Genomic DNA, 115,343 nt, shown 5'->3' with positions numbered 1-115,343 from the left:
TTCTACGACGCGGCGGTTTCCCTTGTAGTTGCTGTATTCGCCTTCCAACTTGTACTTGCCGGAATTGTATTCGTTACATCCACGCTGAGCGACCCTCACCTTGCGGTCTGCCACGGCAATATCCACGGTACAACCCTCTTCGGAATAAGTCAAGCGGGCATGGCCATTGGCTTCGCGAAGTTCCAGGTTGCTCGCTTCAAGTTCTGCACGATTGCCAAAGGGACCGTTCTGAATGACAAACGAAAAATAGCGGGGGTTCGTCGGAGACTTCTTGAGGAACACGCTACCGGTAGAAGATGCATATTCACCGCTCAAGTCCATGGATGCCTGTTGGAACCGGGCAAGGTCGGCGCGCTTGACCCAAACTTCACCCAGCTTGCACTGGATAGGAACAAAGCGGGGCGGTTCCTTGGGTTCAACCTTTTCCCAAATCGTAACGCGACGCTTTTTCACCTTGATTTTGGGGCGTCCTTTTTTGTCTTTTTTGACATTACCCTTGCGGTCTGTAATTTGAATCGTATCCCTAACGACCATGACTTTTTTTACAGAATCCATGGGAGGCGGAAGTTCCCTGATCTGGTCAGTGAATACAAGTGAACCAGCGGGAGTATTTTCATCGATACCGGTTGCGGTTTTCTTATAAACTGTTAAAGTTTCCTGAGCAAACGAAAGCGAGCAACAGACAGATACTAAAAACGCAAAAAAATGGATTTTCTTCAAAACAAAACCTCTTTGTGGGAGTAAAGTTAACTTTTTATATGAAAAAAGGGTTAAAAAATGATTAGGGAAAGAAATTTTTACTAAAATTACTCTCGTGGAATATATAAAGGAGTTCCTTTTATGAAGAAGATGTTTATCGCCTCTTGCATTATGGCAGCAGCCGTATTTGCTGCTCCGGCAGCAAAGGCCCCTGCAGCAGCCCCCGCCGCTGCAGCCCCGGCTAAAACTGCAGAACCTGCAGCCGCTCCGGCAAAGACCGAAGCTAAGGCCGAACAGCCGAAGGCTGAAGCTAAGGCTGAACCTGCTCCGGCTAAGGCCGAAGCCAAGGCAGAACAGCCGAAGGCTGAAGCCAAGGCAGAACCCGCTCCGGCTAAGACCGAAGCCAAGGCAGAACAGCCGAAGGCTGAAGCTAAGGCTGAACCCGCTCCGGCTAAGACCGAAGCTAAGCCCGCTGAAGCAAAGCCTGCTGAAGCCGCTGCCGCTCCTGCCGAAGAAAAGAAGGAAGAAGCTGCTGCACCCGCCGCTGAAGAAGTAAAGACTGCCGAAGCCGCTCCTGCCGAAGAGAAGAAGGAAGAAGCCAAGGCCGAAGAAGTGGAGAAGGCTGAAGAAGCTGCTCCTGCAGCCGAAGTCGCGGCCGCTGAACCGGAAAAGAAGCCGGCCAAGAAGAAAAAGCGCAAAAAGAAAAAAATGATCGAAAACGCCGTGATGACAGTTAACCAGATTAACTTCGACATCAACGCTGACTTCGAACTCGAAGCCGGCAAGGTTCTTTGGTCTAGCGAAGACGACGAATTGGGCGACAACTTCGAAACCTGGAATGGTGAAGCAAACTTCGCCGTTCTCGCCGAAGCCAATGACTTCAAGGGCAAGATCGGTATCGCCTTCTATCCAGGCGACCTCCAGCCTGCTGACGACAACAACGTCGACAAGAAGGTGAAGAAAGCTCAGCTCCGCGAAGGTTCTCGCGAATACGTCAACGACTACTTCTCTCTGGACGAAGCATGGGCCATGCAGGAAACTGACCTGTTCTCCTTCAAGGTCGGTCGTTGGGACAACACTGACAAGAGCGGAGACTACTTCGGTGGTTACATCGATGGTTACAAAGCCGGCTTCCTTTCTACTCAGGATCCGGAAAACCAGTTGCAGTTCGGTTTCACCCCGACTGACAACATGTCCGCCTACATTTCTTTCATCAGCAAGTCCGAAAACCTGGATAAGGGTGACGTTCGTGCCGTGTTTAACTTCCACGGTCTCGATGGCCTCGGCAACCTGAAGGTTCAGCTCGGCTACCGCAGCAACGTATTCGATGTCGTTTACGATGCCGGCAGCAAGATCAAAAAGGTTAATGCCGCTACCAACGACACCACGGTCATTGAACAGCACCTCAAGCACAACGCTTCTCTGAAGGCAAACCTCCCCATCGTTGCCAACAGACTTGACATCTTCGCCGAAGCCGCCCTCATGGACCTCTCCGACGACCTGGTGGTTCCTGTGACCGGCGGTATTGCAATCTACACGCCTGTTGTAGATCGTATTCTCATCGAAGCTGAATACGTTGGCGACCGTCACGAACACAAGGACTTCTACGGCATCAAGAATCCGAAGCACGTGAAGGATGTTTTGGGCGCCCTCTACCTGGAAAAGGCATTCACCAGCCGTTTCAGCCTGTCTGCCGGTTTCCACAACTACGGTTGCACCAAGGACTACATGATCTCGGGTAACCTGGTTGGCCGTATTAATTAAGATTATTCTTAATCAGAATATTAAAGAAAAATCCCGCGGAAGTTCCGCGGGATTTTTCATTTCCGATTTAAATTGGAATATTACAAGCCTTTGCGTTCCAAGTCAAGCAAAAGAGACTGCAAGGAATCTTCTACGCTAGTGCGGAAATCGGCCGAACCGAGACTGCAGGACGCAACCACTTCGGTTCCCTTGGTGATACGAATAACAGCAAAACCACCTTCGGTAGTAAAAGAAACACCAAGGCCCCTATTTAAGGCTTTTTCCAAAAGATCGCGCATAAAAATCTCCTTTTTAATGCAAGGGTAATGAATACCCTTAAATTAGGCTTTTTCTAGCAAAAAAACAAGAAGTTTTTTCATTTATTTAGGAAAAAAGGGAAATTTTGGGTATATATTAGTGGTATGTTTGATTTCCATCTCCATTTGGTCAGGCTACCCCAGCCCGCAACGCTCGCCAGGGTCCTTCTCAAGAAGGGATTGCGCTATAATGCCATCGCCTGCGAACCCTGGGAATGGGAAATTCTGCAGAAGATGGAAACCTCCCTTTTTGAAAGTTCTACCCGCAATTACGGAGTCCACCCCATGGCTGCCGCTAACGTGACGGAAGCCGACTGGGAACGTTTGGAATCACTCTTAAGCAACTACCCGGAGGCTGGAGTCGGCGAATGCGGTCTCGACAAACGTTACGATGGATACTCCGAGGGCGGACTTCAAGAACAAGCTTTTAAACGCCAAGTAAGCCTTGCGCGCGACCTCCATCGCGACTTGCATATTCATTGCGTAGGAGACTACGGACGCATTCTGCGAATTCTAAAAGAATGCGACTATCCCGGCAAACCCAAACGCGGTCACGCCCCTGCCCACATCGTATTCCACCGATTCGGCGGCGACAATTCCATCGTACAGGCAGCCCAGAAGATGAATCCCATTTTCTCGCTGCACCTCGATTCATTCCACAAGAAATCGACCCTTGCAGCCATTCCGCAGATTCCTGCGGAACAGATTCGTTTCGAAACCGATGCCGACGAAACTTTTGCCGCCGCAAACATGCTCAAGAACGAATCTGCAGACAGAATCGCAGAAGTGCTCATCGAGCATTTAAAAGAAACAGAACACTTAATTCGTCCGTGAAGCGGTCACCACTGAATCCGCTTTAATTACCGCAAAGGCCCGGAATTCCTTAAGGGCTTTTTCGGCTAGTTCTACAGCATTTCCCTTACCGAGTTCCATCACCACCTGCAAAGGCGGCCCGCTTATTATTCGCATGGGGAACTGGGTATTGGCATACATTTCACTGATAATGCGCGGATCCGACGGCGGGAATTCAGCGAACGTAGCCGCAAGCATTCCCTTGCGCTGCACCAGTCCCTGAATGCGCAAGCGACCCGCCAAAAGACCGATCTCTGTCACCACCAGGAGCATCTTCGCCGCTTCGGGCACAGGGCCAAAACGGTCCGCCAATTCCTGGGCGATTGTTTCGATTTCATCGGTACGAGTCACACGGGCTATACGCTGGTACATCGAAATTCGAGTGAGGCCGTCCTGAATATAGTCTTCCGGCAGGTAAGCATCCACGCCGATTTCCACTCGGGTCTGTATCGGCTTTTCGGCAGTACCGCCACGCAACATTTCCACCGCTTCACGCACCAGGCGCACATAAGTTTCAAAGCCGACTTCGGCGATAAAGCCATGCTGTTCCTGGCCGAGCAAGTTACCGGCACCACGAATTTCCAAGTCACGCATCGCCAGCTGATAGCCGCTTCCCAAATCGGTAAATTGTTCCAGAGCCTTTAGGCGGCGCATGGATTCTGGCGAAATTTCGTTCTTCGACGGAATCACCAGAAGCGCTTTCGCCAAGACGCTACTGCGGCCCACGCGACCGCGCATCTGGTAAAGCTGACTAATGCCAAAGTGATGCGCATTCACGATGATGATCGTATTCGCATTGGGCACATCCAAACCGGATTCAATAATACTGGTGCTTACCAGAATATCGAACTTTCGAGAAAGGAAAGCCTCCATGGCATTTTCAAGTTCACGGTCGTTCATCTGGCCATGAGCCACGCCCACGGTCGCATCGGGAACCATAGTCTGAATTTCGCCGGCCAAGGTATCAATGCTTTGGACACGGTCGTTCACCACAAACACCTGGCCACCGCGGGCAAGTTCGTCTTCTATCGCCTGCTTAATGACCAGGTCGTCACGCTTCATAAGTTTGGTTTCTACAGGCAAGCGATTCACCGGCGGCGTGTTAATCAAAGAAATATCGCGCACGCCCGTCATGCTCAAATGCAGCGAGCGCGGAATCGGCGTGGCACTCATGCTCAAGGTATCAACTGCAAGACGAATTTCTCGCAGTTTTTCCTTTTGCTTCACACCGAATTTCTGTTCTTCATCGATAATCAGAAGACCCAAGTCCTTAAACTTGTTCTGTTCCGAAAGCAGGCTGTGCGTGCCAATCAGAATATCGATCTTGCCTTCGCTCACCTGCTTGAAGATTTCCTTCTTTTCCTTGGCAGTCTTGTAACGGTTGACAAGCGCGATATTCACACCAAAGCCTGCAAAACGATCCATGAAGTTTTCGTAATGCTGGGCAGCGAGAATCGTGGTCGGCACTAAAAGCACCACCTGCTTTTTGCTCACCACGCACTTGAATGCCGCACGCATAGCAACTTCGGTCTTTCCGAAGCCCACGTCGCCACAGATCAGACGGTCCATGGGGCGACGACTTTCCATGTCGCGTTTGATATCTTCGGTAGCCTTCACCTGGTCAGGTGTCGGATCGTATTCAAAAGCGTCTTCAAATTCTTTCTGCAACTTGCCATCGGGCGGGAACTCAAAGCCATCGACCAGTTCACGCTTAGCGTAAAGTTCCACCAGCTCGCGGGCAATCTGGATGACCTTCTTCTTGACTCGTTCCTTGAGATTTTCCCAAGCCTTGCCTCCCAAACGGTCCAGTTTCGGAGTAGTCTCTTGCACATCAAGGCGCTCAATCTTCTGAAGGTCCGCCACCGGGAACTTGAGTCGGTCACCGCCCGCGTATTCCAGCAAGGCGCAGTCCACCATACCGCCGTTCACGTTCACGCGGACAAGCCCTAAGTACTTGCCGACACCATGGTCTTCGTGAGAAACGAAATCGCCGCGGTTCAAGGATTCAATCAGGAGTGCGCCCGACACGGAGCCCGCAATTTTACGCTTACGGGTCTTGTTGGAATGGCGATTGAAAATGCGGGTTTCGGTAAGGAAGGCCACATTGTCTTCTTCCAGCCAAAAACCTTCGGACATGTTACCGATAATATAATCTTCTACCGGGAGATCTTCGAGCAGTAGCTTAATGCGGTTCAATGCACCCGCAGTAGGGGCTACCACATAAACAGTTCCACCCTGCGCCGCAAATTCCTCAATTTCTTTAGCGACCGCATCGGTTCCACTCGATGAGAACGCCTGCGGCTTGCAATGGAGTTCATGCCAGCGACCATCATCGACCTTGACGCGGGTCAGGTCCATCGAGGCGCGAACTACGAAATTCCGCGAAAGTTCGCCCATCTTGAACCAAGTGCGAACAGGCTCTACCACGTCACGGTCTACCGCCCGGATTTCTTGGAAAGCCCTTTCATAATTCACGTACAGCTTCGAAGCTGTTTCCGAAAGGCCAGACAAATCTTCAAACACAAGCGAAGCATTAGGCAAATAGTCCAATAGACTATAGTTCAGCTGCTGGTAGCGGCCACGATGCCACCAAAGTCCCGAAAGGTCGCCGTTGAACTTGGCCGCTTCGCGTTCAGGAACCGTAAATTCACCCATGGGGAACAGCTGCACCGTCTTCATCTGTTCTACGGAGCGTTGCGTGAAAATATCGAAGCTACGAATCGATTCGATTTCGTCGCCAAAGAACTCAATACGAATCGGATGCGGGTACAGAAGGCAGTTGACATCTACAATACAGCCGCGAATGGAGTACTCCCCCACACCCGAAACCACAGGCTGCTCTATAAAGCCATGATCCATAAACCAAGGGCGCAAAGAGGCCGGTTCCAGGACATCGCCCACCTTGAGGGTTTTGCATTCCTTCAGCACGGATTGCGGTGCCGGAAGCCGCATCAGCAGGGCGTCCAGCGGACACACAGTCACAAAGGGGATATCAGACTCTATATCCCTGAAAAACTTGAGGCGTTCTTCGAGAACCCCTTCAAAAGGAATCTTCTTTTCGTATGGCTTTAAACCTATCGAAGGGAAAAACCGGACGAAGTTTTCGCCTAGCAGCCCTTCCAGATTTTCGACCCAGGATTCCGCACTCTTGTAATCCCGCGTAACAACTAGAATCGGGCCCGGCTTCTTTAAAAAGCGCGACGCCACCATCATGGAGGCCGCAGAAACCGTCGCCCCATTCACATGAATGGCGCCAGACTCGACCTTGTTAAAAAGGTTCAGCGACTCGGAATGCGAAAATGTAAGAAACTCTGAAAGTGACTCAACCATCAAGGCAAAGATAGCAATCAGTCAGAACAATCGTCAGCAAAATTCGAGAAAAGGGACCAATAAGAATTTTCACACCGATAGCAGGCGTCGCCTGCAACCTTATAGTAAGTGGTATCGTACTGACATAGCCCTAGTTCACGAGCGGCAGGAAGCGTAAGCTGCCAAGACCAGGTAGCAATTTTTTTCTTGTTGTCTATTGAATTTGCAGAATGCTTTATGCACATATAATATTCCCTTTCAGATTCATCATACTGAATCTCGCCAAGGTTATCATCTGTGCATGGCCCATAGACATAGCCCATATTTACATACTGCCATTCCAAATCGCCATTGCACATATACACCGTCGAATCGATTGTGATTGTATCCCACATTCTAGATTTATCGCACTTTGGCAAATGCTCCGTAGCGTATTCCCAACTCCAGCTTTCAAAAGCAGAACCACATCTATAGAATTCACCCGAATAGGTTCTTACCGAGTCAAAGAGATCCTTCGTACAAAAGCCCATCGCCTGTTCTTGATCATTGCCGAGATACCATTCAAGCGACGAATGGCACATCCACTTTTTCCCATTGAACTCAACTACCTTATAGACGCTATCCTCTACACATTCGCCATATACATCCTCAATCAGCGTATATCTCCATCCGGTGGAATCGCAGGTATAGGAAACATTTTCGTCAGTCTTGGCAACCTTGCCGTAGAACTTTTCGCGACAATATCCAAGTACCGAAGCCGGGAACTTGAGTTCTACCCAGCCACTGTCGAGGCAAACATAACGAGTTGAATTCAAAACGTACTCGTTGTACAGTTCCGCCTTCGTACACTTTTCACCGGCATCTCGAATAGTTGCCACCTGCCATTTCTGGTTACGGCAAACCAACAAGCCTCCGTTCATTAAGTAGAAATCCTTCTCTTCAGAAGCGAGACACTCGCCGCTTCCAGTTTCTTCCCATTGCTGGTCATAGGTATCGCAATAATACGAGCGTTCCTTTTCGATTACGTATACATTCGGCATGCTCACCAAATCATTGTCGCAAATCGGGAGTTCCACCATTTTTTCGACAATCGTACGGGGCTTGACACAACGTACAGAATAGAAAGCATTGTCAACCACATCCTGCACTTTGTAGGAGATATGCCCGGCGCTATCCTTGGTAAAGACAATCGCGCGGTCGTCATTAGCCAAGTACCTTACCGTACTCTTCAGGCCATCACATTCCAACGTATCCCGCTTACTGCAGGTTCCGGCAAATACAGGTTCAAAACCCACATCGCTTTCGTACAATTCTTTCCACAAGCCAATCGAAGGCAGCCTGTAATTTTCGGGGCATGCGGCCACGGGGCTACTTTCCTTGTTGTTCAGATAAAGTCTACCGTACTTGTTGCAATTGATTTCATCATATTCGTAGCAAGCGCTCTTTACCTTGAACGGTTCTTCAGAACGCAGATTTTCGTTCATCCAGATAGCTGGACCTACACGGAGCGTGTTGTATATGATACCATCTTTTGCATAAACCGTATCCTCCTTTTGGCCAGCAAACTTCTGCACATCTATAAGATCGGCATCCGTCACGCTTTCAGCCTTATAGGAGCTAGAAGACGTTCCACTTTTGCTGTTGCTGCAATCCGGCTTACTATCCGAACTCGATATTTCTTCGGGATTATCCGAAGAAGACGTTGTACTACAGGCGCTGAACAGGCTTGCAATCAAGGCAAACGTAAACAAAGACCACTTAACACTCTTCATATCCTAATCCTCCTTGATGCAACGCACTGCCGTTTTGGTCATCCTGGCATCTTTACCTTGTCCAGTCCCCCCACCAGTCTTAAATGACACCTTTCCCCATGCTTCATAGGATCCATCCGCACGCCAATACACGGCGGCGTCATCTATACCTGTGTTGCCGTCATGCTTTGTCACTGGGTCTTGACCATTCTGCAAGAAGAAATATTCATAGCCAGTCGGAAGCATGGCAAATCCGTAAATATCTTCTGTCGGATTCCAAAAAATGCTTCCACCGACTTTTCTCTTATAGGCGGTATCCAGAGCATACACGTAATCGATCATGGCACCCCAAGCGGCGGTATCGGGCAACGACCAGCCTGTCGGACAAGCGATCTTAGCTGCGCTGAATCCGTACAAGCGACCAGCCGTTCCGCAAGACGACGTACCATTAACGCAATCCGAAGAATCCGCTGTGACGTAATTCAAGTTATCGAGCATCCATGTCACACCATTAATCTTCTGAATCCTATACGTGTTGTTATCTCTCGGATCCTTATAGGTTTCAGTTACGCCCTCCCACCGTTCATCGGAACAGACGCTGTAATTAATGCCATTGAACATCTTGTGACCTTCACGGGCAACAGTACATTCACCCATGAATTCACGATACCCCACCACAGTCCAACGATTTCCTTCAAATGTAGACTTGCAGAGGTAACGATCATTCTTATATGTAATCGTATCGCCCAACTTCTTGTTGCTGCAGTAACCACGAAGGGAATCGATTGCAGACAGCTTATGCCAGCCCGCACCGAGGGCAACAGAATCGCAGACATATTCAGCACCATTGAAAACGACCTGTTTTTCCCGATTTTTATAGTTACAACTGCCAAAGACAGTCACTATCGAAGTGACCTTTGTCCATGTGTAGTTATGGCAAGCATAGTAGATTCCGTTTGCATCGGTCTTGTAAACGGTTGAATCCTTATAGGTGCAGTCCCCGAGAGATGCAACCGGATTAGACGTTTTCGACCAGTCACTTGACGTACAGATATAGTTGATTCCATCAGCAATCACCGTCGTACCAAGAGTCTTTCCACTGCACACGCCATATTCCTTGTCAAAGTCCGTAAGCGTCACCCAAGACGTGAACTTGCAAACGTATTCCTTTTCGTCGTAAGTCTTGGTCTTGCCCCATACAAGGGAATCGCATTTGCCAAGATATTCGGCAGCCTTCACGTAGGTCCATTTTCCGCTTGTACAGGTATAGGCGGCACCATCAAAGGTCTTGGAAGCCCCTTCCAAGGCCGCGGTACAAATGCCGAACTTGACTTCATAAGAATCCAGTTCGCGCCAACCATCTGCATCGCAGTAGTAATGCTTACCCTTGACCGTCACCGAGTCAATTTTGTTCTTGTTTTTGTCCCAGCAGACTCCAATCTTGTCTTCGAGACTGGTCGTTGAATGCCAGGAAGAATCATAGCAGTAGTAGGTGTAACCATTCAATTCCACCATCTTGTACTTGTTAGACGCATTACATTCGCCTCCAATATCGCCAATTTTTGCACTACGCCAACCGGTAGAATCGCAGTAATAGATCGTTTCCGATTCAGTCGTATCGAGGATCCCCATCTTCTTTGTATCGCAGAGTCCCAGTTCCGCTTCGAGGGCCGAAAGCTTATTCCATACAGAATCTCGGCAAATGTACTTGTCCGAACCATACGCACGGATTTCACCACTGCGCTTGGACGTACATTCACCGCCCAGGTAATCATCCTTTGTCGCATAGCGCCAGGTGGTGCTGTCGCAAATGTATCCGTATCCGTCAGAGGAATCGATCACGCCCTGCTTCTTGGGCGAGCAAATACCGACATCCTGTTCCAAGCTAGAGAAGGCATCCCAGCTATCGCCGCGGCAGACATAGGATTTTTTCTTGAACTTGAATTCGTCATACATCTTGGAGCTGTCGCACTCGCCGGCAAAATCGCTCAGAACCGATTCACGCCAGCCAAGTGAATCGCAAGTGTAATAGTTGTAAAGCGAGTCATACCCAAAATATGCATCTTCCTTCATATAAAGGGTCGAATCGATAGTGCCATAAAGGTCGGGTTTGCAATAGCCCAACTTTTTCTCGGTCGACGTCAGTTCACGCCAAGCGCCGTCTTCGCAAGCATAGTAAACGCCATTGAACAAGTAAGTGGTATGTTCGTTACTACTTGTACACTTGTCCTTGGAATCCGAAATATCGGCAAGATTCCATTCGTTATACTTACATATGTACATGGAATCGTGGTAGACACCGTACGTGCCATCTTCTACATGGCTGCAATTGTTCGTAAAGTCATCCACCCAGCGCGTACCGATGCAGCGGTAGTCCGACTTCTTGCTCATGACATAGAAAGTCCTCAACGTTCTTTGACTAATGGTATCACAAGTCGGAAGGTCGTCCACCGTCGGAACGATATAGGAATACTTCAGGCAACGGAGCTGGTAAAAATCACCCAAGCCCGCCGGCTTAAACGAAACGGAACGGCCTTTAACAACGGCCACCACACTGTCGCCCGCCAAATAATAACCAGCATCATCCTTATCTGAACAGACAAGGCCATTGAAACTATCAAAACAATAGCCACCCCTCGGAAATCCGAAAATGGAATCCAATTCGCTATATTTGCCAAGGTAGCGCATGGTTCCCGACCAGTCATCTTGGCTCGGAACAGAAAAACCGCTGGGGCACTTGGGTGCGCCAGGACTGTACAGGCGGCCATAGGTATAGCAATTTTCGGGATTGTCATCGTAACACATGGAATTGCCCGAATAACCGATTTCGGTGGAATTATCTTCCAGCCAGATATAAATCCCGAACTGGACCGTATTCATGTACGAACCGATGCTGGAATTGTAAATTCTGTCCCTAATGACCGTAGAACCAGACACCTTGCTGTCAACTTCAATTTCCTTTGCAGGGTCTTCGTCCAATTCAGGATCGTCAGTCGTACTGGAATTGCCGGAATCACCACAGGCACAAATCAAAATGCCCGTACAAGCAAGTACAAAAAGACTCTTAGCATTTTGAAAAACTCTCATGTTATCCTCTTCAGTTTGTAAACAGAAAGTAGCAAAAAGGAATTATTCTGTCAAAGAAAGTTCACATTCCCAAAGGTTTCCGGGCAGCCCGGCCGCGCGAATCTTTGAAAAAGGGCGATATATTTGTATATTTGGGTTAAACAAGCACGGGGGTGCTCTGGTTTGCCTCGCCTAACGCTATTTGCGTTAAGCTCGCCCTACGGGCCTTGCGCTCACTTCGTGAGCTTAAGGGCCTAAATGCTCGCTAGCTCGCATTTAGTCGACGAGTCTCAACCAGAGCACCCCCGGTGCGAAGCACACGGGGGTGCTCTGGTTTCGACAGGGTTACCGAAGTGTTAGTTGCAAGCCGAGGTCTCAGACGAGGGCACTCGTAAAAAAGTCTGAAAAAAAATAAGTGCTGACGAAAACTACGCACTCGCTGCCTAATTAACGGCAACGCCGGGCCTCATTCCGCTCCCATCGGGGTGAAAGTCCGGACGCAATATGGGATAGGATTCTTGCATGCCTGGGGCTAGAGTCCGAGATTCACTAGGCTGGTCAAAGTCCGCGCCGACCTTCTTGGGCGTAGATTAGACGAGACCTTAAATACGAAGGGAAAGCTTGTAGGAACGTGCATGGACGTGATTTTGGACAGGGGTTCGACTCCCCTCACCTCCAGAACAAAAGAAAGACTCACGATAAGTGAGCCTTTCTTTTTTATACGGGTTTATGGAATGGATTAGTCGAATTCACCATTAGTGAACTCAGGAGCATCCGGACTCCCTTGCAAAAGAGATGTTTGGACCATGTATTCGAGCACATCCATTTTCGGAGTGACATATTCCTTTTTCTTTTCCATATTTTTCCTTTATTCTTCTTCAAGACCAATAAAATCCTGATTAACGTTATCAGATGCTTTAGGACTACCTTGAAGCAGATCCATATGATGGTTCATTACAATCAACTCCATCGAAGGTGCCTTATAGGCCTTTTTGGGGTTGATATCAAAGGAATTGTCTTTTGCAATATTCATTGTTTCTCCTATTTCCTTATAACTTTTTTACCATAATAAGCTTTGTGTACATTGGGCTTGCCATTCAGCTTGCGGCCCTTGATGTCATAGCTGGGCAACATCCTGAATTCGCCTGTACTCGTATTGAAGCGTCCAATAACGGTGGTATTCTCGCCGACTTCGTCATCGTCTTCAACGATATCGATTTCGTCAGGATTATCTATCGGGGCAATGTACTCGTATGCGTGTGAGAAGCCATTCAGGCTCGGCCTTCCGCTAGCCTGCTTCGGCTCAGGCTTCAACAAGTATGCTCGCAGAGGTTTAACGCTCACATTCGCACCAGCTTTCACAAACTGATTGTCCTTAAATCCATAGACAAGAGGATTTCCTTCGGGCCATTCCTGATAAGAAAGCGTTCCAATGAATTTCCAGTTACAGTCTTCGGCCATCGCGATGGGTTCAACAGTCTTTCTCAGTGTCACGCCACCACGGACAACCATTTTGGGAACGTCCATCACAACCAAGTAAGGCGTATTCGCATTGACATCAATATCGCGACCAATAGAATCCAATGTCCAGAATCGTTTCATACGGACAACCCAAGTTCCATCATCTTTCTGCTTGAAGCCGTTAAAGCGAAGCACCTTCTGAACGCCCGTTAGGCTATCAGCCTTAAATTCGGCCGGGAAAACTATCGTAGAGTAAATTCCCGTCGTGAATTCACGAGCGAAATAAACCGAATCCACATCAATATCTTCAAGTATGTTCAGAGAAGCACCCTTGTCTCCATCAGTAACCATAGCCAGCTTATGAATCTTTTCAGACTCTGTCCAAAGATGGGCGTCATCGAAAACAACCGCAACAGAGCCTCCTTCAGAAACAGGCTTTTCCATCTCGACTGTCAAATCAAGACCGGCCGCATTATCAGTTTCTCCAGACTCAAAATCAACCAGCAGATATGCCGTATTGGTATAGGTACCAATATCTACAGGTTTGCCATCTGCAGAGCCTTCGTAAGTGTAGAAAGCTTTTCCAACAAGAACCATATGGGCGGAAAGAGAAAGTTTATCACCTTTGCGAGTCGCAACGGTTCCTGACACTTTTATCGAGCCCAAATTTGCACTATTTGCGCTAGTAATGTTAAGCTTGCCGTGAATATTGTGACTATAATTTTCATCCTTGCCGCCATCATCATACACCTTGAACGAGGTCACGTTTTCTGGCACACAGACGTCAGTCGTTCCACTTGTCGGTACCTTCACATAGAGATCATTGATCGCAGAGAACTTCGGTGTAACAGTCACAGAATTTGCCGGCATCGAGAACGTGATTACCTTTTCTGCAACATTGGAATACCAATGGATATCCTTGTCCAAGGCAATTGCATTTCCATCTTCATCCTCGACAGAGACGCCATCGAACAAATAGCCATCTTCAGCGGATGCTGTTAAAGAGACTATTTCTCCTGGAGAAGCAAAATTCTTATCGCTAGTCATAATACCGCCCGTGACCTCAGCAACATCGATTGTCAAACGAACAAGCGATACTGTCAAGTCAAGACCGTCCTTTACAGTACTTACATCGGAATAGAAGAACAAGGTCAAATTACGACCCGAACTCCGAACCGTTTCAACACTTGCTGTTCCTGTAATCTGATTACGCACAATATTGGCATTTTTATCGGCACCATCATATACGCTCAAATAATCATAAATTTTCGTCTCAGAATACGGATTCTCGGTAACCAATTTTCCACTCAGTTCAAGGACATAGCCCTCGGGCGCTGTCAGCACGAGAGTTCCGCTGCAATTAAGGCTGTAATCATTGTCCTTACCACCGTCATCATACACCTTGAACGACTTCACATTTGCTGGAATTTCGGCGTTAATCTTTCCCGTTGCTGGCATATTGATATAGAGGCCATCAGTACCCATTGCGGTCAAGTTTTTCGTAAAGCTCGGTGTAACGATTACGGAGCTTCCCGGCATAGTGAAGTTAGCCCTGGCTCCCGAATACCAGCCACCATTGACACTAATTTTGTTATTGGAGGCATCCCTAACATCAATATCCCTGATTAAATAGCCTGTCGTATAGAGCCAGGAAAGATTGACAATAGAATCCTTGGCAGCCTTGGTTTTGTCACTCGAAACACGACCATTTGCGGCATCAGCAATTGCTATACCATAGGTTGTCAATTCAACAGACACCTTCAAGTTTAGGCCTGAATAAGTTGTCGAACCATCCGACTTGAAACGGAATGTCAGACTTTCACCAGAACTTGTTATAGTGTTGATAGCATATGTCGAGCCATTTGTCGTACTTGTTCCACCAAACAATTTGGTTGCACTTGTATTTTTTCCATCATAAATGTAGAGAGAGTCACTCCCCTTTTGCAATACAATGGAGCCCGTCACGACAAGATGGTGTCCTCTAGGAGCGTTAAGAGTCAAAACGTCATTACTAGAGTTTTCATATTTACCACTCTTACCACCATTATCGTACAAATTAAACGATTTAATATCGGAAGGAATACTTACATTCGCATTGACATTCCTTGGCATATCGAGATGGATTCCGCCTTCAGCAGTCAAATTAGTTGTCCATGTAGGATAAACATTTACATTACTTGCAGGCATTGTGAATACAGCTTGATCAAAAGAATGCATCAGAGCAACAACTCCAAGACCACTAGCATTGACGTAAGTGGCTTCACTCAACCTATATCCCGAAACCGGAGTTCCATTTAGAGAAACTTTCGCTCCATTCGTAGCCTTTTCCACATCGCTAGAGAGCGTACCACCAGTAGCCTGATTAAGCGTAATAGAATAATCAATCTTTTCAAGCGTAACGGTCAGATCCAAACCTGCATAATGTTGAGTTCCATCCGACTTAAAGCGCAAAGTCATATGACGGCCAGAGCTCGTAATGGCGCTAATATTTGTAGTATAAGTCGGATTATTGCTATTTGCAGAACCGGTTATTGTAAGCAAACTCTGCGCTTTGGTATTTTCTCCATCATAGACATACAGGTATTCGTAGCCATTTTCCATAATCGCCGAGCCTGTTAGTTTCAAGCGATATCCATTAGGAGCCGCAAGAGTCAAGGTATCATTACTATTAGCCTCATAAACACCATTCTTGCCGCCATTATCATAGACCTTGAAAGATTTAACACCCTCAGTAAAACTTGCGTCAAAATTCTTATTCTTCCGCATATCAAGGTGTAGGCCACCTGCGGCGGTAAGATCATTCGTAAATGTCGGAGTTATAACCAAATCCTTTGCCGGCATGACTAATTCAGAAACGCTAAACGAATACTGCGAGACTTTAACGGTATTGCCAGACAAATCTTTGGCAACAACATCTTTCAGCAAATACCCGCTATTAGGCGCTGCAATTAAAGATACTGTATCGCCAGCATGAAGTTTTGATGTTTTTGTAGCCATCATGCTTCCATTTGTAGCGTTCTTTATCTGAATGGCATAGTCAAGCATGATGACTTTCGCTGTCAAATCAAGACCATCAGAATTTCCGCTCGAATTTGAATTAAACACAAGCGTCATTGTATTACCGGTACTACGAAGTGTTCCAACAGAAAGCCATGAAACATTACTATGAGCACCACAGTTCTGACTAGACCAAGATATTCCCAATCTGCAGGACCAGCTACTGCTGGTTGCGCTACATCCGTATTTTTCATTCAAAAGCTTCGATGCAGAAGTCGATGAACCATCATATACACTCAGGTTATCCCCTTCATCACATGTATTGGCATACCAATGACTCGAGTGTTCACATACAGCAACATCATAACCCGTTGCCCAAGTAATGCAATTCCATTTTTCTTCTGTTTTTTTGATATTTGTATTTATGCTTCCAGTCAGTTCAATAATACTTCCTACAGGAGCTTTCAATACAAGCGTGTCCGCATTATTATTGCTGTAAGCACCATTCTTACCGCCATCATCATATATTTTGAATGATGTTGTTCCAGACGGTATATTGACCGTAGCCTTTTTCGACAAAACCATATTCACATATTGATTACCGTCATCATCAGCATCCAACTCATTTGTGTTGATTTTACGTAACACAACGGTCAAATCAAGGCCGCCTGCAGTTCCGTTAGCTCCCGACTTAAAGTTCAGAGTCATTTTATTGTTGCTGCTCATGATTTTTCCAATAGAATACCATGCAGAATTAACATAGTCATGTGCGTCGCATCGCAATTTAAAGTTATAATCTACGTTGCAGCGCCACGATGCAGTTGTATTGACACATCCGTATTTTCCCTGCATAAGCGGAGTGGCAGAAACACTTGAACCATCATATACATTCAAGTTATCCTCAACATCACATGTATTTGTATACCAATGGTTATAGGAACCACATACAGCAACATCATAACCCGACTGCCATTCAAGGCAGTCCGAAGAATTTTCAACCTGGTTTGTGATATTCGTCTTTATAGATCCAGTAAGTTCAAAAATATACCCCGAAGGAGCAGTCAAAGCAAGTGTTCCATTATTATTATTGCTATAATTTCCATCTTTACCGCCATCGTCATAAATTTTGAACGACTTGACCGCTGCAGGAATAGTTATCGATTGTGTTCCAGATGCAGGAATGTTAATAGCCAGCATTTTTTCAGCAGTCGGTTTATTGGTAAATTTTGGAGTCACCGAGACATCACTATTCGGCATGGTGAAAGTTATTGTCGCCGACGTATTGCTTGAATACCATGGATAATCCAAGCTATAGCTAATCTTTTTATTTTCAGCATCTCGTATGTCAACAGACTCAAAATAAAATTCACTATCCATTGTTGCCGTCAAGGTAACTGTAGAACCCGGAGTAGCAACATTCGAGGAAGGCTGAATCATTCCACCCGAAGCGGTATTCACAGAAACAGTCTTTTTAGGAACAACAGTTACAGTCAAATCCAAACCAGAACTACTCCCGCTTGCATCAGAATGGAATGTAAGCCACATTGATTCTGCATTCAATTTTCCGCTTACATATCGACCTTTATCCAAAAGGATTCTTCCATCTGCATAATCCTTGACCGTCAAATAATCATTGAAATCATACATGCTTATAGAACCTTCCAACTGCAGGAAATAGCCACTTGGAGGTGTCAGACGCAAGGAATGCTCATAGTTATTGCTGTAATTACCATTCTTGCCTCCATCGTCATAAACCTTGAACGATTGTACGCCAGAAGGAATCGAGAAAGCCTCATTTACGCTTGTCGGCATATTAATGTAAAGATTTCCTGCAACATTCCAGTCCTTCGTGAAATGAGGTGTGACTGTGACTGGGCCTGCAGGCATAATAAATTTCACGGAAGGATTTGCAAAATTACCCCCACTAGTGATTTTTACCGTATCACCTTCATCATCCACAATATCAATGTCACTCAGCAGATATCCAGCCGATAAATTCGTCACATTCAACAGAACTTCAGAACCGATCTTTGCAGTGGTTTTGCCACCAGCTACAGTTACCACGCCACCTTCTGCATTAAAAATCGTAATGTTATACTCGTCGTTAACAACCTCCACATTCAAATCAAGACCAGAATATGCGCCAGAGGCATCAGACTCAAAATAGAGCGTCATATACCGACCAAGACTAACCATTTTTCCAATATTGAGAGAAGTGCCGCTTGATGTACTGCGTTTTTTGCCCAAAAGATTGCTAGAATTAATTGTGGAGCCTGAATAGACTTCTAAAGTATCTCCAGAAAAAGCAGTTGTCACGCTGCCCGTCAATTTTAATACATGGTTTTGAGGAGCTATAAGAACGAGTGTATCCCTATTATTATAGCTGTATGCACCAGATTTACCACCTTCATCATATATTTTGAAAGATGAAACATTAGCAGGAACAATGAGTGTTGCCTTGTGCTGATAGACCATATTCACGAAATTTGTGGTTCCATCATTTGCCAAATCCAAATTAAGTTTAACAAGAGTCACTGTCAAATCCAAACCAGATGAATTATATGAGCCATCGGAAACAAACTTAAGGGCCATTCGTCTAGCTTTACTATAAAATTTGCAAGTTGATTTACCCGATTTTGTCCCTAACAAGCTATCTGCATTAGAAGTACTTGAACCATTATATATCTGCAAATAATCGGAGCTGTTATTAGTATTGATATTTCCCGTCAAAAGCAGAATATAACCATCAGGAACAGTCAAATAAAGTGTTCCATTCGCATTGTTGCTATAGCTACCGCTCTTGCCTCCGTCGTCATACACCTTGAACGACTTGACGCTAGCCGGGATGCTCGCAGAGACAGTTCCCGTCTTGGGCATGTCGATGTAAAGGCCGCCATCGGCACTCAAATCATTAGTAAATACAGGCGTAACAGTCACATTACCATATGGCATGGTAAAAGTAGATGTATTATTATACCATTTTACGCTTGTTACATCCACAGTCTCGTTTTCAGAAGAAACAACGTTAATATCCTTTAAAAGATAGGAACTGTTCGAAGGGGTCGCTGTCACGGAAACAGTATTGCCCACCTTTGCTGAAGTCGCTCCCGAAACACTTCCACCCGAAGCTGTTTTATAAGTAATGGTATAAGTATCCTTCGCAAATACCGGCTTAATCGTCACGTTTTCACCCGGCATTGTGAACGTCCATGTATTGCCGGAACCCTTTGTTAATGGAATATTCGTTCCAGATGCAGTCGTAACAGTAAGACTTTTCAGTAAATAGTTTGTATTTGGAGTAGCCGTAATCGTTACCGAGGAACTCACATTCGCAGAAGAAACAACCGTTACCGAACCATTCGAATAAGAAGCCTTAGAAATGGAGAAGGTTTGCGGAATAAGCGATGCAGTAAGATTCAAACCAGAATATGTATTAGTATTGTCTGAATGAAACCAAAGAGTCATGACATTTCCAGAACTCGTAACAGTCCCTATATTTTCATCTACGCCACTTGTTGTACTGTACTTATACCCTAAAAGATTCGCGTCGGTCAAAGTGGACCCATTATAGATTTTCAAATAATCCCAAACTTGCGATCCATTTTCCGTATTCACTGTTCCTATAAGTTTTATTTTAAAACCAGCCGGAGCCTTCAAAGTTAAATATGCATCGCAATTATTCGTATAATTTTCAGACGATCCGCCATTGTCATAAATTTTAAAAGAACTTATGCTGCTTGGAATATTCAATGTTGCCGTTCTGCACAACATATCGACAGAAGAAAGATTGTTTAAATCAGTATAAGTCGGCGAAACCGTAACATTGCTCGAAGGCATCGTAAACTGCAGAGAATCTCCACCATAGCCGTCACCGACCATCTTTGCCTCCTTAAAAGGCAACAAATTTCCACTAGCATCCTTCACCTTGAGTGACGTCAAGAAAGAACCTGTACCTAAAGGTCTATCATAGAGAGAAACTTTTGCACCTGCAGCAAAAGCACTATAATCATCATAACCAACGCGTACGCTATTAATAAGATATGGATCCCAAATATGCATTGATGACGAAGATAAATTTACTGAATAAAGCGAAACCACAGAAACTTTAAGAACAAATCCGCTATTCGTGATACTTCCATCTGAAGCAAATTGAATAGCCATGCCCGTTCCTGTAGTATAAAGCGGATCAAAAGTACCCGGGGAGCGCGTTTCGAGCATACTCTCAAGATAATAACCAGTCAAATCTGTGTGCATATATTTTGAATTGAGGATTCGCAGTGTATCGCGATTATTCTCAATATCCATATAATTGTATGTTTCGACCTTAAGAGCTTTACCGTTAGGAGCTGTAATAGACAAATAACCACGACAGTTATTGCTATAATTTCCACTTACGCCACCATCATCATAAACATAGAAGTAAGTCACTTTATCATCAACGTAAACCGATAAGCTACCCGAGCAAGGAACATTGACTCCAGCTCCATTCGTCGAAACAATATCAGCCCACGCCGACTGACTCATCAATACGGCGAACAAAACGAACAAAAACACATGAAAACCCTTTTTCATGCTAAGCCTTCTTTATTTTTATGTGTGGAGTGTCTTTTTATTGCGATTTTTGCATAAAATGAGCCAGTTCTCTCCTGTAACTCAGAGACAACTAACCGCCAAAAAAGTGTGACAAAAATCACAAACATGCGGCGAAAGTTACAAAAATCTGTTCTTTTTGTCAATTTAAACACACAAATTACAAACAACGAAATACAAAAGTCATTTATAGACAATAAGATACGTTATTTGTAAAAAATATTTTATCAGCAAAATATTAAACAAAATCGCCTTTTCCCCACAAAAAAGACCCCTTGAACGCATCAAGGAGCCTCTAATTTTTTTTATTAGACAACTTAATTAGTCAAATTCGGTATTCGACACATCGCCCGCATCCGGTTGACTTGCCTGCAAAAGAACAATTTGTGCATTAAGATTATGTATAGTCATCTTCGGGGCGGTGTATTCTTTTTTCTTTTCCATATACGAAATAATAGAAAAATCCAGCCCTTTTGGACTGGATTCCTTTAAAAAGACATGTTTTACAAACCTTATTTCGCAAGACGACTTTGCTGAAGGGCTTCCAACTTAGCCTGAGCTTGGGCAATCTGTTCTTCAGAAAGCCCCATTTCACGCAAAACGGTCACCGTATCAGCTTCTGTTTCCTGGCGAGCCACGGCAACCTTTCGTTGTGCATCAGCAGCTTCTTGCTGTGCAGCAGCAACCTTTTGTTCCGCTGCAACAACTTTTTGTTCCGCAGCAGCAAGTTTCTGGCGGAAAACATCACCGGCGCTCACAAAGCCGTATTTCTGTCCAACACTTTTGAAAGCCATTTCCAACTCCTTCAAAAAATCTTCGTCGACGTACTCTCGTAAATATACATTAATTTTTCCAGAAGCAAAGAACCTTCGTTCTTCGACAATTTCTGGAAAGATTCCTTGAACAGCAACAATTTCAAACGCAGATTTTCCTTGTTGAACGCGTACTTCATTGCGGTAACGCCCATACCCGTCGCGACATCTTCGCAAGCAAGGCAATCACTGTCAGGAACGTCTGCCATGTTCACGAACGAGCACGCAAATGGAAGCACGCGGCCATGGAAGAATTCAGGGTAACCATCTTCAAGGTTCTTGAGCGGATTCCAATTTTCACGTCCGTTATAGAAGATAATCGCCATCGTCGGGAGGCCGTCAAAAACGCGATTTTCCTGATGAATTTTCATCACAGAGCGCACATAGCGCGCAATCTGGTTAATCGTATCAGGATCGCGCCCCGACTTATGTTCCACCATAATCCCCACCAATACGGGTGCACCAGTCAACACGTTGACGCGGAACGCCAAATCTGCATCTCCTGTTTCATCAACCTCGGAATACGAATCCGGAATGCGCTCCAGTGTATCAAGATTCACGGACGACAGAAACTCGCCCACATCACGATCCACCTTGCCTGCGAACCCCAGCAAAAGCCTAAGGCGATTGACATCAGCGAACAGCCAACGGAAAAAAGGATCATGTGCACGGCAAAAATTATTCTTCTTTTTGGTCATATTTTTTCCTTTAAATAGAGTGTAGTCTTTTATGGAACCCTAAACTTTTTCGGAAGGCTCCATTATATAACACGCTATTTTTGGAAAAAAGGTTCAAAACCACCCCATTCTCTTGTCCTCAATTGTAAAATAATGAAATTTTGTGCAGTGAACCTATTGACAATTGCCCAATTGTGCATTATATTTGTGTATGTAATTTATTAAAGCGAGGTTTATACATGGAAAACAACAGCAAACGCAAGGAGCTAACCACCCGTCAAGAAGAGATCCTGGAATACATCAAGAAGTATTCCAAGGAAAACCGCATGCCGCCTACGGTTCGCGAAATCGGCAACCATTTCGAGATTTCTTCGACAAACGGCGTCCGTTCCATCCTCGCCGCCCTCATCAAGAAGGGCTACATCAACCGCTCCCCCAGACTTAGCCGCGGTATCGAAGTCGTCGACAGCGGCAATAACGAAGGTGCCGAAGCACCGACCAATACTATTGAAATTCCTATCGTGGGCCGCGTCGCTGCCGGTACGCCGATTCTTGCCGTGCAGAACCTCGAAGGCACGGTCACAATTGACCGAGATTTTCTCGCTTGCCGTTCTGACGTCTTCGCGCTCCGCGTCAAGGGCGACTCCATGATCAACGCCGGCATTCTCGACGGCGACCTCATTTTCGCCCGCCAGCAAAAGACGGCCGACCGCGGCGAAATCATCGTGGCCCAGGTCGACAACGAAGCGACCGTCAAGTATTACCACCCCGCCGCAGACCATATCGAACTGCGTCCGGCCAACCCGCGCTACCGCCCGATCATCGTCAAGAAGGACAAGCACTTCTCCATCGCCGGCAAGCTCATCGGCGTCATGCGCAAGGTGAACTAGCCGTAGCAAGCCCGCTCGCCGGGTTCGAAAAACTCGCTTATAAAAGAAATCCGCCCTCGGTCGAACCGGGAGCGGATTTTTAATTTCTGACTTTGTCCGAAAAGGATTAATCTTCCATTTCGGCGAGATCTTCTTCAGCTTCCTTCAAGTCGTCTGCGTCCGGTCCGATAATATCGTCATCTTCTTCATCCAGGGAGTCGCCGTCCATGGCACCGAGCTGGTATTCCACCTTGCGGGCTTCCTTGGACTGACCGAGCTTGAGGATAGCGGCACATTCTTCGCAGAAGCCGAGGTGCTTGTCGACCCAGAATTCCGGAGACACGAGGTTGCGGTTGCAACGCGTGCACATCTGCGTGGCAGCTTCGCGTTCGAACATCTTGTTCTGTTCTTCGAGTTCCTTGAGAATACGTTCCGTCAGTTCTTCCTGCGTTTCTTCGGCAAGGGACGACTTGTGGCGGATCGCAGAGGTCGGCTTCATGTCAAGGTTCTTGACATCGCTGGACATTTTCTTCTTGTTGGAACGGTCTTCGGATTCGTCGACCTTCACGAACATGATGGTCTTGGAAAGGCGCTTGACACCCTGGAGAAGCACTGCGTAGGCGTAGTCCGGAGCATTCTTGGACTTCTTTTCGACAACCGGAGTTTCAACAGGCTGTTCGACGTTTTCGATAACTTCGACCGGCTTGGTGTTCTTTGCCTTGACAGCCTTCGGAGCCTTGTCAGCCTTGACATCGGGTTTCACTTCGGGCTTTTCGACCTGCTTGGGCTGAACCTTGGCAGGCTTTGCTGCCTTAACCGGAGCGGGCTTCGGAGCGACCTTCTTGGCCGGGGCCTTTGCAGGAGCGGCCTTAGCTGCAGTCTTCTTAGAGTCCTTCGCCTTCGGAGCGGGTTTAGCCGGAGCAGCCTTCTTGGCCGGAGCCTTCGGAGCCGGTTTTGCCGGAGCGGCCTTCTTGGCAGGAGCCTTTGCAGGCTTTGCCGGAGCGGCCTTCTTGGCCGGGGCCTTCGGAGCCGGTTTTGCCGGAGCAGCCTTCTTGGCCGGAGCCTTTGCAGGCTTGGCCGGAGCAGCCTTTTTCACTACTTTAGCAGGGGCCTTGGCGGGCTTTGCCGGAGCGGCCTTCTTGGCAGGCTTTGCTGCGGGTTTCTTTGCCGGAGCCTTGGACGATACTTTCTTAGAACTCATAGATTACTTCTTTTCCACGATAGTGATGTTAATAATTTTATCATTGGGTTCAATACGGCAAACGACATCTTCGCCTTCGAGAACCTTACCGAACACCGTGTGCTTGCCATCTAGATGGTGCTGCGGCGTCTGCGTGATAAAGAACTGCGAACCGTTCGTATTCGGGCCTCGGTTGGCCATCGAGATAACGCCGGCTTCGTGCTTCAAAGAGCTGATTTCGTCATCGATGGTATAGCCGGGACCGCCCGTGCCATTGCCGTCGGGGTCGCCACCCTGAATCATGAAGCCAGGAATAACACGATGAAAAGTCAAACCGTTGTAAAAGCCCTTGTTCGCGAGCTCCACAAAATTCGCAACCGTGTTGGGAGCGGACTTGAAATCAAGCGCCAATACAATTTTGCCTTCATGAGTTTCAATTGTTGCTTCAATAGACTTAATACCGGAGTAATCCTTGTTGAACACTTTTCCTTCGGCAAATCCAAAACTGAAGAAGCCAAGTACAAGAGCAGAAACAAGGGCAACAAAAACTAGAGGTCTTTTCATATCAACCATGATTGATGGTGCACATCTTTGATTTATATTGTTAATATAGCTTTTTTTGTCAAAGTCCATTGCGCATTTTCTATATTTAGCCCGAAAAATAGCAGGATTCACCCGGTAATTTCACCAGATAATCTTATCGTAATTATGCCGCAAAACGACAACATTAGAAATTTCAGCATTATCGCCCATATCGACCACGGTAAATCGACTCTTGCCGACCGCATGATTGAACTGACCAAGACCGTTTCGAAGAACGAAATGACGAACCAGCTCTTGGACGACATGGACCTTGAACGCGAACGCGGCATTACCATCAAGGCGCACGCCATTCGCATGGTGTACGAAAAAGATGGCAAGGAATACATTCTGAACATGATCGATACACCGGGGCATGTGGACTTCACCTACGAAGTCAGCCGCTCGCTCGCCGCCTGCGAAGGTGCCATTCTGGTGGTGGACGCAAGCCAGGGTATCGAAGCCCAGACGCTTTCGAACCTCTATCTCGCTCTCGAAAACGACCTGGAAATTATCCCGGTGCTCAACAAGGTGGACCTGCCGGGCGCACAGCCAGACCATGTGGCTCAGCTCGTAGGCGACTTGCTCGGTTACGACCCCGACAAAATTCCGCGCATTTCTGCAAAGACCGGCCTAAACGTGGACCAGGTTCTCGACAAAATTGTCGACGAAATCCCGGCCCCCAAAGGCGATACGGGCAATCCGCTCAAGGCTTTGATTTTTGACTCCGTGTACGATTCCTACCGCGGCGTGATCAACTACATTCGCATTGTGGAAGGCACACTGAAGGCGGGCATGAAAATCCGCATGATGAAGACCGGCGGCGAATACATGGTGACCGAAGTCGGAACCTTCAGTATGCACCGCGACCCGCGACCCGAACTTTCGGAAGGCATGGTGGGCTATGTGCTCGCAAACGTGAAAACCATTAGCGACGTGAAAATCGGCGACACGCTCACCGATTCGGCGAACCCTGCTGCAGAACCGCTTCCGGGCTACAAGGACATTCTGCCGATGATCTATTCCGGCATCTACCCCATCAACCCGGAAGACTACAAGGACTTGCGCGAAGCTTTGGAAAAACTCCGCCTGAACGACTCCGCCATCAGCTGGGAACCGGAAACCTCCGAAGCACTCGGCTTCGGTTTCCGCACAGGGTTCCTTGGACTGTTGCATATGGAAATCGTGCAGGAGCGCCTGGACCGCGAATTCAACGTGGACATCATCACGACGGTGCCGAACGTGGAATACCACGTATACATGAGCGACGGCACGATGGTGAAGATCGAAAGCCCCTCCAAGCTCCCGGACGCGAGCCGCTACGACCACATCGAAGAACCCTACGTGAAGGCGCAAATATTCACGCCCAAGGAATTCGTGGGAGCGCTCATGACGCTTTGCGAAGAGAAGCGCGGCGAATTCGAAACGATGGAATACCTCGACGAAGAAAAGGTGATCCTCAAGTATAACCTGCCTCTCGCCGAAATCATGTTTGACTTCTACGACCGCCTCAAGTCCGTAAGCCGCGGCTATGCAGGCCTCGACTATGCCCCGAGCGAATACAGACGCAACAACTTGGTGAAGCTTGACATCCTCTTGAACGGCGACCCGGTGGACGCCTTCTCGGTGATTATCCACAAAGACAAGGCACACACTTACGCCAACGCCATCTGCGTGAAGCTTAAGGACCTTATTCCACGCCAGCAGTTCGACGTGGCTATTCAAGGTGCCATTGGCGGCAAGATCATTAGCCGTTCGACCGTGAAGGCCGTACGTAAGGACGTGCTTGCCAAGTGCTACGGCGGCGACATTACCCGTAAGCGCAAGCTCCTTGAAAAGCAGAAGGAAGGTAAGAAGCGCATGAAGAGCATCGGCTCGGTGGAAGTGCCGCAGAAGGCGTTCCTCGCCGTGCTTTCGCTCTCCGACAACTCCACCAACAACGGAGATTAATTTGTTCTTGTCAGGACTTTCCAGAAAGGTTAAAAGGCTTCAGCGAAAGAATTCGCAGAGTCATGTCTTTCTGTTGTTCCTGTTCTTGCTGATTGTAGTTGGAGTCTCTTTTGTCGCTCGCATTTACGCCATTGCGCCCGTCAAGATTATGGATGCGTCGATGACACCCAAGTTCAAGGAGCAGTCCATTCACTGGATGTGCAAACTCCCCCAGTGCCTAACACAAGTCAAGGATCAAGACATCGTATGGCTTACGCTCAAAAGCGGCGAGACCATGGTGCGCAAGGTTCTTGCCATGCCGGGCGATTCCATCGAAATCACCGACAAAGGTCATGTGCGTACTCCGCACCGCAATTTCAAATGGAAAGGTGAAGACGCATTTATCCAGAGCAAGACCATTTACGTCCCCAAGGCCGGCGACACGCTTTATTTTGACAAATTGAACGAAGTGGAGCAAGACTATATTCTGGCTTACCTGCATACCCATGGCGAAAAGATTGCCATCAAGTCGACGCTCTGGCAGGGCGACCGCGAAATCAACATTGACCGCGTGGGTGCGACCAAGATTGCAAACCGTCAGGTGAGCCTTAAAGAAGTTGACTTCTTGCCGTGGCAGGACCGCTACCTGATTGAGCTTCAGATTCGCCAAGCCGAACCGGGCAACGCTCCCATCAAAATCAAGCGTGAACTATTCCGCTTAAAGCCAGCCAAACTTGAACTCTCTCCCCCGCACACGTCTTCTGCAGATTCTACCGCGGGCGATTCCGTCAAAGTCGCACACTTTGATTCCAACAAAGTAGTAAAGGCCGACACGATTATCGCCCCTGCAAAACCGGCACCTGCAAAAGAAGAACCGGAACAATTCCTGGACGAACCATTGAACATGATTGTCATCGAAGAAGACTGCTATTACATGACATGCATCAAGGGCTCCAGCTGCCCCGATTCCCGCGAGCTCGGCTTCTTTACGCATAACGACTTTATCGGGCGCTACCTAGAATGGCCTGACCGAATCAAAGTCAAAGTCATCTACCCCATTCAGCGTTACGCAAATCGCGCTTTGGACTATGCCCTTTCACTTTTAGCTCCGGAAGAAGAAGATTAGCCACACGGATTTGATTTTGCTAACGCAAAATTATATATGATTCCCAATCCGTGTGGGCAATTAAAATACTTCCATACAGTATAAAAAGGTCGCGATATTATCGCGACCTTTTGAATTTCTATTACCGATCGATTAGTCCAGCGAGTGAACCAGGAGACCGTCGCGGAGCTTCGGTTCAAACCAGGTGCTCTTCGGCGGCATGATTTCGCCAGCGTCGGCGATGTTCATCAGCTGATCCAGAGTCGTCGGATACATAGCGAAGGCGCAGGCGCATTCACCGCTATCCACACGCTTCACGAGTTCGCCGAGACCGCGGATGCCACCGACAAAGTCGATGCGCTTTGACGTACGCGGGTCGTCGATATCGAAGAGCGGCTTCAAGATAAGCTTCTGGAGAAGAGCCACGTCGAGGCTGTCGACCGGGCCGAGGTTCTTGAGGTATTCAGCCTTGAACGTGCAGGCATACCACTTGCCACCCATATAGAAGTTCACCTGATTCTGTTTTGCCGGACTCTGCATCTTGTCGAGGGCAACGATATCGAACACCTTCTTCATTTCGTCCATGAGCTGTTCCGGAGTGCGACCGTTCAAGTCCTTGAGTACGCGGTTGTAGTCGAGGATCTTGAGCTGGGTGCTCGGGAAGAGGATGGCGAGGAAACGGTTGTATTCTTCGTCACCGGTGTTGTTCGGGTTCTGTTCGGCGCGGTAGCTGGCGGCACGAGCACCGGCGGCGCTCCTGTGGTGACCGTCGGCAATGTAGCTCACCGGAACGGCTTCGAAGGACTTGCGGATGGCTTCGATTTCGGCGTCATCGTCGATAATCCACACGGTATGACCAAAGCCGTCGCCCTTGCTCACAAAGTCATACACGGGCTTGCGCTTGGTCACGGCACCGAACACGTCGAACTGACCCTGGTCACGGTAAGTCAGGAACACCGGACCGGTGTTGGCGTTGGTGGCGAGCACATGGCGGAGTCTGTCTTCTTCCTTGTCGGCGCGAGTCAATTCGTGCTTCTTGATAATGCCGTTAAAATAGTCGGCAGCGGGAACGCAGCAGACGAGGCCGTACTGTTCGCGACCGTTCATCGTCTGGCGGTAAACATAGAGGCAAGGCTTCTTGTCGTAAGCGATCACACCGTCGGCAATCATCTTGTCCAGGTTTTCGCGAGCATGCGCATAGACCTTCGGGTCGTAGGCATCCACGGAATCAGGGAGTTCCAGTTCCGCACGAGTCACGCGCAGGTAGGAATGCGGGAGCCCTTCGGCCATGGCCTTTGCTTCGGCGCGGTTCATCACGTCGTATGGGAGGGCGGAAATCGTTTCGGCTTCGGCCGGATTCACCGGGCGCAGCGCCTTGAACGGATAAATGTGCATCATAGGGTGTTTTCCTTTGTGTGCTGCTTTAATTAAAGCTTCGTCTTCAGCAATCAAGCTCTGGATGTAGCTTGTCTTTGCATCCAGCCACTTTTTCTTGCGATAATTTACAATAAAATAGGCCAGGAAAAAGAAGATTGCACCGCCAATGGCAGCCACAATCGTAATTCCGACCATAAATGCCGCCAAATGCCCTGCGGCATCGTGCCACAAGTGCGAAATCACGGAAATGCAGTTCTTGAACGAAAGGCCTTCGAATTCCGAAAGGAAGTCGAAATTGATCTTTTCGGGGTTTAAAATTTTGCATCCGATAGCGTAACCCGTGGGGTAAAAGAATCCGAACTGGGTAAGAGGGTTAGCTACGAAAGAAGCAACAATCCCAGGCACCTTCGGAAGCCTGAACAAGGCACAAAAGGCCACCGTGAGGATAATCGCTATGCCGATAGTGGGCCAAATTCCAATAAACACGCCGGCGGCAACTGACCACGCCACCTTCAGGGCGTCCTGGCGCTTGGGGAACATGCGGTTATAATAAATACGACTCAGTCTCTTGTACTTGGACTCGGACTTGTCGATACGCTTATGCTTAAAATGAATCATTGCGAGCCAAATATAGTAAAGTTTAATTAATTTTTCTATATTCCTATATTCCTGTCCAAATAGAAACCCGAAATAACACGACGTGAAAGAAAACCTTGAAAAGCGCCTCAAGCGGCAAATCATCGGAAAGCCGCACCGTTTTTTGGCTATTGCCCCCCTCGGTTTCGAGGCTACGCTCGCTTACGAGCTGTCGCTATTCGGGCTTGAGTTTCTGGACGACGAATGTGCGCCGCACGTGACCGGCGACGGGAAAGTCGAATTTTCCGCCAAAATTACCGAGGCTTGGAAGGCTGTCGCCTACAGCCGCGTCGCAAACCGCGTACTCATCCATCTTGCCGACTTCAAGGCGGAAAATTTCCGCGAACTCGAAAAGAAAGCCGCCGAAATCCCTTGGGAACTGTTCCTAGACGAAAAACGAATCAACATACATGTATCCTGCAAACATTCGCGCCTGTACCACAGCGACGCCATTGCAGAACGTCTGCAGAATGTCATTGAAGAGGTTCTTCCCCTCGACCACTTATTGCGCAGCGGTTCGCATCATTTGTATGTAAACTTCCTTGACGATCGCTGCACCATTTGGCTGGACCTTGCCGGCGAGGAACTTTACAAGCGCGGCCACGAACGATTCGTAAATGACGCCCCACTCAAAGAAACCATTGCCGCCGCCATGATTCTCGAGGCAACCCAATGCCTACCGTCGGAATCCTTCTGTCTACTAGACCTTATGGCAGGCAGCGGCACCTTCAGTCTAGAAGCAGCCTACATGGCAAACAGCCTCATTCCAGGTAAATGCCGAGATTTCGCCCTGAAGCACCAGCCCGCCTTCAAAGAGGCGACGTGGAATTTTATCATAAAGTCGAAACAAGAACGTAGAAACGTCTTTAAAATCATTACAAGCGACATTTTACCCAAGGCTGTCGAAATCATTCAGCACAATGTAGCCAGCACACCTCTTGCAAGCATCGATCAAGTTCCAGTTACGCCGCAAGTCAAGGATTTCTTCTGCTACACGGCCCATGAAATCGCCGAAGCCTGCCCAGACGAAACAGTCCCGATAATTGTACTGAATCCGCCCTACGGTAAACGCCTTGACTTTGACGCTCCCAAGCTTTACACACGCATCGGGCGCCGACTCGCCGAACTCGCCCGCGCCCTCAAGCAGCTAGGCAAGCCCCTTACCGTCGCAATCCTTGCACCTAAAGACGACAGCCGCCCTGGCACGCATTACACCTGCACCGCAAACCTGCTGCATGAATGCCCCGACTTATCGCCCAGCCGCAACGTAAAAGCCAAGTGCATTGCCACAAGCCACGGCGGCTTCAGCCTGAACACATTCATCGCAAGCCTCTAGAGATTTTCTCTCAACAAAAAATCCCGCTCATCGAGCGGGATTTTTCAATCATAAATTTTGAAAGAAGCAAGCAGAGCAAGGCCGCAGGACCGAAGCTGTACAAATCGTACAGCGAGAGTCCGAGAACGAAGCTATGCGACGCTTACTTCAAAATTTTACTTTCTCTTGCGGCGTTTCTTCTTGCCTGCCTTAGCCGGAGCTGCAGCTTCGTCTTCCTTCGGTTCATCCTTGACTTCAGGCTTCTTTTCAGCCTTCTTTTCACCACCGCGGAGATCCTTCATCTTGAAGGAAACATTCACTTCGGCAGTAGTCACCTGAGAAGCGAGACCGGCCGGGTCACGAACCTTGAAGCTGAATTCATCAAGACCGCTGAAGCCCTTATTCGGCATGTAGGTGAAGGAACCGTCACGTTCGTTCAGATTGATTTTACCGTTGCGCGGCTTCATCACCAGCTGTACAGACACCGGCTTTTCGCCATCCGGGTCAACCACACCGGACATCAGACCTTCGGAAGCGCTAACCTTGAGTTCTTCGCCTTCCTGAGTCATGTAAGTCTGGGCGTTAGCCACAGGAGCGTCATTCACGGCAATCACAGTGAAGAGAGCAGACTTAGAAGCCTTGGCGCCATCCGGGTCAGTCACCGTGAAGGTGATCTTTTCCGGCTTGCCGTTCCAGTTCGGGTGCGGCTGGGCAACCGTAGCGGTCTTCTTGAACTTGTCATACTTCACGGTCAAGAACTTGTTGCCAGTGAAGGTCCACTTGAGTTCATCGAAGCGATTGTCCTTATCGCGAGCAAACTGGTCGAGCTTGATCACGGCGATCACACCGTTGTTGTCGTCTTCCTTAATGGTGTGGTCAGGAATATCGCGCATAATCGGAGCGGCATTCACATGCTTCACCACGAACTTCACCATAGCCTTATCGGAGGCACCGGCCGGGTCCTTAGCAGTGAAGATGAGGGTTTCGTCACCGAACCAATCCGGCTTCTTCGGCTTCACGATAGCTTCGCGGTTGCCGTTAATCTGCACAGCGAGGTTCTTGGCGCCAGTCACGCCCCAACGGATTTCGTTAACCTTATGGTCAGGGTCAGACACATAGTTGTCAAGCTTAATCGGCTTGAAGGTAGTGCCCTGCAGGGTTTCCTGGCCAGGAATTTCCTTCACGATCGGCGGGTCGTTCACGGGCTTCACCGTGTACTTCACCTGAACAGAGGCGCTTTCGCCAGCCGGGTCAAACACGTTCACGGTCACGACTTCCATACCGTTCCAGTACGGGTTCGGAGTTTCAGCACGGAGTACGCCCTTCTCGTCAATAGAGAAGTTGATTTCATGCTTCACGGCCGGACCGTTTCTACCAGCCTTCTTACCCTTAAGAGCCGGGACTTCGTTGTCGAGTGTCCACACGAGTTCGTCGAGCTTGTTATCCGGGTCGCTTACGACCTTGCTGAAGTCGAATGGAGCGAAGGTCTTCTTTTCTTCGATCACGAACGGCTGCACCGGCTTGAGAGTCGGAGGATCGTTTACGGCAACCACTTCGAAGGTAGCCTGCGTAGAAGCAGAGGCTCCGGCGATATCCTTCACCGTAAAGGTGAGGGTTTCCTTACCGAACCAGTTCGGGTTCGGAGTCAGGATCTGGGCACGGCTACCCTTGATATCGACCTTCAGGTCCTTATTGCCAGTAACAGTCCAGCGAAGTTCGTTCGGCTTGTTATCCGGGTCTTCAGCAACCTTGGAGAGGTCCACAATTTCGAAGCGTTCCTTTTCCTTGACTCTCTGGCCAGCGATGTGCTTCACGACCGGCGGGTCGTTCACCGGAGTCACTTCGTATGTAATCTGCTGAGATGCACGAGCGCCTTCCGGGTCATACACGTCGATCTTGATCTTTTCGGTACCGCTCCAGAACTTGTCCGGAGTCGTAACGACGAGTTCCTTCTTGGCATTCACGAAGGCCTTGAGAGAACGGGCCGGAGCAACTTCAATCTTCAAAGCGGAGAGCGGATGATCCGGATCAGAAATGAACTGAGACAGATCGAGCGGCTTGAAGTGTTCCTTTTCCTGGATGCTCTGGATAGCGATTGGCTTGATTTCCGGAGCGTCGTTCACGGATTCAACCTTGAAGTTCACGGTCTTGGAATCGGAAGCGCCTTCCGGATCCTTCACAGTGAAGGTCACGTTGCGTTCACCATTCCAGTACTTGTTGTCAATCTTCACGCGAGCAATGTTACGGCTATCGATTTCAATCTGGAATTCGTCAACCGGAACAGGTGCCGGTTCTTCAGCCTTTTCATCCTTGCCCTTCTTACCCTTCTTGGCATGCTTCTTAGCCGGCTTCGGAGCAGGAGCGGCACCCACCTTGGCAACCTTGACGGACCAAGTGAGTTCAGAAAGCTTGTGGTCAGGATCGTGCACGAACTTGTTCAGGTCGATTTCCTTGAACGTACCCTTTTCCTTGATTCTCTGGTCCGGAATATTCTTGAGTACCGGAGCGTCGTTCACAGAGGTAATTTCGTAGGTAATCGTCTGAGAAGATTCGGCACCATCCGGGTCCTTCACGATGAGGACCATGGTTTCCGGAGCGCACCAGAAGTTCTTATCCGGAGCAGAAACGGTAAGCACGCGGCTCGGAGAAATTTCAGCCTTGAGCTGACGGTTGCCAGAAACGGTCCACTTCAGTTCGCTCGGCTTGTTATCCGGGTCCTTCACGTATTCATCAAGCTTGATCTGCTTGAAGAGTTCCTTTTCCTTGATCTTCTGGTCAGGAATCTTCTTGGAGATGACAGGAGGATCGTTCACGCGAGACACTTCGAAGAGCATCTTGTGGTTGGCAGAAGCGCCTTCCGGGTCAGTCACGGTGAAGGTCACCGTTTCCTTGCCGTTCCACTGCGGATCAGGCACAGACACCTTCACGGTGTTGTCCTTGAGCATGTTCACCTTGAGGAACTTGTTGCCAGAGACAGACCACTTGAGCTGCGAAGCCTTGTGATCCGGATCAGAAGCAAGATTCGTGAGGTCGATTGTTCTGAACACGCCATTTTCGCGGATGGATTCACCACGCGGAGCGCTAGAAGAAATAACCGGCGGGTCGTTGATAGAACGAACTTCATAATGAGCGGTCTTGGATGCCTTTGCACCTTCCGGGTCAGTGACCGTGAAGGTAATGTCGGCAGCACCGTTCCAGTACTTGTCAGGAATAGCAATGGTAGCAACATGGTTATGGTCAACCTTAACACTCAGACCAGGCTTGTTGCTAGCAGGTTCAGCAGCAGGTGCACCCTTCTTGCCCTTGGCAGCAGGAGCAGCGGCAGACTTAGCCTTCACATCGAAAGTCCACTTGAGTTCGGAATTCTTGTGGTCCGGGTCCTTCACGAGATCGTCGAGCTTGATCTGCTGGAACTGTCTCTTTTCGTCGATGGACTGGTCCTTGAGTTCGCGAACGAACTGCGGAGCATCGTTCACCGATTCCACCGTGAATGTCACGGAACGGCTATCCGTTGCACCTTCCGGGTCGGTCACCGTGAACTTCACCGTTTCAGAACCATGCCAGTGCGGGTTCGGCGGAGTTACAGACACGTTGTGGCTGGCGTCCATGGCAACCTTGAGTTCCTTGGCGCCTTCGATCTTCCACTTGAGCTTGGCCTTCGGGTGGTCAAGGTCTTCGACATAGTTGTCGAGAGCGATAGACTTGAAGCTACCCTTTTCCTTGATGGTCTGGTTAGCAATGTCCTTCATGACCGGCGGGTCGTTAATAGAGGTCACGGAGTAAGAAGCCGTAGCCTTGGCAGAAGCACCTTCCGGGTCGGTCACCGTGAAGGTGATCTTTTCGTTACCGTTCCAGAGCGGGCTCGGAGCCTTGATAGAAACATCGCCGTCGTTGTCGATATTGACCTTGAGGTCTTTGTTGCCAGAGACGTCGATCTTGAGACGGCCATACGGATGATCAGGATCCTTGATGAGCTGCTTCAGGTTGAAGGACTTGAAGGTTTCCTTTTCCTTGACATTCTGGTCATCAATCTTGCCGATGGTCGGAGCATCATTCACGGACTGCACGGTAAAGGTTGCAGTGCAATGAGCCTTGCCGCCATCCGGGTCTTCCACACGGAAGGTAATTTCTTCAGAACCGTTCCAATACTTGTCCGGAATAACGATCTTGGCCATGCGCTGGCCATCAACCGACACCTTCAGCTTCGGGGTGTAACCCTTCGGAGCACCCTTGGCCGGCTTCACGTCGAAGTTCCAAGTGAGCTGATCGAGCTTGTGGTCAGCATCCTTAACGATGTCGTTCAAGTTGATGATAGCGAATTCACGCTTTTCAGGAATGCTCTGATCCTTGATCGGCTTCACGAATTCAGGAATATCGTTGACGGATTCAACCTTGAAGGTCACCGTACGCTTGTCAGAGGCGCCTTCCGGGTCAGTGACCGTGAAGGTAATCTTTTCAGTACCGTTCCAGTACTTGTTCGGAGTCGTAATGGTAGCAACATGCTTCGGGTCGATCACGACCTTCAGGTCCTTGTTACCAGAAACAGTCCACTTGAGTTTGGAGTTGTCGTGGTCTTCGTCGCTCACAAACTTGTCAAGTTCGATAGGCTTGAATTCGCCCTTTTCCTTGATGGTCTGGTTTGCAATATCCTTCATGACCGGAGCGTCGTTGATGGACTTCACCGTGAACACGGCGTCAGACTTGGCGGAAGCGCCTTCCGGGTCGGTTACTGTGAAGGTCACCTTTTCAGAACCGTTCCAGTTCTTGGCAGGCATCTTGATGGTAGCAACGCCGTCGGCAATATCAATCTTGAGCTGCTTGTTGCCAGAGACAGTCCACTTGAGCTGTTCGAACTTGTGGTCCGGATCAGAAGCGTAGTCCGTGAGCTTGATAGAAGCAAATTCGTGCTTTTCTTCAATCATCTGGTCAGGAATCTTCTTCAGGGTCGGCACGTCGTTTACAGACTGCACCGTGAAGAGAGCCTTGGAAGTTGCCTTGGCGCCTTCAGGGTCAGTGACCGTGAAGGTGATTTCGTCAGCACCGTTCCAGTACTTGTTCGGAATCTTGATGTTGGCCACATGCTGGGCATCGATTTCAACCGTGAGGCCAGCGTTCTTGCCGCTAGCGGACTTCACGTCGACAGTGAACTGAAGATCAGAAAGCTTGTTATCGAGGTCACGAACCATTTCGCCGAGTTTGATCGGCTTGAACTGTTCCTTTTCCTTGATAGTCTGCGGAGCGACCTGCTTCGTGAATTCCGGAATGTCGTTCACGGATTCGACCGTGTAAGCGACAGAGCGTTCATCCGTAGCGCCTTCAGGGTCTGTCACCTTAATGGTGAGCGTTTCAGAACCGTTCCACTGCGGGCTAGGCGGAGTCACCTTCATCACGCGGCCATCGAGGGAAACCTTGAGTTCGCGGTTACCCGTAACAGTCCACTTGAGCTTGTCCTTGGAGTGGTCAAGGTCTTCGACATACTTGTCGAGTTCAACCGGCTTAAAGGAGCCCTTTTCCTTAATGGTCTGTTCAGCAATATCCTTCATGGACGGCGGGTCGTTAATAGACTTGATAGCGAGCTTGAACGAAGTAGAAGCCTTGCCACCTTCAGGGTCCGTAGCAGTAAGGGTAATGGTTTCGGAACCGTTCCAAAGTTCGGACGGAGTCTTGAAAGAAATTTCGCGAGTCTTGTTGTTCAGGTTAACCTTGATGTCCTTGTTACCTGCGATGTCGATTTTCAACTGGGAGAGATCGTGGTCGGCATCGGAGAGATAGTCATCAAGCATGACAGAAGAGAATTCATTCTTTTCTTCGATAGCCTGGTCCGGAATCTTCTTGAACACAGGAATATCGTTGATGGACTTGACAGTAAATGTCACCTGCTGCTTGGCAGAAGCACCTTCCGGGTCAGTCACGGTAAAGGTTGCCACAGCGGTACCATTCCAACTCGGGTCCGGAATTTCGATAGAAGCAACGTGGTCGTCACCGATGTTTACAGACAAAGTACCAGACTGCGGTTCCTTGCCCTGGTGCTTCACGTCAGCTTCCCAAGAGAGTTCGGAATTCTTGTGGTCGGCGTCCTTCACGTATTCATCGAGCTTGATCTTAGCGAAGGTCTTCTTTTCGTCGATGTTCTGATTCGGAATCTGCTTCACGAGCTGCGGCACGTCGTTCACGGAGTTCACCGTGAAGCTGTTTTCGGATTCGGCGCAAGCGCCAGCCGGGTCGCAAACCTTGAACTTGATCGATTCAGAACCGTTCCACATCTTGGACGGGATCTTAATGGTAGCGGTCTTGCCGGCAATGTTCACAGCAAGATCCTTGTTACCGGAAACAGACCACTTAAGTTGTTCGAAAGGATGGTCGGGATCCTTGACCAGCTTGTCCAGTTCGATGGGCTTGAATTCCTGCTTTTCTTCGATCGTCTGGTCCTGGACGTCCTGCACAAATTCAGGAGCATCGTTCACGGACTTGACGGTGAACTTGGCCGTAGCCTTGGCAGAAGCACCGGCAGCGTCGGTTGCCGTGAAGGTCACGGTTTCAGAGCCATTCCAGAATTCATTCGGGATCTTGATGTTTGCAGAACCGTACTTGTCGATATCGAACTTGAGGTCCTTGTTGCCCGAAATGCTCCATTTGAGCTTCATGACATCGTCATCGACATCGGTCACGAAGTCAGAAAGGCTAATGGATTCGAACTCGTTCTTTTCTTCGATGGTCTGGTCAGGAATCTTCTTGATGACCGGAGCGTCGTTAATGGGCTTCACCACGAAATTGGCGGACGTAGAAGCGCTAGCATATTCACCATCGGTGGCCGTAAACTTGATCTTGGCGGAACCGTACCAGTTCGGGTCCGGGATAATCACGGAGGCGACGCGGTTCGGATCGATTTCCACATTCAGGTCGCCTTCAGCCTGATCCTTGCCCACCGGTTGGATGTCGAATTCCCACAAAATCTGGTTCTTCGGATGGTCCGGGTCGGTTACGAAATCATCGAGTTTGATCTTTGTGAAAGACTTACCTTCATCAATCGTCTGGTCAGGAATCTGCTTGACTTCAGGCGGGTTGTTCACGGATTCAACACTAAAGTTGATCGTTTCGGAACCCGAGGCACCCTTGGTGTCGGTTGCGATAAAGGTGATATCTTCAGAGCCGTTCCAGTACTTATTCGGGATTTCAATCGTTGCTACGCGATCGGGCGAAATGGACACCTTGAGTTGCTTGTTTCCAGACACGGACCACTTGATTTTTTCAGCCTTGTCCTCGTCAGAAACATACTTGTCCAACTTAATCGGAGCAAACTTTTTGCCTTCGTCTATGGATTCGCCAGGAATACCCATAACCGAAGGAGCACTATTTTCTTCCTGAGCAATACCTACAGATGCCAAAATACTGACTGACGCCAATAGGGCAGCTACAGACCAATTTTTTCGTTTCATTTATGATCTCCCATAAATTTCTTCTTCCAATTACACCTTTTGCTTTCACAAAAAACGTACCGCCCCCGCTAGTCCGGGCGCGATTTTACGAGGTCAAATATAACGTTTTTAAACGTGATGAAACGCACAATTTCGAAAAAAATCCCCAAAAAGTAAACTTTGAATAACCAACAAATTGCCGTTTTTAAGCAAATTTAGGCAATTCGCTAACGTAAGTCATTGATACTCAACGACATACGGAAAGCCATCCAAAATTCTGTCTTCGGAAGGTCCCCCAAATTTTTTTGCTTTTCAAAGGTTATTTCCAGATTTTACAAAAAATTTACATTCAGCCGGAACAAAAAGTTCCAAAAGTATTCGTTTTCACCCATTCTGCAAATGACGGTGTCATACCAAAAATCTATTTTATGTCATAACAACAATCAAAAAACAGGTAAAAACATGAAATTCGTATTTCTCTGCGACGCCAACTACCTCAAGGGCGACATGGTCAACTTCGTGAACAACTTCCCCACCAATCACGAACTGGTGACCATGACTAGCGACGAACTGCTCCAGACCAAGTCCATTTTCGAAGGCACATTCGCCGTGCTCGCCGAACGCACCACATGGCAGAAGAACTTCAGCCTGTTCCGCTACTTTGGCCTGCTTCCGCTTTTGGAAGTACTCCCGCTGGGCATCGTAAGCCGTTCTCGCCGTAGCGAACCGCTCAAGGGTCGCACCCAGAACCGCAATCAGGAAATCTATTTCAACCCGAGTGCTACCGCCGAAGAACTCTACCTTCAGGTGGACAAGTTCGTGGCTGCCCCACCGGCAGGTTTCACCTATCCCCGTGGCACTCAGAAGGCCTAATTAAGGGACATGCAGCACAAGGTCTTAAATGACCTGTACAGGCAAGGCGGAATCACCTTTTTCGCTTTTCCGGGCGAAACCGAGATTCCGCTTGAACCCTTGCAGAACCTTGCGCTGGCGCTAAACGCCGGCGCGCGTTTTTTAGTGATTGATTTTTCCGGTAAAAACAGTCTCAAAGGTAATGCCCCTATTTCTGCATGCGACCTTTTCGAGCAAAAGCTCTCCCAAGAAAATCTGAACGAATTCAATTCCACTGAAAGCAATTGGACCATTACGGGCTCAAGGTGTTTTCCGCAAAACGACGACCAGTTCAGAAACTTCTACCACAACCTGCAACTGCTCAAGAAGGCAACCGCGCAGATTGTAGCCATACTCCCCCTGGAAATTAACGACCAGGAAGCTTATTACGCAAAGCTGGTTTCAAGACTAATCGTAATCGACGGCGAAAGTGCCGCAGAAGCGTCAGCCTTTTTGGAAGACCTCCCCCATTTCAACAAGTCAAACCTGCTTTGGCTTTTTCCGCAAAAACCCGACAAGAAGAAATTTTACCACGCCTACAGGGCAGTACGCCGTAGCCATTCCTTTTTTAAGGAAATCCGCTTGTGCGACTGGAAAAAGAAACCTGAAGAGTTCGCCAAGATTATCGAAAATCTGCACAAGTTTTCAATTCTTGAAAAGAACCCGCTGGATGGAACCTCAAAGGTTTTCAGGTCTATTTTCCCGATTTTGTTCTTGCTCGCTATTGCACTCCCGTTTTTCTTTGTGACCAAGACGGATCCGAGCATTTCAAATATGCGCGACCGCATTCACGAACGCGACAAGCTTTCGGTGGCCCCATCGTTCGAGTACACCTTTGACGGCAAGGAATCGATGCAGCGTATCGGGCGTTACGCCATAGGCCGTTTTAGCGCCTTGATCACGACCGAAAAAATGGTCCAGAAGTATGTCAATGTGACTCTGGAAGAAAACGGCTACCCCATCAATTCCTGGGAAAACAACGGAAAGAACATTCCGCCTGCAGGAACCGTAATCAAATTCTCCCGTCCCGACTATATCGGCAGCACCGCATCCGATTCCATTGGCGCCGCCTGGAAATACTGGACGTCAATCGTATCGGACAGTGTCGCCTACCTGACAGAATTTTACCACGAAGTGGCCACCTCGAATTTCAGACAACATAACGGCATCGATGTAGCAAGCCGACAGGGAGCAAGAATCCTCGCCCCCTTCGCCGCCAAAGCATGGACTGCCCGCGACGAGCGCGGCGGAATTGTCATTGGACTTGTTCGTCAAAAAGACGTCGTGATTTTCATGCATTGCGATCAGCTGCTTTACCTTGATGGTCAAGAAGTTATGGCCGGAGACCCCATTGCAACTGTGGGACTTACCGGACACACGACTGGGCCTCACGCCCACGTAGTTACTGGGCTTATTTCAAAAAATGGAAACAAAGTTATCGGCAACGTTAGATACAAAGTAATTGACCCGCTCAAGTGGTTTTACATATTCAAACCGACTGCCGAAGCAGTGGGTAGCAGACAGTAAAAGTGAGCCTAATCACATAGACAACCAAAAAGTGTTCTCTAAACGTTTTTTTAGAGCCGTTGTAAGCTATTTGTTACATTCTGAGCCTCGCCAAAACACCCCGTTTTAAATAACTTTTAAATTGGAATTAGGGATTTGGAATCAACAAAGAAAAAAGGATAAAAACAAATGAAGTTTAGAGTTCTAGCTCTTGCAACCTTTACCGCAGCCCTCCTTACCGGATGCTCCGGTGTCGTCACACCCACTGTTCAAGTAGCTAGCCACGACTCAGCTCACAATATCCCCGCCATTGACGAAATGATCGTCGCTTACAAGACGGATTACATCAACAAGTGCTACATTCCTGTCGCCAAGAAGCATCCGCCTGAAAATCAGTGCCAGTCCGAACTTTTCCAGATGCTCGAACGCAACTACCACCTGGACTACAATCAGAACCATGTGGCAATCGCCTCTAACAAGTTGCTGTTCAAGGACATAGACGCAAAGATTATCGAAATGTCCCGCAACGATCCTGAAGTACGTAACGCTATTCGCGCAGGCGCCTTCACCAGCACAAGCGAAATGCTCAGCTACTACCACGAAAAGTACCAGTTCGACACTCAGGTAGAACAGTATTAGGAAGATTGAATTTTATTCTTCGGTAAACAAAAGTCCTGCAGTCATTCTGCGGGACTTTTACTATATTTACGCCGCAATTAATCAGCCTTGGAGAATAATTCGAAAAGGCATAAAAAAGAGACAAAACTATGGGAAAATCACTCTATCAGAAGATTTTTGAAAGCCACACGGTAGCAAAGCTCCCGAGCGGCCAGTGCCAGCTCTTTATCGGGCTCCACCTCTGCCACGAAGTCACGAGCCCGCAGGCTTTTGCGCAGCTCCGTGAAGAAGGCCAGAAGGTGCTGTTCCCGGAACGCACTTTCGCCACGGTGGACCACATCATTCCGACCACGTTCCCGGAACGCAACCGCCCGCTCAAGGACGGCATTTCCGAAGAGATGTTCTCCCATATCGAAAACAACACCAAAAACAACGGCATCAAGTTCTTTGGCCCCGCCACCGCCGAACAGGGCGTTATCCACATCGTGGGCCCCGAAGAAGGCGTGACCCAGCCGGGTATGACTGTTGCTTGCGGTGACTCTCACACGGCAACCCACGGCGCATTCGGCGCTATCGCTTTCGGTATCGGCACGAGCCAGGTGGCAGACGTTCTCGCCACCCAGACCCTCGCCATGAGCCCCTTGAAGACTCGCCGCATCAAGTTCACCGGCAAGCTCAAGCCGGGTGTGACCGCCAAGGACGTGGCACTTGCCTACATCGCTAAGCTCGGCGTGAACGGCGGCGTTGGCTACGCTTACGAATTTGCAGGCCCCGTCATCGAAAACATGGGCATGGAAGGCCGTATGACCATCTGCAACATGGCTATCGAAGGTGGCGCCCGCGTCGGTTACTGCAACCCCGACGAAAAGACTTTTGAATACCTCAAGGGCCGTCCGTACGCCCCGAAGGCCGACAAGTGGGACGAAGCCGTTGCTTACTGGAAGTCTGTGGCTACCGACGCCGACGCCCAGTTTGACGACGAAGTCGAAATCAACTGCGACAACCTCGAACCGATGGTCACCTGGGGTATCACTCCGGCTCAGGCCATTCCGCTGAACGGCAACATGCCGAAGATTAGCGAATTCGAAGGCAGCGAAAAGAAGGTCATCTCCGAAGCTTATGAATACATGGGCTGGGAAGAAGGTTCCAAGATGATTGGCCGCCCCATCGACATCGCGTTCGTGGGCAGCTGCACCAACGGCCGCCTCAGCGACTTGCAGGCCGCCGCCGAAATCATCAAGGGCCACAAGGTCGCCCCGACTGTGAAGATGTGGGTCGTTCCGGGCTCCATGAAGATCAAGGTGGAAGCCGAAGCTCTCGGTCTCGACAAGATCTTTAAGGAAGCCGGTGCCGAATGGCGCGAAGCGGGCTGCTCGCTCTGCCTCGCCATGAACCCGGACAAACTCAAGGGCCGCCAGGTGAGTGCCTCCTCCAGCAACCGTAACTTCAAGGGCCGTCAGGGCAGCCCGTCGGGCCGCACCATCCTCATGAGCCCCGCCATGGTGGCTGCCGCCGCCATCGAAGGCTGTGTCACCGACGTCCGCAAGTACATCAAGTAACGCAAGGAGATTTAAAAAATGAATTCTATCGACATTGTTAAAGGTTCCGGCGTTCCTGTACGCGGCAACGACATCGACACTGACCGTATCATCCCGGCACGCTTCCTCAAGTGCGTCACGTTCGAAGGCCTCGGCGACAACGCCTTTGCCGACGATATCGCAGGCCTCGCCGCTCAGGGCAAGGTTCACCCGTTCCGCGATCCGGCCTACAAGAACGGCTCCATCCTCGTCTCGAACCAGAACTTCGGTTGCGGTTCCAGCCGCGAACATGCTCCGCAGGCTCTCAAGCGCTGGGGCATCCGCGCCATCATCGCCGAAAGCTACTCCGAAATCTTCTTCGGTAACTGCGTCGCTATCGGCGTGCCCTGCTACAAGGTAAGCCACGAAGTGGCTGACAAGATTCTCGCCTGGATCGAAGCACACCCGAGCGAAGAACTCGTGACGAGCACCGAAAGCCGCACGCTCAAGATGGGCGACGAAACCATCGAGCTCACGCTCGCTGACGGCCCCCGCGGTCAGTTCCTCGACGGCTCCTGGCACGCACGCTCCGCCCTCATGGCCAACGCCGACAAGGTGCAGGAACTTGCAAGCAAGCTGCCGTACATGCAGTTCCTTAAATAGACTAAAGACGAAAGACGAAAGACGATAGATTTTTCTCAAAGATCTTTCGTCTATCGTCTAAAGCGAAGCGTTCTTTCGTCTAAAGAAAAAAGCGTCCAGGTTCAAAGCCTGGGCGTTTTTGTTTCGTGTTCCCCTAAAAAAGTTAGTTTAAATGTCAAAATAAGCATCGAAGTATAAACTCTTCAGAAAGCGACTTTTTTATTTTGAATAACAACTTGACTCAACGAAACGTAGGATGATTGAAGGCCTACATAGGTCTTTTCTAAGTTCCATACCAATTTGGACAATCTTTTGAACAGGTTGAATTCCGTATGGAACCCTTGCCGTACTGACGTTCAAATGTTTTATTTATTTGTGATGTGCTGGTGTACTTTGCGAACACTCCATAAAAGTCTTGATTCAATTCATTGGAATGCCATTTGCAATACACTACTTCTTTTCCCTCGCCAATTTCATACCAATTTGGGCAATCTTTTGAACAGGTTGAATTCCGTATGGAACCCTTGCCGTACTGACGTTCAAATGTTTTATTTATTTGTGATGTGCTGGTGTACTTTGCGAACATTCCATAAAAGTCTTGATTCAATTCATTGGAATGCCATTTGCAATACACTACTTCTTTTCCCTCGCCAATTTCATACCAATTTGGGCAATCTTTTGAACAGGTTGAATTCCGTATGAAACCCTTGCCGTACTGACGTTCAAATGTTTTATTTATTTGTGATGTGCTGGTGTACTTTGCGAACACTCCATAAAAGTCTTGATTCAATTCATTGGAATGCCATTTACAATACATAACTTCTTTTTTTTCAATTTTTTTCATATCTTTTTTCGCTTGTGATTTTGTATTATCAGTTTTTTTTACAGAATCAGAAAAAGCATTCAGAATTTCAAATGGCAGCGCAAGCCATTTTAAAAGCAATATCAAGTAATCTTTCAAATCATTCGCAAAATTGTTTCTTTCACGAGGATTCCTACTTTTGAAATTTCTGTAACCAACTACAACAACCACAAGGAACAATAAAAATAATTTATATTTTCCCTCTATATTAGACTCATCCAAGAAAACATAAATTGATATTAATGCAAGAACTACAGCACCCGCAGAAATGCAACCTATCTTTTTTCTAAATCCAAATTCAGCAACCACAAAACAAATCAAGGCGAAAACAAGCAAGCCCCAAGCATCTTCAGATCTTTTTTTAGGGGAATCCTGTTCCTGTTTAATGACCAGATACTTTTCGCTTGCGTATCCTGTAATAGAACCATATTTAATCTTGCAAAAGCCGTTGCTGCACGTATCAACAAAGACTTCTGTTTCTTTTGGAAGTTTTTCAATAACCGCAGAGTTTACAGAAGAAGTTTTTCTGACATTCAGTACGTTTGCATCAACAATTGCCCTGTGAGAAGCAAAGGAGCAAAGTACGGAAAACAAAAGCATTGTTATAAAAACACGCATAGACAACAAACTACCTCACCTTTTTGAACGCACATAAAAGATTGTACTCTTCGCAAGATTGATTTTGACGAACCGTCTTTTCGTCAAGTAGAGTTAAGCCATTTTCAATCATTTCCCTTTTAAAATCAATTAAATATTGTTCCTTTTCAGTTTTTCCTGTCCGCCAGAAATCGGCAACAACCACAATATAAAGATGTTTGACATTTTTAATTCCCTTGAGTTTTTCTTCGGATGTGTTTGCGATTTTTTCCATACGTTCTACGTCAGCTTTGATGGAATCGACCTCGCTCTTGGTCATAATCCGTTTTGCCTCAATCATAAAAGCAGTGCCTTCATCAATAATTAAAGAATCAACGTGTTCTTTGGTGTATTTAACGGGAGCTTCTTGCCAAACAACTAAATCTTCATTATCAGATAAGGCTTCGTACTGTGCACAGAAATTATGAGTTAGATTTCGTTCTGTAAAACCGACGGATCCCCACGATGGGTAAAAATCCTTAAGGATATGCTCGTAACGATTCTTGACGGCATTCATAACCGGTTCAAGAATGTTGGTCTCAACAGATTTTTCATCAGATTCTACACGAGTCATCTTAAGGCACATTTCGTCGTTCCTGTTCGGATATAGCATTGGACCATCTCTAAACTTACATCTTTTTCATGAAATTGGAGCGTCCAGGTTCAAAACCTGGGCGTTTTTTTACACCATTTCAGCCTTGAGCTTTTCAGCGAGTTCAATCACTGCATCATCACATTTTCAAAACTGGTTTGAAAAGTAAGCCAATTTACAATTCAGTTATCAATTTTATTCAGAAATTCCGAATACTGAAGAATTGGAATTCCTGCATGACTTTTCAACTCTGTTAAATCCTTGTCACCGCTCACGATGCAATCTACAGGGACACTTTCCGCCATAGAAAGAATGAAGATATCCTTAATATCCCTGATGGGCGATTTTGCCTGGATGGTAATCGGAGTCCAATAGCAAACATTATCGACCATGTCTTGGAATGCTTGCCGAGATTCCGCAGAAATGATGGCATCGAATTTCGGTCGAGCGATGACGGTCTGAATTTCTTCCAACAACCGCTCGCTCATATACACATGAACATCGTTACGGCATAAAACATCAGCAAGCGTGGACAGACGCTTGCCTATCATAAAGGATATCCACAGGTTTGTGTCGAAAAGGACTTTCATTTCCCGTAACGGACCGCGTTGACTTCGGCTGCGATTTCTTCGTCGGTCATCATCGGAGTCTTGGGGCACGAATCAATGAATTTCTGGACAATGCTACGTTTAGACCGCACGGTCCATCCCATACGAGTCGCCAGAGTTTCCATGATGCCCAAGTCCTGGGTCGGTATTGTCAGAACTAGATCTTCCATATAAACCTCCCTTATAATATACATTATTCAAATTTGATGTGCAAACCCATCCTAGGTAGAAACCGCAAGTTAAAGCCTAACAGCCCTCTTTTTCACATAAAAACCAAGCAAAACGCTAAAACAACAGCCTATTTTGTCAACTACACCTTCCCGGCCTTGAATTTTTTCAATGTATTCTAAAAAAAACTACATTTCAACTCATGCTCTCCTCACCTATCGACAACATTCTTGTAGAAAAAGCGAAGCGCCAAATGCAGTTGTGCAACGGCGAGAACGTTGTCAAGACGTACAGGATTTCGCTTGGCAAGAATCCCGTGGGTGCGAAGGTCAAGTCCGGCGACAACAAGACGCCCGAAGGCGACTACACCATCGAAAGACACAATCCCAAGAGCATTTTCCATTTATCGCTCCGAATTTCGTACCCGAACGCAGAGCAAATCAAGGCCGCAAAAGAAGGCAACTACAAGCCCAGTGGCGACATCATGATTCACGGCTACCCGAACAAGATTCCCGCATTCCTCTTTAAATTCTGGCACAAGTGGAAAGACTGGACCGCAGGTTGCATCGCCGTCACGAACGACGAAATCGAAGAAATCTACGACGCCGTCAAGGACGGAACTCCGATAACCATCACGCCTTAGAAGCTGGCTTTTAGGGCGGAGCCCTACCCTAACAAATCAAGCATCTGCCGGGGCGTGACAACAACAGGTGTCTCAGGGAAATGCTTAACATTTCCCGTCACAAGATGCGTTTCGACTGTTTTGCCGTGTGCTAACGCGACTGCATAAAAAACAATGTCCTTAGGGTCCGGCATCGATTCGCGAATTTCAACCAAGTCAGATTCCATCACGCAAAGGCGATTGATTTGCAACAAAGTTTCAGCGATTCTTACAGGCGAAAATCCGAATTTAGGTCTGTTGAGAACAACCCTATATTCCTCAAGAATTTCTTCATTCAAAACAGGAACAATCCGCCCATCAAATACAGCCTGCAAAACGAAACCTGGAACAGAATCCCATTTCAAAAAAGCAGACACAAGAACATTCGTATCGATTACAGCATAAAGCTTCATCGACCATTCCTTGCCGCATCGATTTCAGCATTAATTTCGTCCAAGGACATTTCAGAAGCACCAGCACGAGCCGCATCGGCGGAAAGTTGCTGCATGGTATTCAGCATCCTGCCGGCCACTGTCCGGCCAGAAGCATCATAAAAAGCACGACGTTCTGCAACAAACTGCGGAACAGTTGCGGAAGAAACCTCAAACGGAATTCGACGTTCACGCACAACAGCACGAGCGAAGACATTAATAGCCGTCGTCATAGACATGCCGAATTCTTCGCACAATTCATCGAACTCTTTTTTAAGATCCGATTCCATCCTAATACTGAATGTTGTTTGCGACATAAAACGCCTCTTTAGGTTTCATTACATACCAAATATACACAAAAACACACCTAAAAGCAACCTCATTGATAAATTATGTAATTTTTTGGGGTTTTAGGGCGAAGGGGAAGCGGAAGCCCAATGGAGATCCCCGCCTTCGCGGGGATGACATGGGGCTGTAACGACCTTTGGACACTTGGCCTTTAGGCCTTAGTGTACATGGCCACCTTTAGGTGGTGGGGAGGCTTCCCCCTCTTTTTTATTTAAATTTCATAATAACCCATGCTCTCCTCACCTATCGACAACATTCTTGTAGAAAAAGCGAAGCGCCAGATGCACTTGCGCAATGGCGAGAATACCGTCAAAACGTACAGAATTTCTTTGGGCAAGAATCCGATCGGAGCGAAGGTCAAGTCCGGTGACAACAAGACGCCCGAAGGCGACTACACCATCGTGCTTCACAACCCCAAAAGCAAATTTCATTTATCGCTCCGAATTTCGTACCCGAATGCGAAGCAAATCAAGGCCGCGAAAGAAGGCAACTACGAGCCCGGCGGCGACATCATGATCCACGGCTACCCGAACAAAGTTCCGGCGTTCCTCTTTAAATTCTGGCACAGGTGGAAAGACTGGACCGCCGGCTGCATCGCGGTCACCAACGACGAAATCGAAGAAATCTACGCCGCCGTCAAGGACGGCACGCCGATAACAATTCTACCTTAATCCACTATGGATATCAAAGTTCTCCGAGCAACAGAAGAATGGCAACGTGCGGGTGCGTACAGCGTGCGCATCCAGGGCATGAACCGGCAGCACCACATTTCGCTCCGCGAGGAGTTCGACGAGCACGACGGCGACGGCACCAAGTACATTGTCTTGCTGGATGACGAATATCCGGTTGCCACCTGCCGTTTCTATGAAATTGACGCAGACACGGCAACCATCGGCCGCGTGGTCGTTCTGCCGGAATATCGCGGACAGAAGCTCGGCGCCATGGCCGTGCGCGAAGCCGAAAAGTGGATTGCCGAATGCGGCTACAAGCAGATCGTCATCGACAGCCGCATCGAGGCGGTCGGCTTTTACGAAAAACTCGGTTACAAGAGTGCCAGCGAAAAAACTCACCAATCCGGCGTCTTCGAATGCACTCGGATGAAGAAAATACTATCGCCCACGCCCATCATTCTTAGGTACTCCACATGACCACACAAGACTCAAACTTCGGAAAAATGTACCAGGTTTCGACCTTGAACGCGCTACTTCTGGGCTACACTCGGAAGGTCGTAGCGGTACGGGACTTGCTTGCAAACGGCGATACGGGGCTCGGGACCTTCGAAAACGTCGATGGCGAGATGATTGTCGTGGACGGCCACTGCTACAGGGCTTCCGACAACGGGACGGTGACGGAGACTCCCCCTGACTGCGGGGTACCCTTCGCGTCCGTTTCTTTCTTGAAGGGGTCAAAGAAATTTGAAACCGGCACTGTCGAAAGCATAAACGCGCTGAAGAACCTTATGGACCTGAAAATCGAGGAGGGCTTCGGGCTGAACAGCATGCACATGGTGCGAATTGACGGGTTCTTCGAGAAGGTGGACGCCCGCTCCGAAAACGGTTTGAAAAGCCAGCACGTGGAGCTCAAGGACATCCTCGACTTAAACCAGAAATCTTTCACTTTTTCAAACATCCCGGGCACATTAGTTTGCCTGTACTACCCCGATTACATGGCGGGAATCAACGCGACCGGGTGGCATTTTCACTTTATCTCCGATGACCGGAGTAAGGGCGGGCACGTTTTTAACATTATCATAAAAAACGGAACGGCCATTCTTCTAAAATAGAAATGCAGCTTCCCTGGGAAGCGTCCTTCGATACATACACCTTGACAAAGGTTTCCCAGAAGGATGTCAAGAAAGTGGAGCAGGAAAACCCAGCGGATTCCTAAACAAACAGGTTTACCCGCGATACCTGGTTTTATACCCGCGGTTCTCGGCAGGGCGCAAGTCGTTCGGGTACATCACGTCGGTGTAGATGTCTTCTTGCAGCTTTTTCACGAGCTTGTACACTTCCGCATAGTTGGCAATGCTGTCTATGGAAATGCCCGCATTAGTCGACCTTCCTCGCCCGTTCAGCGTTGCCGGGTTCGCCTGGGCCGAGGTCGTGATGATATCGCCCACGCCAAACCACTGGTCAAAAATGCCGCGGTGCAAATCTACGTGCGAAAGTTCCGCGAAAGGCTTTGACTGGTAAGTCCTAGCAAAGACACCTCCGGAAGCGTAGATTCCTTTATCCGTAACGATGTAGGCCTTATTGCGGTACCGTCTGAACGAGAGCAGCGCCCCGCCCAGGTAAATCCATACGGGCATCAGGTGGAGCGCCATGAAGGGGACAATAAAGTAGGCCACTTGGTCCGACTGGTCCGAAGAAAAGGCAGTCCCGATAAAGAACATGTCGAAAAATCCCCAGACGAGCGCGAACGGGAGCATCGGATTGAAAATGCATTCAAAAATGAAGCACCTCTTGTCGGGCTTGCCGGCATACAGGATTTTTTCATCTTTCCCTATCAGAAGCGTCAGTTCATTGTCCATATCACACCTCGATTCTATGGCTTAAATATATAACTCTAAAGCCTGTTGCGGACAGTTTATTCAATAAAGCCGGCGTGGAAAGCAACAAAAGTTTACAATTTATCCATGTTTTCATAAACAAATGTTAGACACTTGTTTTTTTTATAATATATATTGCAATACAGAGTGTTTGGCATTTTTTCAAAACTAATAAGGAGTACAAAATGAGAAATCATTTGCTTATACCGGCTCTCGCGGTATTGGCTATTGTTGCTATCCTCGCCGGTTGCGCAGGAACAAAAATCGAGCGAAATTCCGTCCCAGGCCTCGATATCAACGGCAAGAAGCTATGGATTCTTGTCGACGAACAGAAGGCATACTCCGGCTACACCACCAAACTCGATTCCATTTGGCAGCACGACGCGCAGAAAAACAATCTCGAAATTGAATACAAAAAGAACGAAGCTCTTGCTCTGGAACCTGTCAAACCCAAGTCTCTTTTTGAGCAATGTGGAGATTCCTACCTAATGCACACCTGGGTGTCTGGAAAATCTCAAACCACGCAGTACGATGCTTCCACCGGCATGATCATGGGCGGTTCCAGTGAAGTTGAATACACCTCGGTCATGTACGACTGCAGCACAGGCAAGGTCGCCTGGAAGGCAATCTTGAAAACAACCGGTCACGAACTTTGGGCACAAAGTGAGTTCGTCAAAGGAATCATCAAGGACTTCCACGAAAATTCAATCTTAAAAGAGGAGAAATAATGAAAAAACTAATCACGCTTCTGTTTGCAGCGTTCCTGCTCTGCTCTTGCGCTCCCGCAATTCAAAAAATGTCCAATTTTGACAAGGCATATCCCCTGAAGGGCAAGACAGTCGTTGTAGTTTCTGAATCGCACAAGGAAGTTTCCGATTTCGCAAATTCGGTGACCACCACTATGACAGACACCCTCAACACCCACGGCGTTGTGGCCAAGGCCTTCGTTCAGGACAAGAGCTCGCTTTCGTTGAGTGAAAGCCCTGTGGCTGATTTTGCCAAGGAACAGCAGGCCGAATTCCTCCTTGTCCAGAATTTCACCAAGGTGAATCTTTACAACGCAGCCCTGTCCAGCTTTGAAGAAGAACTGGTCCTGTACTCTATCGAAGAAAAGAAGCCCGTATGGAAGGCTTCTATCAGCTGGAACAATCCCATGCCCCTGGGTAACGGTCCCGGCGTGACAGCTGCTCGCCAGAGTGCCATGGAATTGCTGATTGCCGACGGATTTGTTGCCGCAAACCAGTAATTCATTTCACCATATAATTTAAGACGCCCGGCATTGCCGAGCGTCTTTTTTTAATTCTATTGCCAAAGCAATTAACTGGCGTTATCCCAAGCGGTTGTTGATGACGTTCCAGTCCACAATCTGCCAGAGTCCCTTGAGGTAATCAGGGCGGCGGTTGCGGTAGTCAATGTAGTAGGCATGTTCCCACACATCGAACGTAAGGAGCGGCTTGAGGCCCTTGGTGAGCGGGTTCTGGGCGTTACCTTCTTGCGTAATCACAAGCTTGCCCGAAGCATCGGCAGAGAGCCACACCCAGCCGGAACCGAAGAGGCCAGCACCCTTTGCCTGGAATTCTTCCTGGAACTTTTCGAAGGAACCGAAATCGCGGGCGATGGCGTCGGCAATTTTACCCGTCGGAACGTTGCCTGCAGACGGAGCCTTGAACTGCATGAAATACATGTAGTGATTCAGGAACTGGCCTGCATTATTGAATACACCGCCTTCGGCTACTTTGACGATATCTTCGACAGTCTTGCCTTCGAAAGCGCTACCCGGAAGGGCTGCGTTCAAATTATTGAGGTAAGTCTGCAGATGCTTACCGTAGTGGAATTCAATAGTTTCCTGGCTGAGAACTGGAGCCAGGTCACCTGCGGCATACGGGAGTGCCGGCATTTCAAATTTTCCGTTAGATTGTTGAATCATACTTTCCTCTTCTTTGATGGTTAAATGCTACTTTCAATAAATTCCTTGCGGAACGTGCCGTTACCGAGCAAAATGTCAATGGGCAACTTTTTGAATTCATATTCGTATGGCGGCTGTTTCCAGGCGAAATCCTTCGGATATTCGTTGAAAATGTACTGCAACAGCTTTACCGCCATATCAAAACTGCGGAACTTGTCGCGGTCGAGCACGTGAATCTGCGCTCCCCCGCAAATCTGGCCCGCACCCTTGTGGAACGTGGGCTGGAAGTAATTTTCGCGGAAATACACGCCCGGGAGCTTGAGGTCATTCATGTACTTGCAAAGCTTGACGGCATCGATAAACGGGGCGCCGAAAATTTCGAACGGACGCGTGGTGCCGCGGCCTTCACTCACGTTGGTCGCCTCGAACAGGCACATGCCGGGGTAAACGATAGCGGTATCGAGGGTCGGCATATTGGGGCTCGGCAGAATCCACGGAAGACCCGTCTGATCATACCACATCTTTTTGTCGTAGCCTTCCATGCCGAGCACGTAGAGTTCGCTCTTGGGGAAGCGTTCTTCCTTAAACTGCACCGCCAGTTCGCCAATGGTTTTTGCATGGCGCGTACGGATACTGTGCAGGCCCACGAAACTCGTGTAGTCCAAATCCAGCACCGGGCCTTCTTCGTCTACACAGTTAATGGGGTTCGGGCGATCCACCACAATCACGGGGATTCCAGCCTTTTCACAGGCTTTCATACAAAGGAACAGCGTCCAGATAAACGTGTAGTAGCGGGCGCCCACATCCTGCAAGTCCACAAGCAAAACGTCCACGTGGCTGAGCATTTCGGCAGTGGGTTCGCGGTGTTCGCCATACAGGCTATAAACGGGAATGCCCAGTTCGGGGTCGGTGTAACCTTCCCATTCGATCATGTTGTCCTGGGTGTGTCCCTTGATGCCGTGCTGGGGGCCAAAAAGGGCCGAAAGCTTAAAGAGTTTGCCGTCGTATTCTTTGAGCAAATCGAGAGTATAATGCAGGTCCGGGAGAACAGAAGCCGGGTGCAAAACCGCGCCGAGGCGCTTGCCCTTGAGATTTGCGGGGAAAACTTTTTCAAATTGTGTAAGAGCGAGAGTTACCATAGTGATTCGTTGGCAGTTGGCAGAACTTAGTCAGCAGTGATTAAGGGTTAGGGGTTAGACTACTTTTTTCAAGAAAATATAAATAAAAGGCGCCTGGCGGGGCCTGGAAACGAAAAAAAATCCAAAAATGGCACAAAGTGACAGACGGATTTTTTTATTTTTACCCTAGAACAAAAAACAACTAGGATTAATTATGGCTTATTTGAATAAAGTGATGCTTATCGGCAATATCGGCAAGGACCCCGTCATTAGCGCAAGCGCAGCAGGTCGCAAGCGCGTATCGTTCTCCTTGGCCACCAGCCGTCGTTATCGTGATAACAATGGTGAACAGAAGGAACAGACTGACTGGCACAACATCGTGGGTTGGGGCAAAATCGCCGACACGATGGAAACGCTCGGCGTGCACAAGGGCATGACCCTCTATGTAGAAGGTTCGCTCACCAACCGCAGCTGGACCGACCAGACGACCGGCCAGAAGCGTTACAGCACCGAAGTCAACCTGGACACTTTCCAGCTTTTGACGCCGCGTGGCCAGAATGGCGGCAACTTCCAGGGAGGCAACTCCTATAGCCAGTCCAACAACTTTAGCCAGGCAAGCGCCCCCTCTTACGATGCTCCGGCACCGGAAGGCGTCGACGACGATCTGCCGTTCTAAAAAATGAACCAGCAAATTGCAGATATCGCTTTGATGATGGTGCTCCCCCTGGGCATCACCTTTACAGCTATTCTCATGTCCGTTTCTGCAGAAACACGCACCAAGATCATGATGGGCGTGTTTTTGTCGTTCCTGATTGTGGCAATGGATTGCATATTCTTCTTCGCGAAGAACTCGTTCATCGCCTACAACTGCGACGGCGGACTCCTGCTTTCATTCGCAAGCCTGTTTTTCTTCGCAATCATAGGCTTTATCCGCTTTGACGACCGCGCGGCGAAGGTCGGAAACATCTTCCTCGCCTTCTTCATGCTGTCGGCCTTCATGGGAATCGCCTACTGGGACCGCCCGACGTTCATTCCGACATCGGACTACACCGCCGAAGAAATCGCCGCGATGAATACCAAGTACCAGGACTACATCGCATCATTCCAAAACGGTGAAGGTGGACAGATTCTGCCTAGTTCCAGCCAGATAGCCCGCCACAAGGCGCAAGCAGGAGGCCAGGCAAGCAAATCCAACAACGACGACAAGGACCTGAGCAGACTCGGCAGCTACTTGGTTGACGCAGAAACCGTCATCAAGCGCATGTACGACATTACCAACGCGATTGACGCTTTTGGCACTTTACCGTCTAACATTTCGGAATCAGAACGCGAAACCCGCAGCAGCCAAGCGCTTGCCATCAACAACAATGCAGTCGCCTTGAACAAGAAGGTTCTCGGGCTATTCCACCCGCATGAATCCAGCGACGCGCATAAGGAACTGATACAAGCAAGCGAATGCGTGCGACTCGCCGCCTACGCGCTCTACAGCTACACGCTCCAGGAAAACCCGGAGCAGCAACTGATCCAATACAGGCAGTCCAGAGACCAGATTGGCCAGATGAAAATCTACCTGAAGCGTTTCTGGAACGCCACTGAAGCTTTACAATCAAACAATCAACAACAAACCGAACAATAAAGGTTAATTATGATTCGCAACGTAGCCATTATGGGTGCCACGGGCGCCGTAGGCCAAGAAATCCTTTCCATCCTCGAAGAACGCAACTTCCCGCTGCAGAGCCTGAAGCTCCTCGCTTCTGAACGCAGCGCCGGTAAGGAATTCAAGTTCAAGGGCGAAACCCTCAAGTGCGAAGTTCTGAACAAGGATTCTTTCAAGGGGATTGACCTGGTGCTCAGCTCCGCTGGTGCCGCAATTTCCCAGGAATTTGCTCCGATCGCCGTCGAAAACGGTGCCGTGGTCGTGGACAACACCAGCTTCTTCCGCATGGATCCGGCAGTGCCGCTGGTTGTCCCGGAAGTGAACCCCGAAGACATCAAGCTCTACAAGCCTGAACTCGGCGGCAAGGGCATTATCGCTAACCCGAACTGCACGACCATCATGATGGTTGTGGTGCTCAACCCGATCGAAAAGATTTCTCACATCAAGAAGATCCACATTTCTTCTTACCAGAGCGCTAGCGGTGCAGGCGCCATCGCCATGGAAGAACTCAAGCAGCAGTACAAGGACATCCTCGAAACCGGTACGACGACGCACATCAACAAGTTCCCCTTCCAGCTCGCCTACAACGTGATCCCGCAGATCGACAAGATGACGGAAAACGACTACACGAAGGAAGAAATGAAGATGTACAACGAAACCCGCAAGATCATGCATTCTGACGTTCGTACGAGCGCCACCTGCGTGCGCGTGAGTTCGCTGCGTTCTCACTCTGAATCCGTTTGGTTCGAAACCGAACGTCCGGTTTCTGTCGAAGAAATCCGCAATGCCTTGAAGAACGCTCCGGGCGTGACCCTCAAGGACGATCCGCAGAACTATGTGTACCCGATGCCGCTCGAAAGCGCCGGCAAGGACAACGTGTTCGTAGGCCGTATCCGCAAGGACCTCGCCGACGAGAACAGCAACACGCTGTGGCTCACCGGTGACCAGATCCGCAAGGGCGCCGCCCTCAACGCCGTGCAGATTGGCGAAATCTTGGCCAAGGGTGTGTAATTCGAAAGATTGCGCGACTGCGCAACTTTCGCTTTAGCGAAAAACATTTAAAAAGCCGTCCTGCAAAGGACGGCTTTTTTGTATTCAGCAATTTTTTAGCAAGTTCAAACTAGCGAAGAAGCGTCCTCGACAGAGCCTTGCCGTTCTGTTCCAGAACAATCAACGCAACGCCTCGAGCATCTACGGCACCACTCAAATTCACTTGATGCACGCCTTCGCTCATTTTGCCAAGCGAAACAACCTTCTGCAACACCCCCTTCAAATTATACACCTTGACGTTCGTCATTCCCGAACGGGAAAGCGTTACCATAGCTTGCAGGTTTCGGCGGTTTCCATATAGTTTAAGGCCATTAGCGCCCTTCACGGCTACCACGTTCGGCTTCGCAATTTCAATCGGAGGACCATCTTCGATAATTTCGGGAAGCACTCCTGTCGTAAACACAAGGTGCGGGAAGGAGAGCGTATCGTTCAAAGTCCAATACTTGTCGAAATCAGTCCAGTTCTTGTATAGAGACGCATTCTTCATTTCAGTAAACGCAACGCCGTCTACCGTTGAATCCGTTCCAAACCCGCAGCCATCCTTATTGTAAAGGGCATTTTTTACAGATCCGTCGTTTCCTGCCACAAAGCAGCCGGCACCATAAAGTTCAGCGCCGCTTGCAACAGTCTTTCCAGCAAAGAATACGTTTTCAATATTCTTTCTATTCGTACCGACAAATCCAGCAGGTTCAACCTTACCAGAAACCTTTCCCGTAGCATAGGCATTCAAAATGGTTCCACTGTTACTCGAAACGAAACCAGCGCCTGTGTATTCACTGGTGACATTTCCCGTAGCGTAGGCATTATTGATTTGACCTTCATTGGAACCGACAAAGCCGCCCGCCGTATACGACACATCATAACCTGTGATTTTTTCAAGAGATCCAGTCGCATAGCAATAGTAGATATTGCCCTTGTTCACGCCGACAAAGCCGCCAAAAACAGAATACGAATGCACATCACCCGTCGCATAGCAATTGAGAATTTTTCCTTTATTTACTCCCACAAAGCCGCCAGCATGCATGCCACCAACGACTTCCCCGCTTGCGAAACTATTCGAAATAATACCGGTAGAGTCATTTTGACCGACAAAGCCACCATAAGTATCACCGGATCCCTTATTACCGTTATTCACATGGCCCGTCGCATAGCAACTATCGATTTTGCCGCTATTGCGGAATACAAATCCTGCCAAATTGTTGAACGCATCAACATTTGCTTTCGAATACGAATTCAATATAGTGCCGACGTTGTTCAAAGCGAAACCAGACACAAGTCTCCCAGGGAATGAATCGGCAGAAACCGTGCCTTCCATACGGGAATTCTTGATGATACCAGCATTGTGAACAACGAAACCGCTAGAACTATCGGAATGAACATTCGTCTTGGCAAAGCCGTTTTCGATGACCCCAGTCGTATCGTTCGTTCCAACAAAACCAGCCGCACCACGGTATTCACCAAAAACAGTATCGGCATCGACACTGGAATTCTTGATGGTTCCGCTATTATACCCAACCAGGCCAGCCGAATTGTCATTCATCGAATAAATTGAACCATGAGAAACACACGAATCAATCGTTCCCGTATTATATCCGGTCACACCGCCCAGATAACGGTTTCCATGTTCAAGAATTCCATTGATTTCAGCAGAAACAATTAGGCCTTCATTGTCACCGGCAACTAAACCAAGTTTTTGTCCGTAATAAGTAGACCGCATGTCGGCATCGACTTTCACGTTACGAATAACCGATTTTGTTCCGGTATTGCTACCGACAATACCGCCGACACTTACACGATCATTAATGCCATAAACGACGCCACTAAAGTCTACATCTTGAATGATGCCGTTTTCATTAATACCCACAACACCACCCGTACTAACCGGGGCGCGCACCGTATCACGCTTGAGCTCAACATTTTCAATCAAGCCAAAATTCATTACGGCCACAGAGCCAGCTGCCCAGACAAACTTTACCGAAATAAAGCAATCGGACATTTTCAGATTCTTGACAACACCATTAGGGCCTACAGCCATAAACATGGCCGTTGAACGAGTATCCGTCGACATCGAATAAAGATTCGATATGGTATGATCCGCGCCGTCAAATACGCCGCCAAAATAAGACTGCTCTGTTCCATAGTACGCTATGCCTATCGGCTGGAATCCGGCAGTAGAATCGACTGCACTCGTCTCGTTCCGGGAAGCAGACGCATCGATATCGGCAGTCAACACATAATGACCGTTCATGCTGTAGTCACCAATACCTACAGCCTTAAGGTCTTCGTAATCGGCGACCTGCCATGGACTTTCGGCGGTTCCCGCACCAGCCATTTTACCATTTGTAGCCAAGCATGGTACAGCCAGCAAGGCCCCCAAAAAAATGGAGAGTTTTTTCAACATATTTCCTCCTTCTTATGAAAATCTATTTTCCCAGTTGGTCCGGGTTCAGGCACTTGAGTTCATCTATAACGAACAGGCCGTCCTTGCGGATGAGCTTGTCATCGAACCAGATTTCGCCGCCACCGTATTCCGGACGCATGATGAGCACCAGATCCCAGTGGATAGCGCTGATGTTGCCGTTCGGGGCTTCTTCGTAGCAGCGGCCCGGCGTAAAGTGGATGGAGCCAGCAATCTTTTCGTCGAAGAGGATATCGCACATGGGAGCATTCACAAACGGGTTGAAGCCGATAGCGAACTCGCCCACATAGCGGCCGCCTTCGTCGGTATCGAAGAGCGCGTTCAGGGCCACGTTGTCACCGGATTCGCAAGTGGCGTTTACAATCTTGCCGTCCTTGAATTCGAGGCGAATATTGCTGAAATACTTGCCATCGTAAAGCGTCGGCGTATTGTAGTGAATCACGCCGTTCACGCTGTTACGCACCGGGGCGGTATAGACTTCGCCGTCGGGGATGTTCATGTTGCCGCAGCACGGAATCGCAGGAATGTCCTTGATGCTGAAGGTCAAATCGGTTCCGTTTGCCACAAGGCGCACCTTGTCGGTACGGTTCATGAGGTCCACGAGATTCTGGGCGGCCTTGGCCATCTTCGGATAGTCGGCAAGGCAGGCTTCGAAGTAGAAGTCTTCGAACGCCTCGGAACTCATCTTGGCACCTTGCGCCATCGAGGGGTTCGGCCAGCGGAGCACGCACCAACGCGTCTTATTCACGCGGTAGTTAAGCACGTCTTCGTTGATCTTGCGGTAGTTGAGCATCTGGCGGCCATCGATATCGCAATTTTCGAGAGCGTTATCGGCGCCGCGAATGGCGATGTAGGCCTGCATCTTCTGCATTTCGGCCATAGCGAGGTCTGCCTGAAGCTGCATCTGTTCGATGGTCGCCGACTTGATCATTTCGCGACGGACACGGCCGCGGTAATTATGCACGAAAGCGTTTCCGCCCACCTTGGCAACAGCCTTCACGAGTTCTGTCGAGACTTCGTCAGGAGTGTCGGTCGTTTCGATAAGGATGTTTTCGCCCTGCTTAAGTGCAATGGCATTGTTAATCAAATTTTCAGCTAGCTTTGTAACGCGAGGATCTGTCATTTCTATACTCCTGTTTTCATGTAAAATATAATAAATATAACGGTCAAAAAGAACGAGGTTGGGCAAAGCCCAACCAAGTAGATTCTATTCCGAGAACGTGAAGGGTATGGTCACCGTGGTATTGCCCGATTTCACCTTGCTGAATGTCCAGCGACCGACTGATTTCTTGATTTCATTGTCGAATTCGCTGTAATCCGTCGTGGACGACACCAGCGACATACTGATGATTTCGCCACCCGGAGCAATCGTGAACTTGAGCGTTACCTTTCCTTGGAACCCCGGCTTCTTTTTGAGGTATTTATTGTAGACATGCCGAAGTCCAGGAGTACGCTGACGGACAACCTTCATGATATCTGCAGCGGAACGGGATGACGGGCCGGAGCCCCACTCGATATCCGTTTCCTTGGGAGCCTTTATATTTCCCATAGCCTTGGTCGATATAGCTCCAGCAGAGCCACTGACCAGGTTCGAGATATCGTCGCCGATACCGCCGCTGCCACCGGCAAACATGCCTTGGTTAAATCCGTCTGAAATTTTTCCACGGACTTCACCAATCTTTGTTTTACCCGTGACCTGCAAGCCATTCGTATTCTTGAGAACCTTGTCGATATCCTTGGCAAAACTTTGCCTGATCAAATCGTAAGCGGCAGCCGAAGCATTTGCAGTCTGTGCCTCTAGCGCATGAATCACGCCACGATTGAGCGGGGCTCGAGGATTACCACGCCCTACGGGTTTCCCGCCAGTGCCAGGCCTTTTACTTTGGATATCTTTCGGTTTTCGTTCTGGTTTCTTGTCGGGCTTTTTTTCCTCCTTTTTGTCGATGATGTTCATGGTTGCTGTGATTTCGGTGGTTGGCGGATCCACAAAAATGGAATCGTCAATCAGCACCTCGTACGTCGTTGCCCAGAAGCACAGAAGAATCGCGACAAGAAGCGATACGCCTGCAATGCGCACCATCTTTTTGTCGGAATCCGGCAACAGGGACGCGATGAACGAATCCGGTGTTTGGATTACTGCTGTCATGATTTTATCCTCCCTTTAACAGGGTTTTGATGGATGTTTTAGGGTATAGGCAGGGACACTACCCTTTTGACAGGGCATTATTCTTGCCTTTGGAACAGACTCCGGAACGGGACTTTAAAAGGCAAGCCCATTACACAAAGTCAAATATGTCAGGGAAACAAAACGACAGAATAAAGGAATTAATTTATCTGTATTTCATTCTATATCCGTTCCTTTACTCGGAATTAGAACAAGATATTTCTTTCTTCAAAATGAAAACTACAAACAAAAAAAAGAAAGGTTTCATCGCAAACGGTAAACAAATTTTCATCTGCAAAATTGTAAACTCATACAAAATAACAGACTCCGCGCCATTACTGAGATTGAGCGCGAATTGAAGCTTAGGCTGCTGCCAGCCTGATTTACAAAAAACCTTTCAACTTGATTTATTCCACTATGGAATAAGAACACCCCAAAAAAGGACAATTTTCTTACAAACATGTAACCAAGGCAAAAGGACTTACCTATATTTCACACATCATGAAACTTTTAGCGACTCCTCCCGATTTAAATAAGATAGCGCGCCCGAACTGGATTGAAATCAACTTAGACGCACTCTGCAACAACATTCAATTTATCAGAAGCCAGATTCCGGCCAACACGAAGATTCTTTTGCCCGTCAAGGCGGACTCTTACGGTCACGGAAGCCTCGCCTGCTCTTTTGCCGCCAAATTCGGCGGTGCCGACTACCTGGGCGTTGCCCACATTAGCGAAGGCATGTTGCTTCGCCAGTACGGCATGGACTTGCCGATTCTGGTGCTTGGCCCCTGCACTCCGGCTGATTTCGCCTACTTCGTAGAATTCCAGCTGACCGCAGCCATTACCGACATCCGCACCGCCATGGCGTTCGATCAGTTCCTCCGCGACACGGGAACCACCTGCAAGGCCCACTTGGCCATCGATACCGGCATGAACCGCTACGGTTTTGACGCCGAAGACTTTAACAACATCCGCGCAGCCCTCAGTCTCAAAAACTTGCACTTCGAAGGCATGTTCACTCACCTGGCCACCGCCGACATGCCGGGGAACCCGAAGACCGAAATTCAAATTCAGCGCTTTACCCGCCTGGTCGACGTGCTTGAAGCCGAAGGACTCCGCCCCGAGATTTGCCACTGTTCTAGCTCGGCAGGAACCCTCACCCACCCCGAAAGCCACTTTGACATGGTTCGCCCAGGCCTTGCCCTTTACGGCTACAACTGCATGGGTGCAGCGCCGTCCCCCTGGCCGATCAAGCCGGTGATGCGAATCAAGTCTACCATTCGTCACATCCACGATGTAAAGCCCGGCGAAACCGTGAGCTACGGCGGTTACTGGATGGCCCAGCAGCCGACCCGCATCGCCACAATCGCTATCGGTTACGGCGACGGCTACCTGCGCGGCGAATACAACAAGGGATTCGTGTTCATTCGCGGACAGCTCTGCCCGATTCTTGGCCGCGTGTGCATGGACGCCACCATGGTTGACGTGAGCCACATTCCCGATGTGCAAGTCGGCGAGACAGTCGATGTCGTGAACGGTGAACTGGATTTTCGCATTTCGATGGAAAGCGTGGCCGATGACCACCATACGATTCCGTACGAATTAACAAGCCGCGTCGCACGCCGCCTGTATCGTAAGTATTACTGGAAGAACCGCCTGGTACGTTGGGATTACCTGCGCAAGGAATTCGGCGTCAAGGACTTCAAGGAATACCCGCTGCGATAGCCAAAATCTATATAAACTAAAAAAGGCTCCCCAAAGGGAGCCTTTTAACGCTATGTTGCCGAGCGAAGACTGCTACAACAAATCCGGATCGATAGTCGGTTCGTAACCGGGCTGAACGAAGTCTTCGGGAGCAATGCCGCGCTTGCGGGCGGCCTTTTCCTGTTTGATACGCTTACGTTCAGCAGCCTTAGCCTTGCGGTTAGCTGCACGGGCGGCACGTTCAGCGAAGCGCTGGGCACGCGTCTTGCGCTCCTTCAATTCCGGGAAAACACCTTCGTCAAACACATCCAGATTTTCAGATTCAGCTTCATCCGATTCGTAGCCTTCGCTAAAGCGCATTTCAGGATCGAAATCGCGAAAGCCTTCATCTTCGTCATCAAAGACAGGAGCTTCAGCCGGGCATTCCTTCTTGAGGAGTTTAAGAACTTGTTCGAAAGGTTTTTCGAGCGGCACCTTGAACTTCATCTTTTTGCCCGTGGTCGGGTGAATCAGTTCAATTTTCACGGCTTGCAAAAGCTGGGCAGGAGCAATTTCAAGAACCTTCGCGGCGACATCCTTCATCAAGGGAGACACGCGGTTCAGGCAGCCGTCGCGGCCGTCGTACAGCGGATCGCCCACGACTGGGTGCCCCATGTAGCGGCTATGTACGCGAATCTGGTGCGTACGGCCCGATTCGAGCTGCAATTCAAGCAATGTTGCGAAGGCAAAAAATTTCTTTGCCACAAAGTGCGTGCGGCTCGGCTTGCCATCGCTCACGACAGCCATCTTGAGGCGATTCTTGGGGTTACGCCCGATGGGGGCATCGATTGTACCTTCCAAGTCGCGAGGATGCCCCCACACCAGGGCATTATAGGTGCGGTGCAGCGTGCGCGTTTCAAGCTGGTGAGCCAAATGCCTATGGGCGGCATCGTTTTTGGCCACCACCATAAGCCCTGGTGTATCCTTGTCCAGTCGATGGACAATGCCCGGGCGTAACGGACCGTTCACTGCAGACAAATTTTCTTTAAAATGATACAGAAGGCCTGCGGCAAGCGTCCCGTTCTGTACACCGTTACCCGGATGCACCACCAAGTTACGCGGCTTGTTCAAGACCACGATATCGTCGTCTTCGTAAACGATGTCGAGTGGAATATTTTCGGGTTCAAGCGTACTTGCTTCTTTTTCGGGAATCTTGTCCACCACCACGACCATGCCCGTTTCGACACGGAAATTCTTGAGAGAGGCAATGCCGCCCACCTTGACTTCGCCGGCGGCAATCAACTTCTGTATGTCCGTGCGGGACACGTTTTCCATGACACCCACAAGGAACTTGTCAATGCGTTCTCCAGAATGCTTTTCGTCAACGATATAGTTCATAAGCAGTTGGAAGTAGGAAGTTGGAAGTAGGAAGTTACTGTTTACTTCCTACGGACTAACGTCCACTTGTTTATTTTTTTCGTTCTTAATTTCTTGATGGATTTTCTTCAGGATCATCGGCGAAAGGATTACAATCGCGACGCCCACGGTTACAAAGGAATCCGCGACATTGAATGTCGGGAAGCGAGTCATGATAAAGTCCGGGAAATCGCAATCGATAAAATCCACCACCATCTGCAAACGCATACGGTCAATAAAGTTACCGACGGCACCACCGAGAATCATCACCACGCCCAAACGGCTCATCCAATCACGCTTGTCGATGGACTTGTAGAACCACACAAGCACAATGGTTGCAACAATCGAAATCAGCAAAAAGAACAGCCAAGGCGGCAAAAAGGGCATCAAGTCTTGCGGGCGGCTACTGAAAGCGGCCCCCTTGTTGAACACCAACTGAAAACGCACCAATTCACCGATGACGTTGATTGTATCGTGGTTCGGCGCACCCGTTTCGTTCGTAAAGCGAACGAGCGCCCACAGCTTTGTCAGCTGGTCAGCCACAATGCTAAAAAGAATCAGCCCCAGGTGAAACGGCCATTTATTATAAAACTTCATTATCTTTCCTGTTTCAACTTATTGTAAGAATTCTCGATCCAAGAATCCGAATAGAAATGCAACATCGTCTGCTTAACGATTCGCTTGACGGTGTCGCGGGTAATTTTCACCTTCTTTTCGGAGGCAAAGAGACTCGAGCCATCGCCAATCAACTTCATGTTCTCGGCGGCCATAAAGAGCGGCCACAGGCAGAACAGCCTTGTACGCATCTTGATATTCGGAACAAGCTTGGTGTAGGCAATCGCATCGTCCAAGTGTCCCCAAGCCTTTTGCACCAGTTCGCCCATTACCGCGGCACGACGCTTGTCAAAATCAGCGCGGGCACCAGCTTCAGCAGGGACCTCGAACATTTCATAGGAATGCGCGAACCCATGACGTCTGCAAATTTCTTCGGGCACAAAGCAGACCCTGCGAGTAGAATCTTCGACGCAGTCCTTCACGATGTTTGCCACCTGGAGCGCAAGCCCAAAGCTCACGTCCAGCTTTTGCATTTCGACCTTGCGGGCATCGTTAATCAGGCAAGTATCTGCGGTAAAAAGATTCGTCAGAAGCTTTCCGACAATGCCTGCCACGTAGTAGCAGTATTCATCGAGGTCTGCGACACTTTCAAGCGTGAACCAGCCGGAACTTAAGGCAGCCTCTTGCCTGAGCGCAAACTTTGCCATGCCATGGCACATTTCGATAGTCACCGCACGCACGGGAGCTGCATACGTTTCAGGCATTTCGCGCAACAGGGGCACCACCACATGAGTATGCAGGCAAAGATTCATGTACGGATGTTCGGACTTGCGCCAGCTTTCAGGGAGCGCCTGTTCAAAGGCCGCTATCGATTCGTCAGGGAGTTTTTCCGTCTTGAAGATTTCGGCGAACTTGCCCAGAATGACTTCTTTTTCAGAAGCCTTCATATCGGGGTCGTCTTCGACCGTGTCGGCAATGCGCAGGTAAAGGTAGGCAAGCAAAATGCTCTTGTGGAGTTTTCCCTTGAGCACATTGATATTGAGCGCAAACGTTCTAGAAACCTGAAGCAGGATTTCTTCGGCATACTTCCATGCCTCACGTCTGTTCATGGTGCTTTCGCCAACTTCGATTGAATCAAGAATATTCGACATTCAAAACCCTCAACACATCCTTTGACTTTGTCGAAGAAACTAGTTGATCTCCGCGTAAATATCGCGAGGAATCTTCTTGCTCTTAGCCATGGCATTCACGTACTTCCACAAACGTCCGTGAGCTTCGGCATTCTTGAGTTTCTTGGTGAAGCTCCAAAAAGTCCGATTCTGAATATCGGACTCGTTCCTGAGAGTACCCTTGATATCGCATTCGTAACAGGCCTTGCGGTATTCCAGGAAATAGGCGGCTTGGTAAAGTTTGGCTGCCTTGCCGCGTGCAACACGGCGAAGCAGCAGGCCAAACAGGATAAACAAGGGCGAGATGGCAAAACCATAAAACCAGGGATAGATCGGAAGCCACTTTATCACAGCCCAAATAGCAGGCAAAGCGGAAGCGATCGAAAAAATCAGCGTAAAGAAGGTATCCAGGGGTTTCCAATAAAACTTCCACTTAGGAACATACGCCCATTTTACTCTTTTATTCGCCAATTTCTTGAAATAAATCGGGTACGACACACGGAAAAACCATCTATAGAGCCAGAACCAAAATACGAGCGGAACCCAAAACCAGTAATCCAAAGTATTGAGCAATAGAGTCATCAAGGAATCAATATCAAACATATGCATACGGGCGTAAATGTAGAAAAATAGAGGCTCTTTCAGGATTTTAAGGCAAAAAGAGCATTCCGAATGAAGAACTCCCCAGTCAATCAATTAATTTGTACATAACAAAGCGCAATATAAAAGAAAAACGCTATCTTGTTTACAATCAACGACTTAGGGTGGTAGTCCTATCCCGTAATGCAATATTTTCTGATTTCATAGAGTCAAACTTATCAACCCCCCGCCACTTTTTTCTAAATTATATGGCCTACCTGTTGATAGATTTTTGTTTGCCCTTTAGTGGAAGAGGATGAAATGCAAGCTGAATGGGAAAGATGTTTGAACTACCTCCGTGGGATGCTTTCGGACACGGTTTATAAGACTTATTTTGCGCAGACCAAGCTCACAAGCCTTACCACCGGTCATGCCGTCGTTACCGTTCCGCCCGGACTGGATACCGCCGTCTATTCTGCTTACAAGGAACTCATCCGCCTCGCCTGGCGCGAAGTCACGCACGACGAATCTGCTATTGAATTTGAATTCCAGCAACAAGAAGCTGTAGCCCAGGCTGCACCTGCAGGCAACAACAGTTTCCGCGATTTCTTGAAGCCGAGCATTCCGCTTTCGGGTTCTTTCCGCTTTGAAAATTTTGTGCCGGGCGACAAGGCTCAGCTTGCGTTCAACGCAGCACTCGCCGTTGCCAGGAACCCCGATGGTACGCAATACAATCCGCTCTTTATTTACGGTTCTTCGGGCCTTGGCAAGACACACCTTTTGCAGGCTATAGGCAACTACATCTTGGAAGAAGATCCGACCAAGCGCGTGTGCTACCTGACCTCCGAAGATTTTTCGCAGCAGTACATGAAGTGCCTGCGCGAACAGCGTATCACCGAAATGTCCGACTTCTACAGAAACGAAGTCGATATCTTGCTGATTGACGATATTCAGAACTGGACAGGCAAGTACGAAACCCAGAACGAATTCTTCTTGATCTTTAACGCATTGCACCAGGCCGGCAAGCAGATCGTGCTGACCTCTGATGCACCGGCGGCCGAAGTCAAGAACTTGTCCGACCGCTTGGTCAGTCGTTTCGCTTGGGGCCTCACGGTCGACATCCAGCCGCCTGACGTAGAAACCCGCGAAGCTATTTTGCACAAGAAGGCCGAAGAACGCCACCTGGAAATCAGCGATGACGTTCTGCATTACCTTGCCGAAAACATCGCAAGCAACGTGCGCTGCCTCGAAAGCGCTATCATCAAGCTCACCCTGCAATCGAGCCTGATGCACCACGACATCGACATGAGCATCGCCCAGAAGGTGGTCGCCGAAATCGCTCCGACGCTTCGCCGCCGCGTAAGCCTCGACGCCGTGCTCCACACCGTTTCGAAGCACTACGAAGTGCCCGAAGCCAAGCTCACCGAATCGGGTCGCGGCACCAAGGAAATTTCGAAGGCCCGCCAGGTCGCCATGTACCTGATGCGCGAATGCTCGCCCATCAGCTTGCAGTCCATCGGTTCGCGCTTTGGCGGCAAGGACCACTCCACCGTGGTTCACGCCATCAAAAGCATCAAGAAAGAAATGGAAACCGACCCGAGCTTTGCACGACTCATCGAAAGCTTGAAGAACTCGATTCACGACTAGCCGATTGCCGGCCCACCGTCGGTTAACTGTCTTTCGAGAAAAAACTTTGAACAAACAGAAAAGGCGCAGTTGTCTGCGCCTTTTCCGATTTCAATGGCCAGCGGCCATGAACTAGAAGTTACTTCTTTTTCTTGCCCGACTTTTTCGGCTTGGAAGATTCTTTTGCCTTGCGGGCCTTCTTGGCCTGGCGTTCTGCCTTAAGGGCCTTCTGTTCGGCCATGATCGCTTCGCGTTCAGCCTTCTTCGCTTCAGCAAGAGCCTTTTCCGCTTCTTGTAAAGCCTTCTGTGCTTCAAGCTTGGCCTTTTCCGCCTTTTCGAGTGCGGTCGGTTCGTGCGGCTCTTCCGGAGCAGGGGCCGGGGCAGTTTCAACCTTCTTTGCAGCTAGAGCCTTCTTGCCCTTCTGAATAGCAGCAGCCATTTCTTCTTCGGACTGTTCCGGCTTTGCAGGAGCAGGAGCGGCAGCAGCCTGTTGTTCCGGAGCCGATTGAGCCGCAGCGGCGGCTTCGGCTGCCTTCAGAGAATCCGCTTCTTTCTGCTTTGCGAGATCTTCTTCGGCATCCTTCATTAAGGCTTCGGCCTTGGCGCGTTCCTTTTCCTTGACGGCGATTTCGGCATTCAAGGCGATCTTCTTCACAGCGGCAGAATCCAAATCGGGGCAAACCAAATCCTTGCCGCCCTTGGTTCCGTCGGCACATTCCATAACACCCTGGAATTCACCCATCTTGTAGGTGCCCCACTGCTTTTTGGTTATGCGTTCCGAATAGCAAACCGTTTCGCCCGGCATCCACTGGTAGCAAGTATCCTTGACAGTCCAGAAGGTAATGACACCATTCGGAAGACCCTTGTGGAACACGCCACCAAATTCACCAAAGTCCACAAAACCTTCGAGACTGTTGGCATTGAAGGTCAACGCCACCGGTTTCTTCTTAAAGGGGTTATGCACTGTCATACGGCCATGCATGGCGTTACGCTTATACGGAATTTCTGCCATCACAAAGCCCTTATCCGAGAACATACGGGCCGTTCCGTTCACGTATCCCTGGGTATAAGGCACTTCCAGGAACTGGAAGTAGTAGGAGCTATCGACAGTTCCGTAAATCTTCTGGTCCAAGACACTCGAGCGATAGAAGGTCGAAACACCTTCGCGCATACCCATTCTGTAGTTAGATTTCCAAAGAATGCCTCCCCATTCAGGGCCTTGCTTCTTTGGATATGTCGGGTCGTTCATGTAGCCGATTTCTTCGCCATAAAGAAGGCCGTTCGCATCTACATGGCGCACATTTTCGACGTAACCGTTATTTGCAAAACCAGTCAAAATACCCCTATCCAAGCAACGTACGTCACTGTAATCGGTAAAACGACCCACTGCAGAGGGAATCAACTTTCTGGGCATACCCGAAAGATGGAACAGGAACGGGTTACGGTTATCGGAATCAAAAGCGGCATCGGGTCTGTTATGGACGTTGATAAAGCAGTTGATGGAATCGGCAGCAGCCTTGTGGGATTCCAAATATTCACCAAACGGAGTCTTCGTCTTATCTTCAAACGTAAGGGCAATGGCACCTTCCAGGGGTGCACCCTTTGCATAATCGCTAAGCATGGGGACAGACTGCTTGATATGGTCCACACACTGTTCGATAAAGAATTCATCGGAACAGGTCATGCCCTTGGGGCAAGTCAAGAGACGAGGCTTCGGAATGTCCCAGACCTTCACGATCTTTTTGCCTTCGTCCGTGGCACGCCAACCATAACCACCCTTTTCACGAATGGTATAGCAGCCGCACACCTTGGCTTCGTCACGAATGGCCCCGATACGGTTTCGTTCTCTCGCAACGATATTGGCGGCAGACTCCACCCAGCAGTCGAGGTATTCAAAATGGTTGACATCATACATGCCCGGCATATTGGCAGCTTCGGCAGAATCCACCGCAGCAAGAGCATCTTCAAAATCATCGGCAAAAGACGCGGACACTAGGAACAGCACCGCGAAGGCAAATTTCACAAAAGATCTCTTCATACAACGGCAAATCTATATTTATACAGACAATTTGTCTTGTAATTTTAGTTTACACGCATCTATTTGACGCAAGTTTAGGCCTTGTTTCTATCCTCTTGCCCATTTTTACATTTTTTGGTATCTTTGAGACACGCCATCGACGACCCGGAAAAACCTTCCGACAGCCGCCAGACGAGCACCGGACAACCGGCGAGCTTTAAAAAAGGCACAACGATGGACATCAAGATTCTACAGCAGCCCGACGACGTTACATGCGGACCGACTAGCCTACAGGCGGTCTACAACCACCTCGGCTACAAGATTTCCCTAAAGCAACTGATTTCTGAAATTGAATTTCTTGAAGATGGCGGAACCCTCGGCGTTTTCCTTGGCATTGACGCCTTAAAGCGCGGGTTCAAGGTCACGCTACATTCGTACAACCTCACGCTCTTGGACCCCACATGGAGCACGCTCAGCATGCCCGAACTGAAGGCTAAGCTGGAACTCTTGCACAAGGCAAAGCACGCCCCCAAGCTCCGCAAGGCAATCGAAGCCTACATCCGCTTTATTGATTTGGGCGGAACCGTCGCATTCTCCGACCTGCGTGCCGCCATGTTCGAAAAATATTTCAAGAAGGGAGTGCCCGTTCTTTGCGGACTTTCGGCTACCTACCTGTACCGCAGCATGCGCGAATTCACCGGAGCCGATGACAAGTCCGTCTTCGACGACATTCACGGCGAACCCATGGGGCACTTTGTTGTGGTGTACGGCATCGACGACAAGAAACAGTTCATGGTGGCCGACCCCGACGGCACCAACCCCCTCCACAAGACTCCTTACTACAAGGTGGACAAGTTCCGCCTGCTCCACAGCATCTTGCTTGGCGTCATGACCTACGACGGCAACGTGCTAGTCATCGAGAATAAGAAATAGGATCATGAAAAAATTAATCGTTGTAAACAATCCCAAGCACTGGAAGTTACACGTTCCGGGCATCGATATCATTTCGGCACAGGACTACCTGATTTCGAGCAAGTACACTAACGAACGCAACCTGCGTGTATTCAACCTCTGCCGCGATTACAACTACCAAAGCAAAGGCTACTACGTGTCGCTGCTGGCCGAAGCCCGCGGGCACAAGGTAATTCCGGGCGTCAAGAACATGCGCGACTTCAAGGCCCCGGCAGTCATCAAGCACATTTCCGACGAAATCGACAACCTAATCCAAAAGAGTCTGCACAAGCTCACCGGCACCGAATTCGTGCTCTCGATTTATTTTGGGCAGAACGTGAGCCCGCAATACTTGGAGCTTTCGCAGGAACTTTACCGCTTGTTCCAGGCACCACTGCTGCGCGCCAAATTCGTGTTCAAGCAGAAGTGGTTTATCCAGAGTATTCGCCCAATTTGCGTGGATGAAATTCCCGAATCGCACATGGAATTCGTCGATAAATTTGCGCAGGAATATTTTGAAAAGACTCGCTACGCCACCAGTAAAGAAGAAGATTACCTGTACGACTTGGGTATTCTTACGAACCCCGACGAAGTAGAGCCACCGAGCAATGCGCAGGCGATTCAGAACTTTATCAAGGCTGCCGAAGAAACGGGATTCCGTGTGGAGATGATAACCAAGAAGGATTACCCGCGCGTAGGCGAATTCGATGCCATATTCATCCGCGAAACCACGAACGTGAACCATTACACTTACAGTTTCGCCCGCCGAGCCCAGTCGCAAGGCATCGCCGTCATTGACGATCCGGACAGCATCCTGCGCTGTTCCAACAAAGTGTACCTGCAAGAACTGATGCAGGCGGCCAAGATTCATTCGCCGAAGACGATTATCGCCCATGCCGAAAACCGTCACACGCTCGCGAAGGAAATCGGGTTCCCCATGGTCATCAAGTCGCCGGATTCCAGTTTCTCTATGGGTGTCAAGAAGGCGACCAACAAGGAAGAACTGGAACAGATTCTCGATGAGATGTTCCAGCACAGCGACTTGTTGATTGCCCAGGAATTCACTCCGACGGAATTCGACTGGCGCGTAGGCGTGCTCGACGGCAAGCCGCTTTACGCCTGCAAATACCACATGGCCAAGGGCCACTGGCAAATCTACAACTGGGAAAGCAACGACAAGCAAAGCGAAGAATTTTCGGGTAAGTGCGAAAGCATCCCCATCGAGATGGTGCCCCACGGAATCGTAAAAACCGCCCTCAAGATTTGTAGTCTCATCGGCAACGGCCTTTATGGCGTAGATTTGAAGGAATGGCACGGTCACCCGATTGTCATCGAGGTGAACGACAACCCGAGTATCGACGCGGGCATCGAAGATGGCGTGGGCAAGAGCAGAGTTTACCTTGCCGTCATGAGGTCGCTGCGTCACCGCATCGAGGAACGCATGAACGCCGCGCAACATAAACTGCAAATGCACGAGAAGGATTTCTGGAATTATTAAGCCCGTGTCATTCTGAGCGAAGAACCGCAGGTTCGAAGTCGAAGAATCTACAGAAAAATGCATAGACAAGAAGTTTTAATATGAGTGACTTTAAAATCTTTCAACGTTACGGCATCGAGATGGAATACATGATCGTGGATCGTGATTCCTTGAACGTTCTCCCCCGCGCCGATGTACCGCTCGGAAAAGACAAAAACGGCGAGCAGCTTTCGGACGTAGAACACGGGCCAATCGGACTTTCAAACGAACTGGTGAGCCATGTGTTGGAATTCAAATGCGCCGAACCCGTTGATAGCCTAAAGCACTTGGGCAAGACCTTTCATCACGAAATTCTGAAAGCGAACGAATCGCTCAAGAGCATTAACGCCATGCTGCTTCCCACGGCGGCCCACCCCTTTATGGACCCCGCCGAAATGAAGCTCTGGCCCTACGACTGCCTGGACATTTACGAGACTTACGACCGCATCTTTAACTGCAAAGGTCACGGTTGGGCGAATTTGCAATCCACCCACATCAACTTATCTTTCCATGGTGACGAAGAATTCGGAAAGTTGCACGCAGCTATTCGTGCCCTATTGCCGCTGATTCCCGCTATTGCAGCCTCTAGCCCGTTTTTGGACAGCAAATACTGCGGATTCCTGGATGGCCGAATCGAGACTTACCGCCACAACCAGGAGAAAATCCCGAGCATTACGGGCAAGGTGATTCCCGAAGCGGTGTTTACTTACAAGGATTACGAGGAACAGATTTTCAACCGCGTGAAGGCAGACATTGCGCCTTACGATCCGGAACACTTGCTGAACCACTTCTTCTTGAATAGCCGCGGTGCAATCGCCCGCTTTGACCGTGGAGCTATCGAGATTCGACTCGTTGACATTCAGGAATGCCCCGATGCCGACATCGCCATTGCTGAATGGGAAGTCGCCGTACTCAAGGGCCTTGCGGAAGGCGCATTCGCGAGCGAAGCCGAAATTCGCGCACTCGATACCGACGCACTCGCCAAGATTCTGCTTGCGACGACAAAATCTGCCGAAAAGACCGTTATTGCGGACCGCGATTTCTTGAATATTTGGAAGATTGATGCCAGCGAAATCACCGCCGGTGAGCTTATTCAAAAAATCACGGACTGTGTCAAAGCCAAAATCAGCGCCCATTCGCAGGCCTTGCTTGCCGAAATGTTCAAGCGCGGCACGCTCGCAAGCGCCCTCGTGAAAGCCGTCGGTGCAGACCCCGACCGCGACGACTTTGTATACGAATACGGGAAATTGGCAAAATGCTTGGCCGAAAATAGACTCTACGGAATTTAAAAGAATATATTTATTCCTAATGAGAAAAAATTGGCCGATTCTTGTAGGACTCCTGGTTTGCACGCAGGCTTTTATAGCCTGTAGCAATTCCGTTTCAACTTTTGTTGCAAACGAGGCTGAAGAACCTCAAGCAACACGAGAAGAAATCGCAGTTGCGGACACTACAGTTGCCGAAGAACCAGCTAAGCCTGACACTACAATTCCCGAAGAAATCGCAGTTCCAGACACAGCTACAAGCTCTGACACGACGGTCACTGTAGACACGGTAAATACCGATACAACCACTCACGATGCAGCCTTAGAAGATTCCAACGAACTTCATTTTATACTTGAAGAAGACGGAATCACATCCGGCAAAATGTATCTAAACTACCCGGCGGATTCTTTCTTGACGCGGTTTGAAATTGGCGACATTGTAACAGTCGCAATCAACGGCTACGACACTCTTGAAATGCCGGTAGCGGAAAGTTCCAGCGACGTGCCCATCGCAGGATTCCTTGTCGCCGCAATCAAGGGTTCCGACCAACTTGTCTTGACAGCTCATAACGCCAAGTTGGCAAGTGTCCTCGGAATAACCGCTGAAAACGCCCCCATAGAAGTTTCTGTATCTATGAAAGAAAAAGGCGGCTACCTATTGGGTCTCGACATCATGCGCAACACCCAATACATGGACACCTACACCGAAAGCTACCCAGACCTTTCAGTCGAAGAATTCGCAAACTTTAGAGAAGTTCACACCACAGGCATGGGGGAACACAAACTTTACCGTTCTTCTAGTCCCATCTACCTTTACCTCGGCCGCAATTACTACGTCGATTCTCTAGCTCAAGCCGCGGGCGTAACCACCTTCATCAACCTAGCCGATTCGGAGAGCAGTGCTTACTCCAACAAGGGTTACGAAACCACCTATTATTCGACACAAAACATCATCTTTTTAGGAGTTCCCCCGGAATTCTTTTCAGAGATTTTCAAAGTAGGTCTCGTAATAGGGTTCCGTTACATGATTGAGCACGAAGGCCCGTATCTGGTGCACTGCACCTATGGCATGGACCGCACCGGTTTTATAATTGCCGTCTTGGAAGCCTTAATGGGCGCTACCGCCGAAGAAATCCAAGATGATTACGCCAAAACTTTCAGCAACTACTTCACCGTGGTCAATGGCAAACAGGTTGCCTTGAACGAACAACAGATTGATTTTTTCAAGGCGGTCGTCCTCAGGAATCTAAAGGCCGTGTACCACGCCGAGGGAATCGACGTCCCCGACACCGAGCCGAATGACTGGACCGCAGCTACAGAAAATTACCTGGAAAAACTGGGCATGACCCAAGAGGAAATTTCCGCTTTGAAGGACAGGTTGAAATAATGAAACTCATGCTTACTTGCGAGCACGCGAGCAACAAGTTGCCGGCAGCGTTCAAGAGCGCCGTTCCTGCCGAAGTCCTAAAGACCCACCGCGCCTATGACATCGGGGCATGCTCCGTTTTCCGCAAGCTCGTGAAATTTGCGAAGCCCGAATTTTATTGCGAAGGGAAATTCTCGCGCCTGTTCGTGGACCTGAACCGCACCATCACCAACAAGAGCGCCTTTAGCGATTACTTGCGTAACAACGAAAAGGCGAAAGCGCAAGCCACCGCCTATTGGACAGAATACCGCGCCGCCATCGAAAAATTCGTTGATTCCGCGCTTAAGCCAAAAACGCGAGCCGCAAGATCCGAGCCAGAAATCGTCCACCTCGGCATCCACAGCTTTACGCCCGTGCTAAACGGTAAAGTCCGCAACGCCGATATCGGAATTCTCTACGACCCCGCACGCCCGCAAGAACGCGCCTATGCAAACATCATCAAGGCCGAAATCAAGCGACTCTACCCCGCCATGAAAGTACGATTCAACTACCCGTACAAAGGCTCTTCCGACGGTCTCACCACAACGCTCCGCAAAAAGTTCGGCCCGCGATACGTCGGAATCGAGATTGAGATAAATCAGAAATTTTTTCGGTAGTAAACACCGAATAACTGCGCCACAGATATCGAGCTACCGTTTTATACAACGTATCGAAAGCCCGTAAAATTTGGTTAAGACCTCGGACGTCTGGACATCTGGAAACACAGGATCATAATTCTCCGGGGCAAAATACTCCGCAAAAGCACCATCCGCATTACCATGGTCATTCGATGTCCAAAAATAGGCTGCCTCGCCACCTTCACGCCATTCAACCACATATTCAGGCTCTGCAGAAGGAGTTGCGTAATAAGTACCTTCATAATGGTATCCAGCAGGAAGGATATTCAAACCGAATTCATCGATTCCGTTCCAGTCCGTTGCGGACTTCATCATTTTTACCGCATAATTAACGGGATCACCGCTTTTGGTAAGCATCCTAAACCAATCGAAGTCATTGTAATCGATCAGGCGCCAACCTTCAGGGCACACCCCTCGAACATGTCCCTCTAATTCTATGTACCCTGACAACATGAACTTATGATAACCAAACCCCTTGGCTTCATCACTGAATTCCGCCGCCGAATCCACGGCCGCCGCCCACGTATAGAGTCGTCCGTATTTTTCGCATTCATGGCAGAAGCTTTTCCCGATCTTAGGCTCAAAATTCAGGTTTTCAGCCATCCAAGTGACAGAATCATTATACTTATCGACAATGGTTACTGTTTTATAGACCTGCCCGTCCCGTTCATCAACCAAGGTTCCTTCATAAACGGTATAATCGGGCTTGACTGCCGATGACGAGCTATCATCAAAGCTACATGCAGCATTAAAACAGGATACGCCTAAAGCAGCGATCCCAAAAAGCATTTGATACATTTTCATAAACAACCTATCCATTTTGCATACAAGATAAAAAATATACTCAAGCAAAAAAGCCCCGGAATTTTCCATCCGAGGCAATTTTCTTTTGCTTTGACGCCAGACAGAAAAAACATACTTCCTACTGTCTACCGTCTACTTCCTACTATTACAAGCAGTGTGCGCGGAGGTCTTCGTCGCTGAGCGTGCTGAGGTATGCAGGCGGAACGTCGAGAACAGTCTTGCAACCGGTTTGGCCGTTAGCCTTCATGCGGAGTGCTGCGCGAGCGTAAGCCACGAGAACGCTGGTCGTGAATTCCGGGTTGGAATCGAGCTTCAGGCTGTATTCGATCACGTGAGTGTGTTCCTTGTTCATGCCAGTCTTGCCGGTACGGATCACGAAACCACCGTGAGCGAGCCCGCTGTGGTTCTTGTTGAATTCTTCTTCGCTGATGAAGTTCACCGTGGTGTCGTATTCATCGAAGTAGTTCGGCATCGTCTTGATGGCGTTTTCGATATAGGCCTTGTCGGCACCTTCTTCGGCCACCACGTAAACGAGGCGCGTGTGCTTCTGGCGGGTGGTGAGTTCCGGCATGGAACCGCTACGCACGGCTTCAAGAGCCGCTTCCACCGGGCAGGTGTACTGCTTCGCGTTCTTCACGCCCTTGATGCGGCGGACGGCGTCGCTGTGGCCCTGGCTAACGCCCTTGCCCCAGAACGTGTAGTCCTTGCCTTCCGGGAGAATGGACTGGGCGTACACGCGGTTCAGGCTGAACATGCCCGGGTCCCAACCCACAGAAATCATGGCGATGTTGCCGGCAGACTTGGCGGCAGCGTCGACGGCGGCGAAGTGCTGCGGAATCTTGGCGTGGGTGTCGAAGGAATCGATCACGTTGAACATGGCGGCGTACTTCGGGGTGAGCACCGGCAGGTCCGTAGCGGAACCGCCACAGATGATGAGCAGGTCCACCTTGCCCTTCCAGGCTTCCATTTCAGAAACGTTCAGCACCGGAACGCCCGCCATCTGGATCTTGACCGTAGCGGGGTCGCGACGGGTAAACACGGCGACGAGTTCCATATCCGGAGCCTGCTTCACGGCGCATTCTACACCGCGACCCAGGTTACCGTAACCGAGAATAGCAATCTTTGCCATAACAATATCCTTGTTAAAAATTTTTGCGTAGAAAATATAGGAAAGTCGGAAGTTGGAAGTAGGAAGTAGGAAGTGAATTTCATGTAAATTACAACTCCCAATCTTCTTTTTTTATACAACGAAGAGAATAATAACCTTTGGGCTTGTCTACTAAAAGGCCGTTAACTCTATCCTCAAAATCTGGTGAAAAAATTTTCATCCTTCCATGTTCAGTGTATGTGCTTGTCACCCACATTCGAAAGCCTTCTCCCAAATCCTCATAAAAAAGTGGGTCTGGATCGCCTGTAGATAGGTTGTTGTAAAAAGTTGCATACCCACTATAAAGTGATATGTCCATACATTCATTGTTCTTGAAGTGGCTTATTCCATCCACCCTGTCCACGATTTCATTCCATTCAGCCAAGGTGGGAACGCGCCATCCATTGGGGCAAATGGAATCAATAATATCTGGATTAAACGTCCCATAGTTTTTTTGCTTGGTGTTCATGTATTGTACGGAATACAACCTTCCATAAATATCACAATTGCTTTGCTGTTCATCATAGCAAGTGCTAGTTTCCGCTGGGTAATTCAGGTTTTGATCCATCCACACTCTATCGCCAATGGTGATGTATTTATACACTTGACCATCTCGAACATCTTGGAATGTTCCACGCCCGCTTTCTGGACATACTTCAGATGCATCGAAACTGGAGGATGAGTCTGTGCAAGCGGTCATTAATTCCAAGCCCGCAAGCAACACAAGTAAGAAATTGTTTATTTTCATTTATCAAATTCTCGTTAAGCCGAACCAGCCGAGGTCAGCTCCGCCGCCAGGTCAATCCAGTCGGACTTGCCGCCCACATACGTGAGGCGCGTGATAGAATCGTCGAGGTACTGAATTATAATCGTCTTCATGGTCGTGAAGCAAATTTAAAAAACTTAGTCTTCTACGCAACGGATTGATATCTTATAATATATTAGTACTTCACCTGATCCGGAATGCAAGCCACCAATTTTTCTTTGGGAATTTCCAAGAAATACTTCACTAGTTCCGCGTCAAGTTGCGTACCGGCGACATCCTTGATAATCTGAATAGCATCTTCGTGCGTCTTGGGAGCCTTGTAGGAGCGACGCATGGTGATAGCGGAATAAGTATCCGCAATGGAGATAATCCTTGCTGCAAGCGGAATTTGGTCCCCCGGTTGGCTGTAGTAGCCATGTCCGTCAATTCGTTCGTGGTGGTACAGGATCCAGTCGGTAATATGCTTGAACGTCTGGAGGGGTTCCAAAATTTTCACGCCGACCTTAGGATGTCGTCTCATGACAGCCCATTCATCAGGCTCCAGTTTTGCCGGTTTATTGAGGATTGCCTCGGGAACACCGAGCTTTCCAACATCATGCATCAGGGCTGCATACTCCAAGCTCACCGGATTAAGAGAATGCTTGAGAGATGTCGGAAGATACTCATAAAAAAGCATTGTCAAACGCTGTACATGACGGCTGTGTCCGTTCAGGTTCGGGTCACGCGCATCGATAACGCCAACCAAAACTTCTGCGATATCGATGCTTCTGGACTTGGCCGTTTCAAGCAGATTGAACATCAGAGTAAGAACGATGGCGACAAAAACACTTCCCCCGAAAAGAATCAGCGCCATCACGGTATCGGGCTCCCCTACAAAGGCACAAAAGAGGTAGCCGAACAGGAAAAAGACCAGCAAAACGCCTGCAATCGTTTTCCAGATACGGTCGCGACGACTCCCCGTCGAAAGGACATCGCGCGTGTTCTTGAGAAACAAGAAATACCTGACGATGTTTGCCATCATCAGAATCGCCCCCAAGATAATCAAAGCTGAAACCAGTATATCCATTCGTTTTAAATATATAAAAACAAGTAGACTTTACATGCCCCCCTCTTTATTGATTTAGGCATCTAGATTCCTGTGCTTCCAAATCCGCCGTGGTATTGAATTTTGATGATATGCGAGCCCACTTGTTTCGAAAAATTCACAAAGGGACATTCCAAACGCAGGTTGCAACGCGAAATATAAGAATAAACATATCTCGTTCTTACAATTTTTATATATTAGCAGACGACTTTTAAACCCCAAAAGGAGATTTTAATGAAATCCAGAATGCTCGTTGCGGGAATGGCCATTATAGCCCTTGCTGCACTTTCCGGTTGTGCCGGTGGCGTAAATGCGACCAAGTCGATTGAATTTGCCGACTCCAACAAGATGATTGCACAAGATGCTAAGGTCGATGCAGCCCAGCTCGAATCTGCAAACGCAAAACTTGACTCTGCCAAAGCCCTGCAGGCCGATGGTGACGAAGAAGAAGCCGCTGCACTCGCCGAGCAAAGCACTCTTGAATACAAGCTTGCTATTGCTAACGCTGAACTTGACGCCGCCAAGAAAGAAGATGAAAAAGTTGAAAAGGAACTGAGGGGCGATGTCGAACGTAAGCTCCTTTACCAGAACATTCTTGACCAGGAAACCAAGAACGGAGGTGCCAAGTAATGAAAACGAGAAATCTTTTAGTCATTAGCGCCATGGCAGCCGCATTCTCTTTTGCTGCCGAAGAAGCAGAAGGTCCGAACGCCGTAGAATCTTGCCAGACTGCAATTGATAACGCCGCCAAGGATATCCCGGCCAACGCCACCTCTGCCAAGTACACTCTCGCTGCCGCCAAGGCCAACCTCATTGACCTCGATGCCGCCTACAACGACGACGCCGAATCAGACCAGACCAAGGCTCTTGCCGCCAAGTGCGACACCTACGCAAAGACCATTGCAGCCCAAGCCGAAACCCAGAAAGTTCGCAACAGCACCGCTGAAAAGTGGGAAAAGCGCGCCGCAACGGCCCGTTCTATTGAAGCCATTCAGGAACAGATCAACAAGGCCCGCACCGGTAAGGTGAACGACCTCGAAGCCGAAAAGGCCAAGATGAAGGACCAGGAAGCCCGCTTGCAGGCCGAAATGCAGCAGAACCAGGAAAAGTTCCAGGCCGAAGCCGCCGCCCAGGAAGCCGCCTTGAAGGCCGCCAACCAGCGTGAAGCTGACCTCCAGAAGGAACTTGCCGAAGAGCGCGCCAAGGCCGAAGCCCGCCAGCAGGAAGCCATGAACAAGCTGAACGAACTGCAGTCCCAGATGATTCAGGTGACCAAGTCCGCCCGTGGCATTATCCTTTCCATGTCCGACATCTTGTTCGCCGTGAACAAGGCCGACCTCAAGGCCGACCTCAAGACGAGCCTTGCCAAGGTGGCCGGTATTCTTTCCGTGTACCAGCAGTTCAACGTGTCCATTGAAGGTAATACCGACAACACCGGTTCCGAAGAACACAACATGAAGCTTTCCCAGCAGCGTGCTGACAACGTGAAGGCATTCCTTGTTGAACAGGGCATTGCCGCCGAACGTCTCACGGCCAAGGGTCTCGGTATGACCATGCCGGTCGCCGACAACTCCACTAAGGAAGGGCGTCAGAAGAACCGCCGCGTGGACCTCGTGATCCAGGACAAGGCTCTTCAGCAGCAGGAAGCTAAGTAAGCCTAACGGAATACTTTTCCACTAAAGTCACCCCGCACTTGGTGCGGGGTTTCTTTTTTTGCATTTTGCGTGACAAAGCAGTTTAAATTTGCTATTTTTAGCCCCGTAACTTTTAAACCGGCGATGCAAGTCGCCAATCAAATCAAGAGGTAAAACAATGGCAGTTTCTTACAAGGAACTCGGCCTGGTGAACACCAGGGAAATGTTTGCAAAGGCTGTTAAGGGTGGCTACGCTATCCCGGCTTTCAACTTCAACACCATGGAACAGATGCAGGCCATCGTGCAGGCTGCTGTGAAGCAGAAGTCTCCGGTGATCATGCAGGTCTCTAAGGGTGCTCGTAACTACGCAAACGGCACCATCCTCCGCTACATGGCCCAGGGTGCTGTTGAATACGCCAAGGAACTCGGCTGCGCCAATCCGCAGATCGTGCTCCACCTCGACCACGGTGACTCTTTCGAACTCTGCAAGGACTGCATCGACAACGGTTTCTCTTCCGTGATGATCGACGGTTCCGCTCTTCCGTACGAAGACAACATCGCCCTCACCAAGAAGGTTGTTGAATACGCTCACCAGCACGACGTGACCGTCGAAGCTGAACTCGGCGTGCTCGCCGGTGTGGAAGACGAAGTCCAGGCTGAAGAATCCCACTACACCAAGCCGGAAGAAGTGATCGACTTCGCAACCCGTACGGGCTGCGACTCCCTCGCTATCTCCATCGGTACCAGCCACGGTGCTTACAAGTTCAAGCCGGAACAGTGCACTCGCGACCCGAAGACTGGCAAGCTCGTTCCGCCTCCCCTGGCATTCGACGTGCTCCACGCCATCGAAAAGAAGCTCCCGGGCTTCCCGATCGTTCTCCACGGTTCTTCTTCCGTGCCGCAGGACGAAGTCGATACCATCAACGCCCACGGTGGCAAGCTCCCGGATGCCGTTGGTATTCCGGAAGAACAGCTCCGCGAAGCTGCCAAGTCTGCTGTCTGCAAGATCAACATCGACTCTGACAGCCGTCTCGCTATGACTGCCGCTATCCGTAAGTATTTCGACGAACATCCGGAACACTTCGACCCGCGCCAGTACCTCAAGCCGGCTCGCGAAAACATGCAGAAGATGTACGAACACAAGATCGTCGACGTTCTTGGTTCCAACAACAAGCTCTAATGAGACCGCTCGCGCTTCACTAGGGTATTAAATTACTCCGGTAAGCGCTCGCTCTCGCAAAAGCGTGCAAAACGAGCGTCGCGAAATTATGCTTGCATAATTTCATGACCGAGTGAAGCCGCGGACGCTGAAAGCGTCAACCGCCCTCGGTTAACACCCGAGGGCTTTGTTGCTCACGGAAACAGCAAACAAAGCAAAAAGCTTAAAGACCGTGCGGGTAAAACCGCGCGGTTTTTTGTTGTCTTTCCTGCTGGATTTTCATTTGAAAAAAGATATATTTAAGGCAAATTAAGGAGTTACCATGTTTTCATTCCGTGCCAGCAATTTTTTCTGTTTGATTCCTGCCGCCATTTTTGCCTTGAATGATGCAGCTTCGGCAAACACATGTACAGATGCCATGTATAAGATTTTTGTAGCCCAAAAAACGTACGCCTATCCCGAAAGTAAATTCCAAATTGACTCTGTCTATACATATGAATATTGGTACGAATCTGCAAACAAAGAAGAATACAAGAGCGAGACAATACAGAATCATATAATCAACGATGGAAAACTCGAGCAAATAACAATTGAGGAAAAAGCAAAAACGACGAATCAAAACAATCCAGACTTGTCAGAAGAAAGACTAGATCAAAACACAACGTATTTTTACCACGACACCAATGAAACTGTTTTAAAAAATGTAGAACGTGAACTTATCATTTCTGATTGCAAGACTAACGACAATTTATGCTATATCCAAAATGCTTACCATAAAGGAAAAAAACTCGGCGAAATAAAGACAAAAATAAATGAATCAAACAACTACACAGGCATAGAAATTTGTGCATACTCATCTACAGACAACAACGAGTATCCAAAAGCATTAACAGAATATTTCTTAAAAAAGGACACCGTCATCGAGCAAGAAACAGCCTATTATAATGCAGATTCAGTCCAACCAAACATTCCAAAAAAATATGTTGCAGATCCGACAGATGACTTAAAATGCTATAGAATTGTCGAAGTTTACTCTGTGTCTGGAAAAGATACAATTCATTACGAATATCAAGCAGACGAGACGTATATTTACCGTCCTTACGCAAAAGGATTCTCTATAAAAAAATACTATAAGAACGAATCTTCCGTAGACAAAGAGGAACGCTATACAGAAACATTTGTAATAGATTCCAAGGCAAAAACCTCCATCCGCAAGACTCTCAAGCCCGTCAAAATCGCGCCCAAAGCCCGTTACTTCGATCTCCTCGGCCGTTATAAATTCACGAAATAACTCCACACCTCACATTTCTCACTACACACTTCACATCCCCCCCTACCTCAAAGGGGCGAAGCCCCGACCTCATACCTCACTTCCTACAGCCTACTTCCTACCGTCTACTATGCTCTGTCCTCATTGCCATTCCGAACTCAAAGACAACGCCACGTTCTGCCCGCATTGCGGGAGCGACGCCGACACCGGCTGGAAAGAAGGCTCAGAATTTACCGACCTGGAAACGCCTGATTACGACGAAATTGTGGAAAACGAGTTCGGCACGGACGAATACGGCAACAAGAAGAAAAAGGCGAACCCACTCGCCATCGCGGCTGCGGTAATTGTGGCGCTCGCGTTTATCGCGGCAATGATTTTGCACTAGGCCAGAGTCTTTTCGAGAGTTTCCAGGATTTCAGACGCTTCGCTAAAGTCGTAATCGTCCAACAGTTCCTTCAACTTATGCAGCAAAACTTCCTGGTTCGGCTCGAAGGCAATATTTTCAATGCCATCAAGAATACGCTTGCACTGGGTCGAAGAACAAGTATCCACAGCTTCTTTCAGTTCCTTGACCGCGTCAGCCAATTTCTTTCCGGCTTCAGGATCCTGAGTCTTTTGCACAGGCGCATTCTGCTCCGAGACAATATCTGAAAGCACAATCTGCAAATCTCCAATGAGAGCACGCAGACGTTCTTCAAACTTATTGTAAACTGAGAAATCGCACTGTTTCTGTTCCAGTTCCGCTTCTAGGTCTGCCGCCAATTTCTGCACATTGTTAGAACCTATGGTTCCGCAAAGGCCCTTAATGGTATGCACGATACGGGTCGCCTCTTCGTAATGGAACTGTTCAATAAGAGCACGCAAATTGAAGGAATTTCCGCCATAGTCGCGAACAAAACCCTGCAAAATCTTAAGGAACATATTGCGGTTGTTGTTCACGTGGTAAAGTCCCGATTCCGCATCAAAGTCATTGACCTTCTGGAAATAGGCCAAGAATTCCTTATCGTCTTGCGTGAGATCAGGCGCGTCGGAATTACCCACATTAGGCGTTTCTGCCGCCACCGGCAGGAATTTTGCCATTTCTTCGTACAGTACCGTCGGGTCAATCGGCTTTACAATGTGCGCATTCATGCCCGCTTCAAGACATTCCTCGGTATCTTTCTGGAAGGCGCGGGCACTCATGGCCAGAATAGGAACCTTCTTGAAGTATTCATCTTCGCGGGCACGGATTTCCCTTGTGGCAGTAAGGCCATCCATAATCGGCATCTGGATATCCATGAGCACCAGATCAAAGGCATCTTTCTTGAGCATGTCAAGCGCTTCTTTACCATTATTTGCAATCATCGCGGTAAGGCCAACACTATTCAGGAGCGACACCGCCAATTCCTGGTTCATCTGGTTATCTTCAACTAGCAGGATCTTCGCTTCCTTAAAGTAAATTTTACCCTTTTCCTTCTTCTCGACTTTCTTATAAGTCAAGGGATAGCCAAAAGCCTCCTGTAACGCACTTAAGAGCGAGCTGATTTGAAGCGGTTTAGACACAAAGCTATTGAATCCAAGAGTCTTTGCCGCATTCAGTTCGTTTTCGTCAAAATGAATCGGGTGCATCAACACCTTCGGGATTGACTTCATGTTTTCGGTCAGGCCATGCACAAAGTCAAAGCCATTCAAAATCGGCATGCTGTAATCAACCAGGAACAAATCGTACGGAGCCTCGCCCGCTTCTTCGTGCGCCTGAATCAAATCCAGAGCTTCGTCTACGGAGCTCGCCTCTTCGACGACACAACGCAACTTGTTCAAGTAATGCCTCAAAATTGTACGCAAGTTGGCGCAGTCATCGACCAGAAGCACATTCTTATTGGTAAAGCGATCTTCGTTTTTCCACTTGGGCTCGCCCACCTGGGCCGCCACCGGGAGCGAAATCGTAAAGAAGAATTGCGAGCCCACGCCCGATTCGCTTGTCACCTGGAGCTGACCGCCCATGAGTTCCACCAGCGATTTAGAAATCACAAGGCCAAGGCCCGTACCGCCGTACTTACGCGTAGTAGAGCCATCCGCCTGCGTAAAGGCGTTAAACAAGCGAGAAACCTGTTCTTGAGTCATGCCAATACCCGTATCCTTGACACAGATATACAGCTTGACCATGTTATTTGCCTGCTGCAACAGTTTGACACTCAGGGTAATGTCGCCTTTTTCGGTAAACTTGGTCGCATTGTTAATGAGGTTCGTAAAAATCTGGGAAAGCCTGAGCGGGTCACCCATCAAGATCTCAGGAATATCCGGGTCCACATCCACAATCAATTCTATCGGGCGGCCAGCAATGCGCACCTCGGCAAGAGCCGCCACTTCGCCAATCACATCTTGCAGCACAAGCTGCGTGATTTCCAAATCCTGCTTTTTCGCCTCAATCTTCGAGAAGTCTAGAATATTGTTGATAATTCCGAGCAAAGACTTTGCCGCATGGCTAATTCGGTCTACAAATCCTCGCTGGTGATTATCCAGATTCGTCTCTGAAATCAAGTGCGCCATACCGATAATGGCGTTCATCGGCGTGCGAATTTCATGACTCATGTTGGCAAGGAATTCACTCTTCGCCTGGGTCGCCTGTTCAGCAATTTCGCGGGCTGCCACCACTTCCGAAATATCAATCATCGAAAGCATGTAGCCCACAACAGTCTCTTGCACCTTCAAGGTACAACCTTCGCCACGGAACCAGGTTTCTTCGGTGCCGTTTTCGGGTTTGAGCATCAAGGAATCTTTCCAGACTTCATCTTTCTTGTACGAATCGATTACCGCCTTGATCATGGATTCAGGGAGCCCCATATCCGAAAGTTCGTTAATAGAAAGCCCCACAAAAGCACGCCATTCCTTGCCCAAGAATTCAGCAAGCTGGCGGGACATGTACTTAATATGCAAGTTCTTGTCGAAAATGATCAAAATCGAATGATCGCCCGAAAGCATAATCGTATCCAGAATCGTATCTTTCTGGATTCCGCTGGTTTCGTCATTGATCATGATCAAGAATCGGGTGGCACCGTTATCTTCCACCAACGCCTGGAACGACATGCCCCACCATTCCACTTCCCCATCGGCATTCTGCACACGCACAATGGTTCTGCGTTCACTGGCAAGCAACTGTCCGCCCATGGCCACACGGTGGGCAAATTTATTAAACGCATCCGAAGTAAAGAACTTAAAAAGACTTTCTTCTTTCATGTCTTCGCCGCCGTTCAAGAAATCCATCACATGGGCGCTGGCATGCAAGATATCAAAATTTTCGTTAGTGAGAATGATGGTAAAATTATTGCCTTTCCACAGCAGCGTGTCAAAAAGCGTACTGGAATTCACACTGTCGTTCAAGTCTCTCTGAATATAGCGACGGAAAAGAATATGGGAGAACAAGGCCGCAAGTCCCATCAGCACAAACACAAAGAAAGCGACCACACCAAGCATGGTACTGGAGTGATTATCGATACTGGCTGCAATCTTGTTATGCTGGCTGACATGCACTATGTAGAAAGGCAATTGTTTCAGGGGCGTCACCATGAAAATCAACTGTTGATGATGTTCATTGGTCTTTTCGAAGCGCAAAATGCGCCCGTCCATCAAGGTGTCTGAATTAAACTTGTCCGAAATCAGCAATAGCAAGTTTTCAACGCTATCCTGCAAGACTTTTCCGCGATTGGTTTCGTAAGGGAAATAGGTCAGCAAGTTATCGCTTTCGCTTGCCACCAACATCGTAATACCGCCCTCTTCCTTGGCAAGGGCGCCCATAGAAAGCCTAACCTTGTGCAGATTGATATCTTCGCCCAAGGCTCCCCTGAACTTGTGATTTTTATCCCAAATCGGGTACGAAAGAGAAAGAACCTGGCGATTGACACTTTTACGAATCGTAGGGCCCGTATAGGCAAGTCCCCTTTTGCGAGACGCTTCCAAATACCAGCCTGTAGTACGGAATTCCGTCTTTCCGTTTTCCAGTTTCAAGCCCCTGCCCGAAATATAGTCACCATCGGTAGTCCCAAAATAGACATCCACAATACCTTCGGCAGTCTGTGTCTGCTTGTAAAGCAAAGGCTTGATGGCGTTGTCCTTGGAAACCTGCTGCACACGCTTTGCAACCCCCAGGAAACTTTCTTCGCGGACTTTCAAAAAGGCTTCAATTTCGGTCTGAACCCGTTCACGAAGGGCCGTTTCGGTATTAGCGACAGCGGACTCCACCAACATGGAACGCACTGCCGTAGAAAAAAGAAAGACCAAAGCCACTGCTGCCACAAAAGTCGGCAACATGTACACCATCGAGATGCGGTTTCTTAAGCGACGACGTTGTGCATTCAGTGGGTTATGAGTCAAAACGGCTCCTTACGAGCTTTCTTTATAGTGCTCGTATATTTCGGGCAACTTGGATTCTAAAGACATAAAGGCGTCCACCACATCGGGGTCAAACTGAGTACCTCTACCTTCCAAGATTTCCTTTACTGCGACTTCATGGGGGTACGCTTCTTTGTAAGGGCGCTTCGAAACCAAGGCGTCGTACACGTCGGCCACCGACATCAAGCGTGCTCCAACCGGAATATCATCTCCCTTGAGTTTATTCGGATAGCCAGCACCATCAAAGCGTTCATGGTGGTTCAGAATAATATCGGCACAAATCTTGACCAGCGGATGGTCCTTGAGTTCACGCGTGGCATTCACCAGCACATCGTAACCCTTTTGGGCATGCGTACTCATAACCGCCCATTCTTCTTCGTTCAGGCGGGCCGGCTTGCGCAAGATTTCGTCAGGAATGCCGACTTTGCCAATGTCGTGGAGCGGAGCAGCCGTCGCATAGTAATCAATATATTCATTGTTCGGAATTGCATCCTTAAAACGCGGATGGTCTCGCAAAGCCTCGGCAAGCATTTGCACCAGCACCTGGGTACGTTTAATGTGAGCACCTGTTTCGGGGTCACGGTATTCCGCCAATGCGCCAAGACTCGTCAGCATCACCTTGAGCGTTTTACGCAAATCCAGGGTCTTTTCTTCTACCAGTTCCTGCAAATGATCACGCTGGTGCTTGAATTCCAACTGATTTTTAATGCGCAATTGCACCAAATTCGGGTGGAACGGTTTGGTAATGTAATCGACTGCACCCAAGTCAAGGCCAGTCTGCTCGCTCTTGGAATCGGCTTTCGCTGTCAAAAACAGCACCGGAGTATTTTCGACCAGCTTTTTTTCGTTCATCTGGCGAAGCGTTTCGTAACCATCCATTTCTGGCATCATCACGTCGAGCAAAATCAGGTCCGGTTTGACTTTTTCAGTCAAAAAAAGGCCTTTTTTGCCATCAAGAGCCACAAAGACGTCGTACTCGCTGGACAAAATTCCTTCGAGCACCTCAATATTCGTCTTTGTGTCGTCAATTACCAAAATCTTTGCGCGCTTCCGTTCCATATAACCCTAATATAATGTTTAGAGGCCCAAATAGACCAACTCAACTTATTCCAACTTGGAATATGCTTTTTTTTTGGATAAAAAGCCCTTTTGCAACATATTTATATGTTTTCCCCCTTACAATATGTGATATAATGTACAAAAGGGGTATGGAAAAAAAGTCAATATTCTTATTAAAATTGACAAAACGCCCTCTAAAAGTGGAATTATATTTATGGATGGTCATTAGCCTATACTTTTACAGGTTTGGAGATTTTTTAGAGATGAAGCAGATATTACCTCTCGTAATCGCTTTAGCAGGAGTTTCTTTTGCACAAGTCGATGTCGCCCCCTTCTGGCGCGCAGTCGACAGCGTAAGCCGGAGTTTAGGCAACTCGGCCAACGACCTGTATACCGACCTTACCCTCCTTGACACCATAAAGCTTGGCGGGGAGACCTTCCCCATTACGTGGAAAAGCAGCGACACGCTATTTTTGGGCCACGACGGCCACGTCAACGGCAGATTTGTGGGCGAAAACAAGGAAGTGACCCTCACAGCAACCATTCATGACGGCCTGTCCGCAAAGACGCAGGACGTGTCTTTAAAGGTCTCTATCCACGGGTATGAACCCTACTCCAACTACCTTTTCGCGTATTTCCCGGCCAACGACAACGAGAATATCTACTACGCGCTGAGCAACGACGGCTACAGCTTTACCGCCATGAACAACGGGAAGCGCGTGGTGGCCGCCGACACGGTAAGCATCAAGAAGGGGCTCCGCGACCCGCATGTTCTGCGTGCTCCCGACGGCTGGTTCTACATGGTGAATACCGACATGAAGAGCGCCGAAGGCTGGGCTAGCAACCGCGGCATGGTGCTCATGCGCTCCCGCGACCTCATCAACTGGGAACACAGCACGGTGCACTTCCCCGATAAGTACAAGGGCAAGAACTTCGCAAACGTGACCCGCGTCTGGGCCCCCGAAACCTTCTGGGACGACACCTACGACAACGGCGACGGCACCAAGGGCCGCCCGCTGGTGTACTTTTCGCTGTTGACCAATGACGGGACTATCAGCTACGACAAGGTCTTTTACGCCTACTCGAACAAGGACTTTACCGATTTGGAAGGCGACCCGCAGCATTTCTTTGACCGCGGAAAATCGACAATCGACATGGACATCGTCTACAACCCGGTCGATAAATTCTACCATGCCTTCTACAAGAACGAAGGCGACGGTGGCATCTGCAAGGTGACCGCAAGTTCTCTCATGCCCAAGAGCGGAGCCGCCAGCGGTTCGCAGTGGAGCAAGCCAAGCAAGGCTCTGCAACAGACGACCGAAGCCGTGGAAGGCGCAGGAGTCTTCAAGCTCATCAACCAGAACAGTTGGGTGCTCATGTACGACTGCTACATGAACGGGCATTACCAGTTCACGAGCAGCCCCGACCTCGAAAATTTCAAGTTCGTACAGGATACCAAGACGAGCGGCGCATTCACGCCCCGCCACGGGACCATTCTCCCAGTTACCGCCCAAGAAACGGCAGCCCTCATGAAAGCCTTCCCCACCCCTGATTTTGAACCGCGGGTGATTGAAATTCCGGATTCAATAGGCATGTGCGACGGCAAGAAGGTGGTAGGCCCGTGCAGCGGCACCAAGATTATCCCGTACAGCAAAGTCAATGACGGCGGCTGGAACGAAACGCTTGACCTGAAGGTCGCAAAGGGCGCTACGGTGCAGTTCGGCCCACACCCGTGGGACGGCAAGATTTGGAGCTGGGAAGGCCCGAACGGATTCAAGTCCACCACCCGCGAAAACACGCTCAAGAATGTGGATGGCGACTTTAGCGGTTACTACACCGTCGTTTATACGAACGAGACCGGCTGCAAGAGCCGTGCGAGAATCAAGCTTGTGGTCGATGACCCGGACAAGCCCTACAAGGAACCCGATACCACGACAACCATCGTATATAAAAGGCTTCGTGACCACAGCAAATCCATGCGTTTGAACCGTAACCCGGTTTACTTCGACTTGCTGGGCAATAGACTCAAGGCCAAGCCAAGAAACGCGGTTTATATCCAACGGTAAAAAAGATGTGTAATGTGTGATGTGTAATGTGTGATGTTAATTAGTCATTTCACATTCCACATTTCACATTAGTCACATTGCTCTGCTGAGCTTGATAAAAGCGTTTACCGGGTCGGCGTAGTTCCAGATACCACCCAGCACGGAGATTCCCTGTAAGGGAAGTTTCTTGATATCGTCCAGGTTCTCGTGATCGATGCCGCCGAACGCGATAATCTGGGGAATTTTAGCGGAATCAGACGACGCAATTGTCGTTAATTTATTTGCAAGCGTTTCGACTCCGTGAAATTTTACCGGTTCAAAAACCGATTGCGGCTGGAAAATCGGTCCAATAAGCGCCCCGGCCACCCACTGCGGCAGCTGTTCCAGCTGATCCATGTCGCGGCAAAAGGCAACCGTATTCACGCGTTTCCAGCTTTCAGGCACATCTCCCAACAAAGAGCCCGCCTCGGTCAAACAGCCACGAACATCCAAGCGTTCCGCCAAATCGGGAGTACCGCGGACCCAGATTCGGTCGCGGCATTCCATCGGGAGTGCCATGAGCCAACGTTCGTAATCGTTTTCCGTTGCATATGGAGAACCGCCTCTTCCCCGCTTCGAGAGAATCAACCTCGAAAGCCCGCGGGAAAACATCTGTTCTATGTCATCAAATTCCGAAGCAAAATCGTCAGGAGATGTCGTAAGCCACAATCGCATGGCCGAAATATAACATTTCCCGCCTTTTTTTGGCCAAGAAAAACATTTATCCTCTTTTTTACAGTTTTCGTCGAAAACTCCCTAAATTTTACTTACAAAAACAGCCCAAATTTCTAAATTTGAGCCCACTATGAGCAATTTGAAGAACGATTTATGGGTCGGCGTGGACGTTGGTTCCACCACTGTGAAAATCGCGGTTGTCGATCCAGAGACCAACAAGCTTTTGCACTATACTTACCAGCGCCACAATGCCATGCAGGCACAGAAGGTTTTCGAGGTGCTGCGTGAGGCCCACGGACTTTTCCCCGATAAGAATTTCAGAGTCGCCTTCTGCGGCAGTGGCGGTCAGCCCTTCGCCGAAGCTACCCACGCCTTCTTTGTACAAGAAGTCGTCGCAAACGCACTCGCGGTGCGCGCCACCTACCCAGAATCTAGGGTCGCTATTGAACTCGGTGGTCAAGACGCCAAAGTCGTCTTCTTCGAAAAAGACAAGACCACCGGCAAGCTCATTGCCTCTGACATGCGTATGAACGGCGTGTGCGCCGGCGGTACGGGTGCATTTATCGACCAGGTGGCCGAACTTTTGCGCATCAAGACCGAAGCCTTCGAAGGCTTTGCCAAGCGTGGCCAGAAGGTCTACGAAATTTCAGGCCGTTGCGGCGTGTTCGCGAAAACCGACATCCAGCCGATGCTCAACAACGGTATCGCCAAGGAAGATATCGCCCTTTCCAGCTTCCATGCCATCGCGAAGCAGACCATCGGTGGCCTTGCCCAGGGTATGGAAATCAAGCCGCCCGTGATTTTCGAAGGTGGCCCGCTCACGTTCAACCCGACGCTTGTCCGCGCCTTCAAGGAACGCCTGGGCATTAACGACGAACAGGCCATTGTACCGGAACACTCCGAAGTGCTCGTAGCCATGGGTGCAGCCCTATCCCTCGGCTCCATGTTCGCCGATCAGGAATGCCAGTACCGCCGGGAAGGCTCCCTGGACGCGCTCATCCACTTTAACGAAACGCGCCAGGCCGAAAACAAGGCCAAGGCCGCTGCCGACTTGTTCTTCAAGAACGAAGCCGAATACAAGATGTTCCTCGAAGAACACAAGATGGCCGGCAACCACTACCCGCAGCCCGTATCGGGCTCTACGCTCAACGTTTACCTGGGTATCGACGCAGGTTCTACCACCACGAAGTTCGTGCTCATGGACGAACAAGAAAACATCGTGGATGGTTTCTACGCGAGCAACAACGGCGAACCGCTGCAGGTGCTCAAGAACGCCTTGAACGAACTCAGCGACCGTTACGAAGAATACGGCTGCAAGCTCAACATTCTCGGTGTCGGTACGACCGGTTACGGTGAACAGCTCTTTGCGAAGGCCGTGCATGCCGACTTCCACACAGTGGAAACGGTCGCCCACGCCAACGCCGCCCAGAAGATTTGCCCCGACGTAAGCTTTATCCTCGACATCGGTGGCCAGGACATGAAGGCCATCTCCGTGCAGGACGGCGTGGTCACAGGTATCATTCTGAACGAAGCCTGCTCTTCCGGCTGCGGTTCGTTTATCGAAACGTATGCCCGCAGCCTCGGCATTCCGATGGAAAAGATTGCAGAACTCGCGTTCAACGCCAAGAGCCCCTCTCAGCTGGGTTCCCGCTGCACGGTGTTCATGAACAGTTCCATCATCACGGAACAGCGCGACGGCAAGCAGCCCGAAGACATTATCGCAGGCATCTGCCGCTCCATCATCAACAACGTTTTCACGAAGGTGATTCGTATCCGCAACCTGAACACACTCGGCAAGAAGGTCGTGGTGCAGGGCGGCACATTCAAGAACAACGCCGTTCTCCGCGCCTTCGAACAGTACACAGGCCTTAAGCCTATCCGTCCGGAACGCCCGGGTGAAATGGGCGCTATCGGTATCGCTCTTTTGACCAAGAAGTTCATGGAAGAAAAGCGCAAGACCGAACCGGAACTCAAGAGCCGCTTTATCGGGCTTGACGCCATGAAGACCTTCAGCTGGCACAACCAGCCGGGTCAGCTCTGCCAGTACTGCACCAACCATTGCTCGCGTACCATCGTGACCTTTAGCGATGGCCAAAGCTTTGTGACGGGTAACCGCTGCGAACGCGGCGAAGTCACCGCCGACCCGAACGATCCGAAGACCAAGGCGCTCATCGCCGAAATCAACAAGAAGATGCAGTCCGTGCCCGACATGATCAAGCGCACGAACCAGCTGTTGGTCAAGGACTACGCTCCGGCAAAGCTCGTCGAAAACAACGGCAAGACCATCGGTATTCCGCGAGTGCTCGAATTCTGGGCATCGCTCCCGTTCTGGAAGGCCTTCTTTACGAGCCTCGGCTACACCGTCGTGGTAAGCCGCCAGAGTGACTACAAGATGTTCGAAGCAGGGCTCCACAGCGTGCCCTCTGACACGGTTTGCTTCCCGGCAAAGCTTGTGCACGGCCACGTGCTCAGCCTCATTGAAAAGAAGGTCGACCGCATCTTCTTCCCGATGATGGTTGCAGTCCCGAGTGACCACACCAAGTTCACGGCAACGTCCGTTTGCCCCGTGGTGCAGGCCTACCCGAACGTGTGCAAGAACACCGACGAGCCCGAAAAGAACTACGGCGTTCCCATGGACCAGCCGATTTTCCACTGGTTCAACGCCAAGCTCCGCAGAAGCCAGACCATTGACTGGTTCCACGAAAACTGGAAGCTCGACAAGAAACTTTTGGACAAGGCCGTTACCGAAGGCGAGAAGGCACTCAACAACTACCGCACCACGCTTTTGGAAGAAGGCCAGAAGATCCTCGACGATGTACGCGCAAAGAACTCCTTTGCCGTGGTGATTGCAGGCCGCCCCTACCATGCGGACACGCTCATCAACCACAACATCGCAAGCCACTTTACCGCCATGGGCATTCCGGTGCTCACCACCGAATCGCTCCCCGGCGTTTTCGACCAAGATGTGCCGAGCCACACCCGTATCGAAATCAAGAACACCTTCCACTTGCGCATGATAGGTGCCACCATGATTGCAGCGAAGGACCCGAACATCGAACTTGCCCAGATTGTAAGCTTCGGTTGCGGACACGACTCGATTTTGACCGACGAAATGATGCGCATGCTGCACCTTGATTCCAATAAGGAAATGCTCATGCTCAAGCTCGACGAAGGCGATGCCCGCGGCCCCGTGGGAATCCGCGTCAAGAGCTTTATCGAAACGGTAAAGGCACGCCGTGCAGCGAACCTGCCCGACAAGCCCGAAAGCAACGAACCGCTGTTCCATACGCCGTTCTTGCCCGAAGACAAGAAGCGCCGTCGCATTCTGACACCGAACCTCTCCCCCGCCTTTACCGTGCTCGCCAGCGAGTACATGAAGCGGGAAGGCTACATCGCCGAATACCTGCCGGTGGCCGACCGCAAGGCCATCGAGCTCGGCAAGAAGTTCGTGCACAACGACATCTGCTTCCCCTGCCAGGTGAACATCGGCGAAGCCCTCCGCTGGCTCGTCGACCACCCCGAAGTTCCGCAGAACCAAGTTTCCATGTGCTTGGCGAAGAACTGCGAAAACTGCCGCGCCGTGCAGTACGCTGTACTAGCCCGTAAGGCTTTGGACGAAGCGGGCTTCAAGGATGTGACCATCATTACGACCGGTGTGGACTACAAGGGCATGCACCCGGGCTTCCAGCTGGGTCTGGACTTTAGACTCCACATGCTGTGGGGCCTTGTGACCATGGACGCTATCGAAACCATGTACCGTGCCGTGCGCCCCTACGAAGTGAACGCCGGCGACACCCAGAAGGTCTACGACGAATGGATGCCGAAGGTGATTGGCGTTGCAGGCCACCTCTCCACCATGCAACTCGTGCGCCCCTCCAAGCTCATCGAAGTCTTTGAACAGTGCATCGAAGCATTCAACGGTATCGAAATCACCGAAGAACGCAAGAAGGGCATCCGCAAGCCGCGCGTTGCCGTGCTTGGCGAAATCTTGATGAACTACCACCCGAGTGCAAACGGATTTGTGGAAAACTACCTGATGAACAACGGCATGGAAGTCTACCTGCCGGGCATGACAGACTTCTTCCGCGTCGACGAAGTGGTTCGCGAAGAAAAGATCAAGCGCGGATTCTCTGCAAACCCGATGATGGACCGTCTGGAAGGCGGCGTGACCAGCAAGGTCTATACCCACGCTGTAGAAACCGCTCGCAAGTCCATGCACAAGTTCAAACTCTACGAACATCATGCAGACTGCGTGGAACTCAAGGATTACGTGTCCGACATCATCGACCCCACCTACAACACGGGTGAAGGCTGGATGATTCCGGGCGAAATCCTGTACAACTCGAAGCACGGAATCAACAGCTACATCATTCTGCAGCCGTTTGCATGCCTTGCCAACCACATCTCTGGCCGCGGCCTTACCAAGGCAGTGAAGGAACGTTGCCCGCACATCCAGGTTTTGAGCCTCGACTACGACCCGGATACGAGCTTCGCGAACATCGAAAACCGCCTGCAGATGCTCATCATCAACGCCCGCGAACTAGAAAAAGCGAACGCCGAAGCATAGCTTCGGCGGAGAGTAGACAGTAGGAAGTAGACAGTAGACAGTAACTTCTAACTTCCTACTACCTACTTCCAACAAACCTGTCTACTTCCTACTTCTAACTTCCTACTAAACAATATGCTCAACGTCTCTAATGTCAGTCTTCAATACGGTAGCCGCGTCCTCTTCAAGGAAGTGAACCTTTCCTTCAAGCGCGGCAACTGCTACGGAGTCATCGGTGCCAACGGCGCCGGAAAATCTACGTTCCTGAAAATCCTTTCGGGCGAACTTGAACCCAACACCGGTGAAGTCAGCAAGGACCCGGGCGAACGTATCGCCGTCCTTAAGCAGGACCACTTCGCCTACGAACAGAATACTGTTCTCGAAACGGTGATGATGGGCTACCCCGAACTCTATGAGCTCGGCAAGAAGCGCGACGAACTCTATGCGCTCCCCGAAATGACCGAAGAACAGGGCATGCAGGCCATGGAAATCGAAACCCGTTTCGGTGAAATCGGCGGTTACGAAGCTGACTCTAACGCAGCTGTGCTTTTGAAGGGTCTCGGCATTCCCGAAGAATTCCATTACAGCCTTATGGCTGATTTGGATGGCGGCCAGAAAATCCGCGTGCTCCTCGCCCAGGCATTGTTTGGCAACCCGGACATTCTTCTGCTTGACGAACCGACGAACCACTTGGATTTGGAAACCGTCGGCTGGCTCGAAGACTATCTCGAACGCTTCGAAAACATCGTCATCGTCGTGAGCCACGACCGTCACTTCCTCAATGCGGTCTGCACCCACACTTGCGATATCGACTACGGCAAAATCAACATTTACGGCGGTAACTACGAATTCTGGTATGCAGCTAGCCAGCTCGCCCAGAAGCAGCGCAAGGACCAGAACCGCCGCGCCGAAGAAAAGATCGAAGAATTGAAGGCGTTCATCCGCCGCTTCGCCTCTAACGCCGCCAAGGCCAAGCAGGCCACCAGCCGTAAGAAGCTCCTCGACAAGATGACCGTTGAAGAAATGCCGGCTTCCAGCCGTAAATTCCCGTGGGTCAACTTCAAGATGGACCGCGAACCGGGCAAAATCGTGCTCGAAGTCAAGAACGCCACCATCGATGGCGGCGACGGCATTATCTGCAAGAGCCTGAACTTCAGCCTCAATAGCGGCGACAAGGTCGCTCTAGTCGGTGAATACGACACACTCAAGACGGCATTCTTCCAGCTCATCGCCGAAGAAACCAAGGCCGACGAAGGCGTACTCAAGTGGGGCAACACCATTAGCTACAGCTACTTCCCGAAGAACAACGACGCCTACTTCGGCACGGACCTCTCCCTCGTGGATTGGCTGCGCCAGTACAGCAAGGAACAGGATGAGACGTTCATCCGTGGCTTCCTCGGCCGTATGCTCTTTACCGGCGAAGAAGCCCTCAAGAGCGCAAACGTGCTCTCCGGTGGTGAAAAGGTGCGTTGCATGCTCTCCAAGATGATGCTTGCAAACGCAAACTGCCTGCTCCTCGATGAACCGACCGCTCACCTCGACTTGGAAGCCATCACGGCCCTCAACAACGGCCTTACCGCATTCCAGGGCCCGATTATCTTCTGCTCTCAGGACCACGAATTCGTGCAGACGATTGCAAACCGCGTGCTCGAACTGACCCCGAACGGCGTCATCGACCGCAGCATCACCTTCGACGAATGGCTTGAAACCAAGAAGAAGAGTAAGAAGTAGACAGTAGGAAGTAGACAGTTATAGAATCTGCTATTCTACAAAATACGAAGATTTACAACTTTAAACAAGAAACCCTGCCGACGGCAGGGTTTCTTTCATTTTCATTCTGAAATTCATTATCGCGTCACAATCACGCGATTTGCAAACAGCACCTTCTTGCCGTTATCGACTCGAACAAAATAGCTGCCCTTGGCGCGCACCAGTTCCTTGAGCGGCACCGAGGCAGAGCTGCTGTAATAGCGGCTAGAAATCTTCTTGCCCTTCATGTCGAACACGCTAACTCGGGCAACGGTTGCATTCAAGTGCAGTTCCAGGTTACCGTTCGCATAGGTTACCGAGGCCGAAGCAATCGCCTTTGCAGACGGAGCAACCTTCGTTGTCCCTTCGGAACTCGAAGTTCCCATGTTCCAGTCGCTCGGCACGCGGGCAGCAATGCCGCGGCCCGCCGTACTCATGTACACCACGCCGTAGGTATTCATGTCGCCCATCACGAACTCGCCGTTGGCAAGGCCGCCGTATTCGTGACCGTCATCGTTCACGCGAGTCCAAGTTTTACCCTTGTCGTCGGAGCCGAATACGCCCGTCACTTTACCGACTGTTGCGAAAACGTAAATCGCCGGATAGCCGCCCTTTTCCTTGGGAGCGCCATAACCCACCGCTTCGCAGTAACCGACACCTTCAACCGCAGCCCAAGTGGCACCTCCATCGGTTGAATGCAACAGCTTTCCGCTTGCCGGCGTACCGTTCGACGGATCCTGAATAGCGACTGGCAACCACAAATCGCCCTCAAAGCCCGGAATGGCACGGAACTTTTTGAACGCGCTTTCACCAGGCGTACTCACAGCCTTGAAGCTTGCGCCCGCATCGGTACTCTTGTAGAACTTGCCGTCCGCCTTGGTGTAGGCATAGAATACTTCGTCGTTTTCAGGATCGCCCACCACAAAAGCAGAGTTGTCGATTCCTGAAACCTTTTCCCAAGTCGTGCCGTTGTAATTGCGATAGACATCGGTCGTTCCTTCCATCGGAACCCAGATGGTGTAAGTACCTTTTGCCGAAAGAGCTACCGTGCCCTTAGCGGCTTTTTCGTCAGGCCCTGTATAGGTCTCAACAGTCCAAGTCTTACCCGAGTCAAGGGAATACTGCACCGGGGCAATGGGAATTGCATTGTACTGGCCTTCATAGGCGCGCTTGTCAGCCACCTTGGCCAATTTGCCACTCTTGGGAGCATAAGCAAGGCCCTGCGTCGTACCCAACGATACATAATCGCCGCCAACATTCGTCTTGTGCCTGAATGCCGGATATTTTGCGATGTCATCATGACGGAATCCGTCGTAATCACCGATGATCGAAATCATGGGGCCACCCGGAATGCTCACCACTTCGAAAGGCACCGTTTCTTCGACGCCATGCGCCGAGAAATGCCACACCTGGTTCATGGTGAGCTGCGGTTCTTCCCAAGAATTCTCCGCTTCCTTATAAATGTAATCGCTCAAGTTGTCGCAGCGGAAAATACCGTTACCCGAAGTCACAAAGACGCGGTTGTTGTCGAAGGGATCCATAGCAACGCTACCGGACCAGTGGATAGAACCGTTATGCATCCAGCCAATTCCGTTGGCATCCATCTGCTGAGTAGTCGGATAGACTCCCCCTTCCATCCAGTAATACTTGAAGCTTGCAATCCAGGTTTTGCCGCCGTCAGTCGTGTGGTAAATGTTAGTACCCCACTGGTCGCTCCACTTGCCGCTGGTGTCGCTTGTAGCCGTGTACCAGAACTGCGGACCGCGGTAACCTTCAGTGGTCACCACCATTTCGTTGGCATTTTTCGGATTAATGGCAATGCCGCCATAAGGGGCAATGTAGGGGTAATATTCTTCGCAAGTCTTGCCGGTGCCGCCAGCGGCTTCGCAGTCGACCATACCTTTCACGTCCACTTTGTCGTACTTGGCATCGCCACCTTCGTCCAGGAAGTTTTCCGGAGAAACGTCGGACCAAGTCGCCGACGCCACATCAAGCTGCAGCACCGCACCGCGACCAAAGCCGTCGTAAATCATGCCCCAGCCTTCGTCCCACATCATGGAATGCGGGCCTGCGCCGTCGGCAAAGGTCACCGTCATCGTTTTACCGTCGCCCGAAACCACCGCACGCTGCGGCATCAGGCGCACAATGCTCCCGCCGGCCGTGCTGCGCAATGAATCCGGAATCGGGAGCGCCTGCCAGCTTGCACCGCCGTCGGTCGAGGTGAACACGTTTTCGAACGTGCCCTTGGCCGTCGTCCCTTCGCGCAAGAATCCGGCGTACAGCACCTTGGAGCTGCCCGGAGCGTACTGCACAAAGCTGAATCCCGAACCATTCCAGGTCGTATCGCTCCCAGCCGCCTTGGTCCAAGCATCCACATGGCTCCAGCTCGTTCCGTTATCCGTCGATTTCCAAAGACCCTTGTTCTTGGAGCCGTAGAACATAATCTTCGAATCGTTCGGGTCGACCGCCAAGGCTTCGCCATTACCGCGGCCCATGCCGTTACCATGAGCGCCAAAGCGTGCCACTTTCGCCCCCTTGGTACCGTCTTCGTCCCAAGTGTAAAGGACATCCCAAGATTCACCCTTGTCGCTACTGCGGAGGAACGCCGTACGGCCGTTGTTCCAGTAACTGGTTCCTGCCACCATGTACACAACGCCCGATTCCTGCGGATCAACGGCAATGGCTTCAATGCCCAAAAGGCCGCGCTCGGAAACATCGACCCAGTCCATCATCGATTCCCAGCGGGCAGTCGATTCGTTCCAGCGGTACGCGCCGCCCACGTCGGTACGGGCGTAGAACAACCCCTTGTCGACCGGAGACGCTATCACGGCGGAGACGAATCCGCCCCCGCCCATGCTCACGTTGCTCCAGCTGAAATCGGCCGCCTTTTCGGCAGAGTATGCGGCAGTCGCCTGCATGCCGATGATAGCGGCCAGGCTAAGTCCAAAAGCACCAAACAATCCTTTTTTCATAAATTCATCCCTAAACTACAATGGGCAACAGGCCCTTGCATCCAATTCAAAAATATATTTCAGGGGCAAAAAACGGCGAAAAAATCACTTTATGCGGCAAAAATCCGTTTTTAGCTTTTCAACACCCTTAAAATCCCCCCAAAAACGCCCCTTTACCGATTTCTCGGTATACAACGAGCGTCAGGGAATTCGAATGTATCTCTTATAATCTAACGACTTCGTCGCAAATTTCAGACATTGCCGAACGGTGCGTCACAAAAATCATGGTCTTGTCGGGGTAAGTCGCAAACAGTCTTTCGAATAATTCGCGCTCCGTCGATTCATCAAGCGAAGAACTCACCTCGTCAAACAACCATACGTTCCCGGGCCGCAAAAGCCCGCGAGCAATTCCGATTCGCTGCGCCTGGCCCTCGCTCAAGCCGCGACCGCGCTCGCCTATTTCTGTATCTAAGCCATCGGGCAAATCCAGCACAAAGTCAGCGCACGCCGCGTGCAACGCCTGCATCATTTCATGTTCGCTCGCATCGGGCTTCGCCAGCTGCAAATTCAGGCGAACGCTCCCGCTCAGCAAAGTATTGCCCTGCGGTACGTACACAAAATTCGTGCGGGTCTCTTTGCCAATCGCGCACACCTCGGAATTTGAATAAATTAGCATTCGACCGCTATCAGGCCTTACAAAGCCGAGCAGCAACCGGAACAAAGTCGTCTTTCCGGCACCAGTCTTGCCCATAATCGCCGTTTTGGAGCCAGGCTCAAAATCGTGACTGAATCCTTCCAGGACCTCGTACCTTCCCGCCGCATAGCCAAAATGCAGGTTCTCGAGTCGAACCCCGAGCGAGCCTTCAAGCGCCACAGGCGTTCCGTCCACTTCGGGTTCCTTGGATTTTTCAAGATCTTCCAAGCGGTCAATGCTCGCCGTCGTATGCACCACTTGCGGCACCATGTTCAAAATCGAAAGAATCGGGTGCTGAATCTGGCCCACCAGTTGCAAGAACGAAGTCATCATACCGAAGGTGATTGCTCCATCGCGAAGCCCGAGGCCGCCCCAAATAAAGGCGAGCAAATAACCCAGCCCAAAGGCAGACCCGAGCGCAAAACGGGAAAGCGTGGTAAACCGCGTACGGCGCAACACATCGCTTTCCAAGTGTTGTTGCATGTCGCCCAGGCGACCCGTCACCCAGTTTTCGCTTTCGAGCGAACGCATGAGCACGTTGTGTTCCACGCCTTCTTGCACCTGCATCTGGATTTTAGATTCGCGTTCACGAATCGCAAGCGTCATGTTCCTGAGCTTGCGAGACACCAGCTTACCGAGCACAATCGCCACCGGCGTAAGCAACAGCAACGCCCAAGCGAGCCGCGGATCAAACCAGCGCATCAAAAGGAACGCGCCCACCAGCTGTATCGCCGTCACAATCATTTGCGGCAAAGTTTCCATGGTTGTGGTCGACACCGACTCGATATCTTTCGAAAGCCTAGACGCCACATCACCCGAATGCAGTTCTGCCCCCGCGTAAAGCTTACGCAGGAACAAGCCTTCAAAGACCTGCAGGCGCAAGCGATTCGACTGACGAACCATTGCCACATTCGTCATATAATAAAACAGGATACGCAAAACAATCGCGCCCACGACCGTTGCCACAAGCAGTGCAATCATTTGCACGATATCGTCTTGACTACCCGTGCGAATTGTTTCATCTATAAAACGCTTGCTGAGCCATACCATTAACAGCCCAAGCGAGATTCGCCCCACGCCAAATACAATGCGGAGCGCAATATTCAGGCGGAAACCGCCGGTTTTATTCCACAGCCACGAAAGGTATCTCATTCAACAACGTTCACGTTTTTCCACTGCTCGACAATGCTCATCACATCGGTCAGCGCATCATCCGGAGCAACATCATATTCGTCGCACAGAGCTTCGGCCAAAGCCACTATCGTGAATTCGCCGAGTTCGCTTGCGCGCTTCCAAAGCCAAGACGCCGTTTCGTTGAGGCAAAGGAGCTTCCCGAAATCGAGAGCGCCAACGCCTTCGCCCATAATCACCTGTTCACCGCAAACTTCGCGCAGAACAAATCCTTTTTTGATGTGCATGGTGTACTCTCCTTCTAGAAATTCCGGATTCGAATGTAGACTCTATATAATTTAAGCAAATAACGACGCAAAGGTAAAAATTTGACCCACAATTTTTGGACAAATTGTATAAAAGGCGTGTAAAGAGATCTTTTGTAACCATTTGGATGCACAACATGCGTTACTTTGGCATAAATTTGTTTACATTCGCAAATTTCTCGCCCCTGCAAATTGCCGTCACCCATAAGCGTTGCACACCCGTCCTCTATCGAAAGGACTCTATGAACAACATAATTTCCGCCGATGACGCGGGCAAGCACAATGTCCATAGGCTTCACGTCAACGGGCTTGACCAAAAGAACACTGTCACGGCCACCTTCAATAAAGGGGCGCATGCTTCTCCCGTTCACCGGGAAAATCACCTCGACGCCCTCGCCCACTAGGCGAATGGCTTCCGAAAGAATCAACTCATCGTCTTTCTTCTGCATTTCCTTATCCGCATGTCATCCCAGACTTGATCCGGGATCGGCTTTCACTGACAGAAGCACAACACAGCTTTGCCGCCTCTTCGTCGGGCAAGCATTCCAAATACCACACAGGGACATTCATCGCAAGAGCGTTTTCGGTCTTGTGCAAGCCATCGGCAATGACAGTCTCCCAGCGTTTACCCGAAATGCAAGGGACCAAGGCCGCATAGGCGCGCACGCCTCGCAAGCGTTCAATCTTGTTGTACGGAGCCTGCGAAAGCATTACAAAACCACCCAGTGCAAATTCCTGATTCTTGTAGCAAGGCGTCTTGCCGCTCCATGGCGAGCCGTAGACAACCGCTCGTGCGCCATCAAAAATGCGAACCACCGGGTTGTCGTCATTCAAAAGTTCCGAGCCTTCGTTATACTTTAGCCAAAGCCTTGCATGCGTACTCTTGCCAGTGCCGCTCTTGCCCAGGAACATATAGCCCTTACCATCATAACTCACGACAGCAGCATGGAACAGAGCCGTATTGTAAGGGGCCGTCGCAATGGCATACAAAACCATCATGGCATTGTTCACCGCAAACCTGAGCAAAGCCAACGGTTCATTCTTCGGGACAAACAACGTGGCCATTCTGTAATCCTCGGAGCAAACCAGGACACCCGTCAACTTATGTTGCAGGCGAAAATCAAAAACGGATTTTTTACCAGCGGTAAGCCCACAAATAATCTGCTGGCCTTCTTCATCTTGGCACAATTCTTCGGTGTACTCCGGAGCTTCGCCGCATTCCACATTTACTTTAAAAAGATATTCGGAATTTTGCGCCGCAGGAACCGCAAACGGTTCGTAGTTATCCATACATTCACTGAACAATTTATCGCAAAGGTCTGCAGCTGCAGACACCTTAAAAACATGCTCCGCAACCTTGTAAGTTCCAGAAGAAATCATAGGGCAATTCTCCTGCGCTTAATACGCAAAGGAATCAGCGAAATCGTTGCACGCCAGTACTTGAGTTCCTTAAAGATGGCATTCACCGGGTCAAAGGTCAGCCAAGACAAAGCATTCATGCGATCCTTGAACCAACGCACAAAAACATTGCGGGGTTTAGGTTCCAACGCATACTGGCCAAAGTTTCCACCCTCAAGCGCCAGCTTCAATAAGCGCTTACCTCGGGCGGCATCGGGCGCACAAAGCATCAAGCCTCGTTCAAGTCCGAGAACCTCCTGCAGCACCCACATCACGGCTCCACAGGCACGCATCATGCTCAAGCGTTTCATGACAGCTAACGCGGCGCTGCGGTCGCTTTCGGTAGAATGCCTAAGCAGCATCAGGTAATCCATATACTGCCTAAGACCAAGCCCGCGACTCAAAAAATGCTGTTGCAAGTGCGCCATTTGCATCACGAGCGCAAACTTGACCGACGGTGAATAAAAGCCCTCGGGTACCTTTTCAGCCTTACGGATTTCTTCGTTCAGGAACTTTTGCAACGATCCATTGCGGAACGGGATTCCCGATGCAGGCTTGAAATGCACCTCCACCGTAACGCCATCTTTATTCTTGGGCAAATGGATATGATGTTGGGAATAGGCATGGTCATCGGTATCGGCATTTAGCAGATTCTGTTCATAAAGCAATTTAGACACGCTGTCGCGGCCACCTTCGACCCAGATGTCGATATCGCCGCACTGCCTACTCAGCGGATCCGGATAAAGCCTTGCATTGGCAGGGCCCTTGAGCACCGCATTCTTGCGGCCAGCACCGTCAAAAATCTGCGTCAGGCGAGCAGCCTCTTGGTTCAAGAGAGCATTCATGCCCGCAGTTCCCTCGGCATCGAGGGACCAACGCAAAAGCATCTTTCTTTCTGGACGAAAATTTTCAGGAAGTTTCTTTATTCCCAAAAATGCAATCGACAAAACCGACTGGCGCTTTGCCAACTTATAAACAGCCTTCCAATCTTCTTCCGAAGGCGCCTTTTCTAGCCCCTTTAACTCGCCGGTCGTATCAAGCGCAAACTGCAACAGTTTAAACAAGAGCTTGTCTGTTTTCTTCAGAATTAAACCCATGGCCCAAAGATAGAAAAAAGGGACCGAACTCGGTCCCTGATAAATTTATTTAAGCCTTGTAATCTTTTTCAAATTCGTGAAGGCTAATAGTCCCACTATACTGCATCAAAGCTTCTTGATGTTTTATTTCAACAACCTCCATTTTAGGAGATGTATAGGGCTTCAAGGTTTTTGATTGTTCCATAAAACAACCTCTTGTTTAAGGTTCGTCATCACAAACAACCATATCAGGGCCAGAGCATTTTAATAACGAATCTTGAAATTCATATTCAACCACAGTCATCTGCGGAGCAACATATTCTTTCTTTTCTTGATTTTCCATTTTACACCTCTATATTACTTGACAATCACACGCTTGCCATTATGGTAATAAGTTCCTCGAGTCGTGGGTTTTGTATTCAGCTTACGACCGTTCAAATCAAACCAACGGTCCATGCGAATTTCGCCTGTAACAGTATTAAGCCTACCAGTCTCAATCACATTGTCATTTTCATCAACAACAACAACATCAATTTCATTTGCGATTCCCCAGCTAGAGCCCAATGTTTCACCCACGGACTTCGCCAAAGCAACATCATGATGTTCTACCAAATAGGCGCGCAATGCCGAAGATTTCGCATTTCCCAACTTGACAAACTGTCCCACTTTTGCTCCGTCACGTTCTTGACCAGCAAACCCGTAAAAAACATCATTCTTATTCTTTTCAATCAATCCGCCAAATTCAGTGTAAGCATACACACCTTTAAATTCCCAAGCGCCATTGGTCAAATTTTCTGCGGGTTCTACATCCGTATTAAAGACCACATCACCTTCAAACGTGATTTTGGAAGTCGTCGGCATCACCAGATAAGGCGTAGATGCGGCAATCTGAGCCGTCTTGATTTTGCCAACATAAACTTTTCTGCTGCCTTCTTCACCTTCAACACGCTTAAATCTATAGAACGTACCACCCTTCACCTTCGAAGTATCAATGGAGAACGGCAACATAATGGTGGACATCTTACCAACTTCAAAATTCCTATTGAATACGACCTCATCCACCTTAATATCATTTTCAATCCTTACTGTATCAGGACCAGTGTATTCGCCATCAATTTTAGCAACGGTCTTGTCGGAATATTCAGTAATCGTCACTGCACCAAAATGTCTTACCACAGGATCCTTCACCCAATGCGGATACAGGTTCAAATCTGCATTATCAGCATAGGTTGCGCCAAAATCATAAGCCTTATCACCATCAGGGGTCAAAGACCAACCATCTTGAGTATAACCATCGCGAGTAAAGAAGCCTGCGCCCTTCAAGGTGACGGACTCTTTATAGGCCTTCTTGTCACTGGAGGCCGTACCATCAGAATTGTTATCTGCCACATAGGTAATGACATAGACTTCAGTTTCCCACTTGGCAAACAAAGTCTTGTTTCCGGTCGAACCTTGAGTAATCTGCGTTGCCTTTTCAGTAAAGGCTTCGTCATAGAACCAACCGATGAATTTAGCACCTTCCATTGCAGGGTCAGCAAGTACAATCGTTTCAGAAGTCACATTATAAAGTGCCGGATTAGCCTTGTTATTAGTACCACCGTTCAACTCATAAGTGATTTCATAGTCAACCGCAGCCCAATTTGCATACAGGACGTAGTTGTCATCAATTTCGGTATCAAATTTAAAGGCTTCTTTGCATGCCGGATCCTTGCACCAGCCCGTATACTTATAACCGTCATCCGGTGTCGGCGCAGGCGGTTCGGTCAACTTTTCACCCTTATTCACGTTGACAAAATCAATCTTTGTCTTGCCATGACCATTTGCATCGTAGACAACAGTATAGGTGATTGCTTTCGTCCAAGAAGCATAAAGAGTCATGTTTTCTGTTGCAGTCAAGTCATCCAAATGCAGAGTATCCTTATCCGAAATTTCATCTTCGGATCCAAACACATGAGATTCAGTAGACCAGCCTGTAAAATAGTACGTATCGCCATTTTCATCGGTAACAGGGTCAAAGGAGGTGAAACCTTCCGCAGACACCATATCTCCCTTGGCGACCTTTATAGTCATCGTCTTGGAACTATCAGCGAACGCACCCATTGCAGCATCAAAGGTGATATCAAAATACGGATACCACACCGCATAAACAATCGTCTGTCCCTTCAAAGCACCCAAATCTTCATCGGGTTTGGTAGCGTTTTTATCTAAAGACCAACCGGCAAAAGCACTGTCGGCATGAGACGGAATACTAATTTCTTCAGCGGTAATCTTTGCACCCTTGGCAAGGACTTTCTTCGTCTTCGCATTTTCACCAAACGTGCCGCTCTTGGCATTAAAGATAACCTTGTAACCATCAGAGCCGTTTAAAGAAACACCAGACACACCCACGGACCACGGAGAACTTTCACTGCATTCCCCATTAACAATTTCGCCACCATTCAAGGCGCAAATATGTTCTTCCAAATTCACATTGGAAGCGCCAACCGATTTATCGCTCACATTAGCGCTTTTTGCTGCAGCTCCAACACCGGACTTAGCAACATCGGAATCGTAAACACAATCTTCAACATTGAGTTTGGTATTACCATCCACCTGTTTGCCTACAATGGCACCAACAGCACCATTTGCCATACTTTCTAGCGTTTCACCGGCATAAACACAGGATTTGACCGTTACCGTATTGTTCTTCTTGACAAGTCCAACAATACCACCTACTTGAGCATCATTGCCAGAAACACGGATATTCACTTCACTCAAGCAATTTGAAATCGTTCCCTTATGAACGTTTCCAACAATGCCACCGACACCTTGTCCCTTTCCGCTAGTCTGAATAGAACCGGAAGCGGCACAACCATCGATTAATCCATTTTCCTGCCAACCAACGAAAGCGCCAACAGAAATCTGACTTGTCGTTCCCACAAGGCCCATATTGGAAGAACTTTGAAGATCCACATTTTCAAGGACCAAGTTCTTTATGGTACCACCACTCATCGCTCCGACAAGCCCCACATTCTGTGCATATCTAGGATTATTCATTTTTTGGGCAAGTTCGGCACCATTAATTCTCAGATTGGAAATGGTATGACCATTTCCGTCAATTGTTCCTTGAAATCTTCTTTCACCACCACCACCACAAATCGGGACGAACAATTCGCCCCCCAGGTCAAGGTCCGCATCTAGCCTTGCATTCACCTTGTACATTTGAGTTGTACCATCACCGGTCAACTTATAGTTAGTTGTATCAGAGAACCAAGCTAGTTCTTCTGCGCTCGTAATGATAAACACACCGTTTTTGTCTTGCTGTGGACGGGACATAGACTTTCCGTCCCAGGCGTCAGCGAAAACCTGTGCTACAAACAACATAATGGTGCATACAAGTACACCACAAAATCTATTCGTGAGAATATTTTTTTCCATCAAACCAACCTCGTTTTTTAGAAGTCGGGCTTAATATAGACTTATTCCCCACCGGTTTAAAGGGTTTTTGAACAACGTTTTGTTGTATAAAATTCATCAAGTGCCGTTTTTAGCTTAAAATAAGCAATTATAAGATTATTTTAAGTATTCTGCAACAAATAAACTACTTTGAAAATGCCGTTTTTAGCGAAATTTCGGGGGTCAAAAGTGACAAAAATCACGTTTGGAGCAGCTATTCGACCGGCAAAATCTTGGTATGGCGCATAAACGCAAGCGTTTCTTTTTCGCCCTTTTCGGCAAGCATCTTTAACAGGTAAAGCAACTTCTTGTAAGTCGTCTCCGTCATTTTTTCGTGGGCGGTACTTTTGGTGAGGTACAGCAGCGGAGATTCTTGCGTGTAATTTAATTTGTTGTAAGTCTTGGACGCAGCTACGCGATCACAGAACATTTCCTTAATGTAGCGATCCGGCATATCCATCGGCACCAGCTTTTTAGTCGCCATTTCGTAATCGTACCAGAATTCAAAATGGTGTTTGTTACGCCCCTTGTGGTGCATCCATGCAAGGCTGTAGCCCTTGGCATTGCGTTCACCATTGTTGGGCGACTGGTCACCCATATAGTACTTTGCCCCGGGAATAAACTCCGTCGGACTATACTTGGAAAGATCGTGGAACAAGCCCTGAAAACCAATTCCCGCCTTGAAACACAAGCGAACGACCTCGTTACGGTGCTTGGTAATCGTTATAAAATGTTTAATAGGATGAAAACTCACAAGCCCAATTATAGTTTTTTCTACATTTCCATTCGAAATTTGGCGTTAAAACGCCACCGAATTTTTAAAAGACACAAAAAGAGGATTATTATGCCGAAACTTCGTTCGCTCAAGACTATGGAAGGCCGCGAAATGGCCGGTGCACGCGCCCTGTGGCACGCAACTGGAACCAAGGTGGAAGACTTTGGTAAGCCCGTGATTTGCGTGGTGAACAGCTACACCCAGTTTGTTCCGGGACACGTTCACCTGAAAGACTTGGGCCAGGTAGTCGCCCGCGCGATCGAAGCAGCCGGTGGTGTCGCTAAGGAAATGAACACCATCGCCGTCGATGACGGTATCGCCATGGGCCACGACGGCATGCTCTACAGCTTGCCCTCTCGCGACCTCATCGCAGACTCTACCGAATACATGGCAAACGCCCATCGCGCCGACGCCCTCGTTTGCATTTCTAACTGCGACAAGGTGACTCCGGGTATGCTCATGGCAGCCATGCGCCTCAACATTCCGGCAATCTTCGTTTCTGGCGGCCCGATGGAAGCAGGCCATGTCACCACGAAGGACGGCAAGGACCGCGCCCTCGACTTGATCGACGCCATGATCGATTCCGCAGACAACACCATCAGCGACGAAGAAGTGGCCGCCATCGAAGCTAACGCTTGCCCGACTTGCGGTTCCTGCTCCGGCATGTTCACCGCAAACTCCATGAACTCCCTTACCGAAGCGCTCGGCCTCAGCCTCCCGGGCAACGGCACCATCGTTGCAACGCACGCCGAACGTAAGAAGCTCTTCGAAGCCGCCGGTAAGCGCATCGTGGAACTCTGCCACCAGTATTACGACTTGAACGACGAAAGCATCCTCCCGCGCAGCATCGCCACGAAGGAAGCCTTCGAAAACGCCATGCGCCTCGACATCGCCATGGGCGGTTCCTCCAACACCGTGCTCCACTTGCTCGCCGTCGCACAGGAAGCTGGCGTTGACTTCACCATGAAGGACATCGACCGCCTTTCCCGCAACACGCCGTGCATCTGCAAGGTCGCCCCGACCGTTCACAACATACACGTGGAAAACGTGAACCGCGCCGGTGGCATCATGGGTATCCTCGGTGAACTCGACCGCATGGGCCTCATCCACAAGAATGCAAAGACCGTTCACGCCGCCACCATGGGCGAAGCTCTCGAAGTGAACGACCTCAAGCGTAACCCGAGCGCAGAAGCCAAGCAGCGCTACCTTGCTGGCCCGGGCCGCAAGTACAATATCGAAGCATTCTCGCAGAACTTCATGTACCCCGACCACGACCTCGACCGTGCCAACGGCGCTATCCGCGATGGCGAACACGCCTACACCAAGGACGGCGGCCTCGCCGTTCTGTATGGTAACCTCGCAATCGACGGCTGCATCGTGAAGACCGCCGGCGTCGACGAATCCATCTTCAAGTTCACCGGCCCCGCCGTGGTGTTCGAAAGCCAGGAAGATGCCGTGAAGGGCATTCTCGACCCGAACGTGGTGAAGGCGGGCGACGTGGTCGTTATCCGCTACGAAGGCCCGAAGGGTGGCCCCGGCATGCAGGAAATGCTCTACCCGACCAGCTACCTCAAGAGCCGTCACCTGGGCAAGTCCTGCGCCCTCCTTACCGACGGTCGTTTCTCTGGCGGTACGAGCGGCCTCTCCATCGGTCACGCTTCTCCGGAAGCCGCCAACAAGGGTAACATCGGCCTCGTGCACACGGGCGACGTCATCGAAATCGACATCCCGAACCGCAGCATCAACGTGCAGCTCACCGACGACGAGCTGGCCGCACGCCGCAAGGAAATGGAAGCCCGCGGCGCCAAGGCATGGCAGCCGGAACACCGCGACCGCGTTGTCAGCAAGGCCTTGCAGGCATACGCCGCCATGGCATCGTCTGCTGACAAGGGTGCTGTGCGCGACCTGTCTCTGATTGGAGTTAAGTAAGTAAAAAAAGATCCCCGCCTTCGCGGGGATGACAAAACCGGGGAAACCCGGGGATGACATTAAGGAAACGTAATGGATTCTCTCCTTAAGCCTTTTATGAATTCCCGCAAGGTGTATGTTCCGGGCAAGATGTACCCGGACATCCGCGTGGGAATGCGCGAAATTTTGACTGAAGACCCCGAGACGCCGGTGGTTCCCGTGTACGACACGAGCGGCCCTTACAGCGATGTAGACGCCAAGCTCGACGTGACGAAGGGCATCGAGCGTTTCCGTGAATCGTGGATTATGGAACGTGGCGACGCCGAACAGCTGGACGACATGACGTCTGCTTATGGCCGCGCCCGCCGCGAGAACCACGAGCTGGACCACCTGCGCTTTAACGCCGAGCATCACCCGCTCCGCGCCAAGCAGGGGCACCACCTGACGCAGCTCGACTACGCCCGCAAGGGAATCGTCACCAAGGAAATGGAATACGTGGCTATCCGCGAAAACCAGCGTCTTGATGAGCTGCAGGCCCAGGGGAAAATCCAGGTGGCAGGCTCCCCCATTACGCCGGAATTCGTGCGCGATGAAATCGCCGCGGGCCGCGCGATTCTGCCGGGAAACATCAACCACCCGGAATGCGAACCGATGATTATCGGCAACCGCTTCCTCACGAAAATCAACAGCAACATCGGCAACTCCGCCATTACCTCTTCCATCGAAGAAGAAGTCGAGAAGATGGCGTGGTCGGTGCGCTGGGGCGCAGACACGGTCATGGACCTTTCCACCGGAAAGCACATCCACGAGACGCGCGAATGGATTATCCGCAACAGCCCCGTCCCTATCGGCACGGTGCCTATCTACCAGGCGCTCGAAAAAGTGAACGGCAAGGCCGAAGAACTTACGTGGGAACTGTACCGCGACACGCTCATCGAGCAGGCGGAACAGGGCGTGGACTACTTCACGATTCACGCGGGCCTCTTGCTGGAACACATTCCGCTGACAGCCAAGCGCACCACGGGTATCGTGAGCCGCGGCGGTTCCATCCTTGCCCTCTGGCAGATGCGCCACCACCAGCAGAACTTCTTGTACACGCACTTCCGCGAAATCTGCGAGATTCTCGCCGCCTACGACGTTGCCGTTTCTTTGGGCGATGGTCTGCGTCCGGGAAGCCTCGCCGACGCCAACGACGCGGCCCAGTTCGGAGAACTGGACACGCTTGGCGAGCTCACGAAGATTGCTTGGGAATACGGCGTGCAGGTGATTATCGAAGGCCCGGGCCACGTGCCCATGCACAAGATTCAGGACAACATGGCCCGCCAGCTCGAAAAGTGCCACGGCGCACCGTTCTATACGCTCGGCCCCCTCACCACCGACATTGCCCCCGGTTACGACCACATCACATCGGCCATCGGCGCAGCACAAATCGGCTGGTACGGCACCGCGATGCTCTGCTACGTGACGCCCAAGGAACACCTCGGGCTCCCCGACCGCGACGACGTGCGCGCGGGTGTGGTCACCTACAAGCTCGCCGCCCATGCGGCCGACCTTGCAAAGGGCCATTTCGCAGCGCAATTCCGCGACGACGCCCTTTCGCGCGCCCGCTTCGACTTCCGCTGGAACGACCAGTTCGCGCTATCGCTCGACCCCGAGAAGGCGATGGAATTCCACGACAAGACGCTCCCCGGCAGCCAGGCCAAGGCAAGCCACTTCTGCAGCATGTGCGGGCCTAATTTCTGCAGCATGCGCATCACAAGAGCTGTGCGGAATTTCGTGGCAACGGGCGAAGTCGGCGACGTCTAGCGGCAAAGCCGCAATGTGTAATGTTAGCGTCTACGGCGCAATGTGAAGTGTGTAATGTGAGATGAGTAATTTCACATCACACATTCCACATCCCACATTAAAATTCCATGCCCTATTTCTTGTTTTTCACGCACCTGAGCGAATAAGCGTTCCCGTCGAAATCTTCTTCGTTCTTGAAATCATCCTTGCTGCTCACGACATACCAGTAAGCGGCTCCAGAGCCTCCACCGCCTTCGGCCGCCCAGAAATACGCACTCGTCCCGAGTTCCGTGTATTCGCCGTCGTTGCGGAAACGAATCCCCGCTGGCAAAGCGTTAAAGCCGCTCGCATTGTTGTTCTTGGTCATGTCGCCCTGAGCCCAGCCTTCGCGGCTCTTGAGGGCCGCAGCCAAGCCCTTGCGTTTGTTAATTGCAAACTGTCCAAGTCGCATCCATTCCTCTTGCCGCGGAATATGCCAGCCATCGGGGCAAATTCCTTGATGTTCTTCGACAACGGCCCCCTGCGACACGCTATCCAGCGAATTCTCGATAAAGTCTTCGGGCAAGCGCATCGCTACATGCCACGGGTAAAGCCTTCCGTAATTGCGGCAACGGATATCCTTGTCCTCGTAGCAAAAGCTCCCCGGCGCGGCAAAACGCAGATTTTCCGCCATCCAGACATCTTCGCCCACAGCTAGAGTCTTATAGCGGTTATCGTCTCGCTTGTCGTAAATCGAAGTACTGTCATAAATTTCATCAATGTCCGGCGGATTCATCAGGCAACGTACCGGATACGCCTTATTCTTCAGGCTCGAATCCATCACGAAGTCATCATTGTTATTCGGAAGCGTCCAGACAATTGCCCGCGACGAATCAAGTTCATTCACCGTCCAGAACCCTGTAAAGGTTCCAATTCCAGAATACGCAGAAACAGTATCAGCGGAATCGCGCACACCGGAGGCCAGCGCCGTAAACCCGAAACCGTTTTCACCCATGAGCGCAAGATCGCTTTCCATCCAGGTTTCTCGGGCTCGCAAGTTCGTACCCACACCCACCGCATCGTCAATATCCTTCAGGTAAATATTGAGCCTGTAAAAATCAAGCGATGTCGGCACATGCCAACCGTTGGGGCAAACGTCCTTCATCTTCGCCGCTTTCGTAATATTGGTCGCAGCCTCCCACGTGTAAAGGCGTCCAAAACGTTCGCAGTTTTCTTCCCTGTCGTCATAGCAGTAGCTACCCGGCACCTTCACGTTCAAGTTATTGACCATCCACACCTGATCGCCAATATGAATCGTAAGCACGGCCTTGTTCTGTACATTGACCACCTGCGGAATCACCTTCGGGCGTGGCGGAGGAGGCGGTTCCCTAAAGGGGTACACCTTGTTTTCGATACAGCGGATAGAGGCGCCATCGTCTTTGGATGCGTAGATTTTATCGAAGGACCTAGAATCGTACAGCAACCCCCAGTAAATCGCACCCACGTTGTCAATTTCGGACGAAGACCAGAACTGCGCCGAAGACTTCAAGTCCATAAAGCCGGTATACTCGTTACGCACACCCGCCGGCAAGGCATTAAAGCCAAACTCGTCGGAACCCGCAGGCACGCGCAGTTCCTTTTCCCACAATTCAGGAGACTTAAGGCTCAAACCAACGCCATCGCTCTTACCGATTCGCCCTACATAACGCTTTAAAGTCAC

Annotated in this window: 86 protein-coding genes, 1 other RNA gene and 1 pseudogene (2 of these 88 only partly in view); 38 read left to right on the top strand and 50 right to left on the bottom strand. The window is 49.7% G+C overall.

Going from position 1 to position 115,343, the window contains the following annotated elements; translation table 11 throughout:
* On the bottom strand, window positions 1–720 hold the 5' portion of the coding sequence (locus tag B9Y58_RS03285) for a hypothetical protein (protein WP_073054181.1). The gene continues 363 nt to the left of window position 1, outside the view; only the first 720 of its 1,083 coding nucleotides appear in the window; it begins with the start codon at window positions 718–720; its stop codon lies beyond the left edge, outside the window.
* Between the two features lie 120 nt (window positions 721–840).
* On the opposite strand from B9Y58_RS03285, the gene B9Y58_RS03280 reads away from it, so the two are divergent.
* On the top strand, window positions 841–2,463 hold the full coding sequence (locus tag B9Y58_RS03280; RefSeq protein ID WP_085534749.1) for a hypothetical protein: 1,623 nt from the start codon (window positions 841–843) through the stop codon (window positions 2,461–2,463).
* Window positions 2,464–2,543: 80 nt separating this feature from the next.
* On the opposite strand, the gene B9Y58_RS03275 is transcribed toward B9Y58_RS03280, so the two are convergent.
* Complete coding sequence (locus B9Y58_RS03275) at window positions 2,544–2,741, bottom strand: hypothetical protein (protein ID WP_073054177.1); 198 nt, start codon at window positions 2,739–2,741, stop codon at window positions 2,544–2,546.
* Between the two features lie 123 nt (window positions 2,742–2,864).
* On the opposite strand from B9Y58_RS03275, the gene B9Y58_RS03270 reads away from it, so the two are divergent.
* On the top strand, window positions 2,865–3,593 hold the full coding sequence (locus tag B9Y58_RS03270; RefSeq protein ID WP_073054175.1) for a TatD family hydrolase: 729 nt from the start codon (window positions 2,865–2,867) through the stop codon (window positions 3,591–3,593).
* On the opposite strand, the gene mfd is transcribed toward B9Y58_RS03270, so the two are convergent.
* Genes mfd through B9Y58_RS03255 form a run of 3 tightly spaced genes read right to left on the bottom strand, consistent with a single transcriptional unit; the run spans window position 3,579 to window position 11,758 of the window.
* Entirely contained in the window at window positions 3,579–6,941 is a 3,363-nt protein-coding gene (gene mfd, locus B9Y58_RS03265) for a transcription-repair coupling factor (RefSeq protein ID WP_073054173.1), read from the bottom strand. The genes B9Y58_RS03270 and mfd overlap by 15 nt on opposite strands.
* A gap of 17 nt (window positions 6,942–6,958) precedes the next feature.
* Window positions 6,959–8,692 carry an FISUMP domain-containing protein gene (locus B9Y58_RS03260; RefSeq protein WP_073054172.1) on the bottom strand — a complete coding sequence of 578 codons (1,734 nt, stop codon included), beginning with the start codon at window positions 8,690–8,692 and terminating at the stop codon, window positions 6,959–6,961.
* Window positions 8,693–8,695: 3 nt separating this feature from the next.
* Complete coding sequence (locus tag B9Y58_RS03255) at window positions 8,696–11,758, bottom strand: FISUMP domain-containing protein (RefSeq protein ID WP_073054171.1); 3,063 nt, start codon at window positions 11,756–11,758, stop codon at window positions 8,696–8,698.
* Between the two features lie 300 nt (window positions 11,759–12,058).
* Between B9Y58_RS03255 and ssrA the strand changes: the two genes are divergently transcribed.
* Window positions 12,059–12,418: a transfer-messenger RNA gene (gene ssrA / locus B9Y58_RS03250) on the top strand.
* 187 nt (window positions 12,419–12,605) lie between these two features.
* On the opposite strand, the gene B9Y58_RS14540 is transcribed toward ssrA, so the two are convergent.
* From B9Y58_RS14540 to B9Y58_RS03235, 5 genes are all read right to left on the bottom strand, one after another.
* Window positions 12,606–12,770, bottom strand: a complete 165-nt coding sequence (locus tag B9Y58_RS14540) for a hypothetical protein (protein WP_158278307.1) — start codon at window positions 12,768–12,770, stop codon at window positions 12,606–12,608.
* Window positions 12,771–12,778: 8 nt separating this feature from the next.
* On the bottom strand, window positions 12,779–20,767 hold the full coding sequence (locus tag B9Y58_RS03245) for an InlB B-repeat-containing protein (protein WP_109639652.1): 7,989 nt from the start codon (window positions 20,765–20,767) through the stop codon (window positions 12,779–12,781).
* 339 nt (window positions 20,768–21,106) lie between these two features.
* Window positions 21,107–21,229, bottom strand: a complete 123-nt coding sequence (locus B9Y58_RS15020; RefSeq protein ID WP_255370604.1) for a hypothetical protein — start codon at window positions 21,227–21,229, stop codon at window positions 21,107–21,109.
* 68 nt (window positions 21,230–21,297) lie between these two features.
* Complete coding sequence (locus B9Y58_RS03240) at window positions 21,298–21,579, bottom strand: hypothetical protein (RefSeq protein WP_143154638.1); 282 nt, start codon at window positions 21,577–21,579, stop codon at window positions 21,298–21,300.
* Between the two features lie 11 nt (window positions 21,580–21,590).
* Entirely contained in the window at window positions 21,591–22,295 is a 705-nt protein-coding gene (locus B9Y58_RS03235; RefSeq protein ID WP_073054166.1) for an Rpn family recombination-promoting nuclease/putative transposase, read from the bottom strand.
* A 218-nt stretch (window positions 22,296–22,513) separates the two neighbouring features.
* On the opposite strand from B9Y58_RS03235, the gene lexA reads away from it, so the two are divergent.
* Window positions 22,514–23,164, top strand: a complete 651-nt coding sequence (gene lexA / locus B9Y58_RS03230; RefSeq protein WP_073054163.1) for a transcriptional repressor LexA — start codon at window positions 22,514–22,516, stop codon at window positions 23,162–23,164.
* A gap of 106 nt (window positions 23,165–23,270) precedes the next feature.
* Here lexA and B9Y58_RS14715 read toward each other — a convergent pair whose 3' ends face one another.
* Complete coding sequence (locus B9Y58_RS14715) at window positions 23,271–24,344, bottom strand: hypothetical protein (protein ID WP_199220936.1); 1,074 nt, start codon at window positions 24,342–24,344, stop codon at window positions 23,271–23,273.
* A 3-nt stretch (window positions 24,345–24,347) separates the two neighbouring features.
* The gene (locus tag B9Y58_RS03220; RefSeq protein WP_083532219.1) at window positions 24,348–24,887 is read right to left on the bottom strand and encodes a peptidylprolyl isomerase; all 540 of its coding nucleotides are present in this window, start codon (window positions 24,885–24,887) and stop codon (window positions 24,348–24,350) included.
* Between the two features lie 144 nt (window positions 24,888–25,031).
* On the opposite strand from B9Y58_RS03220, the gene lepA reads away from it, so the two are divergent.
* Window positions 25,032–26,852, top strand: coding sequence for a translation elongation factor 4 (lepA, locus tag B9Y58_RS03215; RefSeq protein WP_073054161.1), 1,821 nt, complete (start codon window positions 25,032–25,034; stop codon window positions 26,850–26,852).
* 85 nt (window positions 26,853–26,937) lie between these two features.
* Window positions 26,938–27,957 carry a S26 family signal peptidase gene (locus tag B9Y58_RS03210; RefSeq protein ID WP_143154637.1) on the top strand — a complete coding sequence of 340 codons (1,020 nt, stop codon included), beginning with the start codon at window positions 26,938–26,940 and terminating at the stop codon, window positions 27,955–27,957.
* Between the two features lie 132 nt (window positions 27,958–28,089).
* On the opposite strand, the gene B9Y58_RS03205 is transcribed toward B9Y58_RS03210, so the two are convergent.
* Both B9Y58_RS03205 and B9Y58_RS15115 read right to left on the bottom strand, forming a co-directional pair.
* Window positions 28,090–29,334, bottom strand: a complete 1,245-nt coding sequence (locus B9Y58_RS03205) for a DUF1015 domain-containing protein (RefSeq protein ID WP_369827940.1) — start codon at window positions 29,332–29,334, stop codon at window positions 28,090–28,092.
* A 99-nt stretch (window positions 29,335–29,433) separates the two neighbouring features.
* Window positions 29,434–29,931, bottom strand: a pseudogene (locus tag B9Y58_RS15115) (DUF2062 domain-containing protein); the annotation flags it as partial.
* Window positions 29,932–30,013: 82 nt separating this feature from the next.
* Here B9Y58_RS15115 and B9Y58_RS03200 point away from each other — a divergent pair.
* On the top strand, window positions 30,014–31,285 hold the full coding sequence (locus B9Y58_RS03200; RefSeq protein ID WP_073054154.1) for a THUMP domain-containing class I SAM-dependent RNA methyltransferase: 1,272 nt from the start codon (window positions 30,014–30,016) through the stop codon (window positions 31,283–31,285).
* A gap of 155 nt (window positions 31,286–31,440) precedes the next feature.
* Here B9Y58_RS03200 and B9Y58_RS03195 read toward each other — a convergent pair whose 3' ends face one another.
* Window positions 31,441–38,700, bottom strand: a complete 7,260-nt coding sequence (locus tag B9Y58_RS03195; protein ID WP_143154636.1) for a tandem-95 repeat protein — start codon at window positions 38,698–38,700, stop codon at window positions 31,441–31,443.
* Between the two features lie 441 nt (window positions 38,701–39,141).
* Here B9Y58_RS03195 and B9Y58_RS03190 point away from each other — a divergent pair, with 441 nt between their 5' ends.
* From B9Y58_RS03190 to B9Y58_RS03170, 5 genes are all read left to right on the top strand, one after another.
* Window positions 39,142–39,552 (top strand): hypothetical protein, encoded by a 411-nt coding sequence (locus B9Y58_RS03190; RefSeq protein WP_072797564.1) that lies wholly within the window; start codon window positions 39,142–39,144, stop codon window positions 39,550–39,552.
* Window positions 39,553–39,561: 9 nt separating this feature from the next.
* Window positions 39,562–41,097 carry a M23 family metallopeptidase gene (locus tag B9Y58_RS03185; RefSeq protein WP_073054150.1) on the top strand — a complete coding sequence of 512 codons (1,536 nt, stop codon included), beginning with the start codon at window positions 39,562–39,564 and terminating at the stop codon, window positions 41,095–41,097.
* A gap of 168 nt (window positions 41,098–41,265) precedes the next feature.
* Window positions 41,266–41,715: a putative periplasmic lipoprotein gene (locus B9Y58_RS03180; RefSeq protein WP_073054148.1), complete on the top strand. Its 450-nt coding sequence runs from the start codon at window positions 41,266–41,268 to the stop codon at window positions 41,713–41,715.
* Between the two features lie 128 nt (window positions 41,716–41,843).
* Window positions 41,844–43,253: a 3-isopropylmalate dehydratase large subunit gene (gene leuC / locus B9Y58_RS03175; RefSeq protein ID WP_073054146.1), complete on the top strand. Its 1,410-nt coding sequence runs from the start codon at window positions 41,844–41,846 to the stop codon at window positions 43,251–43,253.
* 18 nt (window positions 43,254–43,271) lie between these two features.
* Window positions 43,272–43,874, top strand: a complete 603-nt coding sequence (locus B9Y58_RS03170) for a 3-isopropylmalate dehydratase small subunit (RefSeq protein ID WP_072978188.1) — start codon at window positions 43,272–43,274, stop codon at window positions 43,872–43,874.
* Window positions 43,875–44,136: 262 nt separating this feature from the next.
* On the opposite strand, the gene B9Y58_RS03165 is transcribed toward B9Y58_RS03170, so the two are convergent.
* The 4 genes from B9Y58_RS03165 to B9Y58_RS03150 all read right to left on the bottom strand — a co-directional run bounded on the left by B9Y58_RS03165 (window position 44,137) and on the right by B9Y58_RS03150 (window position 46,721).
* Window positions 44,137–45,333, bottom strand: a complete 1,197-nt coding sequence (locus tag B9Y58_RS03165; RefSeq protein ID WP_233247846.1) for an SH3 domain-containing protein — start codon at window positions 45,331–45,333, stop codon at window positions 44,137–44,139.
* A gap of 10 nt (window positions 45,334–45,343) precedes the next feature.
* Entirely contained in the window at window positions 45,344–45,925 is a 582-nt protein-coding gene (locus B9Y58_RS03160) for a hypothetical protein (RefSeq protein ID WP_143154634.1), read from the bottom strand.
* 200 nt (window positions 45,926–46,125) lie between these two features.
* Window positions 46,126–46,533 carry a putative toxin-antitoxin system toxin component, PIN family gene (locus B9Y58_RS03155; RefSeq protein ID WP_073054139.1) on the bottom strand — a complete coding sequence of 136 codons (408 nt, stop codon included), beginning with the start codon at window positions 46,531–46,533 and terminating at the stop codon, window positions 46,126–46,128.
* Window positions 46,530–46,721 (bottom strand): hypothetical protein, encoded by a 192-nt coding sequence (locus B9Y58_RS03150; RefSeq protein WP_073054137.1) that lies wholly within the window; start codon window positions 46,719–46,721, stop codon window positions 46,530–46,532. The genes B9Y58_RS03155 and B9Y58_RS03150 overlap by 4 nt, the downstream gene beginning before the upstream one ends.
* Window positions 46,722–46,921: 200 nt before the next feature.
* Here B9Y58_RS03150 and B9Y58_RS03145 point away from each other — a divergent pair, with 200 nt between their 5' ends.
* On the top strand, window positions 46,922–47,362 hold the full coding sequence (locus B9Y58_RS03145; protein ID WP_083532190.1) for a L,D-transpeptidase family protein: 441 nt from the start codon (window positions 46,922–46,924) through the stop codon (window positions 47,360–47,362).
* 23 nt (window positions 47,363–47,385) lie between these two features.
* On the opposite strand, the gene B9Y58_RS03140 is transcribed toward B9Y58_RS03145, so the two are convergent.
* Together B9Y58_RS03140 and B9Y58_RS03135 are read right to left on the bottom strand one after the other, a co-directional pair.
* Window positions 47,386–47,793 carry a putative toxin-antitoxin system toxin component, PIN family gene (locus B9Y58_RS03140; protein WP_073054133.1) on the bottom strand — a complete coding sequence of 136 codons (408 nt, stop codon included), beginning with the start codon at window positions 47,791–47,793 and terminating at the stop codon, window positions 47,386–47,388.
* Window positions 47,790–48,128 (bottom strand): type II toxin-antitoxin system RelB/DinJ family antitoxin, encoded by a 339-nt coding sequence (locus tag B9Y58_RS03135; RefSeq protein ID WP_073054132.1) that lies wholly within the window; start codon window positions 48,126–48,128, stop codon window positions 47,790–47,792. Before B9Y58_RS03135 ends, B9Y58_RS03140 begins: the two co-directional genes overlap by 4 nt.
* A gap of 261 nt (window positions 48,129–48,389) precedes the next feature.
* Between B9Y58_RS03135 and B9Y58_RS03130 the strand changes: the two genes are divergently transcribed.
* From B9Y58_RS03130 to B9Y58_RS03120, 3 genes are read left to right on the top strand one after another with little or no spacing between them, the layout of a single operon-like run.
* Entirely contained in the window at window positions 48,390–48,830 is a 441-nt protein-coding gene (locus B9Y58_RS03130) for a L,D-transpeptidase family protein (RefSeq protein WP_073054130.1), read from the top strand.
* A 6-nt stretch (window positions 48,831–48,836) separates the two neighbouring features.
* Window positions 48,837–49,307 (top strand): GNAT family N-acetyltransferase, encoded by a 471-nt coding sequence (locus B9Y58_RS03125; RefSeq protein WP_073054128.1) that lies wholly within the window; start codon window positions 48,837–48,839, stop codon window positions 49,305–49,307.
* Window positions 49,304–49,942 carry an acetolactate decarboxylase gene (locus B9Y58_RS03120; protein WP_199220935.1) on the top strand — a complete coding sequence of 213 codons (639 nt, stop codon included), beginning with the start codon at window positions 49,304–49,306 and terminating at the stop codon, window positions 49,940–49,942. The genes B9Y58_RS03125 and B9Y58_RS03120 overlap by 4 nt, the downstream gene beginning before the upstream one ends.
* Window positions 49,943–50,056: 114 nt before the next feature.
* Here the strand turns inward: B9Y58_RS03120 and B9Y58_RS03115 are convergent, their stop codons facing one another.
* Window positions 50,057–50,689: a PH domain-containing protein gene (locus B9Y58_RS03115; protein WP_073054126.1), complete on the bottom strand. Its 633-nt coding sequence runs from the start codon at window positions 50,687–50,689 to the stop codon at window positions 50,057–50,059.
* A gap of 203 nt (window positions 50,690–50,892) precedes the next feature.
* On the opposite strand from B9Y58_RS03115, the gene B9Y58_RS03110 reads away from it, so the two are divergent.
* Both B9Y58_RS03110 and B9Y58_RS03105 read left to right on the top strand, forming a co-directional pair.
* Window positions 50,893–51,435, top strand: a complete 543-nt coding sequence (locus B9Y58_RS03110) for a hypothetical protein (protein WP_085534747.1) — start codon at window positions 50,893–50,895, stop codon at window positions 51,433–51,435.
* Window positions 51,435–51,953: a hypothetical protein gene (locus B9Y58_RS03105; RefSeq protein ID WP_073054122.1), complete on the top strand. Its 519-nt coding sequence runs from the start codon at window positions 51,435–51,437 to the stop codon at window positions 51,951–51,953. The genes B9Y58_RS03110 and B9Y58_RS03105 overlap by 1 nt, the downstream gene beginning before the upstream one ends.
* 81 nt (window positions 51,954–52,034) lie before the next feature.
* Here B9Y58_RS03105 and B9Y58_RS03100 read toward each other — a convergent pair whose 3' ends face one another.
* Window positions 52,035–52,634 carry a superoxide dismutase gene (locus B9Y58_RS03100; RefSeq protein WP_073054120.1) on the bottom strand — a complete coding sequence of 200 codons (600 nt, stop codon included), beginning with the start codon at window positions 52,632–52,634 and terminating at the stop codon, window positions 52,035–52,037.
* A 20-nt stretch (window positions 52,635–52,654) separates the two neighbouring features.
* On the bottom strand, window positions 52,655–53,752 hold the full coding sequence (locus tag B9Y58_RS03095; RefSeq protein ID WP_073054118.1) for an exo-beta-N-acetylmuramidase NamZ family protein: 1,098 nt from the start codon (window positions 53,750–53,752) through the stop codon (window positions 52,655–52,657).
* Window positions 53,753–53,945: 193 nt separating this feature from the next.
* Between B9Y58_RS03095 and B9Y58_RS03090 the strand changes: the two genes are divergently transcribed.
* From B9Y58_RS03090 to B9Y58_RS03080, 3 genes are read left to right on the top strand one after another with little or no spacing between them, the layout of a single operon-like run.
* The gene (locus B9Y58_RS03090; protein WP_073054116.1) at window positions 53,946–54,407 is read left to right on the top strand and encodes a single-stranded DNA-binding protein; all 462 of its coding nucleotides are present in this window, start codon (window positions 53,946–53,948) and stop codon (window positions 54,405–54,407) included.
* Window positions 54,408–54,410: 3 nt separating this feature from the next.
* Entirely contained in the window at window positions 54,411–55,367 is a 957-nt protein-coding gene (locus tag B9Y58_RS03085) for a hypothetical protein (RefSeq protein ID WP_085534746.1), read from the top strand.
* 9 nt (window positions 55,368–55,376) lie between these two features.
* Complete coding sequence (locus B9Y58_RS03080; protein ID WP_073054112.1) at window positions 55,377–56,399, top strand: aspartate-semialdehyde dehydrogenase; 1,023 nt, start codon at window positions 55,377–55,379, stop codon at window positions 56,397–56,399.
* A gap of 109 nt (window positions 56,400–56,508) precedes the next feature.
* On the opposite strand, the gene B9Y58_RS03075 is transcribed toward B9Y58_RS03080, so the two are convergent.
* From B9Y58_RS03075 to B9Y58_RS03065, 3 genes are all read right to left on the bottom strand, one after another.
* Window positions 56,509–58,839, bottom strand: a complete 2,331-nt coding sequence (locus tag B9Y58_RS03075; RefSeq protein ID WP_073054110.1) for a GLUG motif-containing protein — start codon at window positions 58,837–58,839, stop codon at window positions 56,509–56,511.
* A gap of 22 nt (window positions 58,840–58,861) precedes the next feature.
* Window positions 58,862–59,980, bottom strand: a complete 1,119-nt coding sequence (locus B9Y58_RS03070; RefSeq protein ID WP_073054108.1) for an aminopeptidase — start codon at window positions 59,978–59,980, stop codon at window positions 58,862–58,864.
* 84 nt (window positions 59,981–60,064) lie between these two features.
* Window positions 60,065–61,003, bottom strand: coding sequence for an AgmX/PglI C-terminal domain-containing protein (locus tag B9Y58_RS03065; RefSeq protein WP_073054106.1), 939 nt, complete (start codon window positions 61,001–61,003; stop codon window positions 60,065–60,067).
* A gap of 519 nt (window positions 61,004–61,522) precedes the next feature.
* On the opposite strand from B9Y58_RS03065, the gene alr reads away from it, so the two are divergent.
* Window positions 61,523–62,746, top strand: a complete 1,224-nt coding sequence (gene alr, locus B9Y58_RS03055; RefSeq protein ID WP_073054102.1) for an alanine racemase — start codon at window positions 61,523–61,525, stop codon at window positions 62,744–62,746.
* A gap of 72 nt (window positions 62,747–62,818) precedes the next feature.
* Here the strand turns inward: alr and B9Y58_RS03050 are convergent, their stop codons facing one another.
* The 4 genes from B9Y58_RS03050 to B9Y58_RS03035 are packed head-to-tail and all read right to left on the bottom strand — an operon-like array spanning window position 62,819 to window position 66,453.
* Window positions 62,819–64,102: an RluA family pseudouridine synthase gene (locus B9Y58_RS03050; RefSeq protein ID WP_073054100.1), complete on the bottom strand. Its 1,284-nt coding sequence runs from the start codon at window positions 64,100–64,102 to the stop codon at window positions 62,819–62,821.
* Between the two features lie 48 nt (window positions 64,103–64,150).
* Window positions 64,151–64,717 carry a signal peptidase II gene (lspA, locus tag B9Y58_RS03045; protein ID WP_233247820.1) on the bottom strand — a complete coding sequence of 189 codons (567 nt, stop codon included), beginning with the start codon at window positions 64,715–64,717 and terminating at the stop codon, window positions 64,151–64,153.
* Window positions 64,717–65,826, bottom strand: coding sequence for a squalene/phytoene synthase family protein (locus B9Y58_RS03040; RefSeq protein ID WP_073054096.1), 1,110 nt, complete (start codon window positions 65,824–65,826; stop codon window positions 64,717–64,719). The genes lspA and B9Y58_RS03040 overlap by 1 nt, the downstream gene beginning before the upstream one ends.
* A gap of 39 nt (window positions 65,827–65,865) precedes the next feature.
* Window positions 65,866–66,453, bottom strand: coding sequence for a hypothetical protein (locus B9Y58_RS03035; protein WP_143154633.1), 588 nt, complete (start codon window positions 66,451–66,453; stop codon window positions 65,866–65,868).
* 291 nt (window positions 66,454–66,744) lie between these two features.
* Here B9Y58_RS03035 and dnaA point away from each other — a divergent pair, with 291 nt between their 5' ends.
* Window positions 66,745–68,070 carry a chromosomal replication initiator protein DnaA gene (dnaA, locus tag B9Y58_RS03030; protein ID WP_073054742.1) on the top strand — a complete coding sequence of 442 codons (1,326 nt, stop codon included), beginning with the start codon at window positions 66,745–66,747 and terminating at the stop codon, window positions 68,068–68,070.
* A 118-nt stretch (window positions 68,071–68,188) separates the two neighbouring features.
* Here dnaA and B9Y58_RS03025 read toward each other — a convergent pair whose 3' ends face one another.
* Window positions 68,189–70,087 carry an ATP synthase F0 subunit B gene (locus B9Y58_RS03025; protein WP_073054092.1) on the bottom strand — a complete coding sequence of 633 codons (1,899 nt, stop codon included), beginning with the start codon at window positions 70,085–70,087 and terminating at the stop codon, window positions 68,189–68,191.
* A 123-nt stretch (window positions 70,088–70,210) separates the two neighbouring features.
* Here B9Y58_RS03025 and B9Y58_RS03020 point away from each other — a divergent pair, with 123 nt between their 5' ends.
* From B9Y58_RS03020 to B9Y58_RS03000, 5 genes are all read left to right on the top strand, one after another.
* Entirely contained in the window at window positions 70,211–70,999 is a 789-nt protein-coding gene (locus B9Y58_RS03020; protein WP_233247819.1) for a cysteine peptidase family C39 domain-containing protein, read from the top strand.
* Between the two features lie 4 nt (window positions 71,000–71,003).
* The gene (locus B9Y58_RS03015; protein ID WP_073054089.1) at window positions 71,004–72,515 is read left to right on the top strand and encodes a RimK family protein; all 1,512 of its coding nucleotides are present in this window, start codon (window positions 71,004–71,006) and stop codon (window positions 72,513–72,515) included.
* A gap of 80 nt (window positions 72,516–72,595) precedes the next feature.
* Window positions 72,596–73,822: a glutamate-cysteine ligase family protein gene (locus tag B9Y58_RS03010; protein ID WP_073054087.1), complete on the top strand. Its 1,227-nt coding sequence runs from the start codon at window positions 72,596–72,598 to the stop codon at window positions 73,820–73,822.
* Between the two features lie 19 nt (window positions 73,823–73,841).
* On the top strand, window positions 73,842–75,185 hold the full coding sequence (locus tag B9Y58_RS03005) for a tyrosine-protein phosphatase (RefSeq protein ID WP_073054085.1): 1,344 nt from the start codon (window positions 73,842–73,844) through the stop codon (window positions 75,183–75,185).
* On the top strand, window positions 75,185–75,820 hold the full coding sequence (locus tag B9Y58_RS03000; protein WP_073054083.1) for an N-formylglutamate amidohydrolase: 636 nt from the start codon (window positions 75,185–75,187) through the stop codon (window positions 75,818–75,820). Before B9Y58_RS03005 ends, B9Y58_RS03000 begins: the two co-directional genes overlap by 1 nt.
* 33 nt (window positions 75,821–75,853) lie before the next feature.
* Here B9Y58_RS03000 and B9Y58_RS02995 read toward each other — a convergent pair whose 3' ends face one another.
* The 4 genes from B9Y58_RS02995 to B9Y58_RS02975 all read right to left on the bottom strand — a co-directional run bounded on the left by B9Y58_RS02995 (window position 75,854) and on the right by B9Y58_RS02975 (window position 79,624).
* On the bottom strand, window positions 75,854–76,660 hold the full coding sequence (locus B9Y58_RS02995; RefSeq protein WP_073054081.1) for an FISUMP domain-containing protein: 807 nt from the start codon (window positions 76,658–76,660) through the stop codon (window positions 75,854–75,856).
* 130 nt (window positions 76,661–76,790) lie between these two features.
* Window positions 76,791–77,774 carry a diaminopimelate dehydrogenase gene (locus tag B9Y58_RS02990; RefSeq protein WP_073054079.1) on the bottom strand — a complete coding sequence of 328 codons (984 nt, stop codon included), beginning with the start codon at window positions 77,772–77,774 and terminating at the stop codon, window positions 76,791–76,793.
* Between the two features lie 88 nt (window positions 77,775–77,862).
* Complete coding sequence (locus B9Y58_RS02985) at window positions 77,863–78,540, bottom strand: FISUMP domain-containing protein (RefSeq protein WP_073054077.1); 678 nt, start codon at window positions 78,538–78,540, stop codon at window positions 77,863–77,865.
* A gap of 193 nt (window positions 78,541–78,733) precedes the next feature.
* Window positions 78,734–79,624, bottom strand: a complete 891-nt coding sequence (locus B9Y58_RS02975) for an HD-GYP domain-containing protein (RefSeq protein ID WP_199220934.1) — start codon at window positions 79,622–79,624, stop codon at window positions 78,734–78,736.
* 252 nt (window positions 79,625–79,876) lie between these two features.
* On the opposite strand from B9Y58_RS02975, the gene B9Y58_RS02970 reads away from it, so the two are divergent.
* The 5 genes from B9Y58_RS02970 to B9Y58_RS02950 all read left to right on the top strand — a co-directional run bounded on the left by B9Y58_RS02970 (window position 79,877) and on the right by B9Y58_RS02950 (window position 84,090).
* Window positions 79,877–80,272 (top strand): DUF4398 domain-containing protein, encoded by a 396-nt coding sequence (locus tag B9Y58_RS02970; RefSeq protein WP_083532188.1) that lies wholly within the window; start codon window positions 79,877–79,879, stop codon window positions 80,270–80,272.
* On the top strand, window positions 80,272–81,297 hold the full coding sequence (locus B9Y58_RS02965) for an OmpA family protein (protein WP_233247818.1): 1,026 nt from the start codon (window positions 80,272–80,274) through the stop codon (window positions 81,295–81,297). Before B9Y58_RS02970 ends, B9Y58_RS02965 begins: the two co-directional genes overlap by 1 nt.
* Window positions 81,298–81,454: 157 nt before the next feature.
* Window positions 81,455–82,456: a class II fructose-bisphosphate aldolase gene (locus tag B9Y58_RS02960; protein WP_073054071.1), complete on the top strand. Its 1,002-nt coding sequence runs from the start codon at window positions 81,455–81,457 to the stop codon at window positions 82,454–82,456.
* Between the two features lie 301 nt (window positions 82,457–82,757).
* Complete coding sequence (locus B9Y58_RS02955; protein WP_073054069.1) at window positions 82,758–83,726, top strand: hypothetical protein; 969 nt, start codon at window positions 82,758–82,760, stop codon at window positions 83,724–83,726.
* A gap of 109 nt (window positions 83,727–83,835) precedes the next feature.
* The gene (locus B9Y58_RS02950) at window positions 83,836–84,090 is read left to right on the top strand and encodes a zinc ribbon domain-containing protein (RefSeq protein WP_073054067.1); all 255 of its coding nucleotides are present in this window, start codon (window positions 83,836–83,838) and stop codon (window positions 84,088–84,090) included.
* Here the strand turns inward: B9Y58_RS02950 and B9Y58_RS02945 are convergent.
* Together B9Y58_RS02945 and B9Y58_RS02940 are read right to left on the bottom strand one after the other, a co-directional pair.
* Complete coding sequence (locus B9Y58_RS02945) at window positions 84,087–88,055, bottom strand: response regulator (protein ID WP_073054065.1); 3,969 nt, start codon at window positions 88,053–88,055, stop codon at window positions 84,087–84,089. The two genes, B9Y58_RS02950 and B9Y58_RS02945, sit on opposite strands and share 4 nt — an antisense overlap.
* Before the next feature lie 9 nt (window positions 88,056–88,064).
* Entirely contained in the window at window positions 88,065–89,132 is a 1,068-nt protein-coding gene (locus tag B9Y58_RS02940) for an HD domain-containing phosphohydrolase (RefSeq protein ID WP_073054063.1), read from the bottom strand.
* Between the two features lie 263 nt (window positions 89,133–89,395).
* Here B9Y58_RS02940 and B9Y58_RS02935 point away from each other — a divergent pair, with 263 nt between their 5' ends.
* Entirely contained in the window at window positions 89,396–91,198 is a 1,803-nt protein-coding gene (locus tag B9Y58_RS02935; protein ID WP_073054061.1) for a glycoside hydrolase family 43 protein, read from the top strand.
* Window positions 91,199–91,270: 72 nt separating this feature from the next.
* Here the strand turns inward: B9Y58_RS02935 and B9Y58_RS02930 are convergent, their stop codons facing one another.
* The gene (locus B9Y58_RS02930) at window positions 91,271–91,891 is read right to left on the bottom strand and encodes a thiamine phosphate synthase (RefSeq protein WP_073054059.1); all 621 of its coding nucleotides are present in this window, start codon (window positions 91,889–91,891) and stop codon (window positions 91,271–91,273) included.
* Between the two features lie 130 nt (window positions 91,892–92,021).
* Here B9Y58_RS02930 and B9Y58_RS02925 point away from each other — a divergent pair, with 130 nt between their 5' ends.
* The gene (locus tag B9Y58_RS02925; protein WP_073054058.1) at window positions 92,022–96,458 is read left to right on the top strand and encodes an acyl-CoA dehydratase activase; all 4,437 of its coding nucleotides are present in this window, start codon (window positions 92,022–92,024) and stop codon (window positions 96,456–96,458) included.
* Between the two features lie 114 nt (window positions 96,459–96,572).
* A complete protein-coding gene (locus tag B9Y58_RS02920) occupies window positions 96,573–98,168 on the top strand; it encodes an ABC-F family ATP-binding cassette domain-containing protein (RefSeq protein WP_073054057.1) in 1,596 nt (531 codons plus the stop codon).
* A gap of 116 nt (window positions 98,169–98,284) precedes the next feature.
* Here the strand turns inward: B9Y58_RS02920 and B9Y58_RS02915 are convergent, their stop codons facing one another.
* From B9Y58_RS02915 to B9Y58_RS02880, 10 genes are all read right to left on the bottom strand, one after another.
* On the bottom strand, window positions 98,285–101,158 hold the full coding sequence (locus tag B9Y58_RS02915) for a T9SS type A sorting domain-containing protein (protein WP_073054056.1): 2,874 nt from the start codon (window positions 101,156–101,158) through the stop codon (window positions 98,285–98,287).
* A gap of 202 nt (window positions 101,159–101,360) precedes the next feature.
* A complete protein-coding gene (locus B9Y58_RS02910; protein ID WP_073054055.1) occupies window positions 101,361–102,983 on the bottom strand; it encodes an ABC transporter ATP-binding protein in 1,623 nt (540 codons plus the stop codon).
* A complete protein-coding gene (locus B9Y58_RS02905; protein ID WP_072797470.1) occupies window positions 102,980–103,249 on the bottom strand; it encodes a PqqD family protein in 270 nt (89 codons plus the stop codon). Before B9Y58_RS02905 ends, B9Y58_RS02910 begins: the two co-directional genes overlap by 4 nt.
* A gap of 14 nt (window positions 103,250–103,263) precedes the next feature.
* Window positions 103,264–103,716: a S24/S26 family peptidase gene (locus tag B9Y58_RS02900; RefSeq protein ID WP_072797469.1), complete on the bottom strand. Its 453-nt coding sequence runs from the start codon at window positions 103,714–103,716 to the stop codon at window positions 103,264–103,266.
* A 4-nt stretch (window positions 103,717–103,720) separates the two neighbouring features.
* Window positions 103,721–104,647, bottom strand: coding sequence for a hypothetical protein (locus B9Y58_RS02895; protein WP_073054054.1), 927 nt, complete (start codon window positions 104,645–104,647; stop codon window positions 103,721–103,723).
* The gene (locus B9Y58_RS02890) at window positions 104,644–105,762 is read right to left on the bottom strand and encodes a nucleotidyltransferase domain-containing protein (RefSeq protein ID WP_073054053.1); all 1,119 of its coding nucleotides are present in this window, start codon (window positions 105,760–105,762) and stop codon (window positions 104,644–104,646) included. The genes B9Y58_RS02895 and B9Y58_RS02890 overlap by 4 nt, the downstream gene beginning before the upstream one ends.
* A 49-nt stretch (window positions 105,763–105,811) precedes the next feature.
* A complete protein-coding gene (locus tag B9Y58_RS15015; RefSeq protein ID WP_255370603.1) occupies window positions 105,812–105,946 on the bottom strand; it encodes a hypothetical protein in 135 nt (44 codons plus the stop codon).
* Window positions 105,947–105,961: 15 nt separating this feature from the next.
* Window positions 105,962–106,084 (bottom strand): hypothetical protein, encoded by a 123-nt coding sequence (locus B9Y58_RS15010; RefSeq protein ID WP_255370602.1) that lies wholly within the window; start codon window positions 106,082–106,084, stop codon window positions 105,962–105,964.
* 14 nt (window positions 106,085–106,098) lie between these two features.
* Window positions 106,099–109,056, bottom strand: coding sequence for an InlB B-repeat-containing protein (locus tag B9Y58_RS02885; RefSeq protein ID WP_158278306.1), 2,958 nt, complete (start codon window positions 109,054–109,056; stop codon window positions 106,099–106,101).
* A gap of 334 nt (window positions 109,057–109,390) precedes the next feature.
* Complete coding sequence (locus tag B9Y58_RS02880) at window positions 109,391–109,930, bottom strand: DUF5662 family protein (RefSeq protein ID WP_072801467.1); 540 nt, start codon at window positions 109,928–109,930, stop codon at window positions 109,391–109,393.
* Between the two features lie 90 nt (window positions 109,931–110,020).
* On the opposite strand from B9Y58_RS02880, the gene ilvD reads away from it, so the two are divergent.
* Window positions 110,021–111,880 carry a dihydroxy-acid dehydratase gene (ilvD, locus tag B9Y58_RS02875; RefSeq protein WP_073054051.1) on the top strand — a complete coding sequence of 620 codons (1,860 nt, stop codon included), beginning with the start codon at window positions 110,021–110,023 and terminating at the stop codon, window positions 111,878–111,880.
* A gap of 72 nt (window positions 111,881–111,952) precedes the next feature.
* Window positions 111,953–113,665 (top strand): phosphomethylpyrimidine synthase ThiC, encoded by a 1,713-nt coding sequence (thiC, locus tag B9Y58_RS02870; RefSeq protein WP_073054050.1) that lies wholly within the window; start codon window positions 111,953–111,955, stop codon window positions 113,663–113,665.
* A 112-nt stretch (window positions 113,666–113,777) separates the two neighbouring features.
* On the opposite strand, the gene B9Y58_RS02865 is transcribed toward thiC, so the two are convergent.
* Window positions 113,778–115,343: the 3' portion of an FISUMP domain-containing protein gene (locus tag B9Y58_RS02865; RefSeq protein WP_073054048.1), read on the bottom strand. The gene runs 366 nt beyond the window's last position; the window shows 1,566 of its 1,932 coding nt (coding positions 367–1,932); its start codon lies beyond the right edge, outside the window; its stop codon occupies window positions 113,778–113,780.

Source organism: Fibrobacter sp. UWB15, from assembly GCF_900177705.1.
Lineage (GTDB): Bacteria > Fibrobacterota > Fibrobacteria > Fibrobacterales > Fibrobacteraceae > Fibrobacter.
This window is presented reverse-complemented; position numbering and strand designations above follow the sequence as displayed.

Bases quoted from the DNA above. Each gene is read 5' to 3' on its own strand.
- B9Y58_RS03280 (WP_085534749.1), top strand. From the start codon at position 841: ATGAAGAAGATGTTTATCGCCTCTTGCATTATGGCAGCAGCCGTATTT.
- B9Y58_RS03275 (WP_073054177.1), bottom strand. From the start codon at position 2,741: ATGCGCGATCTTTTGGAAAAAGCCTTAAATAGGGGCCTTGGTGTTTCT.
- B9Y58_RS03270 (WP_073054175.1), top strand. From the start codon at position 2,865: ATGTTTGATTTCCATCTCCATTTGGTCAGGCTACCCCAGCCCGCAACG.
- mfd (WP_073054173.1), bottom strand. From the start codon at position 6,941: ATGGTTGAGTCACTTTCAGAGTTTCTTACATTTTCGCATTCCGAGTCG.
- B9Y58_RS03260 (WP_073054172.1), bottom strand. From the start codon at position 8,692: ATGAAGAGTGTTAAGTGGTCTTTGTTTACGTTTGCCTTGATTGCAAGC.
- B9Y58_RS03255 (WP_073054171.1), bottom strand. From the start codon at position 11,758: ATGAGAGTTTTTCAAAATGCTAAGAGTCTTTTTGTACTTGCTTGTACG.
- B9Y58_RS14540 (WP_158278307.1), bottom strand. From the start codon at position 12,770: ATGAATATTGCAAAAGACAATTCCTTTGATATCAACCCCAAAAAGGCC.
- B9Y58_RS03245 (WP_109639652.1), bottom strand. From the start codon at position 20,767: ATGAAAAAGGGTTTTCATGTGTTTTTGTTCGTTTTGTTCGCCGTATTG.
- B9Y58_RS15020 (WP_255370604.1), bottom strand. From the start codon at position 21,229: ATGGAAAAGAAAAAAGAATACACCGCCCCGAAGATGACTATACATAAT.
- B9Y58_RS03240 (WP_143154638.1), bottom strand. From the start codon at position 21,579: ATGGCTTTCAAAAGTGTTGGACAGAAATACGGCTTTGTGAGCGCCGGT.
- B9Y58_RS03235 (WP_073054166.1), bottom strand. From the start codon at position 22,295: ATGACCAAAAAGAAGAATAATTTTTGCCGTGCACATGATCCTTTTTTC.
- lexA (WP_073054163.1), top strand. From the start codon at position 22,514: ATGGAAAACAACAGCAAACGCAAGGAGCTAACCACCCGTCAAGAAGAG.
- B9Y58_RS14715 (WP_199220936.1), bottom strand. From the start codon at position 24,344: ATGAGTTCTAAGAAAGTATCGTCCAAGGCTCCGGCAAAGAAACCCGCA.
- B9Y58_RS03220 (WP_083532219.1), bottom strand. From the start codon at position 24,887: ATGAAAAGACCTCTAGTTTTTGTTGCCCTTGTTTCTGCTCTTGTACTT.
- lepA (WP_073054161.1), top strand. From the start codon at position 25,032: ATGCCGCAAAACGACAACATTAGAAATTTCAGCATTATCGCCCATATC.
- B9Y58_RS03205 (WP_369827940.1), bottom strand. From the start codon at position 29,334: ATGATGCACATTTATCCGTTCAAGGCGCTGCGCCCGGTGAATCCGGCC.
- B9Y58_RS03195 (WP_143154636.1), bottom strand. From the start codon at position 38,700: ATGAAACGAAAAAATTGGTCTGTAGCTGCCCTATTGGCGTCAGTCAGT.
- B9Y58_RS03190 (WP_072797564.1), top strand. From the start codon at position 39,142: ATGAAATTCGTATTTCTCTGCGACGCCAACTACCTCAAGGGCGACATG.
- B9Y58_RS03185 (WP_073054150.1), top strand. From the start codon at position 39,562: ATGCAGCACAAGGTCTTAAATGACCTGTACAGGCAAGGCGGAATCACC.
- B9Y58_RS03180 (WP_073054148.1), top strand. From the start codon at position 41,266: ATGAAGTTTAGAGTTCTAGCTCTTGCAACCTTTACCGCAGCCCTCCTT.
- leuC (WP_073054146.1), top strand. From the start codon at position 41,844: ATGGGAAAATCACTCTATCAGAAGATTTTTGAAAGCCACACGGTAGCA.
- B9Y58_RS03170 (WP_072978188.1), top strand. From the start codon at position 43,272: ATGAATTCTATCGACATTGTTAAAGGTTCCGGCGTTCCTGTACGCGGC.
- B9Y58_RS03165 (WP_233247846.1), bottom strand. From the start codon at position 45,333: ATGCGTGTTTTTATAACAATGCTTTTGTTTTCCGTACTTTGCTCCTTT.
- B9Y58_RS03160 (WP_143154634.1), bottom strand. From the start codon at position 45,925: ATGACTCGTGTAGAATCTGATGAAAAATCTGTTGAGACCAACATTCTT.
- B9Y58_RS03155 (WP_073054139.1), bottom strand. From the start codon at position 46,533: ATGAAAGTCCTTTTCGACACAAACCTGTGGATATCCTTTATGATAGGC.
- B9Y58_RS03150 (WP_073054137.1), bottom strand. From the start codon at position 46,721: ATGGAAGATCTAGTTCTGACAATACCGACCCAGGACTTGGGCATCATG.
- B9Y58_RS03145 (WP_083532190.1), top strand. From the start codon at position 46,922: ATGCTCTCCTCACCTATCGACAACATTCTTGTAGAAAAAGCGAAGCGC.
- B9Y58_RS03140 (WP_073054133.1), bottom strand. From the start codon at position 47,793: ATGAAGCTTTATGCTGTAATCGATACGAATGTTCTTGTGTCTGCTTTT.
- B9Y58_RS03135 (WP_073054132.1), bottom strand. From the start codon at position 48,128: ATGTCGCAAACAACATTCAGTATTAGGATGGAATCGGATCTTAAAAAA.
- B9Y58_RS03130 (WP_073054130.1), top strand. From the start codon at position 48,390: ATGCTCTCCTCACCTATCGACAACATTCTTGTAGAAAAAGCGAAGCGC.
- B9Y58_RS03125 (WP_073054128.1), top strand. From the start codon at position 48,837: ATGGATATCAAAGTTCTCCGAGCAACAGAAGAATGGCAACGTGCGGGT.
- B9Y58_RS03120 (WP_199220935.1), top strand. From the start codon at position 49,304: ATGACCACACAAGACTCAAACTTCGGAAAAATGTACCAGGTTTCGACC.
- B9Y58_RS03115 (WP_073054126.1), bottom strand. From the start codon at position 50,689: ATGGACAATGAACTGACGCTTCTGATAGGGAAAGATGAAAAAATCCTG.
- B9Y58_RS03110 (WP_085534747.1), top strand. From the start codon at position 50,893: ATGAGAAATCATTTGCTTATACCGGCTCTCGCGGTATTGGCTATTGTT.
- B9Y58_RS03105 (WP_073054122.1), top strand. From the start codon at position 51,435: ATGAAAAAACTAATCACGCTTCTGTTTGCAGCGTTCCTGCTCTGCTCT.
- B9Y58_RS03100 (WP_073054120.1), bottom strand. From the start codon at position 52,634: ATGATTCAACAATCTAACGGAAAATTTGAAATGCCGGCACTCCCGTAT.
- B9Y58_RS03095 (WP_073054118.1), bottom strand. From the start codon at position 53,752: ATGGTAACTCTCGCTCTTACACAATTTGAAAAAGTTTTCCCCGCAAAT.
- B9Y58_RS03090 (WP_073054116.1), top strand. From the start codon at position 53,946: ATGGCTTATTTGAATAAAGTGATGCTTATCGGCAATATCGGCAAGGAC.
- B9Y58_RS03085 (WP_085534746.1), top strand. From the start codon at position 54,411: ATGAACCAGCAAATTGCAGATATCGCTTTGATGATGGTGCTCCCCCTG.
- B9Y58_RS03080 (WP_073054112.1), top strand. From the start codon at position 55,377: ATGATTCGCAACGTAGCCATTATGGGTGCCACGGGCGCCGTAGGCCAA.
- B9Y58_RS03075 (WP_073054110.1), bottom strand. From the start codon at position 58,839: ATGTTGAAAAAACTCTCCATTTTTTTGGGGGCCTTGCTGGCTGTACCA.
- B9Y58_RS03070 (WP_073054108.1), bottom strand. From the start codon at position 59,980: ATGACAGATCCTCGCGTTACAAAGCTAGCTGAAAATTTGATTAACAAT.
- B9Y58_RS03065 (WP_073054106.1), bottom strand. From the start codon at position 61,003: ATGACAGCAGTAATCCAAACACCGGATTCGTTCATCGCGTCCCTGTTG.
- alr (WP_073054102.1), top strand. From the start codon at position 61,523: ATGAAACTTTTAGCGACTCCTCCCGATTTAAATAAGATAGCGCGCCCG.
- B9Y58_RS03050 (WP_073054100.1), bottom strand. From the start codon at position 64,102: ATGAACTATATCGTTGACGAAAAGCATTCTGGAGAACGCATTGACAAG.
- lspA (WP_233247820.1), bottom strand. From the start codon at position 64,717: ATGAAGTTTTATAATAAATGGCCGTTTCACCTGGGGCTGATTCTTTTT.
- B9Y58_RS03040 (WP_073054096.1), bottom strand. From the start codon at position 65,826: ATGTCGAATATTCTTGATTCAATCGAAGTTGGCGAAAGCACCATGAAC.
- B9Y58_RS03035 (WP_143154633.1), bottom strand. From the start codon at position 66,453: ATGCATATGTTTGATATTGATTCCTTGATGACTCTATTGCTCAATACT.
- dnaA (WP_073054742.1), top strand. From the start codon at position 66,745: ATGCAAGCTGAATGGGAAAGATGTTTGAACTACCTCCGTGGGATGCTT.
- B9Y58_RS03025 (WP_073054092.1), bottom strand. From the start codon at position 70,087: ATGAAGAGATCTTTTGTGAAATTTGCCTTCGCGGTGCTGTTCCTAGTG.
- B9Y58_RS03015 (WP_073054089.1), top strand. From the start codon at position 71,004: ATGAAAAAATTAATCGTTGTAAACAATCCCAAGCACTGGAAGTTACAC.
- B9Y58_RS03010 (WP_073054087.1), top strand. From the start codon at position 72,596: ATGAGTGACTTTAAAATCTTTCAACGTTACGGCATCGAGATGGAATAC.
- B9Y58_RS03005 (WP_073054085.1), top strand. From the start codon at position 73,842: ATGAGAAAAAATTGGCCGATTCTTGTAGGACTCCTGGTTTGCACGCAG.
- B9Y58_RS03000 (WP_073054083.1), top strand. From the start codon at position 75,185: ATGAAACTCATGCTTACTTGCGAGCACGCGAGCAACAAGTTGCCGGCA.
- B9Y58_RS02995 (WP_073054081.1), bottom strand. From the start codon at position 76,660: ATGGATAGGTTGTTTATGAAAATGTATCAAATGCTTTTTGGGATCGCT.
- B9Y58_RS02990 (WP_073054079.1), bottom strand. From the start codon at position 77,774: ATGGCAAAGATTGCTATTCTCGGTTACGGTAACCTGGGTCGCGGTGTA.
- B9Y58_RS02985 (WP_073054077.1), bottom strand. From the start codon at position 78,540: ATGAAAATAAACAATTTCTTACTTGTGTTGCTTGCGGGCTTGGAATTA.
- B9Y58_RS02975 (WP_199220934.1), bottom strand. From the start codon at position 79,624: ATGGATATACTGGTTTCAGCTTTGATTATCTTGGGGGCGATTCTGATG.
- B9Y58_RS02970 (WP_083532188.1), top strand. From the start codon at position 79,877: ATGAAATCCAGAATGCTCGTTGCGGGAATGGCCATTATAGCCCTTGCT.
- B9Y58_RS02965 (WP_233247818.1), top strand. From the start codon at position 80,272: ATGAAAACGAGAAATCTTTTAGTCATTAGCGCCATGGCAGCCGCATTC.
- B9Y58_RS02960 (WP_073054071.1), top strand. From the start codon at position 81,455: ATGGCAGTTTCTTACAAGGAACTCGGCCTGGTGAACACCAGGGAAATG.
- B9Y58_RS02955 (WP_073054069.1), top strand. From the start codon at position 82,758: ATGTTTTCATTCCGTGCCAGCAATTTTTTCTGTTTGATTCCTGCCGCC.
- B9Y58_RS02950 (WP_073054067.1), top strand. From the start codon at position 83,836: ATGCTCTGTCCTCATTGCCATTCCGAACTCAAAGACAACGCCACGTTC.
- B9Y58_RS02940 (WP_073054063.1), bottom strand. From the start codon at position 89,132: ATGGAACGGAAGCGCGCAAAGATTTTGGTAATTGACGACACAAAGACG.
- B9Y58_RS02935 (WP_073054061.1), top strand. From the start codon at position 89,396: ATGAAGCAGATATTACCTCTCGTAATCGCTTTAGCAGGAGTTTCTTTT.
- B9Y58_RS02930 (WP_073054059.1), bottom strand. From the start codon at position 91,891: ATGCGATTGTGGCTTACGACATCTCCTGACGATTTTGCTTCGGAATTT.
- B9Y58_RS02925 (WP_073054058.1), top strand. From the start codon at position 92,022: ATGAGCAATTTGAAGAACGATTTATGGGTCGGCGTGGACGTTGGTTCC.
- B9Y58_RS02920 (WP_073054057.1), top strand. From the start codon at position 96,573: ATGCTCAACGTCTCTAATGTCAGTCTTCAATACGGTAGCCGCGTCCTC.
- B9Y58_RS02915 (WP_073054056.1), bottom strand. From the start codon at position 101,158: ATGAAAAAAGGATTGTTTGGTGCTTTTGGACTTAGCCTGGCCGCTATC.
- B9Y58_RS02910 (WP_073054055.1), bottom strand. From the start codon at position 102,983: ATGAGATACCTTTCGTGGCTGTGGAATAAAACCGGCGGTTTCCGCCTG.
- B9Y58_RS02905 (WP_072797470.1), bottom strand. From the start codon at position 103,249: ATGCACATCAAAAAAGGATTTGTTCTGCGCGAAGTTTGCGGTGAACAG.
- B9Y58_RS02900 (WP_072797469.1), bottom strand. From the start codon at position 103,716: ATGCAGAAGAAAGACGATGAGTTGATTCTTTCGGAAGCCATTCGCCTA.
- B9Y58_RS02895 (WP_073054054.1), bottom strand. From the start codon at position 104,647: ATGATTTCTTCTGGAACTTACAAGGTTGCGGAGCATGTTTTTAAGGTG.
- B9Y58_RS02890 (WP_073054053.1), bottom strand. From the start codon at position 105,762: ATGGGTTTAATTCTGAAGAAAACAGACAAGCTCTTGTTTAAACTGTTG.
- B9Y58_RS15015 (WP_255370603.1), bottom strand. From the start codon at position 105,946: ATGGAACAATCAAAAACCTTGAAGCCCTATACATCTCCTAAAATGGAG.
- B9Y58_RS15010 (WP_255370602.1), bottom strand. From the start codon at position 106,084: ATGGAAAATCAAGAAAAGAAAGAATATGTTGCTCCGCAGATGACTGTG.
- B9Y58_RS02885 (WP_158278306.1), bottom strand. From the start codon at position 109,056: ATGTCCCGTCCACAGCAAGACAAAAACGGTGTGTTTATCATTACGAGC.
- ilvD (WP_073054051.1), top strand. From the start codon at position 110,021: ATGCCGAAACTTCGTTCGCTCAAGACTATGGAAGGCCGCGAAATGGCC.
- thiC (WP_073054050.1), top strand. From the start codon at position 111,953: ATGGATTCTCTCCTTAAGCCTTTTATGAATTCCCGCAAGGTGTATGTT.